We start from the raw sequence: 115343 nt of genomic DNA, 5'->3' as shown, positions 1-115343 counted from the left end.
GGCGTGGCGTGCATACGCCGAGGAGCAGGGTGTTGATGTGTCCGGCGCTGAAGGGCGCGACGACATCATCGATGCGCTCGACGCTGCGGGTGTGCCGGTCGAATGACCACTCCCACGCCGCCCGAGGGGAAGTTCGTCACCGTAGATGAGGCTGAGGCCCGCTATGAGGGCGACTTCCCTTCTGGGCGGCGTCAGTGGTTGATGTGGCGTCTCTTCGATGTGGAGAACGCCTTGATGGGTTTGGTGCCGTCGCTGCGTAAGCCGCTCGACGACATCATCGCGGACTCCATTGCGGCTGGCGATCCTGGCCGCGTGGACCGCGTCAAATCCCTTGTCATCGATAAGGCGTTGCAGATGTACCGCAACCCTTTCGGCGGCGCGTTGGCCCAGCAGATGCAGATGGTCGATGACGTTCAGGAGTCCCGCACGTTTCGGGGGTCGACGTCTGCGGCGATCGCGTTTGATGAGGGTGAGTTGAATCAGGTTCGGTTGCGGACTCGGAGGCGGTCGAAGCTGGGTTCGATTCCGATCGATCCGTGGCGCATCACGTGCTGAACCTTCCGGTCGAGTTTGGTGGGCAGACGGTGACGTTTGTGTCCGTTGCCGAGTCCGGTGCCCCGGGTTATATGGGGTTGCGGGCGAAGGCCCGTGTGGAAACCGAAGTGTCGGGTTGCAGGTTCCGCCCAGTCCAGGTCACCGAGTCCGCCGACGAGGAAACCAACACCGCTGAGGGGCAGTGGAAATGCACCGCACCCCCGGTGGCGGCTGTGTTGGCGGCGAAATCCTCCGATGAGGTCAAGGTCGACGGTGTGACCTATCAGATCACCGGCCCGGTGCAGCCGAAACGCACCATGGACGGGCTGCTGCATCACGTCACGGTGATGTGCAAACGTCAGGCCGGCTGATGAGCAACCCGTTCGACAAGTTCGGCATCTCCGATGCGGAACTGAAGAAGGCGATCTCGGAGTCGGCTGAGGTTGATGCCGAGTTGAACCGCTTCATGAAGGACGAAGTGGTTCCGTACTGGAAGTCTGTGTCCCCGGTGGATGAGGGCCGGTATGCGGCGTCGATCAAGGTGACGAAGAAAGCCAAGGGCGGCAAGGGCGAAGTCGGCGCAACCAACTACAAGGCGCACTGGATCGAGTTCGGCACCGGAGACCCCGGCCCCACCAAAGCCTCCGCCCCGGGTGAGAAGACCGCCCAGCATTTCGGCGGCACCCTCGACGGCGTGGAGATAGGCAAGGACGATGACGGATCTTCATGACCGGGAAGCCCCCGACTCAGAAGATTTCGTTGTGCATTGGCTCGCCCCGCTGCTGCGGTCTGCTACGGAGCGGGAAACCGATGATGTGTTGCCGTTCGCTGTGGTGCAGCAGATTTCCGGTGACGACGACGTCGATACGGGTACGGCGGAGGATGCGATCCAGGTCGATTGGTTTGACCGTGCCCGCGACGGAATGGAAGCCGCGCAGCGTTCCAAACTGACTGCCCGTGAGGGGCATCGGCGGATGCTGCTGCTCGCCCACGACTTACCCGCCATCGAAGTATCGGACGGCACCACCGTAGGTGCCGACTATCTGACGACCACGATGAAACCCACTCGTATGCCGTACGCCGACGAGAAGATCGTCCGCTACGTGTCCCGGTACCGACTCGGTACCTCATTCGTCGCAGCACCCTAGCTGCGTCATCAGCCCAAACCCCACCCGCCGGACGCCGTTCGGTTCATTCACCATGGAAAGGATGCCACTATGGCAATCCCCGCAACCGGCACCACATGGAAGGCCGGCGGCTTCAACGACATCGACAACACGTTCCTGGAGCGTGGCGGCAAGATCGCCGTCCTGATCCGTCAGGCCCGCGGCGCCGAGTCGAACCTGTCCCCGCACAACGCAAACGGGACACCGTTCTGGTCTCCGTTCGCTCAGGACGGCAAGCTGCGCGACGACCTGTTCGCGTTCAAAAAGATCAACGGGTTCTGGGTGGAAAACCCCGACCCCAACGAAGGCTTCCACCTTCTCGGTGCGTTCAAGGAAGGTGACGGCCCCACCGTCAAGTCGGACTTCGACGACGACGACTACATGGTGGAGCAGACGAACTTCCCGTTCGACTCCGACCGCACCAAGGAAGACGAACCGTTCACCCTGACCCCGGTGGAGACGCTGAAGCCGGTGCTGCGGCGTGTCCGTAACGGTCTGCCGTTGGCGGCGGCGAACGGCGACAACCTCGTTGAATACCCCGGCCAGGCCGGCACCGTGTACGTTCGCCCGCTGGACTACACCCCGATCAACTACCAAGTTCTGTTGATCCGCGAGTTCAACAAGCCGGGTGGGAAGATTCAGACCGTCAAGGCGTTCGACCTGGTGAAGGTCAACAAGGTCGGCGACGCCAAGATGGGCAAGAAGGACGCCGAGGCTGCGGAGCTGACGATGAAGCCGCTGCCGTCGGGTCACTTCATGGGTGTGCAGGACGGCGAGTATCAGCCGATCATCAAGGCGGAGTGGATCGGCGGCGAAGGCTACGCGGCGCTGCTGGGTTCCCCGGTGTCCGGCTATACCGCCACCCTGGGTGTGCAGTCTTCGGGTACGTTCACCCTCACCTACGGCGGCCTGACCACCTCCGGTATCGCCTACAACGCCACTGCGTCTGCGGTGAAGACCGCGCTGGTCGCCCTCGACGACGGCTACACCTCCGCGGATTGGGATGTTACCGGTTCTGCCGGCGGCCCCTACACCGTGACGGTGCCGTCGATCTCGAAGCCGCTCAGCGGTTCCGGCGCCAGCCTGGGAACCCCGGGCACCTTCTCGGTCGCCCCGGTCACCGAGTAGTAGACCTCGCCGGGGGAGGGTTCGGGCTGAGCCTTCCCCCGGCGAGCCACCACATCAGCCCATCAGCCCAATTGGAAGGAAAACTCAGCCCATCATGTCTGAAGAACACGACCGCCACCCCGTCAAACCCGAACAGGCCGCCGACCAGGCCACCGAATACCTCGGGTTCATGGCCAGCATCACCTACGACCTCGGTGACGGCGACACCTGGAAGCTCCCCAATCCGGCGTTGTTCCCGCCGGACATGAAGGACCGCTACTTCGAGCATTTGCGGTTCATGTCCGAGGATTTGGACACGAAGCCCCGCAAGAACCCGATCACGGGGGAAGAGGAACAGATCCAGATTTATCCGCTGCGCTACAACGGGAAACTCATCAACGATGAGGAACTGTTGTGTGTCGCGTTGATGGGATCTGACACCGATTACCTCCAGTATTTGGAGGATCGGACCAAGCCTGAGGTGTATGCCAAGTTCCTCGCAGCGGGTGGTGTTCCGGGGCAGATCAACACGGCGTGGCAGATGATGCAGCGGCAGCTGCAGGAGCGTCTTCAGCGAGACTCGAAAAGTTCATGAAGCCATCGCACTGTGGTGCCGGTATCCGGATGAGATTGAAGCGGACCTCAAGTTCCGCAACGTAGAGATTCGGGATTGGCACCGAGGCACCACCGACTCTCACGGCTGTTTGGTGTTGTCGAGCCGGCTGTTGCTGAATCTTGTTCATTACCTTCCGAATAGCTCTGCTTTCAAGACTCATGCGGCTCCGCCGTTTGGGCGGGACGGCAACTGGACTGAACTGGAAATCATGGTCGCCAAGCTTCACGAGGAGACCGCTCTCAACCGGGCAGCCAAGTATGTGGGTGGCCCGAACGAGTACATCCCGACGGTGTATCTGTCCCCGGCGGAGCGCATTGAACGTCTGAACGAAACCGAAGAGGACGAGCAGTCCGCATCGGATCTGATCAACAGCCTGGTAGGGGAATAGGAGGTGGATTGTGGCCGTCAAGATTCCGTTTGAAGCAGCACTTGACGACCGGTCCGCCACCGCAGTCTCCTCCCGGGTTGAACGGATCTTCGCCGACGCCGGCAAGGACGCAGGGCGGCAGTTTTCGAAGCAGTTCGGTGCCACCGCGCAATCGGTGGACGCCGAAATGCAGAAGATCGGCGACAAGGCCAAAGACGCCTACGACAAGGCTTCCGACGCGGCGGGCAAGCTCCGCGCTGAGGAAGCCAAACTCAAGGACCTTCGGGACCGGGGGGCGCGTGACTCCCAGATCGTTTCGCAGGCGGAGCGTTTAGAGGCGGCGCGGCGGGCAGAAACGCGCGCTATCCGTGACGCCACGAATGCACTGAAAGACTACGAGCAGGCATCGCAAGGTGCTGGTGCGCGCGGCGGCCAGGGCTTCCTGGACGGTCTGCGCAGCGGTGTTGGGGGTGCGGGTGCATCCGGTTCGGATATGGCGGAGGAATTCGCCGGAGGTTTCGCCGGATCCAGTGCGCTACTGCGGTTGGGCGCGGCCGGTGGTCCTATCGGGTTGGCGCTTGCTGGGGTCGCCACCATCGGCGTGATCGCCGGTCGCCAGTTGGGGCAGGCAGTCGCAGACGGTATGGCAACAATCCAGTTGCAGGACCAGTTCCAGGCGGCGATGGGGCTCAGTGAGTCGTCGATGGCGCAGTACGCGGCTGCGGCTGGATCTGCGTTCGCCAACAACTTCGGCGCTTCGGTGGCGGACAATCTTGGTGCTGCGCAGACGGCGTTGCAGTCCGGCCTGATCGACACCACCGCTACTGAAGGTGAAGTTCAGACCGTCATCCAACAGTTGCAGGGCATGGCCGGTGTGACCGGTGCGACAACGCAGGAATTGTCGCGGTCGATCGCCACCCTGATGCGCACCGGTATGGCCGAAAGCGTCTCTGGCGCTGCGGACATCATCACCGCAGGCTTCCAGCAAGGCTTGAACGTCTCCGGCGACTGGCTGGACACCATCAACGAGTATTCGACGCAGTTCCGCAAGCTTGGGTTGGATGCGGGTCAGGTGTTGACGCTGCTGCAACAGGGTATGCAGGGCGGCGCCCGCGACACCGATAAGGTCGCAGACTCCCTCAAGGAGTTCTCGATCCGGGCGGTGGATGGGTCGAAGTCCACCCGTGAAGGGTTCGAGGCTCTCGGGTTCAACGCTGACGAGATGGGCCGCCGCTTCGCCGCGGGAGGGCAGTCGGCGCAGGTCGCTTTGGGGTCGGTGCTCACCGCGATCCAAAGTGTTGATGACCCGATGCAGCAAGCGCTGATTTGGCAGCGGTTGTTCGGAACCCAGTTTGAGGACATGGGTGATGCGATCAACCAGTTCGACTTGTCGTCGGTGGGCGCGGAGTTCACCAATCTTCAGGGTGTTTCTGACAATGCGACGAAGACCGCCGCAGGGAACTTCGCCTCCGAGTGGGAGACCGCGACCCGCGCCGTCGGCCAGTACTTCTCCGACCTGAAGACCGACATCGCGGACTGGTTCTCCAGCCTTCCGTTGATCAAGGACATTCCGAACCTGATCACGGAGGCGTTCAACGGCCGTCCGGGTATTCAAGCGTCCGCCCCGAGTAATCCGAACAATGTGCCGTCGGCCCCAGCTGTTCCTGTCACCCCTGGTGGTCTTCCGGGCGCTATCACGGGTGGTGGCGGTGCGGCGAGCAGCCCGAACAGCCTGGGCGACTTGTTGATGCCTTCGGGGAACACTCCGATCCCTGCTGCACCGGCTCCGGACGCCCCGGTCCCGGGTGCGCGTACACCGATCCTGACGGATGCTCAGGCGGAAGCGCAGAAGGAAGCCGAGAAGGCCGCCACCACCCTTCCGGAGGCTCCGTCGCTTCCGTTGCAGTACACCAACACCGCCGGCCTGCCGACCGCTGTAGCGAACGCGCAGATCCGTTTGGATGAAACCCGGCATGCGGTTGCGGAGAAGGAAGCACGCCTCAACCAGTTGATGCAGACCAACGCAGTGGATGCGTCGGTGATCCAGAAGGCCCGCAACGATGTTGCTAAGGCTGAGCAGGATCAGATGCAGGCTGAGCAGGCGTTGACGGATTCGCGTATCTCCGCAACGGAGAAAGCCAACAAGCAGCTCACCTCCCTGTCGAACGATATGAGCGAGTTGGGTAACTCGTTGGACGCTGACTTCGGCCTGTCCAAGGGGTTGGGCGGGGTTATCGAGAACGCGGTGAAGGCGCTCGGTAACGCGTTGACGGCCCCGTTCCTAGCGGCGTTGGGGATGGTGGAGAAAGCTAACCCATACGAGGGCTCCGGGCTGATGGGAATCATGGCCGCCAACGGCGTCTTCGGGTCTCAATACACCCCGGCTACCCTTGCAGCCGCAGCGCAAACTAGCGGCGGATATGGCGCACCCGGGCAACAGTTTGTGCCAGGGATGCCGACTACGGCTGTCCCACAATCAGGGTTCAGTGACGCCAACTTGAAGCCCAACGCGGCGATGCTCAACGACATCATCCCTGCGATGTTCCCGGGCATCACTGACATCGGCGGCTACAGGGCCAGCGACCCCTATCCGGATCATCCGTCGGGCCGAGCGCTGGACATCATGATCCCGAACTGGGACACCCCGCAGGGCAAGGCATACGGCGACCAGATCAACCAGTTCCTTCAACAGAACGCGGATGCGTTGGGTATCGACTCCACGATCTGGCGTCAGCAGTACCAGCCGGCCGGCGGTGTCCCCTCCCTCATGGAGGACCGGGGCAGCGCAAACGAGAACCACATGAACCACATCCATGCGTTGACTTCACCGACTACCAGTCCTTATGCCGGGGGCGGTGTGCCTACGCCGGCTGTTCCGGTCGGTCAGTATGCGGCACCGCCGGCCGCCGGCCCGGGGTGGCAGGGTCCTCTGCCGAGTGGGGTTCCGACCAGTGGATCGATGTTGCCTGGTGCGGGTGCTCCCCAAGCTGCCCAGTTCGGTGGACCGCAAGGCCCCGGCGTCGGTGGGGGAGTGGCATACCCATCGCAGGGAGGTAGCAGTGGCAACCTGGTTGGCGGCCTCGCATTGGATGGTGCTCTCGCAGCAGCCGGTGCAGCAGACCTTCTCATGCCGGGTGCTGGTGCTGCCGCGAAGATTGGCATCCAGCTCGCCAATAGGACAGTCGGCTACGCCGCGCAGAACGCAGGCATCCTCGGTTCTGGTCTGCTGGAGACGTTCGGTCAGATCGGCGACAACCCCAAAGGCACGCTAGGTGCGTCGTGGCTCGGCAAGGGGCTCGGCGGGTTGGCCGGCGCTGCCGCTGCACTACCCAACGTCGCGGGCAAGGCCGTGCAACCCCCGGGCAACGGTCAGGGCCAGCCGAACGGCCAGGGCGGGAACGTCACCAACCAGACGGTCAACGTCACCAACAACAAGCAGACCGAAGACCAGACCGGCGGTGTGGTCGCTGAGCATCTGTCCGCGATGCAGGCCCCCGTGGGTAGGCAGTAGTGGCTGACATCGTGCGCTACCCGCGTAACTCGGTGACCCCGCAGGGCGCCTACTACTTCATCAAGGGTATTCATCCGCGGGTTCGGCTGAAGTCCCCCGACGGGTCCGTTGTCTTTGAAATTCTGGGTGGCGGGGCGATCGCTGACAGGCATTCGGCCCCGGAGTGCGTGGTGCTCAACGCCCCACCCAAGGGTTTGATCGCGACGTGGAAGTTTATTGATCAGCAGGGCGCCAACGAGGACGGTGTCACCAACCTCGACGCCGTCAATGACGCTATGGAGATCACGCTCCCGGTGCGGTTGTTCGCCCGCGACGGCGCGCACCTTCGGGAACTAACGCGGGCGCTTCTGGGGTCGTTGGACAAGAAGAAGACGTCCGAATTGTCATGGTTCACACAGGAACTCGGCTGCTGGTGGGGCGATGTGCGGCATTTGCGTCCGCCGGCCGCAGGGTACGACGTTGGTGGGCAGAAGCATTCCACGTCATTTGATCTGCATTTGCGGGTGGATGGTGGGTTTTGGCGGACGTTCGACCATATCGATGAGTTCCGTCTGCCGTTTGATTCGATGAAGGACACCTTCGCCGTTGACACGGTTGAGGATAAGAACCTGGGTCAGTTGTGGCCGCTGTATTTCACGGGTCCGGGCGGGGGTTTCCCGTATGCGTCTCGTGGTGCTATGCGGTGGCGTGATGATCCGACGCGGACGTTTTTCACGGAGCCGCGCCAGTTCGTCGCCGGACCCTACAGGGATTTCCAGACTGCGACGGACAATCAGGTCATTTCGATTGTGTTCGACTCCTGGCAGGAGTGGGGCGCCTCCAACGACATCTGGGGACGCCAAGGCAGAACGGCATCAGGGGAGTGGAACGGCACTGGTGTGAGGGCTCGGATTACGGGTCCGTGGATTGAGGTTGCGGCGTTCAACAACTTCAAGAAAACCACCATCGCCCAGGGCTACGCCACCAACCTAGCTCCTGCTTTGCCGGGGGAACGGTACCGGCTCGAATGCGGCGGCCTGGACAAGGACGGCAACTTCAACCCCCGCATCTTCCGCGTCCGCAAAGGCGGCGGCACGATCTTCACCGCCAAAGACACCGCAGGGGTTTCCGCTATCGGTGCGGGGTTCCGTGGGGTTGGGACTGGTGGTCAGGCTGCGGGTGCGTTCATCACCCAAGGCACCCCCGCCGCTATTCGGGAAGTGTCGGCCGGCGACCTCACCAACGCCGCCCCCGTCGGGAAACTGGTGCGCGTCAATGTGGGCGATCAGGACATGTGGGACCGGTACACGATCACCGGTCCGGGAACGTTCGAGATCGGTGCGGGTCCGGGGTCTTCGCAGACCGTGAAGATCGGACCCCTGTTGCCAAACCAGAAAGTCCAGTTACGTAGCGATGGGCAGAAGCGGCGGATCGTGGATCTGACGAAGGTCCCCCCGACGGCGAATGAGCTGTTGGAGTACCGGAAGGTGTTGGCGGAGCTGGAATCGTATGCGCCGATCAAGAACATTGGCCCTACTTTGGCGGCGAATGCTTCCGAGTTCGGGGTCACCCCACCTCAAGGCAATATGCATAGGTTGATTGATGGGTGGTTCACCCATCCGGTTCCTCCTAAGTCTCCGGGGCGTCGCGCTGAGCAGCATTTCGTGTCGGTGAAGATCACGGGTGGGAACGCGGATTCGCGGGTGATCGTGGCTGGCACACCGAGGCGGCGCTACCCCCAATGACCACCGTCATTCGGGCCGCTCACCTGTGTGAAGCGGCCAGTTCGGGATGCCCGAAATGAAACTCACCGACACCGAACTAGAACGGTGGTCTCGGGAACTCGACACCGGCAACCGCTACCGGGAAGCCGAGGCCGCCGAAATCCTCGCCCAGTCATTCACGTCGGATGACACCGGGATCACGTTGACGGTGTGCGACAAACTGTGGCGCGAAGTCGACAGGGTGAATGACTTCATCGAAGTGTCGTACACCATCCCCCGAAACATGCCCCCCCAAGCCACGTTGACGGTGAAGTCGGATCACCATTTGGTGCCGATGTTCCGCACGTGTGAGCAGACGATGGTGGGGGTGATCCTCGAAACCGAGGGCATCTCCGAAGCGTTCTATGTGAAACGGCACCGGGAGAAGCTGGACGACAAAGGGGTTTGGACGCATGTCCTTGAACTCGTTGGCATCTACGACATCCTGAACTATTTGGTGATTTGGCCGTCGTGGTTTCTGCCGATCCAGGCCCAGCCATTTTCCCACGCGGTGTATGCAGCCCCGTTGTGTACTGCGATCGAAGCAGCCGCAGCGGAACAAGCACTTCGGATCCAGTCGGGGATGTGGGAGTTCGTCAACAACGCCCTCTCACTCAACCCTGACGTAAGAGCTTGGTTCGGGACTGTGTTGCAGGGGTTGAAGCGGGACGGTAAACCCTCCACCATCCTGAAAACCCCACTTTATGTGGTGCGTACCGGCATCCTGCGGGATTCTTCGCCGCCGTATGTGAAGACCGTGCGGATGACGACGGTGGGGCAGATGATCCAGGAGATCACCCCCGCCTACGGAGTCGACGTCCGCGTGCATTTGTGGCGGCCCGGTGACCCTCAACCCGACAAATGGGCGCACCTTGAAGTTCCCACGTATGTGATGACGGTGAAGGACCGCTCCCAGATCGAAGGACCGACTAAAACGATTCTGGATTCGGCGATCCGGGGCACGGTGGATGCGTTGGGGTCGATCCTCGGCGACACCCTAAAACCCCTGTTGAATCCGGACGGGAAGTACGCCCCCGAAGGCTTGTACATCGCACCCCGTCTAGGTCTCGACTTTGTGATGCCGTACGCGGTGTTGGTGACCCCGGACAATGTGATCACCGAAGACGGCCAGGTGGTGCGGGAACGCTCCCCACTGATGTCGTGCGAGATCGTCCACAACACACCGTTGGGGTGGCAGCACATCATCGGCGGCAAGTCCCCGAAGTGGTTGAACGACTTAATCAATGCGTTCTTCAAGTACATCATCGACGCGGTCATGATCGTCATCGGCTTCACCGGGGTCCCCTCCAATATTCTGGACGGCTTCCTCAACGATTCGTTCCTGGCGTTCCAGCTGATTCAACATTACGGCCGGCGGGACAGTGTCGGCCCGTACCACCCCGCGATCGAGGTGTTCACGGCGACGAATTCGGCGCCGTACAACATTGAGGCGTTGTTCCAGTTCATCGCGGTGCTGTGGAATTCGCGGGGTTATACGACGGCGATCGCGACGTTCCGCGGGCAGAACGGCCCCTACAAGTTGGGGCGGGATATTTTCCCGGGTGCGTTGATGACGTTGGTGTATGCGTCTCGGACGAAGTTGTACACGGATTACATCGAGTTGGTGTCCGGGAAGGTGAATCGGACGACTCGTGAGTTGACGGTGCAGATGGGTGATGGGAAGCCGTTGGAGCATCCGTCGGCTCAGTTGCGCCGCAACATCAGTGAGGCAATGGCCGCGATAAATACGGTCACGCTTGCCCCATCTTCGGGCGGCTAAGACTATGAAACCTGTTGGAGGTCAGTGTGGCTGAGATTCTGTGGCGGACCGAGTACCGCGACGGTGTGCGGTGGTTGTTCTGCAATCTCGCCGAGCTGGGTTTCCGTATCGATGATGATGGTCAGTCGTCGGGCATGTATCTGGCGGTCGCTGCACCATTGGGTGGGGTGGCTTCGCTGGGGAATGTGTTGGCGAAGGGTGATGCGGGGTTCCCGGCGACGATGGTGTTGTCGGGGTTTGAGGAGTTGGACGCCGACGACCCCACCCCCGCCTCCGCGTCGTTGGAGATCATCGCTGAGCCGACTGATGTGTCGGGGCCGGTGTATGGGCTGAACCTGATCCTGCATCGTGGGGCGACGGGGGAGTCAGGGACGGCGACGTTCACGCCGGGAGACATTTCGGAGTCTCCATTGTTGGGGTGGATTCCCGCTGTCGCACCGGGGCTTAGCGCGTTTGAGTTGGTGCCGCAGAAGGTGTCGACTCAACATTGGCCTGCCACGGTGGACAACGTTCCCGGTGGCACCACAGCTGGTTTCACTCTCACGATTGTTCCGATTGCTGCTGCCCCGTATGACCGGTATGCGTTTCCGGGTGGGACGGTGCAGGTCGCTGCCGCATCAGGCTCTAACCTGCGGGTGGATCTGATCGCGCGGCTGGACGCGGACAACGGGCCGGTGGTCGGTAGGGATTACGGCCGCGCCGGGGCCACCGACAAACTGTCTTTGGTGGGGTTCCCTGACGCTGGGGCCACCTCATCCGCGACGAAGATTTTGGCGAATCAGACCGCGAACATCTACTTCCGGACGGAGAAGCAGGCCGGATCGTCTGCGTATTCGTCGACTCCGGGTACTGCCCGGTTTGGTGTGTTGATGGTGCCGGCGTGACCGATACCTCTGATGTGGAGGATTGGGGTCCGACGCTTGAGGCGGTTGGGCGTCCTCTGGGTGGGGGGCGGACACGCAATACGCGGGTTGGGCTTCAGGAGATCCAGGAGGCCCAGGACTTCCAGCGTGAGCGCACCGGGGCGGATGTTGCGGTTGCTTTGGGTGGTGTGGATACCGGTGATGGGTATGACGGTTGGTCGCACGTCACTGAGTGGGCCACCGATGTGGGTGAGGGCATCACCGATGCGGTGACGGGGACCGCAAACACCATCAATGCGATTGTGCAGGGCTTCACCGGACTCATTGGTGACTGGCTGTTTCCGGATGTGGAGTCTGCCGCTGAGGCGATAGCCCGTCAGCAGGCGGAGACTGCGGCGTCGGTCGCCAAGCTTCAGCAGTTGAACAGTGCGAATGCTCAGGGCGGCAACAGCGGTTTTGTGGACTTCACGGGGCTGGCTGATGCGTCCACGATGGGGTCTCAGTTTGACCAGTTCTATTCGGGTGCTGGTACTGACACTTTAGGCATTGTTGGTGGCAGGACTGGTGTGGTGCCGGGGACGTTCACGGCGGACAGGTTGTGCCGGTTCGTCTTCAACGCGAAGACCACCCTGTCGGATTTCCAGCGCGTGTCGATGGTGTTCGCCACCTCGCCGGGAAAACGGTCGTTTGCGTTCCCTGCCACGCAGACGGTGTACGGGTACAACTACATCCGCGCACGTATTGCCGAGTCGGGCACGTATGCGGGCATTGATTGTGTCCAGGTCATTTTCGACATCGACTCATTCGATTTGGGTTGTGTGGTCAATGGTGTGTGGACTAAGTGGATCACCGTCGCCCACAAGTTTCGTCCGGGCGCGATCTACAGCCTCGATGCTGGGTCGACGGGCGGGAACCGGCAGTACCGCATCCTTCTAAACGGCGCGAACGTATACGTTCACAACGAGGTCGGCACCATCTCTCAGCTCGGTTCTGGGTACCGGGACACAGGTGGTGGGGGAGCGTGGGAAGCCGGAACTGATGGCGGCACGTGGTTCCGCGCCCAACCTTCTGCCATCGCAGCGTTCTATATGGCCGACAACACGCCGCCGGGACAGCTCAGCTCCATCGGCCGCGCCTTCCGGGCATCCGGTACCACAGTCAGTTTCAACACCGTGTCCACCATGTACACGCTGCCGGCGAACATGTTCGACACTTTCGACTACGCCACCCCCGACCTGGTGTGGAATGGCTCTGCCGGGAGCTGGACGATCGGCCGACGCGGAAACTACATCGTCAATGCGCACATGGCGAACAACAACACCACCCTCACTGGGTATGTGGCGTTGTTTGTCAATGGGGTGCAAACAAACTCGGGCAACGTCGGACCCTTCTCTACGTTGGCGTTCGCTATCCCGTTGATGCCGGGGGATGTGCTCACGTTGGGGTACTTCACCGGCACGGCGAACTGCCGGATCTTCGGCCGCGCAGATGGTGACATCACGTTCTTTCAGGTCGTGCGTATCACTCCCGACAATCTGGAGGACATCTCCGCATGACCGATTTGAACGTGTCCCAGACGGTGGAGGATCCGACGGGCGGGTTGCTTCGGATCAGCCCGGACGGTCGTTGCATCGCAGAAGAACTCGCCGCCCCCGTCACATCCCAAGGTGTGCGTTGGGAGGCCGGGGACTTCTACGTCACGGTGCGTGGGGCTCGCATCTATTACACGAATTTGATGATGAATCCGGAGATCGCAGGGTGGCCGAAGTTGGGGGTAGTGGAATGACATTGGACCCGAAGCCCATCGTGGACGACGAACCCGCCGTGGAAATGCAGGAATCCGAAGAGCCGACCGGCGTTCCTACTACCGACGACTTCGTGGAACGTGTCAACGGCATGACGCCCGGTGACATCACCCCCCAACAAATCCTGTCGGTCATCACCGCCATCAACCACGCCACCACCGGAGACCCCGTCGGCACTGCCCGCCGAGGCCCCAACGGCGAATTCGCCACCCGCGTCAACCGCCAAGGCGTCGATATGTGGCAGATCGTCAACCCCGCCGACGGATCACTTTGGTACGACTTCGCACCCACGCTCCCCTGGACCCAAATCGGAGGAAACTAAATGGCACTCGGACCTTCCAACTGGGTTATCAACCAGATGTGGGACGCGGCGTTCGGCATCCAACCGTTCTACGTCAACCAGCCCTACATCCAGTGGCACAGTGGTGACCCCGGATCCGGCGGTAACTCCAACGTGGTGGCGATTGACCGGCAGGCCGCCGTGTTCGAACGGATCTCCGACGGAGTGTGGCGCACAGCCGGCGCACCCATGGAAGTCGCCATCGACGTCCCCGACGTCACCATCACCCACATCAGCATCCACGACGCGTTGGATGACGGGAACTGGCTGGGCAACCTTGTCGGGAATCAGTCGATCTCCGTCGTCGAAGGCGACCTCCTCACACTCTCTGATCAAATTCAGTGGACCGTGACGGACTGGGTTGCCTGATGCCCGTCACCCGAATCGCTGCCGCGCAGCGAACCCAACTCCTAGCAGGGAACCTGACATCCCACACAATCGATGTGTCGGTGAACGTCAACCCCAACGCCCCCGACTACGTGTACGGCATCGTCGCATACGGATGGACCGGCGAACCCTCCGTCTCCGGTGACACCATCGGCTGCACCTGGACCGGCGCCACCCCACTCCCACTACTGGCGACCCCACTGCTGTTCGGGTCCAACAAAAACCTGTTGATGGGGTGGATTGTTGAGAACCCGTCCAGTGGAACGGTCGTCGCCTCACACTCAGGCATCGGCACCGGCCTAGACACCCGATCCAGGTTCATTACTGTGGGGGTGTGGTCCCAAGCCCAACCCTTGGACCTCCCGAACATTCAGGCGGCTGTGGTGTCTGCTGTGGGGTCGACAAACGTCGCAACCTCCGGTGTCACCGTCCCTTCCATCCTGCCCGCCTCCCGTGTCATCACCGCCCACCTCGTCGGTAAAGGCAAAAAGATCAACGACTTCACCGGAACTAGGGTGGCGTCTGCGCCTTCACCGTCCGGGAATGGGCAGTTGTTGTTGGGGGAGACGCGGGGCGCTGCGTCGGTCAACCCGACCATCACTCACAACACGTCCACCCAGTTGTGGGGTGCGTTCGGTTTGAACACTGATCCGGCGCCGCTAGCGTTCGGCGCCGCCGGCCGGCATAAGGCTGGTTCGGGCTCGTGGGGTGGTTCGGTGTACCGCTTCGCTGAACCCCACCCGGACCGCTACTACGAAGTCCCCCGCATCGGTTCCTCCACCATCCTGGCCGGAAACTTCGTCCGCTCCACCGACGGTGTTGCGATGCCGGTGTGGGTGAAAGACCCCGACGACACCAACGACTACACCCTCGACTGGTCGAACCATTTGGCTGACGACGATCGGATCACCCACGTCGAACACACCGTCAGTGGCTCACTCCGCAGGTTCTCCCAAGCCCTTGATGAGACGGGGCATATGACGCAGGTGTGGATCAACGGCGGCACCGTCAACGTCACCCGCTCCGTCCGCGTCCGGGCTTCTACCGCGCGGGGACGCCGGTTTGACCGCACCTTCTGGATCGCAGGAACCCAAAACTGATGACTGTCGTGACGGGTGTCGTCCTGGATGTGACGGGGCGTAAGGATTCGCGGGAGTGGAAGGCGTGGTCCCCGGTCTACCGCGAAGGCACCAACGGTTCGGTGGTGACGTATCGGGAGCAGGACGTCCACGTCGTCGCCGGCAACTTGACTGCCACTTTGGAGCCTGGTCCGTGCCTCATCCAAAACCCCGACGGCGACCAATGGTTGGTTACCGTCCCCGAAACAGACACCACCCTCTGGCCGTTGATTCAGGCCGCCGTGCAGATCCCCCCAGAAACCACTGAGGAGAAACTGTTCGCCGCCGTCGAGGAATACTTCGACCAGCACCCGGTGGATGTAGGGCCGAAGGGTGAACCGGGTGAGCCCGGAGCACCTGGTGAGGACGGGGAGGATGGTGAGTCGGCGTATGAGGTTGCGGTTGCCAACGGGTTCGTCGGCTCCCAATCCGCCTGGCTAGCATCGTTGGTCGGCCCACAAGGGGAGCAGGGCGAGCAAGGTATCCAGGGTCCTCCGGGTGCGGATGGGTCCGGTTCGGGGGACATGACCAAAGCGGTCTACGACCCTTCGAACGTCAACGGCAATGCGTTCTCCCAGGACAACATGGTCTCGGGGACCACGAACAAAAACTTCACCGCCGCGAACCAAACCAAACTCAACGGCATCGAAGCCCTCGCTGACGTGACCGACGCTGCGAATGTCGCCGCAGCCGGTGCGCAGATGACGTCGGAACGCAACGCCAACAACGGATACGCCGGCCTGGACAGCGCCGGACTCATCCCGTCCGCCCTGTTGCCGTCCTACGTCGATGACGTTATTGAGGCCGCGAACTTCGCCGCCCTGACCGGTGGTGTTGCGGGGAAGATTTACGTCACCCTCGACAACAACAAAACTTATCGTTGGTCGGGTTCGGCGTTCGTGGAGATCAGTGCGTCTCCGGGGTCTACGGATGCGGTGCCTGAGGGTTCAACGAACCTGTACTACACGCAGGCCCGGGCGGATGCCCGGGTCGCGGCTGCGGCTGCTACTGGCACGGGGAACCTTGTCCGGGCCACGTCTCCCACGTTGGTGACCCCTGCGCTTGGGACTCCTACGTCGGGGAACTTGGCGAACTGCACGTTCCCCACCTTGAACCAAAACACGTCGGGGAACGCTGCGACCGCAACAGCTTTACAGACGGCCCGGAATATCAATGGGGTGTCGTTCAACGGGACCGCGAACATCATTCTGGCGCCGCAGTCGGTGGCGGTGACGAACACGGCGGCACCGTCGATTGCGTTGACTTCTCCGTTCGCGACACTTACGGATTCGGGGTTGGCGCAGGCTGTCACGTCGGTAACGGTGACGGGTTCACCGGCTGAAGGGTATCGGCTGACGTTGAAGTTCAAGGACGACGGCACGTCCCGCGCTATCACCTTAGGGTCGTCATTCCGTGCGATGGGTGTCACCATCCCCGCTGCGACTACGGCGGGCAAATGGCTGGTTTTGGGCTGCCTTTACTCTGGGACTGACAGCATTTGGGATGTGCTCGCGGTGGCGGTGCAGGCGTAAATGCCCAGCATCGTCGCCACCGACAGCCGGTTGAACTCCAATACCCGCAATATCGGCTCCACTTTCACTTCCTACACTGCGCAGACCGACGACCTCATCGTGATTTTCGCTGCGGTCCCCTCCGACACTGGCACCCCCTCTATTGGCACTGTGTCGGGGTGGACGGGTATCGCGCAGGTGTCGAACTCGTTGGGATCGTTGACGGGGCTGATGCACCCGGTTACCTCCGCGGAAGCCGCCGCGAATACCACCAGCTTCACTGCCACCAATTATTTCAACGTGGCGAAAAACTCGCGCACCGTCGCGTGCGTGGTTAGGGGTGGTGACCCCGCCAGCTACCTTGATGCGTTCTCCACTGTGGCGTCAGCATCTTCGAGCACACACCAATTCCCCGCATTGGTCGGCACGGACCTCAGTTCGGGGTCGCTGTTGATCGGTGTTGTCACCGCAGGAACGGGGGACCGCACGTACACGGATTCACCTGCGGGTTATTCGCTGGCGATACAAGCGGATACGGGTACGGCGGTGGGGATGTGGGTGCGTGCCGCCGCCTCCGTTGCGGGTGTGAATGTGGCTGCTCAGACGGTGACACCTACGTCGGCGTCGTCGTATCGCGGGATGAGCGTCGCCATCACGGCTGCCCCGGCGGCGGATCAGGGCCGGTTCTTTGCGTTGTTTTAGGAGGCTTTTGTGACGGTCACTGTGTCTGGTGTGGTGGCGGATGTTACTTCCCGTCGGGATTCCCGTGTGTGGCGTGTGTGGTCGCCTGTGTATCGGGAGGGTCCGAATGGGGAGATCATCACTGTCACGGAACAACCCGTCAAAGTGACCGGCGGGATTCTTACTGCGGAGTTGGAGCCGGGTGTTGCGGTCATCCAAAACCCCGACGGGGAACGCTGGACCGTCACCGTCCCCGACGAAGATGCAAGCTTGTGGGAAGTGATTGCCGCAGCAGTCGCCTTCCCCCCACAAACATCACAACAAGCCGTCGCATCAGCCATCACCGCGTTCCTCGACAACAACCCCATCGAGTCAGTCACCACCAACAACATCTCCGACGCCGGAGCAGTCGGCAAAACCGCCGTACAAGCCCAAACACAAAGCCAACTCCGCGCCGCAGCAGGAGCACCAGGCCTCACCGCCGCTAAAAACGTCTACACCGGCCAGCAGGAAATCAACGGCGGATTCACGAACTCGTTCAAGACCGCACTGTGGATCGCCCCGCCCACCGAACTGAACCCCACGAATCTCACTCAAGGGTTGTATGTTCAACACCGCATTGAGGGCGACCTCGGCGCCAAGGTCCACGACGGCGCCGCGTCAGAGCTTCGGTTCCGAAACGTCAGCAACCCGGGGACCGGCAGCGCCGCACATGAATGCAGCCTCGTCGTCACAGGCGGAGTCAATGACATCGGCTACACCGCAGCTGTCCTCGCCAACTTCCACACTGCCGGAACCCCGACAGGAAACTCCAGCCGTGTATCGATGTTTCACGCGCAGCAAATCCCACCCTTGGCGGCGGGCTTCACCATCGACGCAGCTATCAGTTTGAAGCTGGAACAGCAGATCGTCGGCACGGAAAACTGGACTATCTACGCCCCGGACGGCAACAACGTCCTCGGCCCGCTGTGGGCGAAGAACTCGACAACCCCCGCCGTCACTGCCCGCGCCCACTCAGGTATGGCAGCCGGTACCGATGTCGTTCTAATTCAGAACGCCGCCGGGACTGGGCTGATCCGGTTCACGAACTCCGGGACCGGTGGCATCGGCTCACCCATCGGTAACACCGGGTGGTGGGTGAACAACAACATCTCCAGCGACACAGTTGTCCCGGTGAGGTTGCGGGCACACACCTCGCAGACGGCGAACATGTTCGAGGTTCAGGAGTCTGGCGGTACCGCGCACGTCGCGTTGTCTGCGGCGACAGCTTCCCTGCGCTCCCACTTGAACCTTGGGTCCACGGGTTCAGCGGCTAGCGAGGTGCGGCTGTACAACACGGCCGATCAAACAACAAACTACGAGCGCGCTCGTTTCTACTGGAGCGGCAACACATTCAACATTGCGACTGAGGGCGCGGGGACCGGTAGTGCGCGCGCGCTGATCTTCAACGGCGCGAACTCCACACTGACCCTTGGCAGCAACGGCATTGCGCTGGCACGTGGAAGTACGAGTGTCGCGACGATCGTGGGATCATCAGCCACACTCACAGCGAGCAGCGCCAGCCAGTCGATGATGGCGGTGACCCCTACCGTCAACCAGAGCGGCACGGCCAGCTACGTGGCGTTGCTTGTGAATGCCACGGAAACGTCGACCGGCTCCGGATCTAAGACACTGATCGATGCTCAGGTCGGCAGTGCGTCGAAGTTCAAGGCCGACAACGCCGGTCGTGTCACGTTGAACAACGGCCCGCAGATCATCCCCGGTACCGGCACACCTGAAGGGGCGGTGACGGCGCCTGTGGGGTCGTTGTTTTTGCGGTCGGATGGTGGTGCGGGAACGTCGCATTACGTCAAGGAATCGGGTTCGGGTAACACGGGTTGGGTGGCGAAGTGAGGCGTTTGCGTGTGTTGCGGGTGGTTGTGCAGCCAGTGCTGGTGTGGGACGACGGCGACGAGTTAACGCCGGGTCCGCAGGTGGATGCTGTGTCGTTGCCGTTGTCACAGTTGGCGGGGTTTGTGGACGGCCTGCCCGGTGAGGTCACCAAGCTCGAAGCGTCGTTGCCTAAGCAGGACTGATGCACTATCTGCTGCTTGAGGGTTGTGTGGTGGGTTGTGACCGGCGCTTTCAGGGCTGTGCGCTGCTGACGTTGGAGTTCCCGGAGCATGTGCGCCCCCACCTGACCATCACCTACCGCCCCTAACCCAGTCTTCCAAGCCGCCCTGGCCTCCCCCCGACCCAGGGCGGCTTGGTCATGCCCGAAAGGAACCACCATGGGATTCCTCCAAACAATCGGTGACGCCATCGCCGACCACCTCAAACCACTCGTCATCGAGAAAGCCAACGAACTCATCACCGTCGTGGGCGACCGGATCCAAGCCGAGATCGAACGCCGCTTCCCCATCGTCATCGAAGCCGTCGTCGTCGCGATCACCAAAACGATGGGCGACCTGACCGTCAACGGCGTCGACAAAGTCACCGACATGATCCCCGGACAACTGGACGACCAAATCGTCGACCCGCTCGTCCGCAACATCCGCGACGAAATCAACCGCCGCTTCGGAATCAAACTCTAGGGCAGGTGCTTCCACGTTGTGCGCCGCAGAACGAAGCGGATCGCATCGTGAGTCACGCCGTACTTGACTGCCAACTCGTTGACATGTGATGGACCCAGCCGGCGAATCTCCGCCACGGCATCCTCGTTGAGTACCGCCCTCGGGTTCCGGACACCATAGGTTTGGCGCCACTTCGACACCATGTCGTCGACGTTGTCCCGGTTGGTCCCGACTGTGAGGTGCAGGGGATTGACACACTTCGGGTTGTCACAGGCATGCATTACTTGCAGCCCTGTCGGCACGGGCTGCCCGTTGTGGAGTTCCCATGACACCCGGTGGGCGTCGTACTGCTTGCCGTTGATGGTGAACTTTCCATAGCCGCGTCCGTCGCGCTTTCGGCCCCCCAAAGCGCCCTGCCACGGCCAGCACTCATCGTCGGACAGTCCGTCGGGGATCCGCCGAGACAGACGTTCCGCGAGGGACGCGGTGCTTGGAACGTGTGTATTAAGCGGTCGCTCAATATCAGGATGCCCGAGCTTCTTCCAACGCTCGTAGTGGCCCCAGCAGTAACCGCGAGCGTTGTGCTTGCGCTCGCAGCCATCGACTGAGCATTCCTTCATGCCCTGATTCTACAGGGCAAATGGGACCGACATTGAGAGGACGTGCCGTGCCCACGAAAGACGACTACGCCCGCGAGATCATTCGAGCCGGACGTGACCTGGGGATCACGGACCGCGGCATCGTCATCGCCTTTGCCACCGTGTCAGTCGAATGCGACTGGATCATGTACGCCAACGCCAAAGTCCCCGAATCACTGAAGCTTCCACACGAACGTGTCGGATCAGACGGCAAGTCAGTCGGGCTCTTCCAGCAGCAAGTGGTGTGGGGTAACAACGCGTGGTGGTGGGGAGACGCTGCCACCTGCATGGACCCCTACAAGTCGGCCCGCCTGTTCTTCGAACGCCTGAAGAAGCGCGACTACAACAACGGTGATCCCGGCGCCCACGCACAAGCCATCCAAGGCAGCGCATTCCCCGACCGGTACGGGCAACGCATGGCCCAAGCCCAGGCGTACTTCAACCAGCTCACGAATCAGGAGAACCCTATGGCTGTTTCCGGCGACCCCATCTGGCTGGAAGACGTTCTCCGCGACGCCATCGGCGACCTTCTCATCGTCGAGCCGGGATGGAAGGAACGCGGAGCTGGCGGATTCATGGGCGTCATCTGGGGCTCCATGTGGCACCACACCGGCAACGTCAACGAAACCGTCGCAACCATCCGAGACGGCGTTCAACAGCCCTCGGGATGGCTTCCCGGGCCACTCTCGCAAGGCTTGATCAAGCCCGACGGAACCTGCCACCTCATTGCCGTCGGCCCGTGCAACCATGCCGGCGCGGGCAATTGGAAAGACCTCACTGACGGAAACCGGCAATCCATCGGATTTGAGTGCGCCTACAGCGGTTCGGGTCCGTGGCCACAGAAGCAGATCATCACAATGCGCAACATCGCTGCGGCGATTTCGAAGCACATCGGGAAGCGCGCCGATGACTCCGTGTGTGGTCACAAGGAGTACGCGAAGCCGCAGGGCCGCAAGGTTGATCCCGGCAACATGGATATGAACTGGTTCCGCGCCGAGGTCCAGAAGGACATCGACGGGTTCGTGTTCCCCGGCGAAACCCCGGGCGCGCCGGAGCCCCCGAAGGTGAAGCGGTTCCCGGATGACTGGACCGAGCGCGAACTGATGATCGAGGTGTTGCGCCAGCTCCGCGGTCCCGCCCTGAACGGTTGGCCGCAGTTGGGCGGAAAGTCTGTAGTGGATTACCTCGGCAAGGGCAACGGCTGATGGCGTGGAAGCCGCCGAGTGAGATCGGTGACCGCGACCCCTCCATCATCGACGCCAAACGAAAGCTGCGCGCCTACTCGTACGGGCAGGGTTTAGGCGAAACGGACGAATACACGGTCGCTTTCGGTACCGCGCTGCTGCTGTTCAAGAACAAGCGCAATGAGCAGATCGCGCGCGGTCAGGTCCGCAACATGCCCGGGATGGCGTTGACGACTGCTCTGGATTGGGCGGTCAAGAAGAACTTGAAGATTCCGCCGTATGACAAGCCGGAGGTTCCGAAGGCCCGCCCGGTGGTGTTCACGGTGCAGGGCCATATGGGTGGGATGTTCGACGGCCCTGCCTACTTCACCGCCCGGGATTTGGAGTTGCGGGGGTTGGTGGATGTGCAGCCCGTTTGGTACGACAACACGAAGAAGCCGTTCAACAACCGACACGGCGTCTCCCAACTCGACGCGTTGGTCAACAATCCGTTGGAGTTGCCGCCGAACACCCCCTTCGCAGTGCTGGCCCACTCACAAGGCTCGATCGTGTTCTGTGATTGGTGGGAGCAGATCTGCCAACCGAACCTGGGCCGGTGGCCGTACAACCAGTTCAAGGGCGGCATCAACTTCGGCAACCCGCGCCGGCCTCGGGGTGTGGTGGCGTCGTGGATCTCTGATAAGCCGAAACCCGAGAGTGAGGGGTTGGATCCGGATTGCTTGGATGGCCCGATCCCCGGCGTCGAAGAGGTGTCCCGAGACGGCGACCTCTACACCAACAAAATTCCGGGCACTGGTGCTGCCGAGTGGACCCAAGCCGTCTACCTCGCTGTAGCCCGGGGGCGGGTGTTCGGCAACGACACCCTGGCCGAGGAGATCGGCGAACTCGCCATGCGCTTCGGTAACCCCGTCGAAATCCTGTCCATGTTCCAGGCCATCGTCATCGGCGTCCGCGGCGTAGCCCAACTCCGGGAGCATGGAGATTTCGACCTGCGTCCGTGCGTGGACCACACGGCGCGCATTCTTGGCGTCTAGGGGCGCTTGACGTACCGCTCTAGCGCCCGCCGGACCACATCTGATACCGATTCGCCCTTCTCCTCAGCCTTGGCCTGGGCGGCTGCGTACAGCTCATCTGGGATGCGGAAGGACCGCAGTGGCGTGCGGGGCTGGTTGGGCACACGCGGAAGTGTGCCACGGCCAGGCTGAGGTGTCATAACAACCGTCAGCGGAGCTCGAAGTCCGGCAGGATCGACTGAGGCTTGAAGTTGACCTCGTAGAAGTCGGTGCTGACGTTGGCGCCTTGGACCTGCTCTACGAAGTACGAGACGTTATCGCTGAGGCCAAGGAAGTGCTTCCGCATTCCGTCTTGGGTCTTGCATGTGACGTCCAGCTTCTTCTGGCCGGTGTCCGGGGCGATGGAGCAATACCCCTGAATTTCCAGCAGGTACTTGTCGGTGATGCCGTTGAAGAAAACGATCCTGCGGGGGATCTCGAAATTGTCGGCCTGCTTGGACAGGTTCTCGGATGCAACATCGGCGTCCGATGAGCATCCCGCAACGCCAAGGGCGATGGCGGCAAGGCTGGCGGCGATCATAGCTTTCTTCACGGTGTCTCCCTGTAAGTCGAGGTGTATATGCACCAACCGTAGCAGGTGTCATAACACCGCGCTAGTATGGTGTTATGACACCCAAAGGTGAAGAGTGGCGTCCGGTAGTTGGTTTCGAGGGGCTCTATGAAGTATCCAGCTTTGGCCGCGTTCGATCGCTGGACCGCCTAGTCCCGAACGGCGCGTCCCGCCGCCTCAAGCGGCTAACGGGACGCATGATGCGTCAACACAAAGTGCCGCCTACTAATTACTTGTCTGTCCAGATGTCAAAGGAAAACTTCCGCGAGCGGCGGCGGGTGCACGTGATGGTGCTGGAGTCGTTCGTTGGACCCCGACCGGCCCCCGAGTTCGACGCCTGTCACAACAACGGCGACCCGCTTGATAACAGCGTCGGCAATTTGCGGTGGGATACCAAAGTTGCCAACGCTCAGGACTCCCTTCGCGCCGGCACGAATCGCAACGCGAGCAAGACGAGTTGCAAGCGCGGCCACGCGTTTACGCCTGCGAATACCTACATCCTCCCAAAGCGTGGCGCCCGTGTGTGCCGCACATGCGTACGACTGTCCCGGGGCGTTAAGCAGCCCCGCATATAGAAAGGCACTGCTATGAACTCTGAGTTGTACGCCTACGTGAAGTACGCGTGGAAGTCGATCCTGGCGTTCCTGTCGCTGCTGGCCACCAACGTCGCCACCCTCTGGGTTGTGAACGGTCAACCGCTACCGCAAAACGGTGGTGAGTGGCTGACTTTCGGGGTAACCACTATCGGTGGTACCTGGTTGGTGTTCCAGAAGAAGAACGGACCTAAGCCCGATAGTTCAGGCGAGTGACGGGGTTTGGTAGTCCCGAGTTTTGGAGCGGTGTCAGCGGTCCTGGCATCGCCACTATCGGCGCGGTCATTCTGATCGTGGCGTTGTCTCGGGGCTGGTTGGTGATCGGTAAACAGTATGACGCGCAGGTGGCGCGTGCCGATAAGGCTGAGGACACCAATCAGATGCTCACTGAGGCTTTGACGAAGAAGAACGCCACCGATGAGCTTGCTACCACGATTCTGCGGACGGTGCGAAATGAATTGGCTACCAAGGATCATTCATGAAGTGGCCGTGGGGCAAGCGGGCGGAGGTGCTTGAGCAGCTCGCGGAGACGGAGAAGCGTCAGAAGGTGGCGGAGGCGTTGGCGGAGCATTCCGTGAAGGTCACTCAGGCGTTGCGTCGGGAGATTGAGAAGAACGGGTTTACGGAGCTGTTGCAGCAGGCGATGGGGGGGCGTTGATGCACCGCGTCTACGGTGTCGGTGCGGCGATCATCGTTGTCACGTTTTTGGCTGATGTGTGGCTGGTGGTGGATTATTGGCGGGCTGCGGCGTGGTCGTTGACGTTGGGGGCTTTGTTCATCACCGTGTTCACCGTCCTGTATGGGTTTCGGTCGTCGTGGTGGTCGAACCGTATCGGGAAGATCTTCTTCGCCAAGAGCATCCTGTTGACGGTGACCATGTGGCAGATCGTCGCGACCACGTGGGTGGGGCAGGATTATCCGTACCGCAATCAGATCCGGTTCATTATCTATGCGGTGTTCGCGTTGGCGTATGTGACGATGGATATTGCGTTGTGGCGTGAGCAGCAGCGGGACCGTGAAGGGCGGGTGCGGGATGAACCTACCCGGCACCTCGGGTTGCCGCCGTTGTGAGGGACCCGATTGTTCGGGGGATGCTGCTGCTCGGGGTGATGGTTGTGGCGGCTGGCTTGGGTCTGTGGTGGTACCTGGCCTGCTGACGGTGGCGGGCGCGGCGATACTCGCATACGCACTAACACGGTGAACCGCCAGTAGGATCAAATCTCGGGTTGGGTTAGCGACTCCTAGAAAGAGCAGTAGGAACACAAAGTCGCACGTGCCGCCCCCGTGAGAGCTTCGGGCTCTGAACGGGGGCGGCTTTTCGTTGTTGGTTCGTGTCTTCGCAACGGATTCCTACTGACGCATACGACAATAGGAGCGTGAAGCTACGCACCGGGGACAGGGCCATTTTGGTCGGCGTAGCAGCCATCGCGGCTTATGAAAAATGGGTGCGGGATGATGACGACCTGATTTCCCGCCGGGTCGCGGCCTACAGGCGCACCCCGGTGGGGCGGCTGCTGGCGGATGCGGTCATCCTCGCCACTGCCGTCCACCTCACCGAAGCCTGCGCCCCGGAGTGGGATGTCTACCACCACGCCATGGCACGACTACGCCGAACAGTCACCCCCGAGGCCTAGAATCAACGGCATGGAGCAGTGGTTGCCTGGCTATCTGTGGGATCGCTGCGTCATCATGCCGCTGCGGTGCTCTCAGTGCTGCCGCTACCTGCCGTCAGACGAAGCCGTGGAAGACCTACTCAAGGATGTAGCGGTCTTGTGTGACGACTGCGAGTGGATGCAGGCTAAGACCCGCTAGCGCCGTCTCCGGTACAGCCACACCGCCAGCCCGACAACCGCCAAAATCCCTATCGGCCCGATGGGTCTGCGTTTCTTCATCCGCTCTGTGTACCCCGCCCCGTGGAAGCCATACCCGGCTTTCGCGGGGCGGCTTTGTCGTTGGCGGGGTTTACCCTGAGCCCATGCCTGCCCGTGACACCGCCACCGTGCATGACCTGACCCTGTTGGTGCGTACTCCGCATGACCTTCGGGGGTACCGGGTGTTCACCCAGCAGCAGCGCCAGGAGGCGGAACGGTACGCGCAGGCTCAGGGTGTCACCGTCGAAGAACTACCCTGATGCCCAACCCTGAGCCCGGTGAGCTGTACCTGACACCACGCGGGCAGTGGGCTCAAGCAGCCCCCAGCACCTGTGGGCGGGGGCATTGGTTAGGTCCCGGACGTGTCCTCGTCGGCACCGTCCCTTGCGACTGCGGTGTCAGGCACTCCACCTGGTGGTGCCGGGAACCCGACTGCGGGGACACCGTGTACGGCCCACCCCTCACCGCTGGTTGCCGGATCCGCACCGGACCCGACGAACGCTGAAACGCGCAGCTAGGCGGTATAATGAGGGCATGGGCCAGTCCCCAACATCCCCGTACTTCGACTCGATATGCACCTGTCGTTGCGGTAGTTGCCTCAAGCGCGACCACTTGAATTGCATCAACCCGTCCCACATTGCGGCGTTCAAAGCGTCAGTCGTGTGGGAGGACGACCTACGCCGAACGCAGGCCTGAGCCGAAATCAGGCGGATCTGGTGGTCGGTCGTCCACGTCTAAAGCCACCGCCAACTCCCGCAACACTAGTTTCACCCACCGTGTCTCATCCCTCACACACACAAAGACGCAGCCGGCAGGCATTCGGTTCCACCCAATTTCAAGATCCGCCGATGTACTCCGGGCAATACGCCTCCACCGTCGCATTCAGAAACACCCGAGACTGCTCCGGCGTCCACGCCTGCCGCTGCCCGATCTGACGGACAGCGCTTGAGAAGCTGGTTCCCGGGTTCTGCTTGAACGCCAGGCACGACGAGATCGCCAACAGCCGCGCGTCCTCGTACGGGATCGGAAGCGACTCCACACCCGCCTCGAACACGGCGTCCGGGTTGGCAGGCTTAGTCGGTGTCGTGATCGGCACACGAGAAATCCGGGGTATGTCATCGGAAGTGCCGGAATCCATCCGTGTCGTCGTCCCGCACCCTGTCGCGAATACTGCTACCAACACCCCGGCCGCTACCCGTCTCCCCATACGGGGAATCATATTGCCGACAGCGTCAAGATCGTTCTGATTCGTGCTGTCGCGGACAGCACGGGTTCGCATTTCCGCAGGAGTCGGGGAATCTTGGGTGATTCCGGCTGAGGTGTTCAATCGCAGGTCAGGACCCGTTTCGCCTTGATAGCCTGGGGTTCGAATCCCCTTAGCTCCACGTATTGAGAGGGTCCCGGGCTTTTCGCCCGGGGCCCTTTCTCGTTGCGTCGAGTGTGAAGGCTCTGCGGTCAAACGCGGCAGAACCCGTCGAGGATTCACATTCGGCGCCGATTCGACCTGTGCTGAGCGAATGCACAGCATTCCGGGGACGCCGCGTCGATCCTGCGGTAATTTCCGCTCATGCCCCTGGAGCTGGCCTCGTTCTTCCGGACGACCCTGCCGCTCGACCTCACCGGACTCGATGCCCTCGACGACGGGCGCTATCACTCCCTGTGGCTGCCCGACCACCTGGTGAGCTTCTGGCCGGACTCGATCTGGACCCCCGAATTCACCGACCTCGCGCAGGTCTCGCCGTCGCCGCATCGCTACCTGGACACCGTCGCGCTGGCCGGTGCCGTCGCGGCCCGCACCACCGGCACCCGCATCGCCACCAGCGTGCTCGACACCGTCCGCCGCCACCCGGTGATGCTCGCGCAGTCGGCGCTGACGCTGAGCCATATCTCCCAGGGCCGGTTCATCCTCGGACTCGGCGCCGGCGAACGGGAAAACCTGACGCCGTACGGCTTCGACGAGTCCGCCCGGGTCAGCCGGTTCGCCGAGGCGGTGCGGCTGATCAAGCTGCTGTGGGCTGCCGACGGACCGGTCGACGTCGCAGGCCGGTTCTTCACCCTCACGCACGCCCGGCTGGACACCGAGCCGCACACCAGCGGGCCGCCGCCGATCTGGATCGGCGCCAACGGCCCACGGATGTTGGAACTCGTCGGGGAACTCGGCGACGGCTGGTGGCCGACCGGCAGTGCCGGCCCGGACACCTATGCCGCCCAGTTGGCCACCATCCGGGAGGCAGCCGAGCGGGCCGGCCGCGATCCGCAGGCCATCACCGCGGCCAAGATGGTGGTCTGCCTCATCGGCGAACCCGAAGAGCTGACCGAAATCCTGCGCCGCCCGCTGGTGAAATCGCTGGTGCTGCAACTCACTGCCGACGCGCTGGCCGAGGCCGGACACCGCCACCCGATGGGGGAGCGCTGGCGCGGCATCCAGGACATCGATCCGCGCGTGCTCACCCGCGACCGGCTGCTCACACTCTTCGAGCAGGTCGACCCGGCCGCCATCCTGTCGGTCGTGCCGCACGGCACCCCGGAGCAGGTCGCCGAACAGATCGGCGCGTTCGGCGAGGCGGGCGCCCACGTCGTTTCGGTGCTCGACTACAGCGGCATGGCCGGGCGCGCCTTCGCCGCCGACTCCGCACGCAAGGTGCGTGCGGTCGAAGACCTTCTGTTGGCACGCACAGGGAGCACGCCATGACACCTCTGGACGCCGACGTCCTCATCGCCGACGCGCGGGACGCGACCGGCCTCGACGACTTCGGTGATGACACCCTGCCCGCGCGGGTGGCGCAGGTCGTCGACCGCATCAACGACGCCGGACTCGACGGCACCGGGGTGCGGGCCGCCGCGCACACCATCACGGGCCTGCTCACCAGCCGGCTGTCCTTCATGGCCGATCACGCGAATCCGGCGCTGCGCGACGAGCAGATCACCGCCCCGCTGTTCGCCACCGGCGAGCCCCGTTCGGGCACAACGCTGTTGCACGCCCTGCTCGCCGAGGACCGGGACTCGCGGGCGCTGCGGTTCTGGGAGGTGATGTACCCGTCACCGCCACCCGGGCCGGCCGCCGACGACGACCCGCGCCGGGCCCAGGCCGACGACGACTGGCGCGAGATCCTGGACCGCATCCCGCCGTGGATCATCAGCCACCCCTACAACGACCTGCTGGGTGCCGGGCTGCCCGAATGCGAACGCACCTGGGCCTTCGATTTCCGCGCCACCAATCCCAGTGCGTGGTGGCGGGTCCCGATGACGATCCAGAACTTCGCCCAGGACCATCGGGCCCAGTACGCCCTGCACCGCATGATGCTGCAGCACATCCAGCATGCCCGGCCACCGAAACGCTGGGTGCTCAAGGGTTTCCACGGCCGGCGTCTGCAGGCACTATTCGACACCTACCCCGACGCCCGCATCATCTGGGTGCACCGCGACCCGGTGCAGGTGCTCGCCTCGCAGATCGTGGCATTCGGACAGATCAACGAAAGCCTCGCCGGGACCCTGGACTGGACCCGGTACGCCACCGACACCATCGAGGGGTCGCGGGCGAACTTCCACGCCTACCTCAGTGATCCACTCGTCGATGACCCGCGCATCCACCACGTGCGCTACCGCGACTTCGTCACCGACCCGGTCGCCGCCATCGGCGGCTTCTATGACTTCGCCGGACTGAGCTTCCCGGCCGACGCAGAGCAGGCGATGCGCGACTACCTGGTCACCAACCGCGGGGATCGGCACGGCAAGTTCACCTACTCCACCGACGTCCTGCCGATCCCGGTGCAGGCACTGCACGACGAATTCGCCGAGTATCGGGAGAAATTCGGCATCGACATCGAGACGAGGCGCTGATGGCCTTCGGTGACACCGCGGACGACGAGGCGCTGCGCACGGCGTGGCATCAGTTCTGCGACCGGCTCAAGGCCGCCGGGGACCAGGCGTTCAAGGACACCTCACCGGCCAACGCCCTGCAGCGTGCCGACGCGTTCCGCTACCTGACGCAGAATCTGGGTCAGGCATACGATCTCGCGTTGGAAACCAAGAACACCCGCTACCCGGTGGTGCACCCGTTCTGCGGCCCGGCCCGCAAGCTCGGCGGCGACAATGCCGACTTCGTCTATCTACAGGCCTGGATCGACGGCACGTCGGCCTACCGGATAGCCGGTGACCGGGGCACCGCCCGGTTCATCAACTTCACCGTGCAGGGGCCGCGGCCCGACAGGGACGTCTACTACGGCGCCGACCACCCGAACCTGCACGAACCCTTCGGTGACACTCCCGAAGCCAATATCACCGGCGACGACCTGGTCACCGAGCCCGACGGGAGCTTCGTCCTCTACGTCGGTGGCCGACCGCGCGAACAGAATTGGCTGCCGACCACCCCCGGTTCACGCAAGCTGTTCATGCGCCAGGGCTTCGATTCGTGGGCGGAGCGCTCGGCGCAGTTCAGCATCGAGCGCATCGACATGGCCGAACCGCGGCCGGTACCGACACCGCAGGAGGTGATCGCCTCGATGCAGTGGGCCGGTGACTTCCTCACCGGGGCGATGACGGACTGGCCGGATCGCGAACTGCAGATCGGGTCGCTGTTCGGCGAGCCCGAGCCCAATGTCTTCCCCGGCGCCCGCTTCACCGGCACCGCCGAGCAGCGCGATGCCCGCCGCGGCCGACTCATCGTCACCATGCCGTGGGAGCTGAAACCCGATGAGGCCCTGATCTTCGAGTTCGCCGACGCCGGTGAGTTCTGGATGCTGACCAACATGGGGGCGTTCTGGAACAGCATGGACTATCTGTACCGGCCGGTGAGCTACACACCGAGCCGGTCGGCCGTCGACGCCGACGGAAGGGTCCGAATGGTGATGGCGCACAACGACCCCGGCGTGCACAACTGGATCGACACCCAGCAGTTCGGCGCAGGCTACCTCACCATGCGCGTCATCGGCAGCCGGCAATTACCCGCGGTGAGCACCACCGTCGTCGCGCTGAGCGACCTGGACAACGTGCTGCCCGCCGACACCCGACGGGTCACCGCCGCAGAGCGGGCCGAGCAACTACACGCACGCTTCGACGCCATCCGCAACAGATACCGGATCTGACATGGACCCCACCCTGGCAACACTCGCCGCGTCGGCCTTCGACAACGTCTACCACGTCGGCCACCTCGTTCCCGACCTGACCGAGGCGATGGAGTCGCTGTCGGCGGCCGTGCAGATCAGCTGGGCGCCACCGTTCGAGATGCGCAGCGGCTTCACCCGCCCGGACGGATCGCCGGACGACAATGCGGTGCGGATCGCGTTCTCCACCGGTGGCCCACCGTATCTGGAACTGATCGAGGTGGTCGCCGACCCCGATTCGATCTTCGCCGAGCCGGCACACGGCGGCATGCACCATCTCGGGTACTACGCGCAGCGCTGGCGCGATGACGTCGCCCGGTTACAGGGCCAGGGGTGGGAGCTCGAGCGCACCGGCGCCGGGGTGGCGTTCCTGCGCGATCCTCGCAGCGGCATGCGGGTTGAGGTGATGAGCTTCAAGGGCCGCGAATTCATGACCCGGATCCTCAACGGCGCCATGGCGCAGGATCATCCGCTGACCGGGCGCCCGTGACCGTCGTCGCGCACACCGCGAACGGGACCTTGCGCGGCGACAGGTCCGGTGACGTCCTCGCCTTCCGCGGTGTGCCGTACGCCGCGGCGCCGGTCGGCCGATACCGGTGGCGCCCGCCGCAACCCGCGCCGTCCTGGACCGGGGTGCGCGCTGCGACCGAGTTCGGTGCGATCGCACCCCAGGACATCACAGCCGAACGGCTGGCCAAGCGCGGTCTGACCATGAGCGAGGACTGCCTCACGCTCAACATCTGGACGCCCGCGGTCGACGACAGCCGGCGGCCGGTGCTGGTCTTCCTGCACGGCGGCGGGCAGGCACAGGGCCACGGGTCGGCGCCGCTGCTCGACGGGGCCCGGCTGGCCCGCCGCGGTGACATCGTGGTGGTGACGCTGAACTTCCGGCTGGGGGTGCTGGGTTCGCTCTACGCCCCCGAGCGCCACGGCCCGGACTCGACCAACCTGGCCCTGCGCGATCAACAGCACGCGCTGAGGTGGGTGCGCGAGCAGATCGGCGCCTTCGGCGGCGATCCCGGGGCCATCACGGTGGCCGGGCAATCCTCCGGTGCGGTGGCCGTCGCGGCGCTACTGGCCGGCGGGTGTGAGCTCTTCGATCGCGCGATCCTGCAGAGCGGCGGCCTGGAGCGGGTCCGATCCACCGCGGCCGCCGCGTCGGTGGCCGCGCAGGTACCGAACATCGGCGATGCCGGTGTCGAGCAGATCCTGGCCGTACAACGGGGCATCGACACCGGATTCGTGCCGCCCCAGGGTCCGTTCCATCCGTGCGTCGATGGTGACGTGATCGTCGAGCACCCGCTGGTGACGGCGCGGATTCGCGCGATGCCCGGCATCCCGATCCTGGCCGGAACCACCCGGGACGAATGGCGGATCTTCGACGCGGCGATCGATGACGGCGTCTTCACCGAGCAATACGTGCGGGACCGGGCAGCGGCACTTGCCGGGGACGGCCGCGACATCGACGCGGTACTGACGACCTACCGCGCCGAGCACGATACGCCGCGCGATATCGCGAGTGCGATGGTCACCGACTACCACTTCACCGCACCGACCGAGCAGTTCGTCCGGGCGCATGCCGAGCGCGGCAACCCGGTGTTCCGCTACGAACTGCAGTGGCCGTCACCGCGCACCGGCTTCGGGGCCTGCCACGATTCGTGCCTGCCGTTGGTGTTCGGCAACCTCGACGCCGCGCCCGCGTTGGCCGGCGCCGACGCCGCCGCGCGCCGGATGTCGGACGAGGTGCAGGACCGGTGGCTGGAGTTCATCCATGGCGCAGACCCGTGGGAACGCTACGACGCTTACGGGGGAGCGACGATGCTGCTCGGTCCGCACCGCCGGATCGTCCATGGCCACCGCAGCGAGCAACTCGCCATCTGGGAGGGCCGCTATCCCGCGTACGGGTGAGCCGGCACGTCAGCTCGCGGGGTCCCAGCCGTGCATGGCCTCGTGCATCTGCCCTTCGTTGAGCGGATCGACCCCGAGCGGTTTGATATCGGGGCGGTTGCGCATGCCCTCCAGCAGCAGCGCGACGTAGCGGCGCCACAACTCGGGCTCGACATGGCCGGCCCACTCACTGACGGTGCCGGCCAGCAGCCCGATGATGGGGGTGTCCGGGTGCTGGATGTCCGGGCGCAGATAGCCGTCGCGACGGGCGCGTTCGACGAGCCGGTAGACCAGCGGCACCAATTCCTCACGCGCACAGTCGACGCGGTCGCCGCCGTAGGCCCGGCTGTAGATCATCTCCCGCAGACCGCGGTCGGTGGCGGCGAGCTCGCACTGCCGCTCGACGAACCAAACGAACCCGTCCCACGAATTCTCGTGCTGTAGTGCCTTTTCGGCCAGTGCCACCACTTCGGCGATACCATCCTCGAAGATCGCCTCGACCAGGTCCTCCTTGGTGGCGAAGCGGCGGTAGACGGTGCCGACGCCGACCCCGGCGTGGTGGGCGACATCGTTGAGCGTGGCTTCCATGCCCTTGATCGCGAACAGCTCGCGCGCAGCCGTCAGCACCCGCTGTCGGTTGCGCTCGGCGTCCTTGCGCAGGCCGCGGCATGGTTTGTCAATCACAGAACCCACTTTAGTGATGAGGCTTACCGTTCGCCAGAAACGGATTGACTCTATCCACTTCGAAGCTTAGATTCTCTCAGGATCGCCTGCGCAAAGTGGACCGCGGCGCCTCGAACCTGAAAGGCCCGATCGTGACCAGTGTCTTCGAGCATGCCCGCGGACGGCAGAAACCGTTGTGCAGCAATGGGTGTGGTCGGTCATGAAGGTCGTCAAGCGGGTCTGGTTACCCGTCCTGGTGGTGTTCGCGATCGTCATCGGTGGTCTGACCGTGTCGCAGTTGCGCTCGGTGTTCGGCTCCGACGGCGCAATCGTCACCCCGATCGACGCCGACACCGCCGACAACTTCAACCCCAAGGTCGTCACCTACGAGATCTTCGGCACCGGCTCCTACGCCAGGATCAACTACGCCGACCTGGACGGTAAGCCGCAGCGCACGGGCGAAGTCGCGCTGCCCTGGACCCTGACCCTGGAGACGACGCTGCCGTCGGTCATGCCCAACATCATGGCCCAGGGTGACGGATCCTCCATCAGCTGCCGCGTCACCGTGGATGACGAGGTGAAAGACGAAAGGACGGCTGAGGGTATGAACGCCGCCACCTACTGCCTGGTGAAGGCCGCATGAGCGACGCTTGCGGAGCGAATCGACAGACCACATGCGAGATCCGAGCCTGCGAGGAGATCGCATGACGACTTTCGCGGAAGACGCGCCCACCGGCCCCATCCCGCCGGCCCGGCACGCGGCCGCCTCGCGGCCCAAACTGCCCCGCTTCATCCGGGCCTTCTCGATCCCGATCGTCATCGGCTGGGTCGTCATCGTCGGATTCCTGAACACCGCGGTGCCGCAGCTCGAAGACGTCGGCAAGATGCGTGCGGTCTCGATGAGCCCCAACGATGCGCCCGCGCTGATCGCCACCAAGCACGTCGGTGAGAAGTTCGAGGAATACGACACCAGCAGCTCGGTCATGATCGTGCTGGAAGGAGATGAGCCGCTCGGCGCCGACGCACACACCTTCTACGACGAGATCGTGCGCAAGCTGGAGGCCGACACCACCCACGTCCAGCACGTGCAGGACTTCTGGGGCGACACCCTGACGGCGGCCGGTGCGCAGAGCATCGACGGCAAGGCCGCCTATGTGCAGGTGTACATCGCCGGCGATCAGGGCGAGGCGCTGGCCAACGAGTCGGTCCAGACGGTCCGCGACATCGTCGAGGGCACCCAGGCGCCGCCCGGTGTCGCGGCCTACGTCACCGGCCCGGCGGCACTGACCACCGACCAGAACATCGTCGGTGACGCCAGCATGAAAACCATCGAGGGCGTGACGATCGGCATCATCATCGTGATGCTGCTGATCATCTACCGGTCGTTCTTCACGACGCTGGTGATCATGGCGATGGTCTTCGTCGGTCTGCTCTCGGCCCGGGGCATCGTGTCCTTCCTCGGCTACTACGAGGTGTTCGGGCTGACGACGTTCGCGACCAGCATGGTGGTGACGCTGGCCATCGCCGCGGCCACCGACTACGCGATCTTCCTGATCGGGCGATATCAGGAGGCGCGGCGCACCGGGCTGGACCGCGAGGACGCCTACTACGACATGTTCCACGGCACCGCGCACGTGGTGCTCGCCTCGGGTATGACGATCGCCGGCGCCACGCTGTGCCTGCACTTCACCCGGTTGCCGTACTTCCAGAGCATGGGCTTCCCGCTGGCGGTCGGTATGACGATCGTGGTGGCGGCCGCCCTGACGATGGGCCCGGCACTGATCTCGATCGTCACGCGGTTCGGAAAGGTCCTGGAGCCCAAGGGCAACGGCCGCGCCCGTGGTTGGCGCCGGCTCGGCACCGCCACCGTGCGCTGGCCGGGGGCGATCCTGGTCGGCGCCATGGTGCTCTGCCTGGTCGGTCTGCTGACCCTGCCGGGGTATCACACCACCTACAACGACCGGATCTATCTGCCCGACGACGTGCCGGCCAATGTCGGCTACGCGGCGGCGGACCGGCACTTCTCGGACGCCAAGATGAACCCCGACCTGGTGATGGTCGAGGCCGACCACGATCTGCGCAACCCGGCGGACTTCCTGGTCATCGACCGGATCGCCAAGGCGTTGGTGAAGGTGCACGGTATCGCCTCGGTCACCACCATCACCCGGCCCGACGGCAAGCCGATCAAGCACTCCACGCTGGCGTACACGGTGGGTCAGAGCGGCACCGGGCAGATCATGAACAACGACTTCCAGCAGACGGTGCTGGACAACACGCTGCAGCAGGCCAACGAGATGCAGGTGACCATCGACTCGATGGAAAAGATGCAGAGCATCACCCTGGAGCTGGCCGACGTCACGCGCCGGATGGCCGACAAGATGAACGACACCTCGGCCAACCTCAACGAGGTCCGGGATCACCTGGCCGACTTCGACGATCAGTTCCGGCCGCTGCGCAACTACTTCTACTGGGAACCGCACTGCTTCAACATCCCGCTGTGCTGGTCGATGCGGTCGGTGTTCGACAGCCTGGACGGAATCAGCACGATGAGTGACGATTTCACCGAACTGGTTCCCGATATCGAACGGATGGCACAGCTGACGCCGCAGATGGCGGCCCTGATGCCGGCGATGATCCAGACGATGAAGAATCAGAAGCAGATCATGCTGAACCAGTACCAGGCGCAGCGCATGCAGCAGGACCAGAACATGGCCAACCTGGAGGACAACACCGCGATGGGGGAGGCGTTCGACGCCGCCCGCAACGACGACACGTTCTATCTGCCCCCGGAGGCTTTCGAGACCGCCGACTTCCAGCGCGGTATGAAGCTGATGATGTCACCGGACGGAAAAGCGGTGCGCTTCACGGTCTTCCACCAAGGTGACCCGCTGACCGAGGACGGTACCGAGCGCATCGACCCGATGCGCGTCGCGGTGGCCGATGCGATCAAGGGCACCCCGCTGGAGGGGTCGACGATCTTCGTCGGTGGCAGCGCAGCCATGTACAAGGACATGCAGCAGGGCGCGGACTACGACCTGCTGATCGCCGCAGTTGCCTCACTCATCCTGATCTTCCTGATCATGGTGATCCTGACCCGGGCCGTCGCGGCGGCCGCCGTCATCGTCGGCACCGTCGTGCTCAGTCTCGGTTCGGCGTTCGGCCTCTCGGTACTGGTGTGGCAGCACATCGTCGGCATCCCGCTCGGCTGGATGGTGCTGCCGATGTCGGTGATCGTGTTGCTGGCCGTCGGTGCGGACTACAACCTGCTGCTGGTGTCCCGGATGAAGGAAGAAGTGCACGCCGGTATTCACACCGGGATCATCCGGTCCATGGCCGGCACCGGATCCGTGGTGACCGCAGCCGGATTCGTGTTCGCGTTCACCATGATCGGCATGCTGGTGTCCGACATGATCGTGATCGGTCAGGTGGGCAGCACCATCGGTCTGGGCCTGCTGTTCGACACCCTGATCGTGCGGTCGCTGATGACACCGTCGATCGCGGCCATGATGGGGCGCTGGTTCTGGTGGCCGCTGCAGGTGCGCCCGCGGCCCCGGCCGCAGCCATGGCCGAAACCGTTGCAGCGCAGCCCGGAAGAGGTGCTCTCATGAGACGATTCGTGATCGCGGCGGCCGCGGCGGTGACGATGGTGCTGCCGGTCGGGACCGCCACCGCGGTCGCCGACCGCGACACCGACTTCGCCAACGAACTGCACGGATTCGGGATCTACGGCCAGCGGGACTTCAACGCCTGGATGGCCAAGATCAGCTGCAAGCGGTTCGACACCGGAGTCGACGCCACCGCAACGGATTCCGCGCAGTTCCTGGCGCAGAACCTGGCTCGTACGAACAGCACCGAGCAGGTGTACCAGTTCCTCGGTACCGCACTGCGGATGTACTGCCCGGTGCACCTGGACAAGTTGACGACGAATCAGGAGCAGCCATGAACATCCACACCCTCCGCTGGACAGTCCGGGCGTCGTTCATGGTGATGGTCGCCGCCGTCTCGGCGGCGCTGCTCAACTCGCCGTCGGCCCAGGCCGACGCCACCGACGAGTACCCGATTCCGAGTAAGCAGATCGAAACCCAGTGCGACGCAGAGCAGTACCTGGCTGCTGCCCGGGACACCAGTCCCATCTACTTCGAGCGGTACATGCTGGACAAGAGCAACCGCCCGCTCGATGTCCAGCAGATGGCCGTGGACCGGATCCACTGGTTCTACTCACTGGATGCCGCGGGCCGGCGGCAGTACTCCGAGGACACCGCCACCAACATCTACTACGAGCAGGTGGCCACCCGGTGGGGCAACTGGGCCAAGGTGTTCTTCAACAACAAGGGCGTGGTGGCCAAGGCGGCCGCGGTGTGCATGAACTACCCGCGCGGCGACATGTCGGTGTGGGCCTGGCCCGTCGCTCGCTGACCGAACGTCAGCGCGCCGGAATCACCGAGTGGGGGAGTGCGCGAGCCCGCGGAAGAACGCCACGCACATGTCGGCGGCGATCTGCGCCAACTCGGCCGGCGACAGCCGCGGATCGGCCAGCCAGTCCTCGATCAGCTGATTGACCCCGCCCACGATGAACAACGCGCCACGGCGCAACTCCGTCGGCCCGGGCACCTCGTCGCCGAGGACATCCGGCGCGCGACGGGTGATCTCGTCGGTGATGAGGTCGAGGATCTTGGCGCGATGCTGGGTGAGCCCCGGGACATTGCTGACATCGCCGGTGGAGATGCGATGCACATGCGGGTCCGCCGCGATGATCTCCAAGAATGCCGACAGCGCCGAGCGCAGCTTGTCCGCCAGGCTCCCCGGGTCGCCGACGCCGGCGCGCACCATGGCTTCCAGTAGCTGGTCGCGGACGTCGTCGGCGACTGCGAAGATCAGCGCCTCCCGGTTGTCGAACTGCTCGTAGAAGTACCGGGTGATCAGGCCTGCCTGGCTGCAGACGCCACGCACGGTGACATCGGCGACGCCCGATTCGCCCCACAGCTGGCGGCCCGCGGCAAGCAGGCGTCGGCGCCGGTCGGCGCGACGGTCGGTCGCGCTGATACCGCCGTAATCCCGCTCCACCTTCGCGCGCTTCATTGACAGCACCCTACCTGCGCCCTAAATTCGGACGACGCATGTAATCCAAAGTGCGGCTCAAAGGAGAGCGATATGGACGGGCCCGTTCCCACCCGGCACCCGGATGCGCCGAAGGCGGTGCCCGGCGCCATCCGGTTGCTGGCCGGCATCCTGGGTCTTGGTGAACCCGACGAAGAGCAGTGGCGTCGGCTCGGCGAGCGGCTCACCGTCGGCGACCCGGCCGCCGACCGGCTGGTGGCCTGGATGACCGACACCGGGATGGCGCAGACCCGGCCGCTGTTCGACCGGGCGGCGGCCGAGGGGATCGCCGCGGTGCCCGAGGCGCCCGCCCCGCTGCGCAAATTCTTCGCGGCCGTCGAGACCGTTCCGGATTGGGTTGACTGGGAGCTGATCCGGCGCGGGGAGCGCGCGATGCGCCGCAGCGGCGCCGACGGGATGTACATCGCCCGCGACGTCTCGCTGCTCGGTGGCTACCAGTTCTCCGGATTCAACAAGACCCTGGTGCGCACCGGTGCGCTGGAGAAGGGTTCGAACAAGCGGTTCGCCGAAACCATGCAGTGGGCGTTGGATGTCATCTCGCCCCGCGGCATGGACCCGCTCGGTGCCGGTTACCGCTCGACGCTGCGGGTGCGGTTGATCCATGCGATGGTGCGCCGCCACGTCGCCGCCATCCGGACTGGCGCGCCGGGGAGTGGGGCCTGCCGATCAACCAGACCGATATGGCCGCCACCCTGGTCGGCGCGCTGATCGCCCCGTCGGCCGGTGGTATCGGCATGGGTCTGCTGCTCTCGCCGCGGGACTACGCGGGTATCGCGCACCTGACCCGTTATGTCGGCTGGCTGATCGGCGTCGACGACGAATGGTTGCCGCGGGACTACCGCGACGGCATCCGGGTGCTCTTCCACACCCTGACGGCGCTGGCCGAACCCGATGAATCCACCCGTCAACTCGCGGTCCCGATGGCTCAGGACCCGCTTGCCTGGCATTACACCAGCCTGGCCGGTGTGCGACGCCGGCTGGCCCGGGCCCAGCACCTCTCGGTCACCAGCGCCTTCCTCGGGCCCCGGGCCATGACCGCGCTCGGGTTACCCGCTCATGTGCTGCCCTGGTACCCGGCGCTGCGATTGCCGGTCAACGTGCTGCGCAGCGTCTCGGTGCTGGCGTTGCCGGGCCGCGCCGATGCCGATGCCGCCCGCGGGGACCGGGAGCAGAAAGCCCTGCTGCGCACGATGATCGGCGATACGCAAGCGACGATCGGGCAGTCAGCGGCGCACGTGGTCGAGGTCGCCTGACCGGGCACGACTCGTGCGGTGGCCCGGCCAGGCGGCCCGTCAGGAATTCGACAGGTCGGTGACCGGCTTGCCGGTGAGCGCATTGCTCAACTGCGGGGTGAGCACGTCGAGGGCGTAGAGCAGTGCGTCGGGCCCGCTGTAGGTCAGCGCGCCGCTGAGCGCGGAGTCCGATCCGGCGTACAGCGTGCGATCCTCGCGGACGACGTCGAGCCGGCTGAAGGCCGGTGATCCCGCGACCTGCTCCTTGGTGAGGCCATTGACGAACAGGACGTCGCCCTCGAGCAGCGAGAGTTTCTCATCGGAGACGTCCCCGGTGTCGGGCTGGGCGGTGAATCCGAGCTCGTCGAACAGCTGGCGGCGCGGGTCACCCTCACCGAGCAGGTACTGCGAGTCCAGTTCGGAGGTGAAATCGGCGACGAGTGTCTTGCCGGCGAACTCCGGGTGGGCGGTTGTGGTCTCGGTGATTCTGGTGTTGACCTCATCCACCAGCGACTGGGCCTCGGATTCCTTGCCCAGCGCCTTGCCGATGGTCAGAAGCTGCACATCCCACGGGGTTTCCTCGTCGGGATACTCGTCGGACTGGATGACGGTCGGCGCGATCTGCGACAACTGGTCGTAGGTTTTCTGGTCGATGGTCTCGTAGATGGCGAAGATGACGTCGGGCTTCGCCTTGGCGATGGCCTCGAAGTTGATCTCATCTCCGGGGATGACCGGTACGCCCTTGCCGTCGGTGGCTTCCTTGACCCAGGGGAAATCGTTGTAGTTGTCGAAAAAGCTTCTGGTGCCTACAGGTACCACGCCGAGTGCCAATACATCGTCCTGGTCATTCCATCCGACGGTGACCACTCGCTGTGGTTGCTCGTCGAGTCTGGTCTCGCCGAACTTGTGGGAGATGACAATGGCATCAGCAGGTTCCGTGGCGTTCGCATCGTTCTGTGCGGTGTCGGGGCCCGCGGCGCCGCATCCGGTGACAAGAGTAGACGCGACGATGCACACGGCGAGCGAACCGCGCGATCGGGTGGCGATCGAGCGCAGGAATCGAACTGACATTAGGGTAGGATAACCTACTTTTCGTCGTTTATGCCTGTTTCCGTATCGGCTGTGATCGTTCCTCGGACAGCTTGTCCGACTGGTTGATTCACCGACACGGTCGTTTCCGTGCGAACGCCCTGCCACCGTCCTCGTACGCTGACCGTACGAGGATGCGCCGCGGCGGCGTGCCGGTGCCGGAAAGGTTGCGATGAGGCTGGATTTCGCACTGCGGTCCTGTGGTCTGCACGGGCACGCGACGTTCGCGCCCGATGAGCCCGAGTTGCGCGACCGGCTGCGGGTGGACACCCCGGTGGGCGAGGCCTGGCGGTGCCTGCGGTGCGAGACATTCGTGGTGGGCCCGCCCCGCGGTCGTGGTCCGGCCGACACCGCGCCCGAGGTACCGCGCGGCCGGTTGTTGCGCGACCGCACCCTGATGCGCGTCCTGGCCGTCGAACGCGTCATCCGGGCGTTGGTGGTGCTGCTGGCCGCCGTCGCGGTGCTGAAACTACGTGGCGCCCGTGCCGAATACCAGCAGAAGTTCGAGGCCGAGCTGCCGTTGATCAAACCGCTCAGCGACCAGATCGGCTGGAACCTGGACGATTCCAAGATCGTGCAGCACATCGGGGAGGCCTTCACGCTGTCGGAGACCACCCTGCTGTGGATTGCCGTCGGCCTGATCGGCTATGCCCTGATCGAACTGATCGAGGCGGTCGGGTTGTGGTCGATGCGGCGCTGGGGCGAATACTTCGCGGTGATCGCGACGAGTGCCTTTCTGCCGCTGGAGGTCTACGAGTTGACCGAGAAGGTCACCGCGCTGCGGGTGCTCGCAGTGGTGATCAACATCGTCGCGGTGGTGTGGCTGCTGTGGAGCAAGCGGCTGTTCGGGCTCAACGGCGGCGGTGCGGCCTACCGCGCCGAGCATCACACCGAGAGCCTGCTCAGCGTCGAGCGCGCCGGACTCAACCACCCCTGATCACACGGTGGCCCGGGCCTGTTGACGCACAGCGTCTTTGGCCACCTTCCCGTTGCTGGTCAGGGGCAGCGCATCGACGAACAGCACATGACGCGGCCGCTTGAAGGCGGCCAGCCGGCCACGGACATGGGCGATCAGCTCCTCGGCCGTCACCGCGGTCGCCGCCACCACGACCGCGCAGATCGCCTCACCCCAGTAGGGATCGGGCACCCCGACGACCGCCACCTGCCCGACATCCGGGTGCAGCGACAGCACGTCCTCGACCTCGCGGGAGGACACGTTCTCGCCTCCGGTGATGATGACGTCCTTGAGCCGGTCGGTGACCACCAGTCGGCCGTCGGCGCCGATCTCCCCGACATCGCCGGTGTGCAGCCAACCGTCCACGGTGACCGGGGTGTTCGGCCAGTACCGGGCGGCCACCTGTGCACCGCGCACCAGGATCTCGCCGTCGGCGGCGATCCGGCACTGCACCTCGGCGTGCGGGGTGCCCGCGCTGCGCAGGATCGCGGGGTCACCGCTGCGGTGCTCCTGCGGTCCTAGAAAGGTGACATTGCCGCCGGTTTCGGTCATCCCGTAGCCCTGATGGAATCCCACGCCCAGCATTTCGACGGCGCGGCGCAACAGATCGGCCGGGATGGCGGCCGAGCCGTAGCCGATATCGCGCAGGGTCGGCAGCGACTGCCCGGTGTCGCGGAGGTGATCCAGCAGGCTGTGCAACATGGTCGGGGCCAACGAGCAGGATGTCACCCGGTGGGCGTGCACCGCGGCGACGAAGCTCTCGGGCCGAAAGGCCGGTACCGGCAACACCGTCGAGGCGCAGGAGTGGTGTACCAGCATGTTGTACCCGGCGATGTGGCACATCGGGAACGGCAGCAGGTACACCCCACCGGGCTGCACCGCCCGGCCGGCCACCGTGCCGCGCACCGCCGTGGTGATCGACCGGTGGGTGTGCAGCACACCCTTGGGTGTGCCGGTCGAACCGCTGGTGAACAGCAGCCAGGCCGGATCGTCGGGCGACGGGGCTTCCCCGGGTTCATCCGGCGGAAAGCGCTGCCAGTCAACATCATCGAAGGCGATGCCGGGACGGGGAAGATCGTCGAGGTAGCGCCGATCGCCGAGCAGCAGGGCCGGTTCGACCATGCCGAGCGCCGCGAGTTGCTCTGCGGCGCTCAGTCGCTGGTTGATCAGCGTGAGGATGCGCCCGCTGCGTGGGACGGCGTAATAGAGCCGCGCGTAGTCCGGACTGTTGTCGGCGATCACCGCGATGCGATCACCGGGTCGGCTGCGGGCGGCGACCCACGCTGCGGCGCGCCGGATCTCGACGTCGAACTGCGCGAAGCTGATCGATGTGCCGTCGGCACCGATGACGGCGGCACGGTCGGGAGCCTCGGTGGCCGCGGCGGTCACCAGGCCGTGGATCAGGTCGATGGTCATCGCCGGTGAGGTTACGCCCGCGGATCAGTCGATGTCGGGCAGCACCAGTTCCAGCATGGTGTCCAACCGGTCGGCCATCGCGTGGTAGCTCATCACCCGGGCCCGCACCTGGAGCAGTGCCCCCCAGAACAGCGTCTCCACGGTATCGAGAACCTCCGGCCAGGCGCCCATGCCGAGTGCGGCGGCGGTGCGGCGGTGCACCTCGGCGGCCACCCGGGCGCGCACCCCGGCGACCGCATCGTCGTCCTCGCGCAGCAGCGCCTGCGCGCATGCCGCGGCGAGCAGCGGCTCATCGGCCACCACGAGTGTGATCGCGCGCAGCTGTTCGCTGACCCGGGCCCGCATACCGGCCGCCGGGTCGATCACGAGCGGCAGGTCGTGCAACCGGGTCAGGTACAGCTCGGCGAAGACCGCGTCGACGGTGGGGAAGTGCGCCGACACGGCGGCCGGTGCGATTCGTGCCCGCGCGGCCAGTTCGGCCAGCGATGTTTCGGTGCGGGCGGCCAGGATCGCCGCCGCGGCACCGAACACCTGCCGGTGCGTGTGCTTGCGCCGGGATTCCTGATCCTGCAGATAGGTGACATCAGCCACCGCTGGGCTGGACATGTGTCCAAGGTATCGCTACGCGGTCCAGCGCGCAACATCAGCTATTTGAACAGCCATTTCACCGTCGATCGGCTGCACGGGCGTGAAATCGTCGGCGGTATCGCCTACGCTAACCAGACAACTGTCCAGTAATCGCCGAGGGGGAGCCGTGGCATATGTGATCACGCAGAACTGCTGCAAGGACGCCAGTTGCGTGCCCGTGTGTCCGGTGGACTGCATCCGGCCGGTGGATGCATCGGCGGCCGACATGCTCTACATCGACCCGGAGGCCTGCATCGACTGTGGCGCCTGCTTCGACGAGTGCCCGGTCGACGCGATCCACTACGAAGAGGATCTACCGCCCGCTCAGGAGCGCTTCCGCGAGATCAACGCCGCCTACTTCGAACGGCACCCACTGCAGCCGGATACCACCCCGCAGCGGCCGTCGCGATCGGTCGGCGACGGCGAACTGACGGTGGCGATCGTCGGCGCCGGGCCGGCCGCGTGTTACGCCGCCGCCGAACTCATCGCCATCGACGGGGTACGGGTCAACCTGTTCGAGCGGCTGCCCACGCCGTTCGGACTGATCCGGGCCGGCGTCGCTCCGGACCATCAGCACAGCAAGTCGGTGGTGGGCCTCTTCGACCGTGTCTTCACCAACCCGCGGTTCGGCTGCCACCTCGGGGTGGAGATCGGCCGCGACCTGACCCATGAGGATCTGCTGGCCCACCATCATGCGGTGATCTACGCGGTCGGGGCAGGCGCCAGCCGCAGCCTCGCCGTGCCGGGCGAGCAGCTGCCCGGCAGCCATCCGGCCGCGGACTTCGTCGGCTGGTACAACGGCCATCCCGACCACGCCGAGCGGTGTTTCGCGCTGGACAGCGAGCGGGTGGTGATCGTCGGCAACGGTAACGTCGCCCTCGACGCGGCCCGGATGATGCTGCTGGACCCCGATGCGCTCGGCCGAACCGATATCGCCGATCATGCGCTGACGGCTCTGCGGGACAGCGCTATCCGCGAGGTGGTGATCCTGGGCCGGCGAGGTGTCGCCGACGCTGCCTTCTCGGTCGGCGAATTCCTGGCGCTGGGACACCTCGGCGGTGTCGACGTCGTCATCGACGGGCCGTTGCCGGACCCGGCGGACGACACCGATCTGTGGGCGACGCTGAAACTGGACATCGCCCGGGACTTCGCGGCGCGGCCCGCCACGGCAGGTAACAAACGAATTGTGTTCCGCTTCATGACGTCTCCGGTGGAGATTCTCGGTGACGATCATGTGACAGGGTTACGGGTCACCGGCGAGGGCGGCGACGAGGTGCTCGAGACATCGCTGGTGCTGCGGTCGATCGGATACCGCGGGGTACCGGTGCCCGGACTCCCCTTCGACGACGCGGCGGGGGTGGTGCCCAACGAGGACGGCCGCGTCTGCGACTGCCCCGGCAGTTACGTGACGGGCTGGATCAAGCGTGGTCCGCGCGGGGTCATCGGCAGCAACCGCGGCTGCGCCGAGGAGACCGTCGACACCCTGTGGCGTGACCACTGCGCCGGCGCGCTGGCCCGCGAGGTGGCCGGTGCGGACTCGCTGCAGGCACTGCTTTCCAACAACGGCACCCGACCGGTGGACTGGTCGGGCTGGCGGGCCATCGACGCCGCCGAACGGGCACGCGGCGCGGCGACCGACCGGCCGCGGATCAAGTTCATCGGCATCCCGGAGATGCGCAGCGCGGCCGGCTGGACGTGAGCCGGGGTCAGGGGCGGGTCAGCTCGGCGTAGCGCGCCAGATGCCGGTCGGTGGAACCGAACTCGTACTGCACAGCGGTCAACCGCTTGAAGTAGTGCCCGATCGCCAATTCCTCGGTCATGCCCATACCACCGTGCAACTGCACGGCGTTCTGGCCGATGAATCGGGCGGCGCGGCCCACCGTGGCCTTGGCCGCCGATACCGCGCGGGCGCGTTGTGCCGGCTCGGCCTGTAGGTTCAGCACCGCGAGATACACCGCGGCCACCGACTGCTCCAGCTCGATGTGCATGTCCACCATGCGGTGCTGCAACGCCTGGAAGGTGCCGATGGGTGTGCCGAACTGCTGTCGCTGCTTGCAGTATTCGACGGTGTCCGCCAGCACCTTTCGCATGTTGCCCACCGCCTCGGCGGCGACCGCGGCGGCGCCCTCGTCGCGGGCCTGCTCCACCGACTCCCCGGCGGCGCCGTCGGTGCCCAGCAGCACCGCGCGGACACCGGTGAACTCGATGTCGGCGGCCCGGCGGTCATCGACCGTGCGGTACCCGTGCATCGTCAGTCCGGAGGGTTGATCCGCCAGATCGACCAGGAACAGCGAGAGTCCGGCCTGCGTCGTCGCGGTCACCAGCAGGTGGGTGGCCAGCGGCGCGTTGAGCACCGTGATCTTGGACCCGTCCAGCAGCCAACCCTCGCCGTCGGGGCGGGCGGTGGTGCGGGCGTCCTGCCAGTGGTCGCCGAAGGCCGCCTCGGTGGCGGCCACTGACACCACCGCCGTGCCCGCGGCAATCTGCTCGGACAGCGCGTCGGCGATCGGACCGCCGGCCCGTTGCAGCAGGCCACCCGCCACCACCACCGTGTCGACGTACGGTTCGACGACCAGGGCGTGGCCCAGCGCCTCGGCGATCACCATCACCTCGACCGGCCCGCCGCCGATACCGCCGACCTCCTCGGGCATCGCGGCACCCAGGATGCCGAGCTCCTCGGCGAAGGAGCGCCATATCTCCGGCTGCCAACCAGGGCCCAGTTTGGCCGCGGCACGGCTGGATTCGAGGCCGTAGCGGGTGGCGAGAAACTTGGTGAGGCCGTCGCGCAGCAGTTCCTGCTCGTCGGTGAGGGTGAAGTCCATCTACAGTCCCAACTCTGCTTTGGCGAGGATGTTGCGCTGGATCTCGTTGCTGCCGGCGTAGATCGAACCGGCCCGGTCGTTGAAGTAGCGCAACGGGGCAACGGCCTGCCACGGCTCACCGGTGAGGTATCCGTCGGCGGGTGGCTCGAAGTCGGCGATGGGTCCGCCCGGGCAGGTGGCATGCGGCTGGTATGCCCGCCCACGTGGCCCGGCAGCCTCCATCGCCAGTTCGGTGAGCGTCTGGCTCAGTTCGGTGGAGATGACCTTGAGCATCGAGGACGCGGCGCCGGGGTGCCCGCCACCGGCGAGCGCGGCCAGCACGCGGTACTCCAGGATCTCCAGTACCTCGGTGCGGATCCGGGCATCGGCGAGCTTGCGGGAGAAGGCGGGGTCGTCGATGAGGACGCCACCGCCGGGCGCGGGCTGCTCGGCGGCCACCCGAGCCACGTCTTCGGCCATGACCTGCAGGGCGGGGGCGGTGGCACCGCCGCCCCGCTCGAACTCGAGCAGGTACTTGGCCACGGTCCAGCCCTCGTCGATGTTGCCGATGACGTTGGCCTTGGGCACCCGGACCTCGTCGAAGAAGACCTGGCTCTGCACCTCCTCGCCGGACGTCATGACCAGCGGGCGAACCTCGATGCCCGGGGTGTTCATGTCGACCAGGACAAAGGTGATGCCGTGTTGCTTCTTGCCGGTGCGGGAGGTGCGGACGAGGGCGAACATCCAGTTGGCCTCGGTGGCGTGGGTGGTCCAGATCTTGCTGCCGGTGCAGATCAGATCGTCACCGTCGGAGACCGCCGCCATGGACAGCGCCGCCAGGTCGGACCCGGCCTCGGGTTCAGAGTAACCCTGGCAGAAGAACACCTCGGCGGTGAGGATGCGGGGCAGGAAATAGTCCTTCTGCTCCGGTGTGCCGAACTTCACGATGGCGTGGGCGACCATGCGGATGCCCATCGGGGACAGTGACGGCGCGCCGGCCAGTTGGGACTCCCGGCTGAAGATGTAGTGCTGGGTCAGGCTCCAGTCGCATCCGCCGTACTCCACCGGCCATGCCGGGGCCGCCCAGCCGCGCTCGTGCAGGATCGCCTGCCACGCCAGGCTGGCCTCGTGATCGCTGTAGACGCTGGTCATCAGGCGGCCGGCGCGCTGTATTTCCGGGGTCATCCGGTCCGCCATGAACTGGCGGACCTCGTCACGGAAGGCGATGTCCGCCTCCGACCAGCTCAGGTCCATGCCGTCTGCCCCTTTCCGTCCGGATATCTAACTTAGATATATAAGTAGCAGTCGAAACCGCGGTTGGGAAATCTTCGGTTGGACGGGTCTACGCCGACGCCGACATAGGGTGGCTCGTGGCTTTGTTGCGCTCGGGACCCGCATCGGCGGGCACGTTGTTTCGCCGGAGATCCGGAACGGGAGCCGAATGTTATCCTCGTGATGTTGCCGTGATCCGCGCTGGCAAACTCCCCCGTACCCCCGCGTGGATCGCGGCACATCTTTGCCAGAATTCATATGCAACGCGGGTAGTCGACTACAGCTACGTTGGTACGCGATGACAGATAAGTTGCCAAACTCCGAGGTTTGTCACAGTGGCGGAGAACACAGCTACTGTGAGGTTGATAACGAAGTGTGGGACGACGAGGTCGATCTGGTGGCCGTCGGCGCCGGGCCCGCGGGCCTGGCGTGCGCCATCGCCGCGGCCGACGCCGACCTGGACGTGATCGTGGCACGGCCGCCGGACTCGGCCCGGCCCGAGCCCGCCGGGACCGCACATGGATGGCTGCCGCGACGCGATGATCCGGCGACCGCCGCCTACTTCGAGGCGCTCGGTGACGAACTGCCGGTCATCGAGGCACCCGAACTCGCGATGCGCAACGCGTACACCCCCGGGCGGGTCGACACCGGCCGCCGCGCCCAGGTCGAGACGTTCGTGGGCGCACGGCTGTGGGACTGGGCGGCACGGTGCCTGGGATCGCCGTACGGGGTGATGTTCACCCGCGTCGCGTACTGGCCGACCGTGGCCATGCGCACCATGGGCGGCTCGGCCATCGAGGTCGCGACGCTGGCCGAGGTGACCAGCGGTGGTCGCACGCTGACCGCCTGGCTCGACGAGCTGGCCGCCGACCGCAATATCGAGGTGACCGCCGACAGCACGCTGCACCGCATCGTCTTCGGTGAGGACGACCGGATCGCGGGTGTGGTGCTCGACACTCCGGACGGCCCGTGGGCCGTGCGCGCCCGGGTGGGTGTGGCGGTCACCGCCGACCACGTCGAACTGAGCGAGATGCCACTGGACCCCGGCGGCCGGATCAGTCTGGTCGGGCAACGGGCCGCACGCTTCGGCAGGCTCGAGGTGCTGCGCGAGGTCGAACCGCCGGAGTCCTAGGGGCCGGGCTTCCTCAGGGCCGGAGCCCCGGCGAGAAGTCCACCGACACACGGCCTCTGCGCAGCAGCGCCTCCATCTCCTCGCCCGAGATGGGGCGCGAGAGCAAAAACCCCTGTGCCCGGTGGCAGCCGTGCCGCAGCAGCGTGACGGCCGCGGCCTCGGTCTCCACGCCCTCGGCCACCAGCTGCAGCCCGAAGGCCTCCGCCAACGCGATGATCGCCCGCACGATGGCCAGGTCGCCCGGGCTCGATCCCAGGTCGCGCACGAAGCTCTTGTCGATCTTCAACGCCTCCACCGGAAGCGATTTGAGCAGCGACAGCACGCTGTACCCGGTGCCGAAATCATCGATGGCGACCTGCACGCCGACCTCATGCAGGCCGGCCAGCGTGATGCGGGTGGTCTCGATGTCCTGCACGACGACGCTCTCGGTGATCTCCAGGCAGACCGAACCGGCGTCGATGTCGTATTCGGCAAGGATCGCCGCGACCGATTCGACGAACCCGTCGGCGACCAACTGCACCGGTGAGACGTTGACGCGCAACACGATGTCGTCGCCGACGCCGGCCGCGCGCCAGCGCGCGAATTCCGAGCACGCCGTGCGCATCACCCACCGGCCGAGTTCGCCTGCCAGATTGATGGATTCGGCCACCCCGATGAACGCGTCGGGGGACAGCAGCCCACGCGTCGGATGCTGCCAGCGGACCAGAGCCTCGGTGGCCAGGATCTTGCCGGTGCGCATGTCGATCTCGGGCAGGTAGCGCAGGAACAGCGCATCGGTTTCGATGACGCTCTGCAGATGCAGCTCGATATCGTTGCGGAACTCGCTCTCGAGCGCGATCGCATCCGAGTACACCGTGACCTGGTTGCCGCCGGTGTTCTTCGCCGTCAACACCGCCTGATCGGCGCGGCGCAGCAAATCAGAGGTGCTGTCGCGGCCTGGAATGCCGAGGGCCACACCGATACTGACCGATCGGGTCACCATCTCACCGTCGATGGGCACCCGCTGGGACAGCACCGCCTGCAGGCGGTGGGCCAGATCCTCGGCCATCTCGATGGTGGTCGGCGTCTCGGGGACGACCACGAACTCGTCGCCGCCGAGCCGGGCGATCATGCTGGGGCCCACCGCGTGGTCCAGGCGCTCGGCGAGCACCCGGATGAAGCGGTCACCGGCGGTGTGGCCGAGGTAGTCGTTGATCGCCTTGAGCCGGTCGAGGTCGAAGAACAGCGCCGTGACGGGCCCGGGCTGCCCCTCGGCCAGGCGGGCGTCCAGGTGTGCCATCAATGCCCGCCGGTTGTGCAGACCGGTGAGGTGGTCGTGCTCGGCCAGAAAACGCAGGCGATCCTCGGCGTTCACCCGCGCCTGCACGTGGGCAAACAGCGTGGCGATGGCGACCAGTGCGTTGAGCTCCTCCTCGCTCCACTCCCGGACACCGATCTTGACGAAGCCGATGACGCCGGTGGTGACATCGCCGGAGAGCAACGGCACGCACGCCATCGATGTGGTCGGGATGTGCCGCCCGGCTTCGATGGTGTGCTGGTAGTCGTCGGTGGCCTCGGGCCGGAAGACCGTTGGCTCCTTGAGATGCTCGGCCATGGCGAAGACCGGGTCGGCATCGGCGAAATAGATCAGCTCCAGCGGATCCGGGTCGACATCGGCGGGTCGCGTCGGCCACTCGGCGATCAGCCGGGTCGCGTGGATCGCGTGGTCGTTGTGCCGCAGAAAGCTGAAATCGACGTTGAAGTATGCGACCAGTTCGGCCAGTACCTGCTGGCTCACGCTCGCGGCGGTCGCGGCATCGACGGCGCTCAATCGCGTTGCGGCGGCCGTGACGACCAGTTCGAGGCTGCGGGGCACCTAGACCTCTCGATGTGGTGTCGCCGGAAGCGACGTCGTGTAGCTCAGTGGCCGCCGACGACTTCGCAGCGACGGGCGAGGTGCCTCGGTGATTCTCAGCACCAACGCCTGCGCCTCCTCCGGCGGAGTACCGGTAAGCCTGCGAAGAGTGTATTGCAGACGTCCCAGTTGTTCGGAGTATGCCGGGGCCAACTGTGCCAATTCGTGATCATCGTGGGCATACAGGAAAGCCGGTGACACCGGTTGCACCGCCAAACCTGCTGTCTGGGCTGTGATCCACACCGCTTCGACCGCCGCACCGGCACGGGCGTAGTCGGCGAGGGTGCGGCCGCCGACCGAGATCACCGCGACCGCGGACGCCCCGCCGACCCGGTCACGCGTATTGCTGCCGAGCACCGATCCCGCGTCCCAGCGCGCCAATTCGTCCATCACCTCCGAGCGCCGCAGCACGTCGAGCACCGCGAGATCGGAGGCGGGCAGTTCCAGCGTCCGCACATCGATGCCGTACTCGGGGGAGGGGTCGCCGGGCGACCAGATCTCAGCAAACATCTCCGAGTGCAGCCGGTTGGTCAGATAGCGAATACGATCGGCCTCGGCGAGAACCTCGGCGCATCGCTGAATTTCGCCGCTCTCGGTGATCAGGCGCAGCCGACCGCCGTGCGCGTCCGCGGCCCCGTGCAGAGCCGCGCGCAGCTCGGCGCTGAACGTGATCGGCGCGCCGTGGTGACGATTGGTGGCACGCTGCAGCATCGGTTCGTACAACTCGGCAAGCGCCGGGTCGGGACGGCCGTCCAGTGCCACCGAGATCTGCAGTGGCGAGCCGTCGCCGGTGCCGATGTGCAGCCGGCTGCCGTGGCCGTGCGCGGCGGCGGCGATCTGTGCGTTGAGCGCCGCCGCGCCGAGTGCGACTGCACTACCTCGGAATTCGACATCCATCTGGCTGGTGCGCTGCGGATCGACCCGTAGCTCCAGGCCGGACTCCCGGATATCGATCAACCACGGCTGGGAATTGCCGCCCGACGGCGCCCGGTGCGCGGCATAGGCCATGGCCTGCAGCGCCGAATCGAAGGACGGGTCGGCGGCGTGATCGTCGATCTGGGTATCGGGCGGCGGCCGCCGGTCATCCAGCGGATCGGACACCTCGTCGAGCACGGCGCCGGCATCGAGTCGGGTCCTGCCCGAGGCCAGCGGTTCGCCCAGGCCGATCCGGCGCACCGATTCGGCGATCAGCGCGGCGCCGAGTACCACCTCGCCCGCCAGTTGCGGCCAGGTCGAAAGCGTTTCGCCCACCTCGCAGAGCGATGCCGCCATCCGCGCCGAGAGTGCCTTGGCGTCGAGTAACCCGAGCACGTAGGGCACCTTGTCGGTGCTGCTGAGGCCGGCCAGGTCGGCGGTGTCGACATCGCCCAACAGGCCGTGCAGGATCGGACGTTCGGGGTGCAGGTCGAAGCGTTCCACGTCGAGCAGTCCGCGGTCGCTGGTGGTCATCAGCACCGGGATGCGGCGCGCGCGGGCGGCCTCGCGAACCAGCGCCTTGGTGTCCAGCGAGTCACATTCCTCGACCACGATGTCGAGGCCGTCGAGGAAGGCGTCGATGGTGTCGGCGGTGATCGCGCTGCCGTGCACCTGCACTCTCAGATAGGGATCCAGCTCGGCGATCCGGCGGGCCGCGATGGTTGCCTTGTTGATGCCCTCGTCGAACACGGTGGCGGGCACCCGGTTCAGGTTGGCGGCCTCGAGTTCGTCGAAATCCGCCAGGCGCAGCTCACCGCAGATTCCCTGGGCCGCCAGGGTGTGGGCGATGACGTGGCCGACGCTCAGCCCGATCACCCCGACCCGCAGTTGCGCCAGGGTGTCCTGTTCGGCGTCGGTGATGAGATTGCGGTTACGGTCGAGCCGCAGTCGCCGGTAGGCGCCCGGACCCAGCATCGCCACCACAGACCGCCGCCACGGGTAGTACACCCACCGGAACGGTTCGTCTTGCAGGTCGGCCCCGGGTAGCGGGGTCAAGGTCTGCAGTGCGGCCCGCTGCCGCCCGACATTGTCGATGAACTCGATGTCGGGTCGGGCGCGCAGCTCCCACAACAGTTTTGCGTCGTCGGGATTGCCTTCGGTCAGGACTCTGGCGGCATGGGCGTCGCTCACAGGCCGGTCAGCATCGCGTTGTCGGGGGCCGTCAGCTGGTCGAGCATGGGCGCCAGCACACGGGCCTCGGCGCGGGTGGCCAGGATCTGTTCCGGATCGGCGGTGCGGGTGAATTCTGCGTGGTCCCACCACATCATCTTCGTCTCATATCGTTCGTCGGGGTACGGCGTGGCCGGGATGCGGGTGACAACCACACCGCCGGAGGACTCCCAGCGTGCCAGGACGTGGGCGGCCGCCGTGGCCATCGCGAACTTGGCGCCAAGCACCAGGGTCGCGTGTAACGGCATGCGGGCGAGCACGGGGGTGAGCAGCCGGCCGCGCTCCCGGTCGACCGGACGGTCATCGGCCGACCACGCGGTCTTGATCTCGACGACACCGAACGGGATGCGGTCGGCGATCATCTTGCGCACCTTGGGCAGTGCGTCCTGGCCGGCCCACTCCACCACGGCATGCGATTCGTCGGCGTGGCGGTAGGGCCCCTGGGCCCGGACGCCGCCGATGGCCCGGCCGGCATCGTCGATCGCCGTGAGGAACAACGACGTCGTCTCCGGGTCGGCCAGTGTGCTCGGATCGATGGCCCGCTCGACGCCGTGTTTGCGGTAGCTGCGCAACGCGCCATCGATGAAATCGTCCCAGAGTTCGGGTTCGGCGGACGGTGTCGCGAGCACCAGGGTGCAATCGGTATCGCGATCCCACCACTGGACAGACGCATTGTCGGGGAGGACGCTAATGCCGGCTTCGGCGATTGAGACGCTCATAGACTTAACCCACCGATCGGTACGGGACGTTGCCACACCGGCGTATGGTCCCTGGAGAATTTCGAATAGTCCAGTTAAGTATCGCTATATCCTGCGAAGACGCCAGGATTAATTAAGTGGCACGGACTGACATTAGTAGCCAGAATTCTTTTTTGTGCGTTCTGGCAATTAGTCACCGATGAATTCAAATGCGGCTGACTTTGGCAAAATTATCGCGCGCGTCAGTTACGGCAAATTTGATCTTCACGGCGCTGAGTTTTCTATAAGTTCCGACAAAGCGGGGCGGTTACCCGTATTCGCTGCCGTCGCCCGCGAACGTCGAGTGGCCGAACGCCGACCCGGTGGCGACGGGACGGGACCCAGGCGCTATGCATGACATGGCGGCCACTGGGGTCCTGCGAAGGGAGAAGCACGTGAAGGTTTTCGAAAATCTCGACGAGTTGGTGGCGGCGGCGGGTACCGAACTCGGACCCACCGATTGGCTGGAGATCGACCAGGACCGGGTGAACCAATTTGCCGAAGCCACCGAGGATCGGCAGTGGATCCACGTCGATCCCGAGCGTGCCGCCGGCGGCCCGTTCGGCGGCACGATTGCGCACGGTCTGCTGACGCTGTCTCTGCTGCCGTACTTCTCGCACCACCTCTACGGCGTCAAAGGCATCTCACTGGCCGTCAACTACGGCTACAACAAGGTCCGCTTCATCACTCCGGTCAAGGTGGGTGCACGCATCCGCGCGAAGGCCGTCATCACCGATGTGGCGAAGCTCGACGGTGCGGCCCAGTCGACCGTCACCATCACCGTCGAAATCGAGGGCTCGGACAAGCCGGCAGCCGTCGCGGAATCGATCATCCGCTACATCGCGTAGCTCGCCGGCTCAGCTCGTCATCCGGCGCTGGGCGTTCTTGACCAGCCCGCCGCCGATGATGAGGCGCTGGATCTCGCTGGTGCCCTCGTAGAGGCGTAGCAACCGCACCTCGCGGTAGATGCGCTCCACCGGTACCTCGCGCATGTAGCCGCTGCCGCCGTGGATCTGGACGGCCAGATCGGCGACCTTGCCCGCCATCTCGGTGCAGAACAACTTCGCCGATGACGGGGCGATGCGCCGGTCCTCACCGGTCACCCAGAGCCGCGCGGCCTCGCGGACCATGGCTCGGCCGGCCATCACCCCGGTCTGCTGGTCGGCCAGCATGGCCTGCACCAGTTGGAAGCTGCCGATCGGGGTGCCGCCCTGGGTCGCGGTCGCGGCGTAGTCGATTGATTCGTCGAGCGCGCGCTGTGCGCTGCCGACGGCCAGCGCGGCGATGTGCACACGCCCGCGGGCCAGCGAGGTCATCGCCGCTCGGTAGCCGATGTCCTCGCTGCCGCCGATGAGGGTGTCATGGCCGACGCGCACCTCGTCGAAGGTCACATCGGAGGTCCACGCACCCTCCTGGCCCATCTTGGCGTCCTTCGCCCCGACGGTCAGCCCCGGTGCGTCCGCGGGGACCAGGAACACCGCGATGCCCGGGCCGTCGGCATCGGCTGGCCGGGTGCGCGCGAAGACGATGAACAGGTCGGCGTCGGGAGCATTGGTGATGTACTGCTTCTGGCCGGTGATCACCCAGTCGTCGCCATCGCGAACGGCCTTGGTGCGCAACCCCGCCGGGTTCGACCCGGCGCCGGGCTCGGTGAGCGCGAAGGACGCGACGACCGCACCCGAGGCGATACCCTCCAGCCAGCGCGCCTTCTGTTCGTCGGTGCCGAAGCCGACCAGGACCTGACCGGCGATGCCGTTGTTGGTGCCGAACATCGACCGCAGGGCCAGGCTGGTGTAGCCGAATTCGAGCGCCAGTTCGACGTCCTGGACCAGGTTCAGTCCCAGCCCACCCCATTCGGCGGGGATGGCGTACCCGAACAGGCCCATGTTCTTGGCCTGCTCGCGGATATCGTCGGGCACCCGGTCGGCGGCCATGATCTCCGACTCCCGCGGCACCACCTGGGTGCGGATGAACTGCCTGGTGGCGGCAAGGATGTCGGCGAAGTCGGCATCCGAGACGGTGTCTGTCGACTGCGGTGCGGTGACGCTCTCGGCCATCGGCGGGGTCCTCCTGTGGAACCGGGTGTGGTTTGATCCTGGAAATATCATATTTTATGTTTGGGACAGCTCGCGCTTGAGGAGGGTGCCTTCATGGCTCTGTTGGACGGTCGGACCGCGGTGATCACCGGTGGTGCGCAGGGAATCGGTTTCGCCATCGCGCAACGCTTCGTCGCCGAGGGCGCCCGGGTGGTCCTCGGGGATCTCGACCCCGACGCCACCGAGGCCGCCGTCACCGCACTCGGCGGGGCCGGGGTCGCCACGGCGGTGCGGTGCGATGTCACCGATGCCGGCCAGGTCACCGAGCTCGTCGGCGCCGCGGTCGAGCGCTTCGGCAGTCTCGACGTCATGGTCAACAACGCGGGTATCACCCGCGATGCCACCATGCGCAAGATGACCGAGGAGCAGTTCGACCAGGTGATCGCGGTGCACCTCAAGGGATCGTGGAACGGCACCCGGCTGGCCGCCGGCATCATGCGCGAAGCCAAAAGCGGTGCCATCGTCAACATCTCGTCGATCTCCGGCAAGGTCGGCCTGGTCGGACAGACCAACTATTCGGCCGCCAAGGCCGGTATCGTCGGCCTGACCAAGGCGGCCGCCAAGGAGGTGGCGCACCTCGGGGTGCGGGTCAACGCGATCCAGCCGGGACTCATCCGGTCGGCGATGACCGAGGCCATGCCGCAACGCATCTGGGACCAGAAGCTGGCCGAGATCCCGATGGGCCGGGCGGCCGAACCCAGCGAGGTCGCCTCCGTCGCCCTCTTCCTGGCCTCGGACCTGTCGTCGTACATGACCGGGACCGTGCTGGAAGTGACCGGCGGGCGGCACATCTGATGCGCACCGCCGTGATCTGTGAGCCGGTCCGCACCCCGATCGGCCGCTACGGCGGCATGTTCGCATCGTTGACCGCTGTCGAGCTCGGAGTGGCCGCCCTGCAGGGGCTGCTGCAGCGCACCGGGGTGCAGCCCGACGCCGTCGACGATGTCGTGCTCGGGCACTGCTATCCCTCGCCCGAAGCGCCCGCCATCGGGCGGGTGGTCGCGTTGGACGCGGGACTTCCGATCACCGTCCCCGGCATGCAGATCGACCGGCGCTGCGGTTCGGGCCTGCAGGCCGTCATCCAGGCCGCCCTGCAGGTCGGCAGCGGCAACAGCGATCTCGTGATCGCCGGCGGCGCGGAGTCGATGAGCAATGTCGCCTTCCACTCCACCGACATGCGCTGGGGTGGGGCCCGGGGCGGCATCACGGTGCACGACGGACTGGCCCGCGGGCGCGTCACCGCCGGCGGCAGGTTCCATCCCGTGCCCGGCGGCATGCTGGAGACCGCGGAAAATCTGCGGCGTCAGTACAACATCTCGCGCACCGAACAGGACGAACTCGCGGTGCGCTCCCATCAGAAGGCCGTCGCCGCGCAGGACAGCGGAGTGCTGGCCGAGGAGATCATCGCGGTCACGGTGTCCTCGCGCGCCGGCGAGCAGGTCATCTCCACCGACGAGCACCCGCGCGCGGACACCTCTGTCGAGGCGTTGGCCAAACTGCGCCCCGTGCTGGGCAAGACCGACCCCGATGCCACGGTCACCGCAGGCAACTCCAGCGGGCAGAACGACGCGGCGTCCATGTGCATCGTCACCACCCCTGAGCGGGCCGCTGACCTCGGGCTGAAACCGCTTGTCCGAATGGTGTCCTGGGCGGTCGCCGGTGTCGCACCCGACATCATGGGAATCGGTCCCGTGCCGGCCACTGCCCGGGCGCTGGACAGGGCGGGCCTGTCGCTGGCGGACATGGACCTGATCGAACTCAACGAAGCCTTCGCCGCGCAGGCGCTGGCCTGCACCAGGGAGTGGAAGTTCGGCGAATCCGACTTCGAGCGCACCAATGTGCGTGGGTCCGGGATCTCACTCGGACATCCGGTCGGGGCGACCGGCGGACGGATGCTGGCCACGCTGGCCCGCGAACTCGACCTGCGCGGTGCCCGCTACGGGCTGGAGACCATGTGTATCGGTGGCGGGCAGGGCCTGGCCGCCGTGTTCGAAAGAGTTGCGGTATGACCAGCGAGAAGCGGAGCGGGATCGCCCATGACTAAGTTGGCACAGACTGCCGGTCTCACCGACGTCCAGGCGGAGATCGTCGCCACGGTACGCCAATTCGTGGACAAGGAGATCATCCCGAACGCCCAGGAGCTGGAGCATTCGGACACCTATCCGCAGCACATCGTCGACCAGATGCGGGACATGGGTCTGTTCGGCCTGATGATCCCCGAGGAGTACGGCGGGCTGGGGGAGTCGCTGCTGACCTACGCACTGTGCGTCGAGGAACTGGCCCGCGGCTGGATGAGCGTGTCCGGTGTCATCAACACCCACTTCATCGTCGCGTACATGATCCGCCAGCACGGCACCGACGCCCAGAAGCAGCGGTATCTGCCGCGGATGGCGACCGGCGAGGTGCGCGGGGCGTTCTCGATGTCCGAACCCGAGTTGGGTTCCGACGTCGCGGCGATCCGCACCAAGGCTGTGCGCGACGGGGATGATTACCTGATCACCGGCCAGAAGATGTGGCTGACCAACGGTGGCAGCTCCACGCTGGTGGCCGCGCTGGTCAAAACCGATGAGGGAGCGGACAAACCGCACCGCAACCTGACAGCTTTCCTGATCGAGAAGCCGGCCGGTTTCGGCGAGGTGGCGCCCGGGCTGACCATCCCCGGCAAGATCGACAAGCTCGGCTACAAGGGCATCGACACCACCGAGCTGATCTTCGACGGCTACCGGGCGTCGTCCGACGACGTGCTCGGGGCGGCGCCCGGCACGGGTTTCGTCCAGATGATGGATGGTATCGAGGTCGGTCGGGTGAACGTCTCCGCGCGGGCCTGCGGTGTCGGCATCCGGGCGTTCGAGTTGGCGATCCGGTATGCGCAGCAACGGGAGACGTTCGGCAAGCCGATCGCCGGGCATCAGGCCATCGCCTTCCAGCTCGCCGAGATGGCGACCAAGGTCGAGGCCGCGCACCTGATGATGGTCAATGCCGCCCGGCTCAAGGACTCCGGTGAGCGTAACGACGTCGCCGCCGGGATGGCCAAGTATCTGGCCAGTGAGTTCTGCGCCGAGGTGACCCAGCAGAGCTTCCGGATCCACGGCGGGTATGGCTATTCCAAGGAATACGAGATCGAGCGGCTGATGCGCGACTCGCCGTTCCTGCTGATCGGCGAGGGCACCAGCGAGATCCAGAAGACCATCATCAGCAAGAATCTCCTCGATGAGTATCGGCTCTGAGCCCGACTTCACGGCCCGCCCGCAACTGTCCGATGACGTCGCCCGGGTGGTCCGGCGCCGGATATTCGACGGCACCTATCCGGCCGGGGAATACCTGCGCCTGGACCAACTCGCGGCCGATCTGGGTATCAGTGTCACCCCGGTGCGGGAGGCGCTGCTGAACCTGCGGGCCGAGGGGCTGCTGGTGCAGCACCCGCGCCGGGGGTTCATGGTGCTGGAGTTCACCGCCCGCGACCTGGCCGATGTCGCCAACGTGCAGGCCTATGTCGGCGGCGAGCTGGCCGCACGTGCGGCCGAGAACATCAGCACCGAACAGCTTTCGGAGCTCAAGTCCATCCAGGACAGCCTCGAGCGGGCCTACCAGGACACCGATCCGGACCGCACCGTCCGGCTCAACCACGAGTATCACCGGTTGATCAACGTCGCCGCGGCCTCACCCAAGCTCACCCAGTTCATGTCCGGCATCACCCGCTATCAGCCGGAGTCGGTGTTCCCCACGCTGGAAGGCTGGCCCGCACAGTCGATCAGGGACCACCGTCGCGTGATCGACGCCCTGGAGCGCCGTGATCCGGACGCGGCCCGGTCGGCGATGGCCGAACACTTCACCGTTGGCGTGACCCCGCTGACCGAGCACCTGATCGCACGTGGCGTGATCACCGAGGATGCCGGCGCCGGCTGATCACGTGCGCGGCATCCGCTGCCGCAAGCTGTCATAGATCGGCGGGCACCGCAGCCCCTCGGCGACCAGCACCGCGGCTGCCGTGGCGGCCAGCATCGGCACCGCGACCGTTGTCGTGGCGGTCATCTCGGCGACGACGACGATCGCGGTGAGCGGTGCCCGGACCGTGGCTCCGAAGAACGCCGTCATCCCGACGATCGCGATCGGGATCGCCAGGTCGGCGTGCGCACCGGGCCACACCGCGTCGAACACCCCGAGGAACAGCACGCCCCACAGTGTGCCGATGGCCAGGAGCGGCGCGAACAGACCGCCCGGCACCGCCGCCGCGTAGGACAGCGGGCCGGCGACGAACCGCACGGCGAGGAACCCGGCCACCGACCACAACACCACCGAGTCGGCGTCGAGCAGCAGTTGGTTCAGGGTGTCCCCGCCGCCGCTGGCGAGTGGCTCGACGAAGGTCACCAGCCCGATGATCGCCCCGATTGCCGCCGCACGCGCCACCGCAGGCACCCGGGAGATGCGTGCCGCCCCGTCGAGGAAACCCAGCACCAACCGGTTGTAGAGGACACCGAGTACGCCGGTCAGAAGCCCGAAGACGATGAACAGCGGCAGCCACGAAAGGCTGGGCGACACAACGCTTCCGACGTCGAAATCCGGCTCGTCGCCGGTGACGAGCCGGGAGCACGCGACGGCGGTGGCCGTGGCGGCGACGGTGGCCAGCACCGTCCGCAGCCGCACCGACTTCGTGACCTCCTCCAGGGTGAACAGCACGCCGGCCAACGGTGCGTTGAATGCGACGGCCAGGCCGGCGCCGCCGAGCGCCGCCTGCAGCATCCGCACGTCCTGGTCGGGCAGCCGGCCACGCCGGGCCGCCTCGGCCCCCAGCGCCGCACCCATGTGCACCGTCGGGCCTTCGCGGCCCAGGACCAGGCCGGATCCGATGGCCAACACGCCGCCGACGAACTTCGCGGGCAGCAGCGTCGGCAGCGCAGGCTCGGCGTCACCACGGTGCACCGCCTCGACGTGTTGGATACCGCTGCCGGCGGCCAACGGGATCCGCCGGACGATTGCGGCGGCGAGGGCGGCACCGGCGGCAGCGGCGAGCATCGGCACGAGCCAGCCCGGCCCGGGCAGCCGCTGCGCCCAGTCGACCAGGTCACCGCGCAGGATATCGGCGCGTTCCAGGCACCATCGGAAAGCGCCACCGAGGAAGCCGATGCCGACGCCGGCGATCGCCGCGGCGACGCAGACCCGTACGAGCCCGGGCGACCGTGGCGGGGGCGGGTGCGGCTCGGCCGTCATGATGTTGCGACGGTACCCCTGGTTGGGCCGTTCGGCGGCACGTCGGGGGGAGCGGGTCGCCTGGTTGACGCTCGTCAGAATTCGTTGACGCACGTCAAATGCGCTGATAGCGTCCGGCGGGCAGAGTGTGAGCAGCTCGCCGGGGCGAGCGCAGCGACGGGAGCATGCCGTGACCACCACCTTCGTCGACAAACCGCCCCGCACAGCGGTCATCGGCGCCGGGATCAGCGGCCTGACATCGGGCAAGATGCTCAAGGACTACGGCGTCCCGTACACCACGTTTGAGGTCTCCGACCGGATCGGTGGCAATTGGGCATTCGAGAACCCGAATGGGATGAGCAGCGCCTACCGGTCACTGCACATCGACACCTCCAAACACCGCCTGTCCTTCAAGGACTTTCCGATGCCGGAGCACTACCCGTCCTTTCCGCACCATTCGGACATCAAGGCCTACCTCGACTCCTACGCCGACGCCTTCGGACTGCTGGACAACATCGAGTTCAACAATGCGGTGGTGTCAGCCCGCCGACGCGAGGGCGGCGGTTGGTTGATCGTCGACCAGGCCGGTTCCGTCCGCGAATTCGACCTGCTCGTCGTCGGCAACGGCCACCACTGGGACGCCCGGTGGGCATCCTTCCCCGGGACCTTCGACGGGGAATCCATTCATTCCCATCACTATGTGGACCCACAGACCCCGTTGGCGCTGACCGGCAAACGCATCCTGGTGGTCGGCATCGGCAACAGCGCAGCCGATATCACCGTCGAACTGTCGTCGAAGACCCTGCAGAACAAGGTCACCCTGTCGACCCGCTCCAGTGCGTGGATCGTGCCGAAGTACCTGGCCGGTCAGCCGGGGGACAAGATCTTCAAGACCAATCCGCACATTCCGCTGTCCTGGCAGCGTAAGGCGGCGCAGCTGCTGGCACCGCTGGTAGGTGCGGACCCGACGAAATACGGCCTGCCGCCGGCCAATCACAAACTGTTCGAGGCGCATCCGACCCAGTCGGTCGAGCTGCCGCTGCGGCTGGGTTCGGGAGATGTGATCCCGAAGCCGAACGTCCGCTTGCTCGATGGCGACACCGTGCACTTCGAGGACGGGACGTCCGATCAGTTCGACGTCATCATCTATGCGACCGGGTACAACATCACCTTCCCGTTCTTCGATCCGGAGCTGATCAGCGCACCGGACAACCAGATCCGGTTGTACAAGCGGATGTTCAAGCCCGGCTTCGAGGACCTGGTCTTCATCGGCTTCGCGCAGGCCATCCCGACGCTGTTCCCGTTCGTCGAATGCCAGGCCCGCCTGCTGGCTGCCTATGCCGCGGGCAGATACGCACTGCCGCCGGCCGCCGAGATGGAACGGGTGATCGACGCCGACCAGCAATTGCATGCCGGGCACTGCACCAACCGTCCCCGGCACACCCAGCAGGTGGACTACTTCTACTACGAGCACGACATCCGGACCAAGGAGATCCCGGCGGGTATTCGCCGCGCCGCAGTCGCCGGGTCGGCGACAGCTGCCCCGGCGACCGAGGTTCGGGTATGAGGTCGCCCACCGATCGCCGGCCCGCACTGCGCAGCGACGAACGGCGCGAGGCCATCCTCGACTCGCTGGACCGGTGGCTCAAGGAGTCCAACCTCGACGCGATCAACGTCGCCGAGATCACCGCGCAGGCCGGTGTGACCCGGTCGGCGTTCTACTTCTACTTCGAGAACAAGGCGGCCGCGGTCGCTGCGCTCATGGAGCGGATGGTCAACGAAACCTTCGTCGTCAACGAGGAGTTCACCACCGGAACCGATTCCCCGCGTGACCGGGTCTACGCGATGCTGCGCGGTCTGTTCGACACCTGCGACCGGTACCGGCACGTCTTCAACGCGATGCTGGAGGCGCGCGGATCGAGTGCGACGGTCCGCCAAATCTGGGATGACGCGCGCGATGCCTTCATCCCGTCGGTGGCCGAACTGATCCGCACCGAACGTGACGCCCCGGATCCCGAGGTGCTGGCGACGGTCCTGTTGGAATTCAACGATCGACTGCTCGAGCGATTCATCCTGGGCGGCCGACTGTCCCGCGAACAACTGTTGGACGGCGCGGCAGCGGTGTGGCTGAGCACGATCTTCGGAGAGCTGCGATGAGCTATCGCGAGGTGTGGTTCACCTCGGACGGAACACGCTGTAGCGGTTGGCATTTCCAGGCGGCCGGTGACGCGGACCGCCCGGTCGTGGTCATGGCGCACGGTTTCGGCGGAACGAAGGACTCCGGTCTCGAACCGTTCGCGCAGCGCTTCGCCGACGCCGGCATCGACGTGCTGGCCTTCGACTATCGCGGTTTCGGCACGTCCGAAGGCTCACCGCGACAGACCATCTCGCTGATACGCCAGCTCGCCGACTTCCGCAACGCCGTCGCCTTCGCGTCCAGGTTGCCCGGCGTGGATCCGGCGCGGGTCGCGTTGTGGGGCGCGTCGATGTCGGGCGGACACGTGTTGCAGGTGGCCGCGGATCTGCCCGATGTGGCCGCCGTGATCGCCCTGACACCGTTGACATCAGGACTCGCCGCCGGCCGGGCCGCGGTCAGCGAGCGCGATGTGTTGACCGCGCTGCGCTGGACGGCGACCGGCGTGCGCAGCAGGCTGGCGGTGGCCCGCGGCGGCACGGCCACGCTGATGCCGATCGTCGGGCGGCCGGGGGAGCCGGGCGCCTTGACCCTGTCGGGTGCCTACGAGAGTTATCTCGCGATGGCCGGACCCAGCTGGCGCAACGAGGTCGACTCCTCGGTCGGGATGGAATTGGGCAGGCTGAACGTCAAGGCCGCCGCCCGCCGCGTGCGCTGCCCGGTGCTGGTGCAGATCGGAGACTTCGACCGGTTCGTGCCGGCCGGGGCGGTGGCGAAGACGGCGGAGGCGGCCAGGGCGCAGGTGCACCGGTATGCCTGTGATCACTTCGACGTGTGGCCGGGCAATGACTGGTTCGACAAGACCGTGGGGGATCAATTGGCGTTCCTGCGGCGGGTGCTTCTGGTCTGAGTTGCCCGCCTGGCGCAGTGAGCGCCGCGGGCACGTCGCCCTGGAGTCGCCCGCCTGGCAAGCGACATTCGAGCGACACGAATTTCTTTGGCCCCGTTTATCACTCGTGTCACAAAGTGGCCTTCTTTGTCGGTGGTCCGCACTAGCGTTTTGGTCATGAGTTCGGACGTGGTGGGAAGTCGGGTCGCGGTACAGACCGCGTTGTCCGACCGCGCCGCGTCGGTGAAGGCGCTGTTGGATGCCGATTTGACGGCTTTCGACACCGCGGAGTTGTTGGCCATCCAGTCCGAACGCGAAGAGCGTGCCCGCGCCGATGAGGCCATCGATCACCGGATCCTGGCGGCGTTGATGGGCCGGGCCACGGCCCATGAGATCGGTGGGAAAACGTGGGCGGATGTGCTGTCCACCCGGATGCGGCTGTCCGGTGCCGAGGCGGGCCGCCGGATCAGGGCCGCCAAGGATCTCGGGCCGCGCCATGCCATTGGTGGGGAACCGCTAGCACCGCTGCTGCCGGTGTGTGCGCAGGCCCTGGCCGAAGGCACCATCAACGACGGACACATCGCGGTGATCCGCAAGGCGGTGAAAGAGGCCGCGAAGTATGTCAGCCCCGCCAAATGCGCAGAGCTGGAGCAGATCCTGGTCCCGGTTGCGGTGGTCGGTTCGCCCGAGACCGTCACCGAGGCGGCCACCCGGGCGTTGATGCTGCTCAATCAGGACGGCAACGGACCCGACCTCGCCCGGCACAAGCGCGGGCTGCGGATCGGCAAACAGGATGCCGACGGTCTGACCCATATCAGTGGATGGGTCGACGCCGAGCTGGCCGCCTATCTGGGCACCGCGCTCGACGTGTGGGCCCGGCCCGGGGTCAACAATCCGGAGGATCCAGACTCGGCGGCCAATCCCGAGCCCAACCCACTCGACAACATCGACGTGGACAGCGGCGGGGACGTATCGCCGACAACCGACGTCCAGCCGGAGCGCGATCACGCCGATCCGAATCCGAAGCCGGAGGCCGACAGCAGCACCGATTGGCCGGCCGCGTCCCCGCCGCAAGCCGATGCCGGATCGGGTTGTGAGGTCGACACACGGCCGCTGCCCACCGATGAACTCGCCGACCGGATGGACGCGGTGGCGACGGCGCAGGACGCCGAGCCTCGCCCGGTCTTCGACTTCGAGCCGCCGGCCGATACCGCCGCCGCGCGCGACTCCCGTACCCGATCTCAGCGCAATCATGATGCCCTCAAGGCCATCCTGCGTGACACCCTCATGTCCAAACGCCTGGGCAGTCATGGTGGATTGCCGGTGACCCTGGTGGTGTCCACCACGCTGCGCGAGTTGGAGGAGGGCGCCGGCGTTGCGGTCACCGGCACCGGGGTTCTGATGCCGATGCCCGACCTGATCAGGCTGGCCGAACACGCGTACCACTATCTGGTGGTGTACCGAAAACACACCGCCGAACCGCTATATATGGGCCGCACCAAACGGCTGGCCACCAAAGCCCAGCGCCTGCTGCTGTACAACCGCGACCGCGGCTGTACCCGGCCCGGATGCACTCGGTGCGCCAATCAGTGCCAGGCCCACCACGCCGACCCCAGCTGGAAGAACGGCGGCCGCACCGATGCCAACACCCTGGGCCTGGGCTGCCCGCCGGACAATCAACTCGCCGAACTGGGCTGGACCACAAAGATCGATCCCGATACCGGTCGCGTGCACTGGTATCCGCCGCCCCTGATGGATACCGGCGGCGACACCGTCAATCACCACTTCCATCCCGAGGAACTCCTGGGTCGCCCGGAGGAACTGCCGGGACACCTCCGGGAACCGTTCGGCCACCTCGACGAACCATCCGCCGGGGAAGACCAGCAGTAGTCCGGCATACCGGCATACCCCGAACGGTCCGACGTCGCCATACTGTAATACTTACAGTCGATACTTCGACGGAATGGACTCAGCCGATGGCAGGCGTTCTCGACGGGATTCGGGTGCTCGACTACGGCCGCTTCATCGCCGCACCCTGGTGCAGCGCGATCCTGGCCGACATGGGCGCCGACGTGCTGCGCGTCGAGAAACGGGAGGGCGGCGAGGACCGCTGGGTGCAGGCCGTCACCGACGGTGGCGAGGGCGGCACATTCCTGCAGTGCAACCGCAACAAACGATCGCTCACCCTGGATTCCACCACCGCTGCGGGAGCCGAGATCACCCGCCGCCTGGTGGCCCGCGCGGACATCGTGATCGCCAATATGCCGGCCGCCGGGATGCGGGCGAACGGACTGGATTACGACACGCTCAGAGCCGTCAAACCCGATATCATCCTGGCCAGCGCCACCGCCTACGGGGAGGGCGGGCCCTACAGCAACAAGATCGGCTTCGACGGTGCGGGACAGGTCATGTCGGGCGCGGTGTACCGGCAGGGTCTGCCGGACCAACCCATCCGAACCGTGGTGCCCTACACCGACTTCGGCACCGCGCTCACCCTCACCATCGGCGTCATGATGGCGCTCTACCATCGCGACCGCACCGGCGAGGGGCAACACGTGGAGGGCGCACTGCTGCCGACCGCCCTCATGCTGTCCAATGCCTTCCTGATCGAACGCGAGCTCCTGCAGAAGGACAAGCCGCGGATGGGCAACAGGGGCGCGTCGGTCGCCCCATGCGATCTGTACCGCACCGCCGACGGTCAGTGGGTGCTGCTGCAGGTGGCCGGCCGGCCGATGTTCACCCGCTGGTGCCGACTAGTCGACCGCGCGGATCTGATCGATGACCCGCGGTTCGCCGACGATGACATCCGTTGGGAGAACGGCGATATCCTCAACGACATCATGGCCGACTGGTGCGCCGACAAGACCAAGGCCGAGGTGCTCGACCTGCTGGACAAGGCCAAGATGCCGGCCGCTCCGCTGCATTCGACCCAAGATGTCCTGGACGATCCGCACATCGCCGCGATGGGCTACCTGCATCGGATCCCGTTCCCCGGAGCCGCCCGCGACGTCCCGATCATCGAGACACCGTTCCGCATGTCGGCCACCCCGGGCAGCATCCGGCACCGCGCCCCGTTGCTCGGCGAACACACCGACGAGGTCCTGCGCGAGATCGGTTACGACGCCGACCAGATCGCGAGACTACGCACGGACGCCGTCGTCTGAGTGCAGCGTCCGCGCAGGCGTTCGTCAAGGCCCGCGCCGCCCAGGTCCGTCAGCTCAGGCACGGCTGTGGAAATGTGTTCGCACCGCACCGAGATCGGCCTTGCCCGAGGGAGTGCGGGGGATCTCGTCCACGACGGCGATCTCGGTGGGAATCTCGTAGCGTGCCAGTCGACCGGCCAGGAACTCGGCGAGTTCGGCATCGGTGACCGGGCGCCGTAACTCGACCATCGCCACCGGCGTCTCGCCCAGGCGTTCGTCGGCGCGACCGATCACGGCGGCGCCACGTACGGCGGGGTGACTCTCCAGGGCGGTGCGGACGTCATCAGGCAACACCTTGAACCCACCGCGGATGATCGCCTGGTCGGCCCGGCCCAGGATCCAGAGGAAGCCATCGGCATCGATGCGGGCCAGGTCGGTGGTGCGGATCCAGTCCGCATCCGCGCCCAGCTGCGCCGGTTTGACCTCCAGCAGACCGGGGGTGTCCGGTCCCAGCTCACCGCCGCCCTCGTCGACCACCTGCAGCCGGGCGCCCGGATTCGCCCGGCCCACGCTGCCGCGCTTGCTCGTCCAGAACCGTTCGTGGTCGGTCAGCGTCCAGGAGGCCACCCCGCCGCCGAACTCGGTGGCGGCGTAGGACGTCAGCACCGGGATGCCGAACTTTTCGGCGAACGCATCGGCGTCCTCGGCCGCCAGCGGCGCGGTGCCCGAGGTGACGACCCGTACGCTCGCCAGATCCTCGCGGGTCAACTCGGAGTGCAGCACCATCCGCAAGGCGGTGGGCACCAGCGAGACCGCCCGCGGCCGGTGTTCGCGCACGGCATCGGCCCAGCGCCGCAGCTCGAACTTCGGCAGCAGCACGAACGGGCGGGCCTCGCTGACACACAGCAGGATTCGGAACACCCCGCCGATGTGCACCAGCGGCGAATTGACGATGGCCACCCCGCGACGCAACTCGGTGAGATCTTGCCACGGCTCGTGGCCCAGAACGCTGCGCGCCAGCATGTCGTAGGTAAGGTCGACCCGCTTCGGCGGTCCGGTGGTCCCGCTGGTCAGCATCCACACCGCGACACCGGGACGGCCGGCGTCATCGGCCGGCGCACCGGTCACCGACGCGTCGTGGTCCAGACCGGAGATGATGATCTGCCGGGTGCCCTCGGCCGGCGTCACGAGACGGGTGTGATCCTCGGCCGTTCCGATGATCACCGGCAGTGCGAGCGCGCTGATATCGGCGCGGGTCCGCTCATCTCCGCGGGCCGGATTGATCACCACGACGGTGCCGCCGGCCTCCAGGACGCCGAGCAGCGCGGCGACGTGTGCGGGCTGATTACGCAGCATGATCCCGACGCGGTGGGTACCGGCGAGCGCGCCGATCCGTCGAGCCAGGGTGCCGAGCTCACCCCACGTCGACCAGACGCCCTCGTAGTGCAGCGCCGGTGCCGACGGGTCCAGATCGAGGACGGTGCCGATCCGGCGCGACAGCGGATGGCGCATCAGCGGATCCGCGGGACGGTCTTGGCCGGTGGCCGGGCGGCGAGTTCGTCCTTGGCGATCGGATTGCCGAGTCTGGTGTAGATCAGCCCCTGATCCATCGCGGCACGGTACGGCTTGTCCAGGGACTCCCAGATCGCTTTGACGGTGCCCTGGGTGGCGGTGGGAGGTTTTGCCGCGATCGTCGCGGCGATCTCGGCTGCCCGGTCCCACAACACATCGCGCGCCACCACCTCGGTGACCAGACCGATCCGCAGGGCCGTCTCGGCGCTCACCCGTTCGTCGTTGCCCAGCAGCGCCATCCGCAGGGTGTCGCCGAGGCCGATCCGGCGCATCAACCCGATGGGCTCCAACGCCGACACCAGGCCGGCGCTGACGTGTGAATCGAAGAAGGTGGCGTCCTGCGAGCAGATCACCACATCGGATTCGTTGACGAAATACAGCGCGCCGGCGGTGCACATCCCGTGCACCGCGCACACCACCGGCTTCCACATCTTCTGCCATTTCGGGCTGAGCAGTTCACCCGGATCCTCGTGGTTCCACACGATATCGGGTTGCCCGTAGCGGGATTTCACGTCCAGGCCGGCACTGAAGGCACGGTCGCCGGCCGCGCGCAGGACCACCGCGTTGATGTCCTCGTCCTCCTTGATGGCCTGCCAGGCATCGCGCATCTCATGGCACATGGCGCGGTTGAAGGAGTTCAGTGCGTCGGGACGGTTGAGCGTGATCGTCGCGACCCGGACGGTGTGATCGACGTCGAGCAGGATGGTGTCCATGCCTACCGCGCCTGCCAGTTCGGAGTGCGCTTCTCGACGAATGCGCGCGGACCCTCCAGCGCGTCCTCGGTGCGGGTGACCCGTTCCCGGAACGTCTCGGCGAGGATCTCGCCCTCGTGCAGGGGCAGGTCCAGAGTCTTGTGGATGGCCAACCGCGTCCCGCGCACCGCCAGCGGAGCATTGCGGTTCACGGTGTCGGCGATCTCGCGGGCCCGCTCCAGCAGGCGGGAGTGTTCGACGATCTCGGTGATCAATCCCAGCTCATAGGCGCGTTCGACGGTCATCCGTTCGTGCTTGCCCATCAACGCCATGCGCAGCGCCACCGACCGCGGTAGTGCCTTGGCCAACCGCACCATCTCGCGGGCGGCGACCAGTCCGATGCTGACATGCGGGTCGAAGAAGGTGGCCTGATCGGAGGCGATCACGATATCGCCGGTGGTGACCCAGTCCAGGCCTGCACCGCAACAGATTCCGTTGATGGCGACGATCACGGGCTTGGTCATGGTGCGAAATGGGGGAGTGCCCTCCTGGGGGGCTTCCCACTGTTCGTAGGTGGACAGGTAGGGCCGTTCGTTGACGACCTTTCCGTCGCCCGGGATCTCGCTCACGTCGGCGCCGGTGCAGAACGCACGCCCGGTGGCGGTGACGATCATCAGCCAGACGTCGTCATCGTCTTCGACCCGCCGGTAGGCATCGCGTAACTCGGTGATCATGTGTGGCGACAGCGCGTTGAGGGCATCGGGGCGATCGAGCGTGATCGTCGCGGTGCGGCCGTGAACCTCGTACCGGATGGTGTCGTACATGACTACCTTTCAGCGGCCTGTGAAGTCGGGATCGCGACGCTCGGTGAACGCCGCCAGGCCCTCTTTGAAATCCGCCGTGCGGCAGGACAGTTCGAGGTTGGACAACTCCTGGTTCAGGGCCTGGCCGAGGGTGGCGTGCTGACCGAAGGCGATGGCCTGTTTGGCCAGTCCGATGGCGACTGTCGGGCCGCCGGCCAGCCGGGCCACCAGCGCCTCGGCTGCGCTGTCCACCTCATCAGTGGGAACGGCGGCGTGGATCAGACCCCAGTCGGCGGCGTCCGCTCCGCTGACCTGCTCCCCGAGCAACACCATCCGTTTGGCCCGGGCGATGCCGGCCAACCGGGGCAGCAGCCAGGTGGTCCCCGAGTCGGGACTGAAGCCGCGGGTGACGAATGGTTCCCAGAAGGTGGCCTCGGTGTCGGCGACAGTGAAATCCGCGGCCAGGGCCAGATTACAGCCCAAGCCGACGGCCCAGCCGCGGACCGCGCACACCACCGGCAGCTGGATGGTGGCGAGCAGTTCGATGACCCGGTGCGCGGTGTGCGGGATACGGCGGACCAGATCGCCGGTGCGCGGACGCGTCCCGGAGTTGGTGGCCACCCAGTCGGCGCCCGCGCAGAAGTCGGCACCGCCGCCGGTGAGCAGGACCGCCCGCAACGAGTCATCGGTGGCGGCCGCGGTGAGGGTGCCGACGAGACTGTCGATCATGCTGTGGTCCAGCGAGTTCCGTCGCTGCGGACGGTTCAGGGTGATACGCAGGATCGAGCCCGTGCGAGCGGTGTCCACCGAACCGTCACCCACCTGGCACCCGAACCTTTCCCGAGCCATACAGTTGCCCATACGGTAGGCAATGCGGTTACTATCCTGTACAAGCTAGCAAGGAAAGGTCGTCGATGGAAGGACAGGCCTGCCGCATCCGGCGACCGCGGGTGGCCGCCGGCACCGACAAAACCATTGAAGCGAGGCCGAATTCGCATGACCGATGACCGCGTGCTCTTCGAGGTGGATGCCGACCGCCGGATCGCCACCATCACGTTCAACAATCCGGCCCGGCGCAACTCCTATGACGCCACGATGCGGGACGAGATCGCCCGCTACCTCGACGTCGTTGCCGAGGACGACGACCTGACGGTGGTCCTGCTGCGCGGGGCCGAAGGTGTGTTCAGCACCGGGGCGGACATGAACAACGCTTACGGGTGGTACGGCGACGCGCGCACGGGCGAGGGCGAGCAGACGGCCGGGCGCGGCTCCCGGCCGAGTCAGCGCCGACGGCTCACCGTGGACCGCAAATCCTTCGGCTTCTATCACAACTTCATGGGCTTCCCGAAGGTCACGGTGGGGGAGATCAGCGGGTACGCGCTGGGCGGCGGTTTCGAGATGGCGCTGATGACCGACATCTCGGTGATCGCCCGCGACACCAGGATCGGCATGCCGGCCACCCGGTTCCTCGGGCCCGCGCTGGGCAGCCTGCACATGTTCTTCCACCGGCTCGGCCCGGTGCTGGCCCGGCGGATGCTGCTGACCGGGGACATCATCGAGGCCGGCGCCGTGGAGCACCTCGGCGTCTTCACCGAGATCTGTGCCGCGGCGGAGGTGCAGGCGCGCGCCCGGTACTGGGCGAGCAAGGCCGCGAAGATGCCCGCCGACGGTGTGGTGATCGCCAAGGAGGCGTTCCGGCTGGTCGAGCAGAGCCAGGCCTACCAGGGCGAAGAGGTCGCCAGCTACCTGTTCCACGCCTACGGCACCAACCTGCAGTTCGCCCCGGGAGAGTTCAATTTCGTCAAGACCCGCGCCCAGCACGGAACCCGGGAGGCCTTCCGGCTACGCGACGAGCACTTCGATGTACCTGAACCGCATGTGCCGGAGCCGCAGTAGCCAACCGCACGCGACGGCACCTACAGTGGGTGCTACGTTTACATAATCATCGGAGATCGTAAAGGCGGTACACATGTCCTCACCCGTTATCGTCGGTGCAGCCCGCACCGCCATCGGCCGGTCGTTCAAGGGGACACTGGTCAACACGCCGCCGGACGCGCTGCTGGGCGCGGTGCTGCCCGAGGTCGTCCGCCGCGCGGGCATCGACCCGTCGGCGATCGATGACATCATCATCGCCGAATCGCACTACGGCGGCGGTGACCTGGCCCGCTACGCGGCCCTGGTGGCCGGCTTCGAGAACGCACCCGGACAGGCCGTAAACCGGCACTGCGCGGGCAGCCTGACCGCTATCGGCAATGCGGCGGCCCAGATCGGTTCCGGTATGGAGCGGGTGCTGGTCGCCGGCGGCGTGCAGTCGCTGTCGATGACGCCGCTGATGAACCAGCGCATCCCCGGCCCGGAACTGAAGTTCGAGGAGCGCTGGCTGCCCCCGATCCATGTCGAGACCCCGGACGCGCCGTCGCGCGATATGTCGATCACCGTCGGCTGGAACACCGCGCAGTCCTATGGGCTGACCCGCGAGGAACTCGACGCGTGGGCGGCCCGGTCGCATCAGCGGGCGGTCGCGGCTCAGGACGCCGGCAAGTTCGATGACGAGATCGTGTCGCTGAAGGTGACCCAGCCCGACGGCTCGGTCATCGATTTCAGCGTCGACGAGCACCCCCGTCGCGATACGACCGTCGAGAAGCTCGCCGGCCTCAAAGTCCTGCATCCGGAGATCGAAGGATTCTCCATCACCGCGGGCAACAGCAGTGGCACCAACGACGCTGCCGCTGCTGTCGCACTGGTCGCCGACGATTACGCGACCGCGGAGAACCTCAACGTGCTCGCCACGGTACGGGCCTGGGGTTCTGTCGGCGTGCCTGCCAAGGACACCGGCCTCGGCGGAGTGAAGGTGATCGCCAAGGTGCTCGATCGCGCGGGTCTGAAGCCCTCGGACGTCACGCTGTGGGAGATCAACGAGGCCTTCGCCTCGGTGCCGGTGGCGGCGGTCCGCGAATACGGTCTCGACGAGGAGCGGGTCAATTACTCCGGTAGCGGCTGCAGCCTCGGCCATCCCATCGCGGCGTCCGGCGCGCGGATGATCACCACCCTGGTCTACGAACTGCAGCGGCGCGGCGGTGGCATCGGGGTGGCCGCCATGTGCGCCGGCGGCGGTCAGGGCGGCGGCGTGGTCATCGAGGTGTAGTCACCCGGCGGACTTACCCCGGCCCTTCGGGGCCGGGGTTTTCGTCTTGGCACCCGACTCGAGGCGGCGCGTCGCGTGTTCGAGGATGCACTCCAGGCCGAACTCGAAGTTGTTCTCGTCCGAGGCGCCGAAGCTGTGCCCCTCGCCGGTCACCTGCGCGAGCAGTGGCGCGACGTCGGGATCGATGACCAGGGTCTGGTCGAAGGCGCCGGGGCCCGCCTCGTCGGTCTGGTTCTTCTCGGCCAGGCGCTGCAACACCACCGATCCGCGCACGTGCAGGGTGACCGCCGAGTAGGTGTCGAAGGCATCCTCGGCGGACAGGCCGGCCTCGACCAGTCCGGCAATGGCCTTCTCCATCTCCAGCACACCGACCTTGGCGGCGCGCGGGCTCAGGGCGGCCCGGATGAGGATCAGATCGCAGAGAATCGGGTTGCCGGTGAACGTCTTTCGCATGGTGCGGGCATGATTGCGCAGTGTCTCGCGCCAATCCTTGGCCTCGACATACGGCGTCGCGAAGACGTATTCGCTCAGCGCACGATCGGTCATCGCGTTCAGCAGGTCGTCCTTCTTGCGGAAGTACCAGTAGATGCTGGTGACGCCGACTCCCAGATGCTTGCCCAGCAACGGCATGCTGAGGTTGTCGATCCCCACCTGCTCGGCGAGTTCGAACGCACCCTTGATGATGTCGTCGGGATTGATCGACCCGCGCTCGCGGCGCTGTCGTTTCTCGGCAACCGGCTTCGCCACTACGGCCACCTTTCCTCGTCAGAGCTCCAGCAGTGAACCGTCAAGCTTACCGGTAGGCATACCGTCGTGACGGTACGCGCATTCTCGCAGCGGTGATACCAGCCTCTCGGCCGGTTACCGTAATGAATATAGTAGTGTTTTCCGCAGTCCGACCTGCCCGTAGCAGCCGATTGCGAGGATGAAGAGTGGCCGACGAAATCCTGACCGAACGCCGGGACCGAACCCTGATCATCACCATCAACCGGCCGGAGGCGCGCAACGCCTTCAACCTGCCGGTGGCCAAGGGGTTGGCCGCTGCGATGGACGAGCTCGACGACAGCCCCGAGCTGTCAGTCGCGATCCTCACCGGCGCGGGCGGAAACTTCAGCGCCGGAATGGATCTCAAGGCGTTCGCCTCCGGTGAGCTGCCCTATGTCGAGGGACGCGGTATCGGCTTCACCGAGCGCCCGCCGCGCAAGCCGGTGATCGCCGCGGTCGAGGGTTACGCCCTGGCCGGCGGCACCGAGATGGTGCTGGCCACCGACCTGATCGTCGCGTCCCGCGAGGCCAAGTTCGGCATCCCGGAGGTCAAGCGCGGGCTGGTCGCCGGCGGCGGCGGGCTGCTGCGGCTACCGCACCGCATCCCGTATCAGAAGGCGCTCGAACTCGCGTTGACCGGCGAGAACTTCACCGCCGAGCAGGCCGCCGAGTGGGGCTTCGTCAACAAGCTGACCGAGCCCGGCGGTGCGCTCGACGGAGCGTTGGAGCTGGCGGCGAAGATCACTGCCAACGGACCGCTGGCCGTGGCGGCCACCAAGGAGATCATCGTCAAATCGGCCGAATGGAGCCGAAGCGAGATGTGGCAGAAGCAGAACGAGATCATGGGCCCGGTGTTCGGATCAAAGGATGCCATCGAGGGCGCCACCGCGTTCGCCGAGAAGCGCACGCCGAACTGGACCGGGAGTTAGTGGATCTCGGCTTCGCCGGCGCGGCCACCGTTGTCGTGGGAGGTGGTCGCGGCATGGGATTCGCGACGGCACAATGCCTTGCCGACGATGGAGCCAGGGTGGCGATCGTCGGCCGGTCGCTGGAGGTTCTCGACGCGGCGGCCGCGGAGCTGACCCGCCGGGGCAGCCCGGATGCCGTGGCGATCGTCGCCGACACCGCTGACGATGACAGTGTGCGGCGGGCGTTCGCCGAACTCGCAGACCGCTGGGGTGAGGTCAACGCACTGATCAACACCGTCGGTCCGGGTGCGGCGGGCAACTTCGAGGAGCTGACCGACCAGCAGTGGCAGGAGGCGTTCGACGCCGGACTGATGGGCATGATCCGCTGCGTGCGCGCTGCATTGCCGTTGCTGCGCAAGGCCGGCTGGGGACGTATCGTCAACTTCTCGGCACATTCCACGCAGCGGCAGAGCACCCGGCTGCCGGCCTATACCGCCGCCAAGGCCGCGGTGAACAGCGTCTCGAAGAACCTGTCGCTGCAGCTGGCGCCCGACGAGATCATGGTGAACGTGGTGTCCCCGGGCAGCATCTCCTCCGAGGCGCTGTTGGGCTGGGCCGGTTCGGTCGGTGTCGACGGTACCGACCCGTATGCCCTGATGTCGGCGATCGACGAGCACTTCGGGCATCCCGCGCACCTGCCGCGGGCGGGTCTGCCCAACGAAATCGGCCCGGTGGCGGCGTTTCTCGCCTCGAGGCGCAACTCCTACATGACCGGTGCCAACATCAACGTCGACGGCGGCAGCGACTACATCTGACGCGTTCGGTTGACCCGACCCGAGTGTGGGCACTGTAGGTAGATGACACGACGTTGCACGGCCATCCCGTGCCTGCTGGCCGTCGGCGCACTGTTGGCCGGCTGCAGTGGCGAGCCGGCACCGCAGACCCCGACCACCTCGTCGGCTGACCCGGCGCCGGCGCGTACGCCGCCCGCCGAACCGGCACGGTCCGGACCACCCGCGACCGCGCCGGTGGGTGCGGTGGTGCCGCTGGGCAATGCGCCGGAAGGCATCGTCGTCGGCTCGTCGGGCATCGCCGCCGCCGCGGTACGGCAACCGGACGGGATCGTGATCTTCGATGCGTCCACCGGCGCGCAGCGTGCCCGTGTCGGGACGCCGAGCGCCGCGCGCCACCTCAGCCTCGCCGGACCGGACGGCCCGGTACTGGCGCCACTGGAGGGTTCCGACGAACTGCTCGCCCTCCGGCTGGCCGACGGCCGCATCGACTTCACCGCCTCCGGTGTGGGCCGCCAGCCCCATGACGCGGCGGCGACGGCCGATGGCACCATCGTCGTCGCCAACGAGGGCGGCGGGGGTGTCGTGTTCGTCCGCGACGGCCGGGTGACCGGGTCGTTGCCCGCGGGCCCGACCCAACCGGGAGGCGTTGCGGCCGTGGGGAATTACGCGGCAGTCGCGGATGTCCAGGGCAACGGCGTGTGGGTCTACGATGCGGCGACGCGACGGCAGGTCGCCCAGGCCCCGGTGGGGACCAAGCTGACGCACGCGATCGCACTGACCGGGGACCTGGCCGCCTTCGCCGATACCGATGGCGGTGCCGTCCTGATCGAACGCATCGGTCCGCAGATCACCGAGGTGGCCCGGGTCGACGCGCCGGGGAAGCCGTACGGGTTGGCCTTCGACAGCAGCAACGATCGCCTGTACATCACGTTGACCGAGTCGAATCTGCTCCGGGTGGTCGACATCGCCGACCCGGCCACCGCGCGCGTACTCGCCGACATCCCGACGGTGCAGCAGCCCAATTCCGTCGCGGTCGATCCCCGGTCGGGGGCTGTGCTGGTCACCGGCAGCAATGGTGCAGGTACCGGCAGCGTGCAGATCGTCGGCACCGATCTGCTGCCCGCTTCCTAGCGCTGTCGCAACCCGCGGTCAGCCGGGCTTTGCGCAGGTCGGCGTGCCCGAAGCGGGCTTGCGGAATGCACTACCGATAGGTATACAGTATGTATGTCTGAACGGGTGGTGCGGCGCCGGTGACCGTCACCGACAACGTAGGTACGGCGGTCCTGTACGAGGTCGCCGGGGCCGGGGTCGCGGTGATCACGCTCAACCGCCCCGAACGCCTCAATTCCTGGGGTGCCGACATCTCCCGCGGTGTCTACACCTGCTTCGACCGCGCCGAGGACGACCCGGATGTCCGGGCCATCGTGCTGACCGGTACCGGGCGCGGATTCTGCGCCGGCGCCTACCTGGGCGATATGGCCGGCCTCGGCGAATCGATCAGCGGGGACACCGATGTCAGCACGATCGTCGGCGAACGACATCCACATTTCCTCACCACGGTGGCCAAGCCCGTCATCGCCGCCATCAACGGCGCCTGCGTCGGGATCGGCCTGACCCACGCGCTCATGTGCGATGTCCGATTCGCCGCAGCCGGTGCCAAGTTCGCGACGGCCTTCCCGCGCCGCGGCCTGATCGCGGAGTACGGCATCAGCTGGATTTTGCCCCGACTGGCCGGCTGGGGTGCTGCCGCCGACCTGTTGCTGTCCGGGCGCACATTCCCCGCCGAGGAAGCCGCCGGGCTCGGTCTGGTCAAAGAGGTTGTGGCACCGGATGATCTGCTACCGACCGCCATCGCCTACGCGGAGGATCTGGCGCGCAACTGCTCGCCGGCCTCGATGGCCGTCATCAAGGCGCAGTTGTACGGCGACGCCGGTGACCCGGTGACCGCGGTCAGTGCCCGCGCCGAGACGCTCATGCACGAATCGATGAAGCGGCCCGACCTGATCGAGGGAATCACGGCGTTCTTCGAGAAGCGCCCGCCGAACTTCCCACCCCTGAAAGGTGCCTGAGATGACCGAAACACCCGAGAAGTTGCCCTATCTGGCGGTGGACGTCGACAACCACTACTACGAGCCGATCGACGCGTTCACCCGGCACCTGCCCAAGGAATTCCGCACTCGTGGTGTGCAGATGGTCCAGGACGGTAAGCGCACGCTGGCGCTGTTCGGTGGCACCGTCAACCATTTCATCCCGAATCCGACCTTCGACCCGATCATCGAGCCGGGATGTCTGGACCTGCTGTTCCGCGGTGAGATACCCGAGGGCGTCGATCCGGCGTCGCTGATGAAGGTCGACCGGCTCTCCGAGCATCCCGAGTATCAGAACCGTGAGGCCCGGCTGGCCGTGCTGGACCGGCAGCGCCTCGAAACCGTTTTCATGCTGCCGACGTTCGCCTGCGGCGTGGAGGAGGGGCTCAAGCACGATATCGAGGCCACCATGGCCTCGGTGCATGCGTTCAACCTCTGGCTCGACGAGGACTGGGGTTTCGAGCGACCCGATGGTCGCTTCGTGTCGGCGCCGATCATCTCGCTGGCCGACCCGGTCAAAGCCGTCGAGGAGGTCGAGTTCGTCATCGGTCGCGGCGCCAAGCTGGTCTGCGTGCGGCCCGCCCCGGTTCCCAGCGCGGTCAGGCCACGCTCCCTCGGCGACCCGGTCCATGACCCGGTATGGGCCCGGCTGGCCGAGGCCGGCGTCGCGGTGGTGTTCCATCTGTCCGACTCCGGATACATGGCGGTCCCGGCGCTGTGGGGCGGCAGCGGTGTCTTCAAGGGGTTCGGCCGGCGTGATCCGCTCGACATGGTGATCATGGACGACCGCGCCATTCACGACACCATGGCCTCGATGATCGTGCACCAGGTGTTCACCCGGCACCCCAACCTCAAGGTGTGCAGCATCGAGAACGGCTCGTACTTCGTCTACCGGCTGATCAAGCGACTCAAGAAGGCGGCCAACAATGCGCCGTACCACTTCACCGAGGATCCGGTCGAGCAACTGCGCAACAACGTCTGGATCGCGCCGTACTACGAGGATGACGTGAAGCTGCTCGCCGACACCATCGGGGTCGACAAGATCCTGTTCGGTTCGGACTGGCCGCACGGCGAGGGGCTGGCCGACCCGACCACCTTCACCGCCGACATCCCGCAGTTCCCCGAGTTCAGTCGGGAGGACACCCGGAAGGTGATGCGCGACAACGCCCTTGAGCTGCTCGGTGACGTCAATCGGGTCGCGCCCGGGGTGCGTGACCTCACGGCGTCGGTGTAACCGCGGTGCCCGAGTGGACCATCGGCGCCGTCATCGACGCCATCGCCGACGTGGTGCCCGACCGGGAGATGACGGTCTGCGGGCCCCGACGCATGACGTTCGCCGAGGGCGCGGACCGGACCCGGCGGCTGGCAGCCTTCCTGGCCGGCCACGGACTCGGCGTCCACCGCGAGCGAGATGAATTGCAGCGCTGGGAATGCGGGCAGGATCGCGTCGCGCTGATCATGCACAACGACCGCTATCCCGAGATGGTGATCGGGTGCCTGAAGGCCCGGACGGTGCCGGTCAACGTCAACTACTACTACTCGCCCGGCGAGGTCGCCGACCTGCTGGCCTACCTGCGTCCGCGGGCGGTGATCTACCACCGCTCACTCGGAGACAGGTTCGGCCCGATCCTCGGCGGGGACGGCCCGGACGCCCGGCTGTTGATCTCGGTCGACGACGGCGACGGGACCGAATTGCCGGGGGCGGTGCGCCTGGACGATGCACTGGCGCAGGCGGACCCCGGTATGGTCCCGCAGGCATCGCCGGATGACCTGCTGATGATCTGCACCGGCGGGACCACCGGCCGGCCCAAGGGCGTGATGTGGCGCCAGGGAGACATCTACGTGTCCTCGATGAACGGGGCCGACCACGACGCGGTCGGGGAGATCCACGACAAGGTGGCCCATGCCGGTCCGCCGTGGTTCGCCGTGTCACCGCTGATGCACGCCGCCGGCATGTGGACCGCGTTCTCCGGGTTGCTGTCCGGGCAGACGGTGGTGCTGCACGACACCAAGGCCAGGTTCGACCCCCGCGCGGTTCTGGAGACCGCGCAGCGTGAGCGGGTCGGCCTGATGACGATGGTCGGTGACGCGTATGCCGCGCCGCTGGTGGCAGAACTCGACCGCGCGACCTATGACCTGTCGGGATTGTTCGCCATCGGAACCGGCGGTGCGGCCACCAATCCGAAACACCAACGCGCACTGCTGGAACACATTCCCCAGATCACCATCATCAACGGGTTCGGCTCGTCGGAGACCGGCAACATGGGGTTCGGGCACACGCAGCGCCACACCGAGACGGCGGACACCTTTCAGTTGCGCGCGGGCGGATTGGTGCTCGCCGAGGACTACAGCCGTTTCCTGGCGCCCGGCGAAGATCAGGTCGGCTGGGCGGCTCGTAACGGACGGATACCACTGGGTTACTTCGAGGATTCCGAGGCCACCGAACGCACCTTCCCCGAGGTCGCCGGCGAGCGGGTCGTCGTGTCCGGGGACCGCGCCGCCCTCGCGGCCGACGGGTCGTTGCGCCTCTACGGGCGGGACTCGCTGGTGATCAATACCGGTGGCGAGAAGGTGTTCGTCGAGGAGGTGGAGGCGGCGTTGCGCACCCACCCCGATGTCGTCGACGCGCTGGTGGTGGGCCGGCCCAGCGATCGGTGGGGGGAGGAGATCGTGGCGATCGTGGCGCTCAAGCCCGACGCGGACCAGAGCGCCGATGTGCTGCGTGCGCACAGCTGCGCATCGCTGGCGCGCTTCAAGGCGCCCAAGGACGTGATGTTCGTCGAGCAGGTCCGTCGGCTCGGGAACGGCAAGGCCGATTATCGGTGGGCCAAGGACGTTGCCGTGGGGAAGGTGGGGACGTGACCCGATCCGGTGCCGGACACCGCGTGATCGACTGCCTGGCCAACGTGCACTTCGGTGAGACGGCGCAGCAGCCGACGTTCATGACGAAGGTCCGCGACGACTACTTCAAGGGTCCGGCGTCGATGTACGAGCCGATCGAACTGTCGGCGCTGCTCGAGGAGATGGACTCATACGGGGTGCAGAAGGCGATCCTGATGGATTCGCTCACCACACCCTCGGTCACGGCGCGCAAGTTCGCCGACGCCCACCCGGAACGGTTCGCACTGGCCATCGGCGGGGTCAACCTGCTGCGGCCGATGCCGTCGCTGCGTGACCTGTCGGCCATCGTCCGGGATCTGCCCGTGGCGTATGCCGTTGTCGGGCCCAGCTTCTGGGGTGACGGACAGTATCCGCCCAGTGATGCCGTGTACTACCCGCTCTACACCAAGTGCGCGGAACTGGAATTGCCGCTGTGTGTGAACACCGGAATTCCCGGGCCGCCGATCCCCGGCGAGGTGCAGAATCCCATTCACCTGGACCGGGTCTGCGTGCGGTTCCCGGAGTTGAAGCTGTGCATGATCCACGGGGCCGACCCCTGGTGGGATATCGCCATCCGGATGTTGCTCAAGTATCAGAACCTGCGGTTGATGACCTCGGCGTGGTCACCGAAACGCCTGCCGGACAGCCTGTTGCACTACATGCGGACCCGCGGCCCGAAGAAGATCATCTTCGCCTCCGATTTCCCGGTGTTGCGCATGCACCGGGTAGTGCCCGAGGCGCTGGCACTGGATCTGCCCGCCGATGTGCTCGACGACTACCTCTACAACAACGCCGCCGAGTTCTTCTTCGGCGAGACCGCGGACACGAGGAGCGCAAAGGATATGAGGAACTGATGGACCGTTACGAACTGCGCAGGCTGGACTACAGCCTGACCGAGGACCACAAGGATCTGCAGGCGGCGTACAAGCATTTCTTCACGACGCACTGCGATATCGAGACCGTGCGCGCCGCCGAACCGACCGGCTACGACAAGAGTCTGTGGGAACGGCTGTGCGCCATGGGCGCAACCACCATGGGACTGCCGGAAGCCGTCGGCGGCGACGGTGCGACGCTGGTCGACCTGACCCTGGTCGCCGAGGAGATCGGCCGGTCGCTGGCCCCGGTGCCGTGGATCGACCATGTGGTCGCGGCCCGGTTGCTGGCGCGGCTGGGCGCCCTCGACACCGAGGCGGCTGCCGATATCGTCAACGGCACGCAGCTGGTGGCCATCGATGCCCAGCAGATCGCACCGAACGGGCCGCGGTTGATCGCGGCGGGCTCGATCGCCGGGCAGATCATCATCCGCGACGGGGCCGACGTGGTGAAGCTCGACTACTCCAGCCAGCCAGCCAAGGTCGACAACATCGGCAAGCTGCCGATGGCATGGGTGGATCCCGCCGCGGCCGACAGCCGGGAAGTACTGGGTAGCGGCGCGCCAGCGCTGTCCGCCTACCAACGTGCGCTGGACGAGTGGCAGCTGCTGACGGCCGCCGCACTGGTCGGGCTGGTGGAGGAGACCATGACCATTGCCGCCGAGTTCGCCAAGACCCGCTACACCCTCGGTGTGCCGATCGGCACGCTGCAGGGCATCTCGCATCCGCTGGCCAATATCGCCATCACCGTGCAGAGCGGACGCGGCCTGGCAAGACGAGCGGCCTGGTTCCTGGACAACGAACCCGATGAGCGGCCCGAACTCGCGCCCTCGGCGTTCGTCTTCATGTCCGAGGAGGCCGCCAAGGCCGCCACGATGGCGGTGCATGTGCAGGGCGGGCTCGGCGTGTCGGCCGAGGCGGCCGCGACTGCGTATCTGGTGCGGGCCCGCGGTTGGGCGCTGGCCGGCGGGGACCCGGGGGCCGTCGCGGTGCACATCGCGCGAATCGTTTCGGCCCGTGAGAGCGCGGAGGCGTAACCATGGATTTCTCCGTTGTCGACCTGTCCGATGAGGACAAGGCGTTTCAGACCGAGTTGCGTGGCTTCCTGGCCGAGGTGGTGACCGAGGATGTCATCCGCCACGACCGCGAGACCGGCGACAATTTCCATGAGGGTGTGCATCTGGCTCTCGGCGCGGCGGGCTACCTGGAGAAGGAGTTCAGGTCCGAGGCGGACGGTGGATTTACACGGGTGCAGTCGCGTATCTGGGCTCTGGAGCGCCGCCGGGCCGAGGTGCCGTGGGTGACCTGGGGGACCACCATCATGATCGCCCGGTCGGTCGCCAAGTTCGGCTCCGACGAGATCCGCGATGACGTGCTGCGCGGGGTATTCGACGGCACCGTGCGGATGGCATTGGGCTATACCGAGCCCGAGGGCGGTTCCGATGTCGCCACCTGCAAGACCCGTGCCGTCCGGGATGGCGACCAGTGGGTGATCAACGGGTCCAAGATGTTCACCACCGGCGCGCACAACTGCACGTACGTCTTCCTGATCACCAACACCGATCCGCAGGCGCCGAAACACAAGAGCCTCACCATGTTCCTGGTGCCGCTGGACACACCCGGCGTCGAGATCCAGGGCATCCGCACCGTCGACGGTGACCGGACGAACATTGTCTACTACTCCGACGTGCGCGTCGATGACAAGTACCGCCTCGGCGAGGTCAACGGCGGCTGGAGTGTGGTGCGCGAACCACTCGACGCCGAGCACGGCGCCGTCGCGGCGGCCGATGACGGGCTGGCCGATGTCGCGATCATGGCGCATCAGGCCGGCTTCATGGTCGAAGCCGCCGACAATGTTGCCGCGCTGGTGGGTGAATCGGGTGCCGTGGACGACGGTTCGGTCGCATATCGGTTGGGCCGCAGCATCGCCCGTATCGAGGCCTCGCTGTCGGCGCCGAGCATCTTCGGTCGGGTGGCGCTGGCGCAGACCATGCGCGATGTCGCCCCCGACCTGATGGATGTCGCCGGACCGGTCGCGGCACTACCGCTCGGCGCCGAGGGGGGTGCTGATGACCGCAGCGAGTACATCTACCGGTTCGCGCCGCTGGTCGGCATCTACGGTGGGACGCTGGAGGTGTTCCGAAACATGATCGCCCAGCATGTGCTGGGCCTGGGCAAACCCAATTACTCGCCGCCCAAGGCCAAGGTTTCCTAGCCGCGAGCAGTCGCGTGTGCCCCCGAAATCTCAGAGTTTCGGGGGCACATGCGGCTCCTCGCGCCTTTCAGTGGGCGGCCAGTACCGGCGGATCGACCGCCGCCGGGTCCGGGTTGGCGATCGGCAGGCCCATGAACCGCCGCGCGTTGTCACCCATGAAGTCGTAGGTGCGGCGCATGTCCATGCCCTCGGCGTAGCGCCAGAACCCCTTCGGCTCGGCGAGGCCCTCCGGGTGCGGGTAATCCGAGCCGAACAGCACCTTGTCCCAGCCGACGGTGTTCACCACGTCGGATACGCAGCCCTCCCAGAACGGGCTGACCCAGATGTTGCGCCGGAACACGTCGTGCGGATGTTCCGGGAAGTTCTGCGGCATCTTCTTCTGCAGGTCCGCGAAGTCGTGGAACAACGGGAAGATCCAGCCGCTGCCGTTCTCGACGCTGGCCACCCGCAGTTTCGGGAACCGGGTCAGCGTGCCGTGGCAGATCAGCGCGGTGATCATATCGGCGATCTCGCGGTGGCCCAGCACCATCCACCGGAAAGCGCTCTGCGCCATGAAGTTCTGTGTGTAGGGCGGCTCCCACCTACCGACATAATCGTCCAGCGGCGGGTAGCTGGCGTGCAGCACGACGGGCAGCCCGGCGGCCTCGACGTCGCGCCAGAACGGGTCGAATTCCGGCAGGGCGGGGGAGCGCCAACCGTGCAGTCCGTTGACCGGGCCCGGCTTGATCAGCGCGACCTTGGCCCCGCGGTCCAGGATCCAGGCCAGTTCGCGCTGCGCCGCGTCGACCTCGGAGAGGTTGATGATCGGTGTGGTGAACACCCGGTCGGCGTAGTTGAAGCTCCAGTGTTCGTGGATCCACTCGTTGAGGGCGTGCACGATGGCCAGCGTCAGCGCGGGATCGTCGGCGCTGGAATGCTCGATCAGGCTGCCCAGGGTGGGGTAGTTGAGTGCCTCGGTGACGCCCTGACGGTCGAGTTCGCGGACCCGCGCCTCGGGATTGCGGGTCGCCTCGGGTGCCTCGATGGCCTTGCCCTGCATCTCGCGCAGCGTCTGGCCCTCGGTGTTCTCGCCGGCGAAGAACTTCTCATGCGCCCCGGGTGCGGCGACCCGCTCGAACGTCGGGTTGGGGATGAAGTCGGTGACGCGATTGTTGATCACGACCCGGGTCTGCCTGCCGAACTGCCCGTACTGGACCGCGCGGCTGTACTTCTCGGGCAGGAACTTGGTCAGGGCGTCGGCGGTTTCGTACATGTGCTGGTCGGCATCGAAGATCGGTGCGTCGCGAAACTGCTCGGTCATGGTGGTGTTCCTTTTCTCCGGCGAGCAGACTCGTGTACCCCTGAATGCGTTGTCTTTTGGGGGTACACGCGTCTGCTCGCGGTCACAGTGTCAGGACGGTGGCGCCCGCGGTGCCGGGTGCGCCGTACAGCTGGGCGAAGCCGACGCGGGGGTTTCCGGGTACCTGCCGGTCACCGGCCTCGCCGCGCAGTTGGCGCACCAGCTCGTGGATCTGACGCAGACCGGACGCGCCGATCGGCTCGCCGTTGGCGATCAGCCCGCCGTCGGTGTTGACCGGCAGCGAACCGCCGATCTCGGTGGCGCCGTCGGCGAGCAGCTTCTCCTGATCACCGTCGGCGCAGAACCCGCACTCGGCCAGGTGGATGATCTCGGCCCCGGCGTCGGTGTCCTGCAGCTGCACGACATCGACGTCCCCGGGTGCGACACCGGCTTTTTCGAACGCCGCCCGGGCGGCGTACACCGTGGGCGCCACATCCTCGGTGACGGGTGCACAGGTGGTGTTGACCTCGTAGGCGCCATACCGGCGGGTGCGCACCTCGACCGCCTTCAGGTACACCGGCTTCGTCGTGTACCGGCGCGCGATATCGGCGCGGCACATCACCACCGCGGCCGCACCCTCGTCGGGGGCGCAGAACATGTACTGGGTCAACGGATAGTTCAGCATCGGCGAGTTCAGGATGTCGTCCTCGGCGATGGGTTTGCGACGGAAGGCGTTCGGGTTCAGTGCGCCGTTACGCAGATTCTTGTTCGCGACCTTGGCCAGGGTGCGCTGGGAGATGTCGTGATCGTGCAGATAGCGGTTGGCCTTCATGCCGAAGAACTGGGTGGTCAGGTACTGGCCGTTCTCGGCGTACCAGGCGGGCATGCCGACCAGGGCGGGGTCCTCGGTGAACGCACCGCGTGGATGCTTGTCCAGCCCGACCGCGATCCCGATGTCGTAGTCGCCCAGTCGTATTCCGTCCGCGCAGACCTTGGTTGCGCTGGCCGCCGTCGCGCAGGCGTTGAAGACGTTGGTGAACGGGATCCCCGACAGGCCGACCATCCCGACGATGGCGTCTGGGTTGGCGACGGTCCAGCTGCCACCGGTGGCGGCCCCGATGTCCTTCCAGTCCACTCCGGCGTCGGCGACGGCGGCGACGATGGCGTCAACGCCCATCGCCATGGCGGATTTGCCCTCGAACCGGCCGAACGGATGCAACCCGACCCCGATGATGGCGACGTCGTTCATGATGCTCCCAGGGGCTTGAAGGCGAAGGTGACGATCTCGTCGCCGTCGGCATCGGTGGTGAACGGAATCATGGTGAGCTCGACCGGCATGCCGAATTCCAGCTTGGCCGGGTCGTTCTCGGTCAGTCGACCCTCCACCCGGATGACGGGGTTGTCCTCGGAGCCGAGTTGGACCAGGCCCACACCGAATGGCACGAAGTCCGTGCCGGTCGGCCCCCGGTACGGCGGGCCGGGTGCGAAGCCCTGGGTGGTCCAGGCGATGAGCGTTCCGCGGCGGGGTAGCTGCTCGGCGGTCATCGCGGCGCTGCTGCACGACGGGCAATGACATTGCACGGGGAACGTCGTCGCGCCGCAGGTGCCACACCTGCTTCCGATCAACGCGGGTTCGGCGTCCGGCCAGGTGGAAATCTCTGCTGCCAGCGCTTTCGGCATCGGGCCTCCTTGCGATCGACGAACTGAGCGAGCCAACTGTAATTCTTACAGTATCGTAGTACCGCAACATCGGGAACTGGAGGTCGTGATGAGCGAAGTCGTGGCCGATCCGTCGAGCGTGCAGCTCGGCAGCCGGGTGGGCGCGCGCGCCGAGAAGCGGATGCTGATCGACGGGGCGCTGGTGTCCGCGGCCTCGGGCGCCGAGTTCGACAACCTCAGCCCCGCGACCGGGCGGCTGCTCGGGACGACCGCGGCCGCCGGACCCGAGGACATGGACGCCGCGATCGGTGCCGCACGCCGTGCCTTCGACACCACCGACTGGGCCACCAACCGCGCGCTGCGCCGGCGCACCCTGCTGCAGATGCAGGACGCGATCGAGTCCGAGCAGGAGGACCTGCGGGCGGAGTTGATCGCCGAGGTCGGTTGTCCGGTGATGACAACCGAGAATGCCCAGTTGGACTGGCCATTGGCCGATGCGCTGCGTTACCCGGCCCGCCTGATCGACGACTTCGAATGGGAGCGGCGGTTGGACGGGGGCGGGTTGTTCGGTGACCGCAACGCCCGCACCGTGGTCAAGGAACCGGTCGGTGTCGTCGCCGCGATCACCCCGTCCAACTTCCCGATCGAGGTGATCCTCAACAAGCTCGGCCCGGCGCTGGCTGCCGGGAACACCGTGGTACTCAAACCGGATCCGCACACGCCGTGGAATGCCACCCGGCTGGGCCGATTGATTGCCGAGCGCACCGACATCCCGGCGGGTGTGGTCAATGTCGTTCCGACACCGTCCAATGAGGTCGCCGGCCTGCTCGGCACCGATCCGCGGGTGGACATGGTGTCATTCACCGGGTCGACCGCGGTGGGTCGGCACCTGATGCGCGTCGGCGCGGACACCATGAAGCGCACCTTCCTCGAACTCGGCGGCAAGTCGGCGATGATCGTGCTGGCGGACGCCAACCCGGCGCACATCGTCCCCGGCGCGATCGGGGCGTGCGTGCACGCCGGCCAGGCGTGCGCGGCGAACACCCGGATGTTGGTACACCGCAGCCTGTTCGACGAGGCGGTGGCGACCGTGACGCATGCGTTCGGCGGTGTCCCGGTGGGTGACCCGGCGCTGCCCAGCACCCTGGTCGGCCCGCTCATCAGCGCCACGCAGAAACAACGGGTGCTCGACGCGGTCGAGCGGGCCCGACGCGACGGTGCGCGGATCGTCGTCGGTGGTGGTGAACCCGACGGACTGCCCGACCATCTGGCCGGTGGTCATTTCGTGGCACCGACGCTCATCGTCGGCGCCGAACCGGGATCGTCGATCGCCCGGGACGAGGTGTTCGGCCCGGTGCTGGTGCTGATCCCGTTCGACGATGACGGGGAGGCGGTGCGCATCGCCAACGACAGTGCGTTCGGGCTGGCCGGGGCCGTGGTGTCCCGATCGCCCGAGCGGGCGATGGGTATCGCCCGCCGGATCCGCACCGGCGCGATCGGCGTCAACGGCGGCATGTACTACGGGGCTGATGCGCCGTTCGGCGGCTACAAGAACAGCGGTGTCGGAAGGCAATGTGGCATCGAGGGTTTCGCGCAGTACACCGAGACCAAGACCATCGGCTGGCGGCTACCGCGTCAGGGGTAGGCCGGGTCACGTCGTCAGCGGATCGGGTCGAAGGTCACCGGCACCGCGGTGGGGGAGCGGAAGGGCTGACCGAAGATGTGCGGATCCTCGGTGGTGTCGAGCCGGATGTTCTCGATCCGGCTCAGCAGGCTTTCGATGGCGACCCGGGTCTCCATCCGGGCCAGGTGCAGACCCAGGCAGGTGTGCTCACCCGCGGCGAAGGTGATGTGCGGGACCCTGTCCCGGAAGATGTCGAATTCCTCGGAGCGCACCCACCGGTTCTCGTCGCGGTTGGCCGAGCCGATGCACACGTCGATCACCGCGCCGGCGGGCAGTGCGACACCGCCCAGTTCGGTATCCACCGATGCCGAGCGTTGCACGGTGGTCAGCGGAGTCTCATAGCGCAGCCCCTCCTCGATGGCCGCGCCGATGAGATCGTGATCGCGCTCTACCGCGGCGAATTGGTCGGGGTGGGTGAGTAGGAGATACAACAGGTTGCCCGAGGACCGGAAGGTGGTCTCCAGGCCGGCCGGGAGCAGCAAGCGCAGAAACGAATAGATCTCTTCATCGGTGAGCTTCTCGCCGTCGACCTCGGCGGTCACCAGATCACCGATGATGTCGTCGGTAGGCGCCGAGCGGCGCAACTCGATCTGGTTCAGAAAGTAGTCCTTGAGCGCCGCCGAGGCTTCGAAGGCCCGCTTGTACTTGACGTGATAGCTGATCAGCTCGACCGCCCGGCCGCGGAACCAGGCGAGATCCTCCTCGGGTAGTCCGAGCAGGGTGGAGATGACCCGGGTGGGGAACTCGAAGGTGAAGTCGCGGACCAGATCTGCCCGGCCGGTGTCGATGAACTCGTCGATCAACCGCTCGCAGATGGGGCGGACGATCTCGGGCTCCCACCGTTTGAGTGACTTGGCCTTGAAGGCGGTGGTGACCAGGTTGCGGTGCGCTCTGTGCAACGGACCTTCCATCGCGAGGATGGACGGACCGATGAACAGGCCGATGGTGTCGTCATAGATCTTGGAGTTGAACGACTTCGAGTCCCGGAACACGGTGTTGACCGCGTCGAACGACACTGCCGCGTACTGATGCCGCGGGCGGAACTCGTCGGGCGTCTTCGACCAGTCCATCACGCTGCCCTCGAAGACACCGTGTCGGGACCGGTGGGCGGCGAAGTACGGATACGGATCCCGCAACAGACTGAAGGTGTCGCCCAGTTCGGCTGCCAGGTCCAGATCGTCCTGCGTTTGGCTGTCCACGCGTCGCACCTGCCTCCATGCCGGACTCCAACTTGATACTGTATGGCTTACAGTAACATGCCCGGTCCGATCGGATCGACGGTTCGGCGCCGCCGGGTGGCCAGTACCGGAGGGAGTTGAAGCCCATGAGCGCAACCGAGGAGCGGGTCGAGCCCGGCACGAGTCCCCATGCCGTGCTGCAACGGCAGCGGCGGGCTTTTGTCGAGGCGGGCCCGCCCGATGTCGCGCTGCGGCGCAATCGCATCGACCGGCTGCTGGCTCTGGTGCTGGACAACACCGATGCCTTCGTCGACGCGATGGCCGCCGATTTCGGCACCCGATCACGCGCGGCATCGCTGTTCACCGAGGTGGTCGGGATGATCCCGGTGATCGAACACACCAGAGCGCATGTGCGGCAATGGATGCGCGCCACCAAGCTGATGCGCGCCATGCGCCCGGCCGGGCTGTGCGCCGAGGTCGAACCCGCGCCGCTGGGTGTCATCGGGATCATCGGGCCGTGGAACTTCCCGTTGAACCTGGTGGTGCTCCCGGCCGCGGCCGCCTTCGCGGCGGGTAACCGGGTGATGATCAAGATGTCCGAGGTGACCTCCCGGACTGCGGATCTGATGGCCGCGCTGGCCCCGCGCTACTTCGACCAGACCGAACTCGCCGTCGTCGTCGGCGGACCCGATGTCGCGGCGGAGTTCGCCGCACTGCCCTTCGACCACCTGTTCTTCACCGGCTCGCCGGCGGTCGGATCGCTGGTGCAGCGCGCCGCGGCGGCCAATCTGGTGCCGGTGACATTGGAACTGGGTGGCAAAAATCCCGTCGTCGTCGCGCCCGATGCGGACCTGCACCGGTCGGCCGCGCGAATCGCCCGGGCCCGCATGGTCAACGGCGGGCAGGTCTGTGTATGTCCGGACTACGTGTTCGTCCCGCACTCCCGGATCGCGGAGTTCGTCGAGACCGTCACGGCGACATGGCAGTCCATGTTCGCCGGCATCGTCGACAACGACGACTACTGCTCCAGCGTGGACCGGGCGAACTTCGACCGCGTGGTCCGCCTGATCGAGGATGCCCGTGACCGCGGGGCGACCGTGCGGACGGTCAACCCGGCCGGGGAGGCGTTACCGCATCGCGCGAGCCGCAAGATCGCGCCGACCCTGCTCACCGGGGTCGACGATTCGATGGCCATCGCATCCGAGGAGGTCTTCGGCCCCGTGCTGTCGGTCCTCGGTTACGCCGGCCCGGACGAGGTCATCGCCTACATCAATGCCCGGCCGGCGCCGCTGGTCGCCTACTGGTTCGGGCCCGATGGGGCCGGCTTCCGTGACTTCGTGGCCAACACCCGCAGTGGCGGCGTCGCTCGCAACGACTTTGCCGCACAGATGGTCCCGTCGGCCGCGCCGTTCGGCGGTGTCGGGCGCAGCGGGATGGGCTCCTACCACGGCAAGGCCGGTTTCGACACGTTCAGTCACCACCGCACCGTGGTGGGCACCGATCTGCCGTTCAGCTTGACCGGGTCGGCCGCTCCACCGTTCCGGCGGGGGATGCGGATGTATGCCGACATGTCACTGGGGTTGGCGCGCCGCCGGACCCGGCGCAGGCTGCGGAGTCGCTGAGCGTCATCGATTCGCTGCGCCCGCCCGGGTCACCTGCTCGCGCGCCCAGCGATAGTCCGCCTTGCCCGCCGGGCTGCGCACGATCACCGGACGGAAGACGATGTCCTTGGGCAATTTGTATCGGGCGATGGACGTCTCGGCGTGCCTGATGAGCTCATCGGCGCCGGCCGCGGCGCCGTCGGCGAGCGCCACCACGGCCACCACCTCGGCGCCCCAGCGCTCACTGGGCCGGCCGGCCACCACGACATCGGCGACCGCTGGATGAGAGGCGATCGCCGACTCGACCTCCTCGGCGAAGATCTTCTCACCACCGGAATTGATGGTGACCGAGTCGCGGCCGAGCAATTCGATTGCGCCACTTCCGAGATGCCGGGCGCGGTCGCCGGGCACCGCGAACCGGACACCGCCGATCACCGGAAAGGTCGCCGCGGTCTTGGCGGCATCGCCCTTGTAGCCCAACGGGACGAAGCCGCGCTGTGCCAGCCAGCCGAGTCCGTCATGGGCGGGTTCCAGCACGGCGCTCAGATCCTCGGCCACCACGCAGGTGTCCGGGCCGGCGGTGAACGTACCGGTCGAGACCGCCCCGGGAGCCGACATGTGACTCATCTGGGCGCCGGTCTCCGAGGACCCGACCCCGTCGATCACGATGAGACCGGGTTTGGCGTCGATCAGCTTCTGTTTGACGTACGGGGTGAGTTGCGCGCCGCCGTTGGCGACCACGGCCAGCGACGACACATCGGCCGTGCCGCCGGCGATGGCGGCCAGCAGCGGCCGGGCCATCGCGTCACCGACAACGGTGGCGACCGCCACCTGCTCACGTTCGATGGTGCGCACCACCTCCTCGGCGTCGAAGCGGTCCACGGTGCCCGCGAAGACGAGGGTCTGACCGGTGGTGATCGCCGTCATCGCGGCCCATTGCGCGGCACCGTGGATGAGCGGGGGCAGGATGAGCAGCCTGGTGCCCGGGTTCTCGATCACCCGCGCGACGATCTCGTCGACGGAGGCGGCGCATTCACCGGTGACCATGTTGCGACCTCCGAAGGCCGCCATGAAGATGTCGTGCTGGCGCCACAGCACGCCCTTGGGCATACCCGTCGTGCCGCCGGTGTAGAGGACGTAGAGGTCATCGGGGCAGGGCCGCACCGGAGGCGCCGGCACGTCGGCGGTGACGATCGACTCATAATCCACGGCGCCGGGCAGCAATTCGTTGCCGGAGTCATCGGCGATCTGGATGAGCACCCGCAGGTTCGGGAGGCCGTCGCGGATTTCGGCGACCCGGGGCGCGAATGCGGCGTGGTACAGCAGCGCGGAGGCCGCCGAATCGGCCAGCAGATACTGCAATTCGGCGGCCACGTATCGGTAGTTGACGTTGAACGGTGCCACCCGGGCGCGGAAGCACCCGAGCAGGCCCTCGACGAACTCCGGTGCGTTGTGGGCGTAGATGCCCAGCAGATCCTGGCCCACCTGGTGGCCGGACAACGATGCGCGATCGGTGTGGCAGCCGAGCCCCTGCGCGTGCAGATATGCCGCCAGCCGCTGCGAGCGGTCCACGATCTGGGCGTAGCTGACGCGACGGTCACCCTGGATCACCAGGGTCCGGTCCGGGACGGCCGCGGCGACAGCCTCTGCGACGGCGGCGACGGCGTACTCGGTCATATCGTCCTCCACTGGTCGAGGAGTTCATCGGTGGTGGTGATGGTGGCCAGCAGGGACAGGCTGTTGTCGATGACGGCCTGGCCGTATTCGGCGGGGAAACCGGCGACCGCGTCGCGGGGCAGCACCACGCGGTAGCCGGCATTGACTGCGTCCATCACCAGGTTGGGGATCGCGATGTTCAACGAGACCCCGACGGCGACGATGGTCGTGATACCCAGATTGCGCAACACCGCGTCCAGATCGGTACCGCCCATCGGTCCCACGCCGTGCCGGCGCGTCAGCACCAGATCCTCGGGCTCCGGACCGAATTCGGGTAGCAGCGTGGCGCCCTCGCTGCCGGGGGCGATGTCCACGGCGCGCTTACCCGCGGCGAACAGCCGGGCGTTGTGGTTGGAACCGCGGCCGTCTGGGCGGCGCTGGACCAGACAGTGCACGACCTGGTGCCCGGCGGCCCGGGCCGCCGGCAGCAGTCGCGCGATGTTGGGCAGCGCGAACCGCTGCGCCTCGCGGGCCAGCACCGCGAGGCCGGCATTCGGGCCGACCACCGCACCCTGCAATTCCTGGGTGACGACCGCGGTCGTCATACGGGCAGGCCGGCGGCGGGAACTTCGTAGAACTGCTGCGCCCACTTACGCATGGCCATATAGGGTTTCGCGTCGATCTTGGACAGCGACGGCCGCTCGACATACTTCTGGTGGCGCCAGATGTCCAGGTCGTCCCACACCGTCACGAGGTACTGCTTCTCCACACGCGCGCGGACGTGCTCGGGCGGGATGTCGGAACACTCGCCGGGTTCCTTGGGCCACCAGATCGAATAGAACATGTTCGAAACATGGTCGTCGACCGGTGTACAGGCGAAGATCAGTCGGTGATCGGCGGCGCCCTCGAAGGCGCTGATCGCGAAGCCGAGGCCGGAGAAGTGGCTGTGGATGTAGAGCGCCATCTTGTCGGGGTCGTCGCTACGGGCGTCGGGCCAGCCCGTCAGGAACTGCCACTCGTTGTCGACCACCTTCCAGTCCAGGCACACCGGGGTGACGGTGGCGCGGTGCACGTAGCGGAAATGGGCACTGTCGGGTCCGTTTTCGGCGACGATCTGCGGGTGCACCGGCTCGTTCTCGGCGAATCGGGAGAACTCCGGGTAGGGCCGGTAGAAAGTGTCCGGGTCGGTGGGGAACTGGGGAAACTTGTCGAAGATGTCGGGCAGTGCCCACTGCGGCGGTTCGCCGTGCGGTTGGTACCACATGAACACGCAGCCGTGCTGCTCCTGGATCGGGTAGACCCGCAGCCTGAGCCCGCGGTTGGGCTTGTCGGGTTGGTAGGGGATGTAGGTGTTGGCGCCATCCGGGCCCCACCGCCAGCCGTGGAACGGGCATTCCACGCAGTCACCGACGATTCTCCCGCCATGGCCCAGGTGCGCCCCGAGATGCTTGCAGTGCCCCTCCATCAGGTGCAGCACGCCGGCCGCGTCGCGCCAGGCGACCAGGTCCTCGCCGAAGTAGCGCAATGACCGGGACTCCCCGGCGACGAACTCGGCCGACCAGCCGATCATGAACCAGCCGGTGACCTTCCAGGTGAACGGAACTTCCACGGGTGCGCCCTCCGGATCCGAGCCAGATACTGAACAGCTTACAGTAGTATCGTCGGCGGACTGCCGTGAAATGTAGAGGAGTGCAATGCCGGGGTTGTTGACAGACAAGGTCGCGTTCATCACCGGAGCCGCCCGTGGCCAGGGCCGCGCGCACGCCGTCCGGATGGCCAACGAGGGCGCCGACATCATCGCGGTCGACATCGCCGGACCGCTACCGCCCAAGGTGCCCTATCTGTCGGCCACCCCCGACGAGTTCGCCGAAACCGTCGACCTGGTCAAGGCCACCGGCCGGCGGATATTCCACCGCGCCGTCGATGTGCGCGACTTCGACGGGCTGAAAGCCGCGGTCGACGACGGTGTCGCCGAACTCGGCCGACTGGATGTGATCGTGGCCAACGCCGGGATCACCATTCCCGAGGCGTGGAACGACATCACCCCCGAATCCTTCCGCGACACCATCGACATCAATGTCACCGGTACCTGGAACACCGTGATGGCCGGGGCCCAGCACATCATCGACGGGGGCCGCGGTGGCTCGGTCATCCTGGTCAGTTCGCTTGCGGGAGTGAAGATGCAGGCGTTCATGGTGCATTACACCGCGAGCAAGCACGCCGTCACGGGCATGGCGCGGGCGTTCGCCGCCGAACTCGGTAGGCATCACATCCGGGTCAACAGCCTGCACCCCGGGCCGGTGGCCACCGCGATGGGGACCGGCGACATGGTCGTCGCGCTGAACAAGGCGTTCGAGACCAACCCGGCACTGGTGCAGATGGGCACGCCTTTCACCCCGAACTGGATCGTCGAACCCGAGGACATCGCGGCCTCGGCGGCCTGGCTGGCCTCCGACGAGGCCCGACACATCAGCGCGGTCGCGCTGTCCATCGACAACGGAATGGCGCAATTCTGATGACCGACGATCTGGAGGCAATCCGTCAGCTCAAGGCCCGGTATTGCCGTCTCCTGGACACCAAGGACTATGAGGCGTGGAAGCGGCTGTTCGCCGAGGACGTGGTGGTGAAGTTGGACATGGCCATCTCCTCCGGGGGCGCCGACGGCCAGACCGCGCCGCCGCTGCACGGTCTCGACGAGTTCGTCCCCGTGGTGCTCGGCGGCGTCGAACACGCGCAGACCAAACACCATGTGCACACGCCCGAGATCACGCTGACCTCCGACACCACCGCATCCGCCATCTGGGCGATGGAGGACCTGCTGCTCTTCGCCGACGGCGGCGAACTGTTCGGCGCCGGGCATTACCACGAGACGTACGAGAAACGCGCCGGAGACTGGGTGATCACCAGTCTGCATCTGACGCGCACCATCTTGCGGTTCACCCAGGCCGGCGATAGCCGGTGACGAGGCCGGTATGACCGACCTGGACGTCGCCGTCATCGGAGCCGGCTTCTCCGGTTTGTATGCGCTGCACAAGCTTCGGGATGCGGGACTGCGGGTCACGGTCCTGGAGAGGGCGGATGCCGTCGGCGGCACCTGGCTGGTCAACCGCTACCCGGGTGCGCGCTGCGATATCGAGAGCATCGAATACTCCTACCGCTATACCGCGGGCATCCCGGAATACCGGCGGCGCTGCGACGAGATCGCCGCAGACGGTTATGCGGGGTTCACCCTTGCGTAGGGCCACCCAGATCGCCTGGGAGCTCTCCGGTGTGCTGCCGCGCTCGGTGGGCGCGTTGCACGCATCCGGGGACTGGCGGCGTTTCACCCCGACCGGGTGGCGCCAGCTCGGCGAGGTCGCCCTCGACGAGCTGGTGGTCACCGGGATGACGTTGACCGGTCCGCCGCCGCAGCTGCCACGACCCGTGGCCTGCTACGCCGATGCCGCCGCCGAACTCGGGTCGCTGACCCTGGCGGGTGCACACCACGATCCGCCACCGTTGCAGGTCGGCGCGCTGCAGCCGCGCAGTTTCGGCGCGCTACGGTTCGAGGAACTGAGCTATCAGCACGATCCGGTGCTGCCACCGTCTCTGCTCGCCGATGGCCACGGTGGACCGGCGACGGCGCGGGCTCGGCTGTACCGGACCGGACCCGACCGGCCGTGGGTGGTCTGGATTCACGGGGCCGGTCAGGGTGACCCGATGGATCTGATGGTGGCCCGGGTGCGCAGACTCGGTGCGCTCGGCTTCAACGTGGCATTGCCGGTGCAACCCGGCCACGGCGTGCGCCGACGGGAATGGCCGGAGTATCCGGCCCGCGATCCGCTGGCCAATGTCGCGGGCACCATGCGGGTGGTGTCCGAGGTGCGCGCGCTGATCCGTTGGCTGGCAGCCGAATCCGGCCCGGTCGCCGTCGGTGGACTCTCCCTGGGCAGCGCGGTCGCCGCACTCGTGGCGCATCTGGAATCTGCCGTCGGTGCCGTCGCGTTGTACACGCCGATACTCGGGCTCAACGCGATGATCGGGCTGCACCTCGGTCGCTGGGGCGCACCCGGCCGGGAGGCGGCCAGTCAACTGCAGTCGGACACGGTCGCGGCGCTGACCTCGGTGATCGATCCGCTGGCCACCACGCCACGGACGGCTCGCCGCTTGATCGTCGGCGCCTGGCATGACCAGATGGCCATGCGCAGTTCGGCTCTGGCCATGCACGAACGCTGGGGTGGCGAGTTGTACTGGCACGACGGCAGCCATGTCGGACACCTGTTCGCCGGCGGCGTGCAGACGACAACCGAACGGTTCCTGCGCGGTCAGCTCCGGTAGGTTGCCACGATCCGTTCTCGCACACAGTCGATCTCGTGGGCGAGGTCGTGGTCCTCGGGCAGTACCACCCACTGGAACGCGATGCCGAAGATGGACCCGGTGATATCGCGGACCGCGGCGTCACCGTCGATATCGGGGCGCAGCGAGCCGTCGGCGATACCGGTGCGCACCCCGGCGGCCACCTTCTGTGCCGCGGCGCCGAGTTGCTCGCGGACCGCGGTGCGCAGCGGCGAACTCGTCTTCACCGCCTCGAAGGCCGAGACGAACATGGCTCGGGTGACGGCGGCATCCTCGGCATGTATCTCCTGAACCCGGTCGAAGTGTGCCAGCACCTGCTGCAGTCCGCTGGCGGCCGGTTCAGGATCGGGGTTCAGTCGCGCCACGTACACCTGCTGGAACGCGTCCAGGATGGCGTCCTTGCTGCCGTAGCGGGCGTGCACCATGGCCCGGCTGTAGCCGGCACGTCGGCCGATCTCGGCGGCTGTCGTTGCCTCCCAGCCCTTTTCGACGATGAGCTCGGCGGCAGCCTGCAGCAACCGGCGCGCGGATTGTTCGACGCGCTCGGGCTGGGTCAGGCGTTGAACCACCCTTGCATATTAGACGCCCGACAACTAACTTACTTGTTCAGCGTCAAATAATTGGAGGTCGACGATGACGTCACCCGCGGTGGCCGTGCCGACCTCCATCGATCAGATCACCGCCCGCTGGCTCGGCGAGGTCCTCGGCGTCGCGGTGAATGCGGTCCGCGCCGAGCGCATCGCGCAGGACACCGGATTCTCGGCCAACCTCTACCGGATGCATCTGCGCGGCGACGGGCCCGAGACAGTGATCGTCAAGCTGCCCGCCGAGTCGGTGGCCCGCGGTGGTATGGAGATGCTCGGTGGCTACGAACGCGAGGTGCGCTTCTACCGTGAGATCGCGGTCGCGGCACCGATCGGCACGGCCCGCGCTCACGCCGCCCTGCTGTCCGGTCAGGACTTCGTCCTGGTTCTGGAGGACCTGCGCGACTGGGACAACGCCGACCACCTGGCCGGACTGAGCCTGGATCGCGCCCGCCGTTGCATTCGGGAACTCGCCGGTCTGCATGCGTGGTCCGCGACCGCCGACCCGGCGGTGCTGGGCAACTTCCCGAGCCTCGACAGCACGCTGACCCGAGACCTCTTCCTGCCCGCGTTCGGACCGGGCTGGCAGCTCTATCGCGAGCACGCCGAGCAGCCGGTACCGGCCGGGGTCGCGCGCTTCGCCGAACGGTTCGCTGATATCGCCCCGCATGCACTGACGGCCCTCGCCGAACCAAACACGTTGCTGCACGGCGACATCCGGGCCGACAACATGTTCTTCCGAGGCGACGAGCTGAAGCTGGTCGATTTCCAGTTGAGCGTTCGTGGCGCCGGCGCCGCGGACATCGCATATTTGGTCAGCCAGGGTCTGCCGACCGAGGTGCGACGCGGCCGGGACGAGGAGTTGGTCGGCGAGTACGTCGCGCTGGTGCCCGACTATCCGTACCAGCGCGCCTGGCAGCACTACCGGCTGGCGACGGCACTGTTGCTGTACATGCCCGTGGTGGCGCTGCTGACCTGGGATGTCGCCCCGGAGCGATCGCAACGCCTCTGCCTGACCCTGATCGACCGGGCCGTCGCGGCGATCGATGACGTCGACGCGCTGGGCGCCTTCACATGAGGACCGCGCGGGAGGTGGTCGAGCAGTACAACCTGGTGGTCTGGAACCATCGCGACTTCGCGCTGGCCGAGGAATTGTTGGGCGAACGCGTGATTCGGCACGGTGTCGGGGCGGCAACCGTGCTCAGCCATCGGGAGGCCGTGGACCGGGTGGTGAATCACTGGGCGATGTTCGAGACCATCCGCTTCGACCTGAACCTGGTGGTCGCCGGTGACGACGGCGAACATGTGGCGATCGTCTATCAGTCGCCGATGACGCTCAAGGACGGCACCGAGACGACGATCGCCGCCATGGAGATCTTCCGGGTAATCGACGGCCGGATCACCGAGGTGTGGAATTGTGGCTACGAGCAAGGAGTTTGGGCATGACGGCCAGCGGGCAGGAGCGACGCGACATGGGGACCGGCACCGAGGTACTCGATGAACTCGGTTTCTACCTGTTGGCCGGCGCCGGCGGTGAAGGACCCGCCGCCCTGATGGACGAGGCCCGGCGTGGGGAGGAGCTCGGGTTCGGTACCGGGTTCATCTCCGAGCGCTGGAACGTCAAGGAGGCCTCCTCGCTGACCGGTGCCGCCCTGGCCGTCACCGAGCGCATGCAGATCGCCACCGCCGCGACCAATCACAACACCCGGCATCCGCTGATCACCGGGTCGTGGGCCACGACGATGCACCGGCTCTCGGGCGGGCGGTTCACACTCGGTCTGGGCCGGGGGATCGCCGCCATGTACGGCGCGTTCGGGGTCCCGGCGGTGACGACCGCCCAGATGGAGGACTTCGCCCAGGTGATGCGCCGGCTGTGGCACGGCGAGCTGATCTTCGATCATGACGGCCCGATCGGGAAATACCAGCTGCTGTTCCTGGATCCCGATTTCCGCGAGGACATCCGGCTGGCCATCGTCGCGTTCGGGCCGCAGACCCTGGCCCTCGGCGGTCGCGAATTCGACGACGTCATCCTGCACACCTACTTCACCCCGGAAACGCTGCAGCGCGCGGTGAAGACGGTCAAGGATGCCGCCGAGCAGGCCGGCCGCGATCCGGCGAGCGTGCGGGTGTGGTCGTGTTTCGCCACCGTCGGCGACCACCTGCCCGAGGAATTGCGGCTGAAGAAGACGGTGGCCCGGCTGGCCACCTACCTGCAAGGCTATGGTGACCTGCTGGTCAGCACGAACAAGTGGGATCCTGCTGTGCTGCAACGATTCCGCGATGACGCCGTCGTCCAGTCGATCGGCGGCGGTATCGACCACAAGGCCACCCCCGAGCAGATCGAGCACATCGCGACACTGATCCCGGACGAGTGGCTGGAACCGTCGGCGACTGGAACGGCCCGGCAGTGCGTGGACAGGGTGCGCAAGGAGTTCGACTATGGCGCCGACGCGGTGATCATGCACGGCGCGACCCCGGATGAGCTGGAACCGATCGTGGCGGCCTACCGCGCCACCGATGCGTGACGTGTGGCGTTCTCGTCGTCGGCACCATTCCGACGGCGGCTCCACAAAATCGCTAGGGCAGGATGACGGTTCGCTGCACCGGCTCGGCGGCGACCTGGCGGGCCCGCAGCCCCCGGCGTAGCGCATCGAGCAACTGATCACGCGTCTCGCGCGGGTCGATCAGTTCGTCGAAGCCCAGATGGTCGGCCGACCGGTACGACGCGGTCAGCTCGGCATCGCGCAGTTTGGCCGACAGGTCCTCCTCGGCGTGCGATGCCCTGGACAGCGCGGCGGCGCTCATCGCACCCATCGTCGCGCCCGGGAACGCGAACGTCGCCTCCTGGCCGTCGAAACCCAACAGCGACATCACCATCGATCCGAAACCGTAGGCCTTGCGCAGCGTCACGTGCAGCTTCAACGTCGTCGCCGCGGTCTGCGCCGCGAACATCCGGGCCCCGGCCCGCAGCACGCCCGATTGCTCGGACCGACTGCCCGGCAACATGCCCGGATTGTCGGCCAGGAATACCAGGGGCAGATGGAACGAGTCGGCCACCATGATGAAATGGGCCGCCTTGTCGGCGGCGTCGGCGTCGATCGAGCCGGCCAGCACGTTGGGCTGGTTGGCCACCACCGCGACCGGATGGCCGCCCAGGTGGGCCAGCGCGCAGATGATGGCCTTGCCGAACTGCGGCTGGATCTCGAACCAGTCGGTGTTGTCGAAGATGATGTCGAGCACGGAGCGCATGTTGTAGACCCGGCGGTTGTCGCGGGAGATGATGTCGAGCAGTTCCGGGGTGGGTCGCGGTTGCGCGTCGTCGTCAAAGGGCAGCGGTTCCGGGTAGGACCATGCGCTGGAGGGGAAGTAGGACAGGTACCGGCGGATATCGTCGATGACGGCCGCGTCGTCCTCGCCGTGGTTGTGCACCACACCGCTGTGCAGAGCGACCTTCGGGCCGCCGAGATCTTCCTTGCTGATGTCCTCGCCGGTGGACTCGCGCACCACCGGCGGGCCCGCGGTGAAGATGGCGCCGGCCGAACTCATGATCCGGAAGTCGCTGACCGGTGCCACCAACGCGCCGTGCCCGGCCGACGGTCCCAGGATGGCGGCCACGGTGGGCACCCGGCCCGAGCACTGCGCCTGGGCGATGAGGTCGGTGGGGGTGCGCCCGTAATGGCTTCCGGTGGGCCGAAACCCGGCGCCCTCCAGGAGCATCACCAGCGGGATCTTGTCGCGCACAGCGAGTTCGGCGAGACGGTAGCGTTTGGCGTTACCGGTGGAGCCGATGCTGCCGGCCAGGGTGGTGAAGTCCTCGGCGCCGACCATCACCGGTGCGCCGTCGATCAGCCCGGAACCGGTGACGATCCCGTCGGCGGCGATGTCACCGCCGGCCAGCATGCCGAATTCGCGGAAGGTCCCGGGGTCCAGCAACCGGTCGATGCGGGCGCGGACATCCAGCTTCCCTTTGGCGTGGTGCTTGGCGACGCGCTCGGGCCCGCCCATGGCCAGGGTGTGCCTGCGGCGCCCGTCGAGGTCGTAGAGGGTGTCGCGCCAGTCGGAGGAGTTCGTCATGCACCGATCCTGTCTCTTCAGAGCCGCCAGCGGTACGTTGACCATACTGAATTGCTTACTGTAGCGTTCCCGGCATGGGTAGTTCCGCCCGGCTGAGCATCGATCGCGGTATCCCGAGCGACCTCAGCGTGGTGCCCGCGCGGGCACGGGAGATCGAACGACAGGGATATGACGGCTGCTGGACGGGCGAGCTGGCGCACGACCCGTTCCTGCCGCTGTTGCTGGCCGCCGAACACACCACCCGGCTGCAGGTCGGCACCAGCATCGCGGTGGCATTTGCGCGCAATCCGATGATCGTGGCCAACCTCGGCTGGGATCTGAATGCCTACGCGCAGGGCCGATTCATCCTCGGACTCGGCACCCAGGTGCAGGCGCACATCGAGAAGCGGTTCGGTATGCCATGGAGTCGTCCGGTGGCGCGGATGCGTGAGTTCGTCGCTGCGCTGCAGGCCATCTGGACCACCTGGCAGGACGGCACTCGGTTGAGCTTCGAGGGTGAGTTCTATACGCACACGCTCATGACGCCGATGTTCACCCCGGAGCCGCAACCGCACGGCACACCCAAGGTCTTCATCGCCGCCGTCGGCGAGGCGATGACGACGATGACCGGGTCGGTGGCCGACGGGCTGATCGCCCACGCCTTCACCACCCGCCGCTACCTCGACGAGGTGACCACGCCGGCGTTGCAGATCGGGCTGGCCGAGGCCGGCCGCGCCCGTTCCGAGTTCGAGTTGTCCTGCCCGGTGTTCGTGGTGACCGGCGAGAACGAGCAGCAATTCGAGGCCTCCGCGGCGGCCAGCCGTAAACAGCTGGCCTTCTATGGTTCCACCCCCGCCTACCGCAAGGTGCTCGACCTGCACGGCTGGGGCGACCTGCACACCGAACTGCACCGGCTGTCGCGGCTTGGCGAGTGGGACACCATGGCCACCCTGGTCGATGACGAGGTGTTGAACACCTTCGCTGTGGTTGCTGAATTATCGTCGGTTGCAGACGCTTTGGTGCGCCGGTGTGCAGGGGCCATCGACCGGGTGCTACCCGGGTTCCCGCCGGGAATGTCGGAGGAGGCCATCGCCACCGTGCTCGACGATGTCCGCAAGGCGCCGGTGGGGAGCGCTCGATGACGGATCGGATCAGCTCGGCGTCGTGCAGGACCGACCGCGAGGAGTCGCCGATGAGCACACCCACCATGGACGACGCGGGCAAATGTCTGGCCGACCCGAAGGCCTACACCGACGAGGCCGGGCTGCACGCCGCGCTGACCCACCTGCGCACGCACGCGCCGGTCTGCTGGGTCGAGGTGCCCGATTACGCGCCGTTCTGGGCGATCACCAAGCATGCCGACATCATGGAGATCGAGCGGGCCAACGATGTCTTCACCAACTCGCCGCGGCCGGTGCTGGTGACCAGACAGGGTGACGAGCAGCAGGCCGCCGTCGGCATCAAGACCCTGATCCACATGGACGATCCGCAGCACCGCCACTTCCGTGCCATCGGCGCGAACTGGTTCCGGCCCAAGGCCATGCGCGCACTCAAGGAGCGCGCCGACCTGCTCGCCGTGCAGTTCGTGGATCGGATGGCCGCCCAGGGGCCGGAATGCGATTTCGTGCAGCAGGTGGCGGTCAACTATCCGCTCTACATGATCATGACCCTGCTCGGGGTGCCGGAATCCGACTTCGGCCGGATGCTGCGCTGGACGCAGGAACTCTTCGGCAGCGATGACGAGGAGATGCAGCGCGGCAGCATGGAGGAGAGCATGGGTGCCCTGCTGGAGATGTTCGGCTACTTCACCGAGCTGACGGCGTCGCGCCGGGCCGACCCGACCGACGATCTGGCGTCGACGATCGCCAACGCGACCATCGACGGCAAACCGCTCGACGATATCGAAACCGTTTCGTACTACGCCATTCTCGCCGCCGCCGGCCATGACACGTCGAGCGCCGGCATCTCAGGCGGGATGCACGCGCTCGTCGAGCATCCGGATCAGCTGGCGCGGCTGCGCGACAACCCGGACCTGATGCCGCTGGCGGTCGAGGAGATGATCCGTTGGACCACTCCGGTGAAGGAGTTCATGCGCACGGCGCAGCGGGACCACGAGATCCGCGGCACGCAGATCGCGGCGGGGGACTCGGTGCTGCTGTCCTACGTGTCGGGCAACCGCGACGAGGACGTGTTCGACGAGCCGTTCCGCTTCGACATCGGCCGAGACCCCAACAGGCACATCGCGTTCGGCTACGGGGTGCACTTCTGCCTCGGCGCCGCGCTGGCCCGTCTCGAGATCAACAGCTTCTTCTCGGCCCTGCTGCCGCGGCTGGAGTCGGTCGAACTCGCCGGACCCGCCCAGCACATGGCCACGACATTTGTCGGCGGGCTCAAGCACCTACCGCTGCGGTACCGGGTGCGCTGACCTCCCGGCGAGCGTGCGGAAACTTCGCTCGGCACGCGGCGTGTCGGGGTGCAGACACGCACGCTCGCCGGAAGGGAAGGGGGAGGGGGCGGGTCAGCAGCAGCGGGATTGCGGGTTGGCCTCGGTGGCGGCATGCCGCATCCGCCAATACTCCCGCTCGGTCGGCACCGGCGCATCGGGGTGCCGGCGCGCGAGATGCTCGGTATAGCGGCGGTAGTGGTTATCGCCCATCAATGATGACCAGTACCAACTGATCTGGCGTGCGAGGGTGGCAAGGCGTCCCATTGTTTCTGCACCTCCTTCTCGGCCTCGGTGGGAATCAGCCCGGACGGGGCGAAGATGCGCGACGGCACCGGGTCGTCCTCGGTGGTGGGACTGCCACCGCCGCGCAGGTGCCGGACCACCATCACCACGCCGGCCGCGACGACGATCAGCACCAGCACCGCGAAGATGATCGACAGCGATCCCTGGATGAACGTATTGCGGATCACCGCATCGATCTGATCCGGCGTCTTGGCCGCGCCGAACGACGACTCGCCCGCCTCCTTGGCCGCGACGTACTGCGAATGCTGTTTCCAGTAGCCGACCTTCGGGTCGGCGGAGAAGATCTTCTGCCAGGACGCGGTCATCGTGACGATCAGGTCCCAGGCCAACGGCAGCCCGGGTATCCACGCCCATTTCAGCAGACCCTTCTTGATGACCACCACGGTGACCACCGTGAGGGCGATGGCGGCCAGCAGCTGGTTGGCGATACCGAACAGCGGGAACAGCGTATTGATACCGCCCAGCGGGTCGGTGACGCCCATCAACAGGATCGATCCCCACGCCGCGACGACGATGACACTGCAGACCCAGGCGCCGACGCGCCAGCTCGGGTCGCGCAGTTTCTTCATCGGGCCGCCGATGTTGCCCAGTCCATCGGACAGCATGAACCGGGCAACGCGGGTGCCGGCGTCGACGGTGGTCAGGATGAACAGGGCCTCGAACATGATCGCGAAGTGATACCAGAACGCTTTGAGCCCGGACCCACCGAACACCTGCAGCACCTCGGACATGCCGAAGGCCAACGTCGGCGCGCCACCGGTGCGCGAGATGATCGATTCCTCACCGACTCCCTGTGCGGCGGCCTCGATCTCGGCCGGCGTGATCGGGGCACCGGACAGGCCCAGGCCGTTGACGTATTCGGCAGCCGACTCGGCGGCGCCACCGGTCGCGGCGGCCGGGGCGTTCATCACGAAGTACAGGTGCTGGTTCAGGATGCACGCGGTGATGAGCGCCATGATCGCCACGAACGACTCGGTGAGCATGCCCCCGTAGCCGATGAGGCGCATCTGGCTTTCCTTCTCCAGCAGCTTCGGGGTGGTGCCCGAGGAGATCAGTGAGTGGAAACCCGACAGGGCGCCGCAGGCGATGGTGATGAACAGGAAGGGGAACAGCGCGCCGGCGAACACCGGTCCGTCCCCGCGGGTGGCGAACTGCGAGATCGCCGGGGCTTCCATCAGCGGGCGGGCCAGCAGGATGCCGACGGCCAGCAGTGCGATGGTGCCGACCTTCATGAACGTCGACAGATAGTCGCGCGGGGCCAGCAGGAACCACACCGGCAGCACCGAGGCCGCCAGGCCGTAGATGATGATGCACCACGACAGCGTCACCTTCGACAGCGTGAACCAGTCCGCACCCCACGAGGTTTCGGCGACCCAGCCGCCCGACACCACGGCCAGCAGCAGCAGCGCCACGCCGATCAGCGATACCTCGGAGACCCGGCCGGGACGCAGGAAGCGCAGATACAGGCCCATGAAGATGGCGATCGGGATCGTCATCGCGATCGAGAACACACCCCAGGGGCTCTCGGCGAGTGCATTGACGACGACCAGCGCCAGCACGGCCAGCAGGATCACCATGATCACCAGCACGCCGACGATCGCGGCCACACCGCCGACGGGTCCGAGTTCATCGCGTGCCATCTGGCCCAGCGAGCGGCCGCGCCGGCGCGTCGAGATGGTCAGCACCAGATAGTCCTGGACACAGCCGGCGACCAGCGCGCCGATGATGATCCAGATGGTGCCCGGCAGGAATCCCATCTGGGTGGCCAGCACCGGGCCGACCAGCGGACCCGCGCCGGCGATGGCGGCGAAGTGGTGTCCGAACAGCACCCGCCGGTCGGTCGGCATGTAATCGGTGCCGTTCTCGAAGATCTCGGCCGGCGTGGCGTTGTCGTCGCGCGGTTTGACGATCTTCATCTCGATCAGGCGGGCGTAGAACCGGAAGCCGATCACGTAGGTACAGATCGCGGCGATGACGAACCACACCGCGTTGACCGTCTCCCCGCGGAAGAACGCGATGACGGCCCACGCGACGGCGCCGAGCACCGCGACGACGGTGAAGATGATCCGGTGCTTGGTGGTGATCGGCGACCGGTCGATGACGGCGACCGGCGGCAGGTCCTTGTCGGTGCGGATGAAGGTGATGTCGCCGCGGGTTTCCTCGGTCCGGTCAGGAGCAGTCGGTGATCCCATGGGTTCGATCCTTGCACCGCGTCAACGTGACGTTGGGACTTTGCCTCAACCGCCGCGTTCGAACAGCTCACGGACGGTGTGCACCGTGTCGGCCTGCGCGGCGGGCTTGTCGTCCCGGTACCGCACGACGCGGGCGAACCGCAGCGCCATGCCCGCCGGATAGCGTGTGGATGATTGCACGCCGTCCAGCGCGATCTCCACGACCTGCTCGGGGCGCACCCGCACGACATAACCGTCGGTGCCATCGGTGGCCAGTTCGGTGAACCGTGCGGTCTGCCAGGCCAGCATCTCGTCGGTCATCCCCTTGAATGTCTTGCCCAGCATCACAAATCCGCCGGTGTCGGGGTCGCGGGCACCGAGGTGGATGTTGGACAGCTTGCCGCTGCGCCGCCCGGATCCCCATTCGACGGCCAGCACCACCAGGTCCAGGGTGTGTACCGGTTTGACCTTGAGCCAACCGGCGCCCCGGCGGCCGGCCTCATACGGTGCGCCCGGCGCCTTGGCCATCACGCCCTCGTGGCCGGCGGCCAGCGTGGTCTCCAGGAAGCGTTGCGCGGCGGCCGGATCGGCGGTGACCAACCGGTCCACCCGCTGTTGTGCGGGCACCACCTGCTGCAGCGCAGTCATCCGCTCGGTCAGCGGCAGGTCGAGCAGGTCAATCCCATCGCGGTGCAGCAGGTCGAAGAAGAACACCGACAGCGGCTCCTCACGCGGGGCGCCCGAGCGGGTGCCGAAGCGGGACGCGGTGACCTGGAAACGGTGCGGGCGCCCGTCGGGGCGCAGCGCGATGGCCTCGGCATCGGCGATCAGATCGGTCACGGGCAGGGCGAGCACGGCGTCGACCACCTCGGGCAGCCGCGCGGTGACATCGTCGAGGGTCCGGGTGTACACGCTGACCTGCCGGCCGGCCCGATGGATCTGCACCCGCGCGCCGTCCAGTTTGGCCTCGAACACGCCTTCGCCACCGAGTTTGTCCAGCGCCTCGGCGACCCCGGTCGCGGTCTGGGCGAGCATCGGTGAGACCGGCCGGCCGACCTGCAGCGTGAACTGCGACAGGTCTCCGCCGTGCAGCGCGGCCGCGGCGACCAGCGGCAGATCACCGGCCAGCATCGCGGCGCGCCGGACCGCGGCGGACGGCAGCTCGGCGGCCTTGGCCACCGCGTCGGCCATCACACCGGCCAACGCGCCCTGGCGCAGCTCCCCGGACAGCAGGCGGCGCAGAAACTGCTGTTCGGCACCGGTGGCGGCGGTGAACAGCGCGGCTACCTGCTCGGCCCGCCGGGCCTGCGAACCCTTGCCGGCGATCGCCTTGATCTCGGTGAGGGCGGTGTCCACGGCGGCGACGGTCAGGGTGGGCTCCGACGCCGGTGCGGGCAGGCTGCGCAGACCCGCCCAGCCGACGCCGATCTGCCGCTGCGGCAGCTCCCCGGACAGCCAGGCGACCACGACGGCAACCTCGGCGGCATCGGCGCGGCGCAGCGCCGCCGCGACCCGATTCACCTTGGCCAGTCGCGACGGTAGGGAGCCGACCTCGTCGGAGGCGGCGGCGATCTCTGCCAGCAACACCGCTCCAGCGTCCCACCCCCGACCGACATTTCCGGCGAAAGCGTGCTTTGCGGCCCCGTCAGTGGTTCGCTTGATGGATGACACCTGTCCGTTCCCGGGGGAGCCGAGCGTGAGGCGGCGCGCCAAGCGCTCCACCATGGTCGCGCATCGCCTGGCGTGGCAGGGTTCTGCGCTGCTGCTGGCCCGACCGGACGGCCAGTTCTTCGACCGTGTGCACCTGGTCGCCGAGATGCTGGGCCACCTGGACGGGCCGGTGGCGATGCCGCTGGGCCGAGCGATCGCCGGTCTGCAACAGCAGAGCCTGATGGCCGTCACGCGCGCCCATGACGAGGTCTTCGGCCCGAACATCGATCGGGACCTGCGGCTGACCACCTGGATCGCCGGCACCACCCGCGAACAGGTCGGGCATGTGCTGGAGTTCACCAGCGCCTACCGGGCAGCCGGGGTGGAACGGCCGCGCGGTGAGGCGCACGACCATCTCGCGGTGCTGCTGGAGTTCGCCGCCCACGTCGATCCGGAGGCGGGCGGCCGGCTGCTGGCCGAGTACCGGGTGCCGGTGGCGGCGATGGCCCGCACACTGGCCGACGCGGGATCGCCGTTCGCCCACGTGCTGACCGCCGTCGGCGCGACGCTGCCGGAGGTGACCGCGCAGCAGGTCGACGAGTTGTTGCGGTCCGTCCAGGACATGCCCGACGAATCGAAACGGCACGCGCCGAACGGGCTCTGACGGCGAATCAGGGACTTTCGGCCCTGCCATCGGGATCGCGATCGGCCGACACTGGGTGTGTCAGAGAAACCCGGAGGTGGCCCGATGTCTCACACCCAGCAACTCGAAGTCCTCAACCGCAGACAGTGCCTGGACCGGTTGCAACAGGTCAGGGTGGGCCGGCTGGTGTTCACCGAGGATGCGCTGCCGGCGATCCAGCCGGTCAACTTCCGGATCTGGCGCGATGACGTGGTGATCCGGGTGGCCGGCGGCCCCAAGTTGGCGGCCGCGACCGATCACCACGTGGTGGCGTTCGAGGCCGACGAACTCGACCCCGATCTGCGCAGCGGCTGGAGCGTCACGGTGGTCGGCACTGCCGAGCCCATCACCGAGGTCGACGACCTGGTCGCTGTGGCGGGCACCTTCATCGAGCCCTGGGTGCGGGGCAGGCGTGAGCACTTCGTGCGGATCAGGACCGACCGGATGACCGGCAGACAGTTCCTGGAGGACGCCGTACCGGCATACCGGCCATGATGGAGCCATGCCCGTGGTGAAGGTGTTCCTGGTCGACGATCACGAGGTCGTCCGGCGCGGTCTGATCGACCTGCTCGGGTCCGATCCGGAGCTGCAGGTCGTCGGCGAGGCCGGCACCGTCGCCGAGGCGCTGGCCCGCATCCCGGCGGTGCGCCCCGAGGTCGCGGTGCTCGACGTCCGGCTGCCCGACGGCAACGGCATCGAGCTGTGCCGTGACCTGCTGTCGGAAGTGCCCGGGCTGCGCTGCCTGATGTTGACGTCGTTCACCTCCGACGAGGCGATGCTCGACGCCATCCTGGCCGGCGCGAGCGGGTATGTGGTCAAGGACATCAAGGGTCTCGAACTGGCCGCGGCCATCAAGGATGTCGGCGCGGGCCGATCGCTGCTGGACAACCGGGCCGCGGCCGCCCTGATGGCCAATCTGCGCGGCGCGGCCGAACAGGACCCGCTGACGGGGCTGACCGACCAGGAGCGCACGCTGTTGCAGCTGCTGTCCGAGGGCCTGACCAACCGCCAGATCGCCGCCCGGATGTTCCTGGCCGAGAAGACGGTGAAGAACTACGTGTCGCGGCTGCTGGCCAAGCTCGGGATGCAACGGCGAACGCAGGCAGCGGTTTTCGCGTCCAGGTTGGAGCAGCGGGGTCGTCCCTACGGGGAACACTGACCCGCTCCCGGCGTTGTGCGAGCGTGCGCGACGTCGGCTGCGGGCGCGGCGTGTCGAGGTGCAGACACGCACGGTCGGCGGGAACGGGCGGCCGGCGGTCAGGTGACCGAGAAGCTCACGGTGTGCCAGCCGGTGGCGCCGTCGGGGATGACATCGGCGCGCTCTTCGGTCTGCACCTCACCGGTGTTGTCGGTGGCGCGGACGGCGATGCGGTGCGGGCCGGGCGTCTCGGCCTGCCAGTCGAAGCTCCACAGCCGCCAGGTGTCGTTCGAATAGGCCGCGCCGAGGGTGGCGGGCTGCCAGGGTCCGTCATCGATGCGCACCTCGACCGCACGCACGCCGCGCTGCTGGGCCCACGCGACGCCCCCGAAGCGCACCGGCCCGGGCGCGACGTCCTGACCGCTGCGCGGTACGTCGATGCGGGACTGCGTCTTGATCGGGCCGCGCTCGGACCAGCCCAGCGGCGTCCAATACCCCTGGGCGCGATCGAATCTCGTCAGCTCCAGGTCGACGACCCACTTGGTGGCCGAGACGTAGCCGTAGAGGCCGGGCACCACCAGGCGCGCCGGGTAACCGTGCTCCAGGGGCAGCGGCTGGCCGTTCATGGTGATGGCCAACAGCGAATCCCGGTCATCGGTCATCGCCTCGGTCGGGGTGCCCGCGGTGAACCCGTCGCTCGAGGTGGACAGCACCATGTCGGCGTCGTCGCGCACCCCGGCGGCGGCCAGCAGGTCGCGCACCCGGTAGCCGGTCCACACCGCGTTGCCGACCAGGTCACCGCCGACCGGGTTGCTGACGCAGGCCAGCGTCACCACCTTTTCGATGAGCTCGAACTGGGCCAGATCGGCGAGGCTGAAGGTCTTCTCCTCGTCGACCATGCCGTGGATCCGCAGCTTCCAGGCGTCCCGGTTGAGCTGCGGCACGCTCAGCGCCGTGTCGATGCGATAGAAGTCGTCGTTGTCGGTGACGAAGCTGGTCACATCGACACGGGGGGGCTGCACGTCCGGGGGGATGGGCGGGGCGGGCTCGCTGACCGTCGGCGGTATGAACGCCTCGCGGTCACCGGAAACCGAGTGCACCCGGCGGGCCCACACCGAGCCGACCGCGCCGCCCAGCACACCCAGACCCAGTAGCCCGAGCGCGGCCAGTGACAGTCGCCGGCCCGGGTCGGCGGCCGCGGCTTCGTGGGCCGATCCGTCCTGCAGCCGTCCCGAGGTCAGAAAGCGCAGCACCAGGATGCCGGCGAGGACACCGATGATCGTCGGGACGATGTCCAGGCCGCGCGCGCCGGCCCGCGACAGCACCGCGGCGCACCCCGCAACCCCGGCGGCGAGGAACATCAGGCTGCCGATGGGCACCCGGCGACGTTCGGCCAGCCCGGCCACCCCGGCGAGCACGACGATCGCCACGATGACCGCGACGGTCAGGAAGAGCTTGTCGGCGGTGCCGAAGGTCTGGATGGCCCATTCCTTCACCGACCCGGGCGTGCGGTCGATGATCGTCGACCCGACGGCCGTGCGGGAATCGGCCGACGGGCCGAGCGGTATCGCGACGAGCGCACTGACACCAAGGGTCACTGCGGCGGCGGCGATACCGGTCAGGACGCGGGTACCGGCTGGGATGGAAACCACGGAGACCACGCTAGCCGAGCGCAGATCCGGAAAGCCTTACCGTAAAGTGACCGCGGGACGTAGCGTTACAAACAGGGCGCAATGTGCAACGGCATGGGAAAGGCAACCAGATGGAGATCTCGGGCAAGAAGGCCATCGTCGTCGGCGGGGCGTCCGGTTTCGGCCGGGCCACCGTGGAGGCGTTGGCCAAGCGGGGCGCCACCGTGGCGATCCTGGACCGGCCGCAGTCCAAGGGGGCGGACGTGGCCGATCAGGTCGGCGGCTCGTTCCACGAGGTCGACGTCACCGATTTCGAGGGCACCGAGCAGGTGCTGGCCAAGGTCGTCGAGGAGCTCGGCGGTCTGCACATCGCGGTGACCACCGCAGGTGGCGGCATCGGCGAGCGCACCGTCAAGAAGGACGGCCCGCACAGTCTGGAGTCCTTCCGCCAGTCCATCGATCTGAACCTGATCGGCACCTTCAACATTAGCCGGCTCGCGGCCTGGCACATGAGCAAGAACGAGCCCGTCGACGAGGAGGCCGAGGAGCGCGGTGTCATCATCAACACCGCCTCCATCGCGGCGTTCGAGGGGCAGATCGGGCAGGTGGCGTACACGGCGTCGAAGGCCGCCATCGCCGGGATGTGCCTGACCATGGCGCGCGACCTCGGCAGCCTCGGGATCCGCGCGCTGGCCATCGCGCCCAGCCTGTTCGCCACCGGCCTGACCGAGGGCATCCCGGACGAGTTCGCCACCATGCTGACCAAGGATGCGGCCTTCCCGAAGCGACTGGGCAAGCCCGAGGAGTACGCGAAGCTGGCCGTGGCCATCGTGGAGAACCCGATGCTCAATGGCCAGTGCCTGCGGTTGGATGCCGGCCAGCGGTTCGCGCCCAAGTAGTCGGCCATCGCCGATTGCGGGTTCGGCGCGCCGGCGTCGGTGTGCCCGCCGAATGTGCAACCTGAGCAGGTTTTGTCCATTTTGCGAAAACCCCCGCTAATGTTTGCCCATGATCGTGAAAGTATGGATGGCTGCTGCCGCTGTGCTGCTGATCTCGGCGTGCGGTTCGCCGCAGCCCGAGAACCCGACGGAGTCCACGCACGGGGCCGCGGCCGTGCCGGACACCAGCACCATCACCATCTCCGGTGACCGCGACGAACCGGTGAATCAGATTGCGATGCAGGCGATCGCCGATCTGGAGCAGTACTGGGCGCAGAACTACCCGGACCTCTACGGCGAGGAATTCGAGCAGATCGCCGGCGGCTACTACGCCGTCACCGAGGACAGCGATCCGCCGCCGTGCACCACCGAGGCCGCCGAGGTGGCCGGCAACGCGTTCTACTGCAAAAGCGAGGACGTGGTGGCCTGGGACTCCCAGGAACTGCTGCCCGACCTGCAGTCCCGGTTCGGGGATTTCGTCATCCCGGTGGTGATGGCCCACGAATTCGCCCATGCCGTGCAGGCCCGCTCGAACTTCACCGCCCGCACCGTGACCCGCGAGCTGCAGGCCGACTGCATGGCCGGGGCATGGGCGGCGCATGCGCAGGAAGACGGCATCTTCGAGGTCTCCAGCGCCGATCTGGACACCGCGCTGGCCGGGATCCTGGATCTGCGCGACAACCCGGGGACCTCGAAGACCGATCCCGACGCCCACGGCAGCGGATTCGACCGCGTCGGTGCCTTCCAGGACGGGTTCGACAACGGGCTGCAGCGGTGCAAGGAGTACCGCGACGACGAGCCGATGGTGCTCGCGTTGCCGTTCAACAACATCGCCGACGCGGCGGCCGAGGGCAACGCGCCGTACGACTCCATCGTCAACGGCGTGCCCTACGACTTGGAGGACTACTGGACCCAGCTGTACCCGGAACTGACCGGTGATCAGTGGTCCGCAGTGGGTGGACTGGAACCCTTCGGCCCCGGCAGCGCGCCGATGTGCGGTGATCAGTCGACCGAGGGATATGTGCTGTTCTATTGCGTGCCAGACGATTACATCGGGTGGGACAACGAGGACACCATGCCGCAGATCTACCGCCAGGGCGGTGATTACGCGGTGGCCACGCTGCTGGCCACCCAGTACGGGTTGGCCGCGCTGGAGCGGTTGGGCGACGAGTCCGACGAGCGGACCTCGACACTGCGGGCGGACTGCCTGGCCGGCGGGTACACCGCCAGCGTGCTGCTGCAGAACCGCGCCGAGACCAGTTCGTGGTCCATCTCGCCGGGTGATCTCGACGAGGGCATCAAAGCGCTGCTGGTCTTCCGTGGTGATGGCGACAGCGACCGGCAGGGCGCCGGATTCGACCGGGTGCGGGCATTCCGCGAGGGCGTCATCAACGGGGCCGAAAGTTGCCTGGACTACCAGTCGTAGTGCGCGTCAGCGGTAGGTGTCGTAACCCAGTTTGACCGCCAGCGCCAGACCGGCGACGGCAATGAGCATCCGCAGCGGTGTGCTGGGCGCGTGCCGGACCACGATCGGGCCCAGTCGGGCACCGATCAGACAGCCGACACCCATCGCGGCGACCGCCGGCCAGTGCACCGAGGCGACAAACGCAAACACTACGGCGGCAACACCATTGGAGGCGCCGAGCACCACGTTCTTGGTGGCGTTCGCATCGGCCAGGGTGTTCGCGCCGGTGCGCAGGAACAAGGCCAGCAGCAGCACCCCGGCGGCCGCCCCGAAGAACCCGCCGTAGATACAGATGAGCCCGACGATCGCCGCCTTGGCGATGGTGCGGGCCTTCGTCGGTGCCACATCGGCGTTCTTGCCCTTCGGCAGCGCGATCGCGATCGAGGCGACGGCCAGCAGGACGGGCACCACGTTCTCGAATCCCTCGGCGGGGATGGACAGCAGCAGCACCGCACCGGCCAGACCGCCGAGGCAGGCCATCGGCACCAGTCGTCTGAGTTGCGGGCCCTGGCCCGCCAGTTCGGGCAGCGATCCGCGCACGGACCCGACGGCGTTGAAGACCAACGCCACCGTGTTGGTGACGTTCGCGGTGACCGGCGGCAGCCCGACCATCAGCAGGGCCGGATAGGTGGACACCGACGCCAGGCCG

Annotated in this window: 115 protein-coding genes and 2 pseudogenes (2 of these 117 running past the window's edge); 82 read left to right on the top strand and 35 right to left on the bottom strand. The window is 66.3% G+C overall.

Annotation, left to right across the window (positions count from 1 at the left end; translation table 11 throughout):
* The 23 genes from BST17_RS08595 to BST17_RS08490 form a co-directional block, all read left to right on the top strand.
* On the top strand, nt 1–106 hold the final stretch of the coding sequence (locus BST17_RS08595; RefSeq protein ID WP_083057081.1) for a hypothetical protein. The gene continues 212 nt to the left of window position 1, outside the view; only the last 106 of its 318 coding nucleotides appear in the window; its start codon lies beyond the left edge, outside the window; the stop codon is at nt 104–106.
* On the top strand, nt 103–555 hold the full coding sequence (locus tag BST17_RS08590; RefSeq protein ID WP_083057079.1) for a hypothetical protein: 453 nt from the start codon (nt 103–105) through the stop codon (nt 553–555). Before BST17_RS08595 ends, BST17_RS08590 begins: the two co-directional genes overlap by 4 nt.
* Nucleotides 556–593: 38 nt before the next feature.
* On the top strand, nt 594–905 hold the full coding sequence (locus BST17_RS08585) for a hypothetical protein (RefSeq protein WP_234807586.1): 312 nt from the start codon (nt 594–596) through the stop codon (nt 903–905).
* Nucleotides 905–1264, top strand: a complete 360-nt coding sequence (locus tag BST17_RS08580) for an HK97 gp10 family phage protein (RefSeq protein ID WP_083057077.1) — start codon at nt 905–907, stop codon at nt 1262–1264. Before BST17_RS08585 ends, BST17_RS08580 begins: the two co-directional genes overlap by 1 nt.
* Nucleotides 1248–1682 (top strand): hypothetical protein, encoded by a 435-nt coding sequence (locus tag BST17_RS08575; RefSeq protein WP_083057075.1) that lies wholly within the window; start codon nt 1248–1250, stop codon nt 1680–1682. Before BST17_RS08580 ends, BST17_RS08575 begins: the two co-directional genes overlap by 17 nt.
* Before the next feature lie 69 nt (nt 1683–1751).
* Entirely contained in the window at nt 1752–2828 is a 1077-nt protein-coding gene (locus BST17_RS08570) for a hypothetical protein (protein WP_083057073.1), read from the top strand.
* Nucleotides 2829–2922: 94 nt separating this feature from the next.
* Nucleotides 2923–3402, top strand: a complete 480-nt coding sequence (locus tag BST17_RS08565) for a hypothetical protein (RefSeq protein ID WP_083057070.1) — start codon at nt 2923–2925, stop codon at nt 3400–3402.
* A 229-nt stretch (nt 3403–3631) separates the two neighbouring features.
* The gene (locus BST17_RS28660) at nt 3632–3811 is read left to right on the top strand and encodes a hypothetical protein (RefSeq protein WP_109750047.1); all 180 of its coding nucleotides are present in this window, start codon (nt 3632–3634) and stop codon (nt 3809–3811) included.
* A 10-nt stretch (nt 3812–3821) separates the two neighbouring features.
* On the top strand, nt 3822–7301 hold the full coding sequence (locus BST17_RS08555) for a VldE C-terminal domain-containing protein (protein ID WP_083057066.1): 3480 nt from the start codon (nt 3822–3824) through the stop codon (nt 7299–7301).
* On the top strand, nt 7301–9025 hold the full coding sequence (locus BST17_RS08550; protein WP_083057064.1) for a DUF7257 domain-containing protein: 1725 nt from the start codon (nt 7301–7303) through the stop codon (nt 9023–9025). The genes BST17_RS08555 and BST17_RS08550 overlap by 1 nt, the downstream gene beginning before the upstream one ends.
* Before the next feature lie 55 nt (nt 9026–9080).
* The gene (locus BST17_RS08545) at nt 9081–10823 is read left to right on the top strand and encodes a Gp37-like protein (RefSeq protein ID WP_083057143.1); all 1743 of its coding nucleotides are present in this window, start codon (nt 9081–9083) and stop codon (nt 10821–10823) included.
* Nucleotides 10824–10849: 26 nt separating this feature from the next.
* Complete coding sequence (locus BST17_RS08540) at nt 10850–11707, top strand: hypothetical protein (protein ID WP_083057062.1); 858 nt, start codon at nt 10850–10852, stop codon at nt 11705–11707.
* Nucleotides 11704–13242, top strand: a complete 1539-nt coding sequence (locus BST17_RS08535) for a DUF7257 domain-containing protein (protein WP_083057060.1) — start codon at nt 11704–11706, stop codon at nt 13240–13242. The genes BST17_RS08540 and BST17_RS08535 overlap by 4 nt, the downstream gene beginning before the upstream one ends.
* The gene (locus BST17_RS08530; protein WP_083057058.1) at nt 13239–13472 is read left to right on the top strand and encodes a hypothetical protein; all 234 of its coding nucleotides are present in this window, start codon (nt 13239–13241) and stop codon (nt 13470–13472) included. The genes BST17_RS08535 and BST17_RS08530 overlap by 4 nt, the downstream gene beginning before the upstream one ends.
* Nucleotides 13469–13813, top strand: coding sequence for a hypothetical protein (locus tag BST17_RS08525; protein ID WP_083057056.1), 345 nt, complete (start codon nt 13469–13471; stop codon nt 13811–13813). Before BST17_RS08530 ends, BST17_RS08525 begins: the two co-directional genes overlap by 4 nt.
* Nucleotides 13814–14200: a phage tail fiber protein gene (locus BST17_RS08520; RefSeq protein ID WP_083057054.1), complete on the top strand. Its 387-nt coding sequence runs from the start codon at nt 13814–13816 to the stop codon at nt 14198–14200.
* An 80-nt stretch (nt 14201–14280) separates the two neighbouring features.
* Nucleotides 14281–15318, top strand: a complete 1038-nt coding sequence (locus BST17_RS08515) for a phage fiber-tail adaptor protein (protein ID WP_133053518.1) — start codon at nt 14281–14283, stop codon at nt 15316–15318.
* A complete protein-coding gene (locus tag BST17_RS08510) occupies nt 15318–16868 on the top strand; it encodes a collagen-like domain-containing protein (RefSeq protein WP_083057050.1) in 1551 nt (516 codons plus the stop codon). Before BST17_RS08515 ends, BST17_RS08510 begins: the two co-directional genes overlap by 1 nt.
* Nucleotides 16869–17549: a hypothetical protein gene (locus tag BST17_RS08505; RefSeq protein WP_083057048.1), complete on the top strand. Its 681-nt coding sequence runs from the start codon at nt 16869–16871 to the stop codon at nt 17547–17549.
* A 9-nt stretch (nt 17550–17558) separates the two neighbouring features.
* Nucleotides 17559–19421, top strand: a complete 1863-nt coding sequence (locus tag BST17_RS08500) for a hypothetical protein (RefSeq protein ID WP_133053517.1) — start codon at nt 17559–17561, stop codon at nt 19419–19421.
* The gene (locus BST17_RS08495; protein WP_083057044.1) at nt 19418–19603 is read left to right on the top strand and encodes a hypothetical protein; all 186 of its coding nucleotides are present in this window, start codon (nt 19418–19420) and stop codon (nt 19601–19603) included. Before BST17_RS08500 ends, BST17_RS08495 begins: the two co-directional genes overlap by 4 nt.
* Nucleotides 19603–19728 carry a hypothetical protein gene (locus BST17_RS29840; RefSeq protein ID WP_264002167.1) on the top strand — a complete coding sequence of 42 codons (126 nt, stop codon included), beginning with the start codon at nt 19603–19605 and terminating at the stop codon, nt 19726–19728. The genes BST17_RS08495 and BST17_RS29840 overlap by 1 nt, the downstream gene beginning before the upstream one ends.
* Nucleotides 19729–19798: 70 nt before the next feature.
* Nucleotides 19799–20101, top strand: coding sequence for a hypothetical protein (locus tag BST17_RS08490; protein ID WP_083057042.1), 303 nt, complete (start codon nt 19799–19801; stop codon nt 20099–20101).
* Here BST17_RS08490 and BST17_RS08485 read toward each other — a convergent pair.
* Nucleotides 20098–20700, bottom strand: a complete 603-nt coding sequence (locus BST17_RS08485; RefSeq protein ID WP_083057040.1) for an HNH endonuclease signature motif containing protein — start codon at nt 20698–20700, stop codon at nt 20098–20100. The two genes, BST17_RS08490 and BST17_RS08485, sit on opposite strands and share 4 nt — an antisense overlap.
* A 47-nt stretch (nt 20701–20747) precedes the next feature.
* Between BST17_RS08485 and BST17_RS29605 the strand changes: the two genes are divergently transcribed.
* Nucleotides 20748–21923, top strand: coding sequence for a peptidoglycan recognition protein family protein (locus BST17_RS29605; RefSeq protein WP_234807585.1), 1176 nt, complete (start codon nt 20748–20750; stop codon nt 21921–21923).
* Nucleotides 21923–22936, top strand: coding sequence for a hypothetical protein (locus BST17_RS08475; protein WP_083057038.1), 1014 nt, complete (start codon nt 21923–21925; stop codon nt 22934–22936). Before BST17_RS29605 ends, BST17_RS08475 begins: the two co-directional genes overlap by 1 nt.
* Here the strand turns inward: BST17_RS08475 and BST17_RS08470 are convergent.
* Both BST17_RS08470 and BST17_RS08465 read right to left on the bottom strand, forming a co-directional pair.
* Nucleotides 22933–23079 carry a YlcI/YnfO family protein gene (locus BST17_RS08470; RefSeq protein WP_207573592.1) on the bottom strand — a complete coding sequence of 49 codons (147 nt, stop codon included), beginning with the start codon at nt 23077–23079 and terminating at the stop codon, nt 22933–22935. The two genes, BST17_RS08475 and BST17_RS08470, sit on opposite strands and share 4 nt — an antisense overlap.
* A gap of 44 nt (nt 23080–23123) precedes the next feature.
* Nucleotides 23124–23507 carry a beta-sandwich lipoprotein gene (locus BST17_RS08465; protein ID WP_083057139.1) on the bottom strand — a complete coding sequence of 128 codons (384 nt, stop codon included), beginning with the start codon at nt 23505–23507 and terminating at the stop codon, nt 23124–23126.
* A 74-nt stretch (nt 23508–23581) separates the two neighbouring features.
* Between BST17_RS08465 and BST17_RS29955 the strand changes: the two genes are divergently transcribed.
* The 7 genes from BST17_RS29955 (at nt 23582) to BST17_RS29240 (ending at nt 26249) form a co-directional block, all read left to right on the top strand.
* Complete coding sequence (locus BST17_RS29955; protein ID WP_083057034.1) at nt 23582–24100, top strand: NUMOD4 domain-containing protein; 519 nt, start codon at nt 23582–23584, stop codon at nt 24098–24100.
* A gap of 12 nt (nt 24101–24112) precedes the next feature.
* Nucleotides 24113–24334 (top strand): hypothetical protein, encoded by a 222-nt coding sequence (locus BST17_RS08455; protein ID WP_083057032.1) that lies wholly within the window; start codon nt 24113–24115, stop codon nt 24332–24334.
* Nucleotides 24331–24600: a hypothetical protein gene (locus tag BST17_RS08450; protein ID WP_083057030.1), complete on the top strand. Its 270-nt coding sequence runs from the start codon at nt 24331–24333 to the stop codon at nt 24598–24600. The genes BST17_RS08455 and BST17_RS08450 overlap by 4 nt, the downstream gene beginning before the upstream one ends.
* Nucleotides 24597–24776, top strand: coding sequence for a DUF7620 family protein (locus BST17_RS08445; RefSeq protein ID WP_083057028.1), 180 nt, complete (start codon nt 24597–24599; stop codon nt 24774–24776). The genes BST17_RS08450 and BST17_RS08445 overlap by 4 nt, the downstream gene beginning before the upstream one ends.
* Nucleotides 24776–25189, top strand: coding sequence for a putative phage holin (locus BST17_RS08440; protein WP_083057026.1), 414 nt, complete (start codon nt 24776–24778; stop codon nt 25187–25189). The genes BST17_RS08445 and BST17_RS08440 overlap by 1 nt, the downstream gene beginning before the upstream one ends.
* 305 nt (nt 25190–25494) lie before the next feature.
* Nucleotides 25495–25752 (top strand): DUF7427 family protein, encoded by a 258-nt coding sequence (locus BST17_RS08435; protein ID WP_083057025.1) that lies wholly within the window; start codon nt 25495–25497, stop codon nt 25750–25752.
* Between the two features lie 341 nt (nt 25753–26093).
* Nucleotides 26094–26249: a hypothetical protein gene (locus BST17_RS29240; RefSeq protein ID WP_165762237.1), complete on the top strand. Its 156-nt coding sequence runs from the start codon at nt 26094–26096 to the stop codon at nt 26247–26249.
* A gap of 575 nt (nt 26250–26824) precedes the next feature.
* Here BST17_RS29240 and BST17_RS29235 read toward each other — a convergent pair.
* Complete coding sequence (locus tag BST17_RS29235) at nt 26825–27127, bottom strand: DUF732 domain-containing protein (protein WP_165762236.1); 303 nt, start codon at nt 27125–27127, stop codon at nt 26825–26827.
* 429 nt (nt 27128–27556) lie between these two features.
* On the opposite strand from BST17_RS29235, the gene BST17_RS08425 reads away from it, so the two are divergent.
* The 5 genes from BST17_RS08425 to BST17_RS08405 are packed head-to-tail and all read left to right on the top strand — an operon-like array spanning nt 27557 to nt 32999.
* Entirely contained in the window at nt 27557–28681 is a 1125-nt protein-coding gene (locus BST17_RS08425; protein ID WP_083057021.1) for an LLM class flavin-dependent oxidoreductase, read from the top strand.
* A complete protein-coding gene (locus tag BST17_RS08420; protein WP_083057019.1) occupies nt 28678–29829 on the top strand; it encodes a sulfotransferase family protein in 1152 nt (383 codons plus the stop codon). Before BST17_RS08425 ends, BST17_RS08420 begins: the two co-directional genes overlap by 4 nt.
* On the top strand, nt 29829–31073 hold the full coding sequence (locus tag BST17_RS08415) for a DUF1214 domain-containing protein (protein ID WP_083057017.1): 1245 nt from the start codon (nt 29829–29831) through the stop codon (nt 31071–31073). Before BST17_RS08420 ends, BST17_RS08415 begins: the two co-directional genes overlap by 1 nt.
* 1 nt (nt 31074) lies before the next feature.
* Complete coding sequence (locus tag BST17_RS08410; RefSeq protein WP_083057015.1) at nt 31075–31581, top strand: VOC family protein; 507 nt, start codon at nt 31075–31077, stop codon at nt 31579–31581.
* Entirely contained in the window at nt 31578–32999 is a 1422-nt protein-coding gene (locus BST17_RS08405; RefSeq protein WP_083057013.1) for a carboxylesterase/lipase family protein, read from the top strand. The genes BST17_RS08410 and BST17_RS08405 overlap by 4 nt, the downstream gene beginning before the upstream one ends.
* 9 nt (nt 33000–33008) lie before the next feature.
* On the opposite strand, the gene BST17_RS08400 is transcribed toward BST17_RS08405, so the two are convergent.
* A complete protein-coding gene (locus BST17_RS08400) occupies nt 33009–33662 on the bottom strand; it encodes a TetR/AcrR family transcriptional regulator (RefSeq protein ID WP_109750045.1) in 654 nt (217 codons plus the stop codon).
* 199 nt (nt 33663–33861) lie between these two features.
* Between BST17_RS08400 and BST17_RS08395 the strand changes: the two genes are divergently transcribed.
* From BST17_RS08395 to BST17_RS08380, 4 genes are all read left to right on the top strand, one after another.
* Nucleotides 33862–34284, top strand: a complete 423-nt coding sequence (locus BST17_RS08395) for an MmpS family transport accessory protein (protein WP_083057137.1) — start codon at nt 33862–33864, stop codon at nt 34282–34284.
* A 61-nt stretch (nt 34285–34345) separates the two neighbouring features.
* Complete coding sequence (locus BST17_RS08390) at nt 34346–37249, top strand: MMPL/RND family transporter (protein WP_083057009.1); 2904 nt, start codon at nt 34346–34348, stop codon at nt 37247–37249.
* The gene (locus tag BST17_RS08385; RefSeq protein ID WP_083057007.1) at nt 37246–37584 is read left to right on the top strand and encodes a DUF732 domain-containing protein; all 339 of its coding nucleotides are present in this window, start codon (nt 37246–37248) and stop codon (nt 37582–37584) included. Before BST17_RS08390 ends, BST17_RS08385 begins: the two co-directional genes overlap by 4 nt.
* Nucleotides 37585–37622: 38 nt before the next feature.
* A complete protein-coding gene (locus BST17_RS08380) occupies nt 37623–38057 on the top strand; it encodes a DUF5078 domain-containing protein (protein WP_083057134.1) in 435 nt (144 codons plus the stop codon).
* 21 nt (nt 38058–38078) lie between these two features.
* Here the strand turns inward: BST17_RS08380 and BST17_RS08375 are convergent, their stop codons facing one another.
* Complete coding sequence (locus tag BST17_RS08375; protein WP_083057005.1) at nt 38079–38720, bottom strand: TetR/AcrR family transcriptional regulator; 642 nt, start codon at nt 38718–38720, stop codon at nt 38079–38081.
* A gap of 72 nt (nt 38721–38792) precedes the next feature.
* Here BST17_RS08375 and BST17_RS08370 point away from each other — a divergent pair.
* Nucleotides 38793–40012, top strand: a pseudogene (locus BST17_RS08370) (oxygenase MpaB family protein).
* 39 nt (nt 40013–40051) lie between these two features.
* Here BST17_RS08370 and BST17_RS08365 read toward each other — a convergent pair.
* Complete coding sequence (locus tag BST17_RS08365; protein WP_083057003.1) at nt 40052–41062, bottom strand: iron-siderophore ABC transporter substrate-binding protein; 1011 nt, start codon at nt 41060–41062, stop codon at nt 40052–40054.
* A 190-nt stretch (nt 41063–41252) separates the two neighbouring features.
* Between BST17_RS08365 and BST17_RS08360 the strand changes: the two genes are divergently transcribed.
* On the top strand, nt 41253–42017 hold the full coding sequence (locus tag BST17_RS08360) for a DUF2127 domain-containing protein (RefSeq protein ID WP_083057001.1): 765 nt from the start codon (nt 41253–41255) through the stop codon (nt 42015–42017).
* Here the strand turns inward: BST17_RS08360 and BST17_RS08355 are convergent, their stop codons facing one another.
* Together BST17_RS08355 and BST17_RS08350 are read right to left on the bottom strand one after the other, a co-directional pair.
* Nucleotides 42018–43451: an AMP-binding protein gene (locus tag BST17_RS08355; protein ID WP_083056999.1), complete on the bottom strand. Its 1434-nt coding sequence runs from the start codon at nt 43449–43451 to the stop codon at nt 42018–42020. It lies immediately after the preceding gene.
* 24 nt (nt 43452–43475) lie between these two features.
* On the bottom strand, nt 43476–44057 hold the full coding sequence (locus BST17_RS08350) for a TetR family transcriptional regulator (protein WP_083056997.1): 582 nt from the start codon (nt 44055–44057) through the stop codon (nt 43476–43478).
* A gap of 148 nt (nt 44058–44205) precedes the next feature.
* Here BST17_RS08350 and BST17_RS08345 point away from each other — a divergent pair, with 148 nt between their 5' ends.
* Entirely contained in the window at nt 44206–45777 is a 1572-nt protein-coding gene (locus BST17_RS08345) for an FAD-dependent oxidoreductase (protein ID WP_083056995.1), read from the top strand.
* Between the two features lie 7 nt (nt 45778–45784).
* Here the strand turns inward: BST17_RS08345 and BST17_RS08340 are convergent, their stop codons facing one another.
* Together BST17_RS08340 and BST17_RS08335 are read right to left on the bottom strand one after the other, a co-directional pair.
* Complete coding sequence (locus BST17_RS08340; RefSeq protein WP_083056993.1) at nt 45785–46900, bottom strand: acyl-CoA dehydrogenase family protein; 1116 nt, start codon at nt 46898–46900, stop codon at nt 45785–45787.
* The gene (locus BST17_RS08335; protein WP_083056991.1) at nt 46901–48133 is read right to left on the bottom strand and encodes an acyl-CoA dehydrogenase family protein; all 1233 of its coding nucleotides are present in this window, start codon (nt 48131–48133) and stop codon (nt 46901–46903) included.
* A 391-nt stretch (nt 48134–48524) separates the two neighbouring features.
* Here BST17_RS08335 and BST17_RS08330 point away from each other — a divergent pair, with 391 nt between their 5' ends.
* Nucleotides 48525–49283 (top strand): FAD-binding protein, encoded by a 759-nt coding sequence (locus BST17_RS08330; RefSeq protein WP_083056989.1) that lies wholly within the window; start codon nt 48525–48527, stop codon nt 49281–49283.
* 13 nt (nt 49284–49296) lie between these two features.
* On the opposite strand, the gene BST17_RS08325 is transcribed toward BST17_RS08330, so the two are convergent.
* From BST17_RS08325 to BST17_RS08315, 3 genes are read right to left on the bottom strand one after another with little or no spacing between them, the layout of a single operon-like run.
* Nucleotides 49297–51138, bottom strand: coding sequence for a putative bifunctional diguanylate cyclase/phosphodiesterase (locus BST17_RS08325; RefSeq protein ID WP_083056987.1), 1842 nt, complete (start codon nt 51136–51138; stop codon nt 49297–49299).
* Complete coding sequence (locus BST17_RS08320; RefSeq protein ID WP_083056985.1) at nt 51139–53283, bottom strand: Rv1355c family protein; 2145 nt, start codon at nt 53281–53283, stop codon at nt 51139–51141.
* Nucleotides 53280–54041: a hypothetical protein gene (locus BST17_RS08315; RefSeq protein ID WP_083056983.1), complete on the bottom strand. Its 762-nt coding sequence runs from the start codon at nt 54039–54041 to the stop codon at nt 53280–53282. The genes BST17_RS08320 and BST17_RS08315 overlap by 4 nt, the downstream gene beginning before the upstream one ends.
* Before the next feature lie 413 nt (nt 54042–54454).
* On the opposite strand from BST17_RS08315, the gene BST17_RS08310 reads away from it, so the two are divergent.
* Nucleotides 54455–54907 carry a MaoC family dehydratase gene (locus BST17_RS08310; RefSeq protein WP_083057133.1) on the top strand — a complete coding sequence of 151 codons (453 nt, stop codon included), beginning with the start codon at nt 54455–54457 and terminating at the stop codon, nt 54905–54907.
* A 9-nt stretch (nt 54908–54916) separates the two neighbouring features.
* Here BST17_RS08310 and BST17_RS08305 read toward each other — a convergent pair whose 3' ends face one another.
* Nucleotides 54917–56116, bottom strand: coding sequence for an acyl-CoA dehydrogenase family protein (locus BST17_RS08305; RefSeq protein ID WP_083056981.1), 1200 nt, complete (start codon nt 56114–56116; stop codon nt 54917–54919).
* Between the two features lie 93 nt (nt 56117–56209).
* On the opposite strand from BST17_RS08305, the gene fabG reads away from it, so the two are divergent.
* The 4 genes from fabG to BST17_RS08285 are packed head-to-tail and all read left to right on the top strand — an operon-like array spanning nt 56210 to nt 60061.
* The gene (gene fabG, locus BST17_RS08300) at nt 56210–56950 is read left to right on the top strand and encodes a 3-oxoacyl-ACP reductase FabG (RefSeq protein ID WP_083057131.1); all 741 of its coding nucleotides are present in this window, start codon (nt 56210–56212) and stop codon (nt 56948–56950) included.
* Nucleotides 56950–58164, top strand: coding sequence for an acetyl-CoA C-acetyltransferase (locus tag BST17_RS08295; protein ID WP_083056979.1), 1215 nt, complete (start codon nt 56950–56952; stop codon nt 58162–58164). Before fabG ends, BST17_RS08295 begins: the two co-directional genes overlap by 1 nt.
* A 27-nt stretch (nt 58165–58191) precedes the next feature.
* On the top strand, nt 58192–59382 hold the full coding sequence (locus BST17_RS08290; RefSeq protein WP_083056977.1) for an acyl-CoA dehydrogenase family protein: 1191 nt from the start codon (nt 58192–58194) through the stop codon (nt 59380–59382).
* Nucleotides 59366–60061: a GntR family transcriptional regulator gene (locus tag BST17_RS08285; protein WP_083056975.1), complete on the top strand. Its 696-nt coding sequence runs from the start codon at nt 59366–59368 to the stop codon at nt 60059–60061. The genes BST17_RS08290 and BST17_RS08285 overlap by 17 nt, the downstream gene beginning before the upstream one ends.
* Here BST17_RS08285 and BST17_RS08280 read toward each other — a convergent pair whose 3' ends face one another.
* On the bottom strand, nt 60062–61363 hold the full coding sequence (locus BST17_RS08280) for a H(+)/Cl(-) exchange transporter ClcA (protein ID WP_083056973.1): 1302 nt from the start codon (nt 61361–61363) through the stop codon (nt 60062–60064).
* 169 nt (nt 61364–61532) lie between these two features.
* Between BST17_RS08280 and BST17_RS08275 the strand changes: the two genes are divergently transcribed.
* From BST17_RS08275 to BST17_RS08255, 5 genes are all read left to right on the top strand, one after another.
* On the top strand, nt 61533–62909 hold the full coding sequence (locus BST17_RS08275) for a flavin-containing monooxygenase (RefSeq protein WP_083056971.1): 1377 nt from the start codon (nt 61533–61535) through the stop codon (nt 62907–62909).
* Nucleotides 62906–63499, top strand: coding sequence for a TetR/AcrR family transcriptional regulator (locus BST17_RS08270; protein WP_083056969.1), 594 nt, complete (start codon nt 62906–62908; stop codon nt 63497–63499). Before BST17_RS08275 ends, BST17_RS08270 begins: the two co-directional genes overlap by 4 nt.
* Entirely contained in the window at nt 63496–64386 is an 891-nt protein-coding gene (locus BST17_RS08265) for an alpha/beta hydrolase (RefSeq protein ID WP_083056967.1), read from the top strand. The genes BST17_RS08270 and BST17_RS08265 overlap by 4 nt, the downstream gene beginning before the upstream one ends.
* A gap of 156 nt (nt 64387–64542) precedes the next feature.
* Complete coding sequence (locus BST17_RS08260) at nt 64543–66255, top strand: HNH endonuclease signature motif containing protein (protein ID WP_083056966.1); 1713 nt, start codon at nt 64543–64545, stop codon at nt 66253–66255.
* A gap of 86 nt (nt 66256–66341) precedes the next feature.
* Nucleotides 66342–67529 carry a CaiB/BaiF CoA transferase family protein gene (locus BST17_RS08255; RefSeq protein ID WP_083056964.1) on the top strand — a complete coding sequence of 396 codons (1188 nt, stop codon included), beginning with the start codon at nt 66342–66344 and terminating at the stop codon, nt 67527–67529.
* Between the two features lie 54 nt (nt 67530–67583).
* Here BST17_RS08255 and BST17_RS08250 read toward each other — a convergent pair whose 3' ends face one another.
* From BST17_RS08250 to BST17_RS08235, 4 genes are read right to left on the bottom strand one after another with little or no spacing between them, the layout of a single operon-like run.
* Nucleotides 67584–69020, bottom strand: a complete 1437-nt coding sequence (locus BST17_RS08250; protein ID WP_083056962.1) for a class I adenylate-forming enzyme family protein — start codon at nt 69018–69020, stop codon at nt 67584–67586.
* Nucleotides 69020–69793, bottom strand: a complete 774-nt coding sequence (locus tag BST17_RS08245) for an enoyl-CoA hydratase/isomerase family protein (protein WP_083056961.1) — start codon at nt 69791–69793, stop codon at nt 69020–69022. The genes BST17_RS08250 and BST17_RS08245 overlap by 1 nt, the downstream gene beginning before the upstream one ends.
* A 2-nt stretch (nt 69794–69795) precedes the next feature.
* Nucleotides 69796–70596, bottom strand: coding sequence for an enoyl-CoA hydratase/isomerase family protein (locus BST17_RS08240; protein WP_083056959.1), 801 nt, complete (start codon nt 70594–70596; stop codon nt 69796–69798).
* A 9-nt stretch (nt 70597–70605) separates the two neighbouring features.
* Entirely contained in the window at nt 70606–71424 is an 819-nt protein-coding gene (locus tag BST17_RS08235) for an enoyl-CoA hydratase/isomerase family protein (RefSeq protein WP_083057128.1), read from the bottom strand.
* Nucleotides 71425–71571: 147 nt separating this feature from the next.
* Here BST17_RS08235 and BST17_RS08230 point away from each other — a divergent pair, with 147 nt between their 5' ends.
* Both BST17_RS08230 and BST17_RS08225 read left to right on the top strand, forming a co-directional pair.
* Nucleotides 71572–72471, top strand: a complete 900-nt coding sequence (locus BST17_RS08230) for an enoyl-CoA hydratase/isomerase family protein (protein ID WP_207573591.1) — start codon at nt 71572–71574, stop codon at nt 72469–72471.
* Nucleotides 72472–72544: 73 nt separating this feature from the next.
* Entirely contained in the window at nt 72545–73720 is a 1176-nt protein-coding gene (locus tag BST17_RS08225; protein WP_083056957.1) for a thiolase family protein, read from the top strand.
* On the opposite strand, the gene BST17_RS08220 is transcribed toward BST17_RS08225, so the two are convergent.
* The gene (locus BST17_RS08220; RefSeq protein ID WP_083056956.1) at nt 73721–74467 is read right to left on the bottom strand and encodes a TetR/AcrR family transcriptional regulator; all 747 of its coding nucleotides are present in this window, start codon (nt 74465–74467) and stop codon (nt 73721–73723) included.
* 185 nt (nt 74468–74652) lie between these two features.
* Between BST17_RS08220 and BST17_RS08215 the strand changes: the two genes are divergently transcribed.
* The 9 genes from BST17_RS08215 (at nt 74653) to BST17_RS08175 (ending at nt 84241) form a co-directional block, all read left to right on the top strand.
* Nucleotides 74653–75414 carry a crotonase/enoyl-CoA hydratase family protein gene (locus BST17_RS08215; protein WP_083056954.1) on the top strand — a complete coding sequence of 254 codons (762 nt, stop codon included), beginning with the start codon at nt 74653–74655 and terminating at the stop codon, nt 75412–75414.
* Entirely contained in the window at nt 75414–76208 is a 795-nt protein-coding gene (locus BST17_RS08210; protein WP_083056952.1) for an SDR family NAD(P)-dependent oxidoreductase, read from the top strand. The genes BST17_RS08215 and BST17_RS08210 overlap by 1 nt, the downstream gene beginning before the upstream one ends.
* Before the next feature lie 42 nt (nt 76209–76250).
* On the top strand, nt 76251–77318 hold the full coding sequence (locus tag BST17_RS08205; RefSeq protein WP_083056950.1) for a Vgb family protein: 1068 nt from the start codon (nt 76251–76253) through the stop codon (nt 77316–77318).
* 119 nt (nt 77319–77437) lie between these two features.
* The gene (locus BST17_RS08200) at nt 77438–78256 is read left to right on the top strand and encodes an enoyl-CoA hydratase (RefSeq protein ID WP_083056949.1); all 819 of its coding nucleotides are present in this window, start codon (nt 77438–77440) and stop codon (nt 78254–78256) included.
* Nucleotide 78257: 1 nt separating this feature from the next.
* Complete coding sequence (locus BST17_RS08195; protein WP_083056947.1) at nt 78258–79508, top strand: amidohydrolase family protein; 1251 nt, start codon at nt 78258–78260, stop codon at nt 79506–79508.
* A gap of 5 nt (nt 79509–79513) precedes the next feature.
* Entirely contained in the window at nt 79514–81136 is a 1623-nt protein-coding gene (locus BST17_RS08190) for an acyl-CoA synthetase (RefSeq protein ID WP_083056945.1), read from the top strand.
* Complete coding sequence (locus BST17_RS08185) at nt 81133–82008, top strand: amidohydrolase family protein (RefSeq protein WP_083056944.1); 876 nt, start codon at nt 81133–81135, stop codon at nt 82006–82008. The genes BST17_RS08190 and BST17_RS08185 overlap by 4 nt, the downstream gene beginning before the upstream one ends.
* Nucleotides 82008–83063 carry an acyl-CoA dehydrogenase family protein gene (locus tag BST17_RS08180; protein ID WP_083056942.1) on the top strand — a complete coding sequence of 352 codons (1056 nt, stop codon included), beginning with the start codon at nt 82008–82010 and terminating at the stop codon, nt 83061–83063. Before BST17_RS08185 ends, BST17_RS08180 begins: the two co-directional genes overlap by 1 nt.
* Before the next feature lie 2 nt (nt 83064–83065).
* On the top strand, nt 83066–84241 hold the full coding sequence (locus tag BST17_RS08175) for an acyl-CoA dehydrogenase family protein (protein WP_083056940.1): 1176 nt from the start codon (nt 83066–83068) through the stop codon (nt 84239–84241).
* 67 nt (nt 84242–84308) lie between these two features.
* Here BST17_RS08175 and BST17_RS08170 read toward each other — a convergent pair whose 3' ends face one another.
* The 3 genes from BST17_RS08170 to BST17_RS08160 form a co-directional block, all read right to left on the bottom strand.
* Nucleotides 84309–85541 (bottom strand): amidohydrolase family protein, encoded by a 1233-nt coding sequence (locus tag BST17_RS08170; RefSeq protein ID WP_083056938.1) that lies wholly within the window; start codon nt 85539–85541, stop codon nt 84309–84311.
* 82 nt (nt 85542–85623) lie between these two features.
* Nucleotides 85624–86769, bottom strand: a complete 1146-nt coding sequence (locus BST17_RS08165; RefSeq protein WP_083056936.1) for a thiolase family protein — start codon at nt 86767–86769, stop codon at nt 85624–85626.
* Entirely contained in the window at nt 86766–87200 is a 435-nt protein-coding gene (locus BST17_RS08160; RefSeq protein WP_083056935.1) for a Zn-ribbon domain-containing OB-fold protein, read from the bottom strand. Before BST17_RS08160 ends, BST17_RS08165 begins: the two co-directional genes overlap by 4 nt.
* Before the next feature lie 88 nt (nt 87201–87288).
* Here BST17_RS08160 and BST17_RS08155 point away from each other — a divergent pair, with 88 nt between their 5' ends.
* Nucleotides 87289–88824, top strand: coding sequence for an aldehyde dehydrogenase family protein (locus BST17_RS08155; RefSeq protein WP_083056933.1), 1536 nt, complete (start codon nt 87289–87291; stop codon nt 88822–88824).
* Between the two features lie 14 nt (nt 88825–88838).
* Here the strand turns inward: BST17_RS08155 and BST17_RS08150 are convergent, their stop codons facing one another.
* Nucleotides 88839–90062, bottom strand: coding sequence for a cytochrome P450 (locus BST17_RS08150; protein WP_083056931.1), 1224 nt, complete (start codon nt 90060–90062; stop codon nt 88839–88841).
* A 125-nt stretch (nt 90063–90187) separates the two neighbouring features.
* Here BST17_RS08150 and BST17_RS08145 point away from each other — a divergent pair, with 125 nt between their 5' ends.
* On the top strand, nt 90188–91663 hold the full coding sequence (locus tag BST17_RS08145; protein ID WP_109750042.1) for an aldehyde dehydrogenase family protein: 1476 nt from the start codon (nt 90188–90190) through the stop codon (nt 91661–91663).
* A gap of 3 nt (nt 91664–91666) precedes the next feature.
* On the opposite strand, the gene BST17_RS08140 is transcribed toward BST17_RS08145, so the two are convergent.
* From BST17_RS08140 to BST17_RS08130, 3 genes are read right to left on the bottom strand one after another with little or no spacing between them, the layout of a single operon-like run.
* Nucleotides 91667–93319: a medium-chain acyl-CoA ligase Mig gene (locus BST17_RS08140; RefSeq protein WP_083056929.1), complete on the bottom strand. Its 1653-nt coding sequence runs from the start codon at nt 93317–93319 to the stop codon at nt 91667–91669.
* The gene (locus BST17_RS08135; RefSeq protein WP_083056927.1) at nt 93316–93903 is read right to left on the bottom strand and encodes a cysteine hydrolase family protein; all 588 of its coding nucleotides are present in this window, start codon (nt 93901–93903) and stop codon (nt 93316–93318) included. The genes BST17_RS08140 and BST17_RS08135 overlap by 4 nt, the downstream gene beginning before the upstream one ends.
* A complete protein-coding gene (locus BST17_RS08130; protein ID WP_083056925.1) occupies nt 93900–94907 on the bottom strand; it encodes an aromatic ring-hydroxylating oxygenase subunit alpha in 1008 nt (335 codons plus the stop codon). Before BST17_RS08130 ends, BST17_RS08135 begins: the two co-directional genes overlap by 4 nt.
* An 85-nt stretch (nt 94908–94992) precedes the next feature.
* Between BST17_RS08130 and BST17_RS08125 the strand changes: the two genes are divergently transcribed.
* The 4 genes and pseudogenes from BST17_RS08125 (at nt 94993) to BST17_RS08110 (ending at nt 97615) form a co-directional block, all read left to right on the top strand.
* Entirely contained in the window at nt 94993–95814 is an 822-nt protein-coding gene (locus BST17_RS08125; RefSeq protein ID WP_083056923.1) for a mycofactocin-coupled SDR family oxidoreductase, read from the top strand.
* Nucleotides 95814–96260 carry a nuclear transport factor 2 family protein gene (locus tag BST17_RS08120; protein ID WP_083056922.1) on the top strand — a complete coding sequence of 149 codons (447 nt, stop codon included), beginning with the start codon at nt 95814–95816 and terminating at the stop codon, nt 96258–96260. Before BST17_RS08125 ends, BST17_RS08120 begins: the two co-directional genes overlap by 1 nt.
* A gap of 10 nt (nt 96261–96270) precedes the next feature.
* Nucleotides 96271–96477 (top strand): annotated as a pseudogene (locus BST17_RS08115) (FAD-dependent oxidoreductase); the annotation flags it as partial.
* 37 nt (nt 96478–96514) lie between these two features.
* Nucleotides 96515–97615: an alpha/beta hydrolase gene (locus BST17_RS08110; RefSeq protein WP_083056919.1), complete on the top strand. Its 1101-nt coding sequence runs from the start codon at nt 96515–96517 to the stop codon at nt 97613–97615.
* On the opposite strand, the gene BST17_RS08105 is transcribed toward BST17_RS08110, so the two are convergent.
* Nucleotides 97603–98202 carry a TetR/AcrR family transcriptional regulator gene (locus BST17_RS08105; protein WP_083056917.1) on the bottom strand — a complete coding sequence of 200 codons (600 nt, stop codon included), beginning with the start codon at nt 98200–98202 and terminating at the stop codon, nt 97603–97605. The two genes, BST17_RS08110 and BST17_RS08105, sit on opposite strands and share 13 nt — an antisense overlap.
* 64 nt (nt 98203–98266) lie before the next feature.
* Here BST17_RS08105 and BST17_RS08100 point away from each other — a divergent pair, with 64 nt between their 5' ends.
* Genes BST17_RS08100 through BST17_RS08090 form a run of 3 tightly spaced genes read left to right on the top strand, consistent with a single transcriptional unit; the run spans nt 98267 to nt 100742 of the window.
* A complete protein-coding gene (locus BST17_RS08100; RefSeq protein ID WP_207573590.1) occupies nt 98267–99295 on the top strand; it encodes a phosphotransferase in 1029 nt (342 codons plus the stop codon).
* The gene (locus tag BST17_RS08095) at nt 99292–99663 is read left to right on the top strand and encodes a nuclear transport factor 2 family protein (RefSeq protein WP_083056916.1); all 372 of its coding nucleotides are present in this window, start codon (nt 99292–99294) and stop codon (nt 99661–99663) included. The genes BST17_RS08100 and BST17_RS08095 overlap by 4 nt, the downstream gene beginning before the upstream one ends.
* Entirely contained in the window at nt 99660–100742 is a 1083-nt protein-coding gene (locus BST17_RS08090; protein ID WP_234807584.1) for a TIGR03857 family LLM class F420-dependent oxidoreductase, read from the top strand. Before BST17_RS08095 ends, BST17_RS08090 begins: the two co-directional genes overlap by 4 nt.
* Before the next feature lie 52 nt (nt 100743–100794).
* On the opposite strand, the gene BST17_RS08085 is transcribed toward BST17_RS08090, so the two are convergent.
* Complete coding sequence (locus tag BST17_RS08085) at nt 100795–102291, bottom strand: acyl-CoA carboxylase subunit beta (RefSeq protein WP_083056912.1); 1497 nt, start codon at nt 102289–102291, stop codon at nt 100795–100797.
* 74 nt (nt 102292–102365) lie between these two features.
* Between BST17_RS08085 and BST17_RS08080 the strand changes: the two genes are divergently transcribed.
* Complete coding sequence (locus BST17_RS08080; protein ID WP_083056910.1) at nt 102366–103412, top strand: LLM class F420-dependent oxidoreductase; 1047 nt, start codon at nt 102366–102368, stop codon at nt 103410–103412.
* Nucleotides 103413–103462: 50 nt separating this feature from the next.
* Entirely contained in the window at nt 103463–104695 is a 1233-nt protein-coding gene (locus BST17_RS08075; protein ID WP_083057124.1) for a cytochrome P450, read from the top strand.
* A gap of 93 nt (nt 104696–104788) precedes the next feature.
* On the opposite strand, the gene BST17_RS08070 is transcribed toward BST17_RS08075, so the two are convergent.
* The 3 genes from BST17_RS08070 to BST17_RS08060 are packed head-to-tail and all read right to left on the bottom strand — an operon-like array spanning nt 104789 to nt 108777.
* Complete coding sequence (locus BST17_RS08070; RefSeq protein ID WP_369696354.1) at nt 104789–104926, bottom strand: CstA-like transporter-associated (seleno)protein; 138 nt, start codon at nt 104924–104926, stop codon at nt 104789–104791.
* The gene (locus BST17_RS08065; protein ID WP_083056907.1) at nt 104926–107211 is read right to left on the bottom strand and encodes a carbon starvation CstA family protein; all 2286 of its coding nucleotides are present in this window, start codon (nt 107209–107211) and stop codon (nt 104926–104928) included. The genes BST17_RS08070 and BST17_RS08065 overlap by 1 nt, the downstream gene beginning before the upstream one ends.
* A gap of 45 nt (nt 107212–107256) precedes the next feature.
* Nucleotides 107257–108777, bottom strand: coding sequence for an ATP-dependent DNA ligase (locus BST17_RS08060; protein ID WP_083056905.1), 1521 nt, complete (start codon nt 108775–108777; stop codon nt 107257–107259).
* Between the two features lie 109 nt (nt 108778–108886).
* Here BST17_RS08060 and narJ point away from each other — a divergent pair, with 109 nt between their 5' ends.
* The 3 genes from narJ (at nt 108887) to dosR (ending at nt 110681) form a co-directional block, all read left to right on the top strand.
* The gene (narJ, locus tag BST17_RS08055) at nt 108887–109504 is read left to right on the top strand and encodes a nitrate reductase molybdenum cofactor assembly chaperone (RefSeq protein ID WP_165762235.1); all 618 of its coding nucleotides are present in this window, start codon (nt 108887–108889) and stop codon (nt 109502–109504) included.
* Nucleotides 109505–109588: 84 nt separating this feature from the next.
* Nucleotides 109589–110017 carry a pyridoxamine 5'-phosphate oxidase family protein gene (locus BST17_RS08050; RefSeq protein WP_083056901.1) on the top strand — a complete coding sequence of 143 codons (429 nt, stop codon included), beginning with the start codon at nt 109589–109591 and terminating at the stop codon, nt 110015–110017.
* Between the two features lie 13 nt (nt 110018–110030).
* Nucleotides 110031–110681: a hypoxia response regulator transcription factor DosR/DevR gene (gene dosR, locus BST17_RS08045; RefSeq protein ID WP_083057123.1), complete on the top strand. Its 651-nt coding sequence runs from the start codon at nt 110031–110033 to the stop codon at nt 110679–110681.
* Between the two features lie 98 nt (nt 110682–110779).
* Here dosR and BST17_RS08040 read toward each other — a convergent pair whose 3' ends face one another.
* Nucleotides 110780–112312 carry a molybdopterin-dependent oxidoreductase gene (locus BST17_RS08040; RefSeq protein WP_083057122.1) on the bottom strand — a complete coding sequence of 511 codons (1533 nt, stop codon included), beginning with the start codon at nt 112310–112312 and terminating at the stop codon, nt 110780–110782.
* A 110-nt stretch (nt 112313–112422) separates the two neighbouring features.
* Between BST17_RS08040 and BST17_RS08035 the strand changes: the two genes are divergently transcribed.
* Both BST17_RS08035 and BST17_RS08030 read left to right on the top strand, forming a co-directional pair.
* A complete protein-coding gene (locus tag BST17_RS08035) occupies nt 112423–113190 on the top strand; it encodes an SDR family NAD(P)-dependent oxidoreductase (protein ID WP_083056900.1) in 768 nt (255 codons plus the stop codon).
* Between the two features lie 109 nt (nt 113191–113299).
* Complete coding sequence (locus BST17_RS08030) at nt 113300–114655, top strand: neutral zinc metallopeptidase (RefSeq protein ID WP_083056898.1); 1356 nt, start codon at nt 113300–113302, stop codon at nt 114653–114655.
* A 6-nt stretch (nt 114656–114661) separates the two neighbouring features.
* Here BST17_RS08030 and BST17_RS08025 read toward each other — a convergent pair whose 3' ends face one another.
* On the bottom strand, nt 114662–115343 hold the 3' portion of the coding sequence (locus BST17_RS08025) for a sulfite exporter TauE/SafE family protein (RefSeq protein ID WP_207573595.1). It continues 53 nt past the right edge of the window; 682 of the gene's 735 nt are visible here — the last part of the coding sequence; its start codon lies beyond the right edge, outside the window — the gene reads right to left on this strand; it ends in the stop codon at nt 114662–114664.

It is taken from the genome of Mycolicibacterium bacteremicum, from assembly GCF_002086115.1.
GTDB classification, from domain to species: Bacteria; Actinomycetota; Actinomycetes; order Mycobacteriales; family Mycobacteriaceae; genus Mycobacterium; species Mycobacterium bacteremicum.
The sequence above is the reverse complement of the archived record's forward strand: the minus strand, read 5'-3'. Positions and strand labels throughout refer to the sequence as shown.

Coding starts and splice junctions, on each gene's coding strand:
- BST17_RS08575 (WP_083057075.1), top strand. CDS start 1,248: ATGACGGATCTTCATGACCGGGAAGCCCCCGACTCAGAAGATTTCGTT.
- BST17_RS08385 (WP_083057007.1), top strand. CDS start 37,246: ATGAGACGATTCGTGATCGCGGCGGCCGCGGCGGTGACGATGGTGCTG.
- BST17_RS08565 (WP_083057070.1), top strand. CDS start 2,923: ATGTCTGAAGAACACGACCGCCACCCCGTCAAACCCGAACAGGCCGCC.
- BST17_RS08170 (WP_083056938.1), bottom strand. CDS start 85,541: ATGACCGAGCAGTTTCGCGACGCACCGATCTTCGATGCCGACCAGCAC.
- BST17_RS08530 (WP_083057058.1), top strand. CDS start 13,239: ATGACCGATTTGAACGTGTCCCAGACGGTGGAGGATCCGACGGGCGGG.
- BST17_RS08490 (WP_083057042.1), top strand. CDS start 19,799: ATGGGATTCCTCCAAACAATCGGTGACGCCATCGCCGACCACCTCAAA.
- BST17_RS08270 (WP_083056969.1), top strand. CDS start 62,906: ATGAGGTCGCCCACCGATCGCCGGCCCGCACTGCGCAGCGACGAACGG.
- BST17_RS08065 (WP_083056907.1), bottom strand. CDS start 107,211: ATGGGATCACCGACTGCTCCTGACCGGACCGAGGAAACCCGCGGCGAC.
- BST17_RS08380 (WP_083057134.1), top strand. CDS start 37,623: ATGGTGATGGTCGCCGCCGTCTCGGCGGCGCTGCTCAACTCGCCGTCG.
- BST17_RS08250 (WP_083056962.1), bottom strand. CDS start 69,020: ATGCGCCATCCGCTGTCGCGCCGGATCGGCACCGTCCTCGATCTGGAC.
- BST17_RS08350 (WP_083056997.1), bottom strand. CDS start 44,057: ATGTCCAGCCCAGCGGTGGCTGATGTCACCTATCTGCAGGATCAGGAA.
- BST17_RS08395 (WP_083057137.1), top strand. CDS start 33,862: ATGAAGGTCGTCAAGCGGGTCTGGTTACCCGTCCTGGTGGTGTTCGCG.
- BST17_RS08035 (WP_083056900.1), top strand. CDS start 112,423: ATGGAGATCTCGGGCAAGAAGGCCATCGTCGTCGGCGGGGCGTCCGGT.
- BST17_RS08545 (WP_083057143.1), top strand. CDS start 9,081: ATGAAACTCACCGACACCGAACTAGAACGGTGGTCTCGGGAACTCGAC.
- BST17_RS08440 (WP_083057026.1), top strand. CDS start 24,776: ATGCACCGCGTCTACGGTGTCGGTGCGGCGATCATCGTTGTCACGTTT.
- BST17_RS08165 (WP_083056936.1), bottom strand. CDS start 86,769: ATGAACGACGTCGCCATCATCGGGGTCGGGTTGCATCCGTTCGGCCGG.
- BST17_RS08205 (WP_083056950.1), top strand. CDS start 76,251: ATGACACGACGTTGCACGGCCATCCCGTGCCTGCTGGCCGTCGGCGCA.
- BST17_RS29235 (WP_165762236.1), bottom strand. CDS start 27,127: ATGGATTCCGGCACTTCCGATGACATACCCCGGATTTCTCGTGTGCCG.
- BST17_RS08110 (WP_083056919.1), top strand. CDS start 96,515: ATGCGGGGTTCACCCTTGCGTAGGGCCACCCAGATCGCCTGGGAGCTC.
- BST17_RS08080 (WP_083056910.1), top strand. CDS start 102,366: ATGGGTAGTTCCGCCCGGCTGAGCATCGATCGCGGTATCCCGAGCGAC.
- BST17_RS08455 (WP_083057032.1), top strand. CDS start 24,113: ATGAACTCTGAGTTGTACGCCTACGTGAAGTACGCGTGGAAGTCGATC.
- BST17_RS08075 (WP_083057124.1), top strand. CDS start 103,463: ATGAGCACACCCACCATGGACGACGCGGGCAAATGTCTGGCCGACCCG.
- BST17_RS29240 (WP_165762237.1), top strand. CDS start 26,094: ATGCCTGCCCGTGACACCGCCACCGTGCATGACCTGACCCTGTTGGTG.
- BST17_RS08235 (WP_083057128.1), bottom strand. CDS start 71,424: ATGGCTCGGGAAAGGTTCGGGTGCCAGGTGGGTGACGGTTCGGTGGAC.
- BST17_RS08365 (WP_083057003.1), bottom strand. CDS start 41,062: ATGTCAGTTCGATTCCTGCGCTCGATCGCCACCCGATCGCGCGGTTCG.
- BST17_RS08340 (WP_083056993.1), bottom strand. CDS start 46,900: ATGGACTTCACCCTCACCGACGAGCAGGAACTGCTGCGCGACGGCCTC.
- BST17_RS08135 (WP_083056927.1), bottom strand. CDS start 93,903: ATGACGACCGCGGTCGTCACCCAGGAATTGCAGGGTGCGGTGGTCGGC.
- BST17_RS08280 (WP_083056973.1), bottom strand. CDS start 61,363: ATGACGGCCGAGCCGCACCCGCCCCCGCCACGGTCGCCCGGGCTCGTA.
- BST17_RS08090 (WP_234807584.1), top strand. CDS start 99,660: ATGACGGCCAGCGGGCAGGAGCGACGCGACATGGGGACCGGCACCGAG.
- BST17_RS08360 (WP_083057001.1), top strand. CDS start 41,253: ATGAGGCTGGATTTCGCACTGCGGTCCTGTGGTCTGCACGGGCACGCG.
- BST17_RS08475 (WP_083057038.1), top strand. CDS start 21,923: ATGGCGTGGAAGCCGCCGAGTGAGATCGGTGACCGCGACCCCTCCATC.
- BST17_RS08255 (WP_083056964.1), top strand. CDS start 66,342: ATGGCAGGCGTTCTCGACGGGATTCGGGTGCTCGACTACGGCCGCTTC.
- BST17_RS08410 (WP_083057015.1), top strand. CDS start 31,075: ATGGACCCCACCCTGGCAACACTCGCCGCGTCGGCCTTCGACAACGTC.
- BST17_RS08125 (WP_083056923.1), top strand. CDS start 94,993: ATGCCGGGGTTGTTGACAGACAAGGTCGCGTTCATCACCGGAGCCGCC.
- BST17_RS08305 (WP_083056981.1), bottom strand. CDS start 56,116: ATGGCCGAGAGCGTCACCGCACCGCAGTCGACAGACACCGTCTCGGAT.
- BST17_RS08390 (WP_083057009.1), top strand. CDS start 34,346: ATGACGACTTTCGCGGAAGACGCGCCCACCGGCCCCATCCCGCCGGCC.
- BST17_RS08100 (WP_207573590.1), top strand. CDS start 98,267: ATGACGTCACCCGCGGTGGCCGTGCCGACCTCCATCGATCAGATCACC.
- BST17_RS08120 (WP_083056922.1), top strand. CDS start 95,814: ATGACCGACGATCTGGAGGCAATCCGTCAGCTCAAGGCCCGGTATTGC.
- BST17_RS08520 (WP_083057054.1), top strand. CDS start 13,814: ATGGCACTCGGACCTTCCAACTGGGTTATCAACCAGATGTGGGACGCG.
- BST17_RS08230 (WP_207573591.1), top strand. CDS start 71,572: ATGACCGATGACCGCGTGCTCTTCGAGGTGGATGCCGACCGCCGGATC.
- BST17_RS08315 (WP_083056983.1), bottom strand. CDS start 54,041: ATGAGCGTCTCAATCGCCGAAGCCGGCATTAGCGTCCTCCCCGACAAT.
- BST17_RS08095 (WP_083056916.1), top strand. CDS start 99,292: ATGAGGACCGCGCGGGAGGTGGTCGAGCAGTACAACCTGGTGGTCTGG.
- BST17_RS08525 (WP_083057056.1), top strand. CDS start 13,469: ATGACATTGGACCCGAAGCCCATCGTGGACGACGAACCCGCCGTGGAA.
- BST17_RS08295 (WP_083056979.1), top strand. CDS start 56,950: ATGCGCACCGCCGTGATCTGTGAGCCGGTCCGCACCCCGATCGGCCGC.
- BST17_RS08260 (WP_083056966.1), top strand. CDS start 64,543: ATGAGTTCGGACGTGGTGGGAAGTCGGGTCGCGGTACAGACCGCGTTG.
- BST17_RS08505 (WP_083057048.1), top strand. CDS start 16,869: ATGCCCAGCATCGTCGCCACCGACAGCCGGTTGAACTCCAATACCCGC.
- BST17_RS08195 (WP_083056947.1), top strand. CDS start 78,258: ATGACCGAAACACCCGAGAAGTTGCCCTATCTGGCGGTGGACGTCGAC.
- BST17_RS08425 (WP_083057021.1), top strand. CDS start 27,557: ATGCCCCTGGAGCTGGCCTCGTTCTTCCGGACGACCCTGCCGCTCGAC.
- fabG (WP_083057131.1), top strand. CDS start 56,210: ATGGCTCTGTTGGACGGTCGGACCGCGGTGATCACCGGTGGTGCGCAG.
- BST17_RS08510 (WP_083057050.1), top strand. CDS start 15,318: ATGACTGTCGTGACGGGTGTCGTCCTGGATGTGACGGGGCGTAAGGAT.
- BST17_RS08050 (WP_083056901.1), top strand. CDS start 109,589: ATGTCTCACACCCAGCAACTCGAAGTCCTCAACCGCAGACAGTGCCTG.
- BST17_RS08580 (WP_083057077.1), top strand. CDS start 905: ATGAGCAACCCGTTCGACAAGTTCGGCATCTCCGATGCGGAACTGAAG.
- BST17_RS08140 (WP_083056929.1), bottom strand. CDS start 93,319: ATGACCGAGTACGCCGTCGCCGCCGTCGCAGAGGCTGTCGCCGCGGCC.
- BST17_RS29955 (WP_083057034.1), top strand. CDS start 23,582: ATGACACCCAAAGGTGAAGAGTGGCGTCCGGTAGTTGGTTTCGAGGGG.
- BST17_RS08285 (WP_083056975.1), top strand. CDS start 59,366: ATGAGTATCGGCTCTGAGCCCGACTTCACGGCCCGCCCGCAACTGTCC.
- BST17_RS08155 (WP_083056933.1), top strand. CDS start 87,289: ATGAGCGAAGTCGTGGCCGATCCGTCGAGCGTGCAGCTCGGCAGCCGG.
- BST17_RS08265 (WP_083056967.1), top strand. CDS start 63,496: ATGAGCTATCGCGAGGTGTGGTTCACCTCGGACGGAACACGCTGTAGC.
- BST17_RS08030 (WP_083056898.1), top strand. CDS start 113,300: ATGATCGTGAAAGTATGGATGGCTGCTGCCGCTGTGCTGCTGATCTCG.
- BST17_RS08375 (WP_083057005.1), bottom strand. CDS start 38,720: ATGAAGCGCGCGAAGGTGGAGCGGGATTACGGCGGTATCAGCGCGACC.
- BST17_RS08160 (WP_083056935.1), bottom strand. CDS start 87,200: ATGCCGAAAGCGCTGGCAGCAGAGATTTCCACCTGGCCGGACGCCGAA.
- BST17_RS08355 (WP_083056999.1), bottom strand. CDS start 43,451: ATGACCATCGACCTGATCCACGGCCTGGTGACCGCCGCGGCCACCGAG.
- BST17_RS08445 (WP_083057028.1), top strand. CDS start 24,597: ATGAAGTGGCCGTGGGGCAAGCGGGCGGAGGTGCTTGAGCAGCTCGCG.
- BST17_RS08240 (WP_083056959.1), bottom strand. CDS start 70,596: ATGTACGACACCATCCGGTACGAGGTTCACGGCCGCACCGCGACGATC.
- BST17_RS08415 (WP_083057017.1), top strand. CDS start 29,829: ATGGCCTTCGGTGACACCGCGGACGACGAGGCGCTGCGCACGGCGTGG.
- BST17_RS08290 (WP_083056977.1), top strand. CDS start 58,192: ATGACTAAGTTGGCACAGACTGCCGGTCTCACCGACGTCCAGGCGGAG.
- BST17_RS08180 (WP_083056942.1), top strand. CDS start 82,008: ATGGACCGTTACGAACTGCGCAGGCTGGACTACAGCCTGACCGAGGAC.
- BST17_RS08245 (WP_083056961.1), bottom strand. CDS start 69,793: ATGGACACCATCCTGCTCGACGTCGATCACACCGTCCGGGTCGCGACG.
- BST17_RS08335 (WP_083056991.1), bottom strand. CDS start 48,133: ATGGACCTGAGCTGGTCGGAGGCGGACATCGCCTTCCGTGACGAGGTC.
- BST17_RS08070 (WP_369696354.1), bottom strand. CDS start 104,926: ATGGGCGATAACCACTACCGCCGCTATACCGAGCATCTCGCGCGCCGG.
- BST17_RS08485 (WP_083057040.1), bottom strand. CDS start 20,700: ATGAAGGAATGCTCAGTCGATGGCTGCGAGCGCAAGCACAACGCTCGC.
- BST17_RS08590 (WP_083057079.1), top strand. CDS start 103: ATGACCACTCCCACGCCGCCCGAGGGGAAGTTCGTCACCGTAGATGAG.
- BST17_RS08420 (WP_083057019.1), top strand. CDS start 28,678: ATGACACCTCTGGACGCCGACGTCCTCATCGCCGACGCGCGGGACGCG.
- BST17_RS29840 (WP_264002167.1), top strand. CDS start 19,603: ATGCACTATCTGCTGCTTGAGGGTTGTGTGGTGGGTTGTGACCGGCGC.
- BST17_RS28660 (WP_109750047.1), top strand. CDS start 3,632: ATGGTCGCCAAGCTTCACGAGGAGACCGCTCTCAACCGGGCAGCCAAG.
- BST17_RS08175 (WP_083056940.1), top strand. CDS start 83,066: ATGGATTTCTCCGTTGTCGACCTGTCCGATGAGGACAAGGCGTTTCAG.
- BST17_RS08085 (WP_083056912.1), bottom strand. CDS start 102,291: ATGACGAACTCCTCCGACTGGCGCGACACCCTCTACGACCTCGACGGG.
- BST17_RS08570 (WP_083057073.1), top strand. CDS start 1,752: ATGGCAATCCCCGCAACCGGCACCACATGGAAGGCCGGCGGCTTCAAC.
- BST17_RS08225 (WP_083056957.1), top strand. CDS start 72,545: ATGTCCTCACCCGTTATCGTCGGTGCAGCCCGCACCGCCATCGGCCGG.
- BST17_RS08145 (WP_109750042.1), top strand. CDS start 90,188: ATGAGCGCAACCGAGGAGCGGGTCGAGCCCGGCACGAGTCCCCATGCC.